The following is a 115,343-nucleotide window of genomic DNA, read 5'->3' on the forward strand; positions in this document are numbered from 1 at the left end:
AGACCACCGTCCGCGGTGGCAGGGGTGACCTCCACGGCCAGATCGCATTCGGTGTCGAAGCCCATCGAACGGTTGTTGAGGTTGGACGATCCCACCCGCAGCAGCCGATCGTCCATCACCAGCACCTTGGCGTGGACGTAGATCGGCGCACCGGCCTCGGTGACGGGGTAGTAGACGCCGAACCGGTTCTCGGTATCGGCCTTCCACAACAGATGCAGTAAGCGGCGGCGGGCCCCATCCATCGCCCGTTGCTCGAGCCAGCCGTCAGCGTGGCGCGGCAGCACCAGCACGATCTCCGGACCGTTCGGCTCGCGCAGCCGCGCGGCCATCGCCTCGGCGAGGGTGCGCGAGGCCAGGTACTGGCTCTCGATATACAGCGACCGCGTGGCGCCCGCGATCGCCGCCAGATACAACGCCTCGATCTCCCGCACCTCGGCGCGGTCGGCGAGCTCTGGGAAGGTCCGCGCGATGCCCACATCCACCGACCGCATCGTCGGCTCCAGCCCCTCCGGCCACGGCGTGTCACCGGCGATCTCATCGACCGCGGCCAATTGCTGACCGGTCGCCGCCTTCCACCGGGACCGGGCCAATTCGCCGATCGCCTTCGCCGCGTCGCCGACGACGGCGGTGGTCGCGTCATGCCATGGTCCGTACCGGTTGCCGTTCGGCTCGGTTCGATAGTGGTTGTCGTCCCGATGGTCGCTGGTGTCCCAGCGATCGACGGTCATGTCGATACCACCGCAGAACGCGAGCGCGTCGTCGATCACCACGATCTTCTGATGGTGCGCCGATCCGATCGGGTGCGCGCCATCCATTTCCAAGTGCAACCGCCGATCGGTCATCCAATTGACGACGAAGATCGGTGTCATCCCACGGCTGATCGCGGCGAACGCACCGACGTTCCACTTCAGTAGGTAGATGTCGAGATCCGGTCGCTGTTTCGGCAGCCAGGACAGGAATCTACCCAGGCGATTGGGCCCTTCGAGGGTCTTCTCCTGGGGTTCGAACTTGATCCGGGTATCGAAGTCCCAGCCGATCAGCACAATGCGCTTGCGGGCCTGCAACATCGCGGACTTGGCGTGGCGGAAATAGTCCGCCGCATCGACAATGCACGCCAGCCGATCGGCCCGCGCGATCTGCCAGCAAGTTTCGCCGGGGGTGAGGATTTGTTGCTCGTCGCTCATGTAGTCAGTTCTCTCGTCCGGCGGACACCCGTCCCCGCAGGTGAACGATTCACAGTACTGCGCGGTCGCTGACCTCGGTTCCCTCGGGCACGCGCGGTCTCCAGCGGCCGGGTGCTCAATAACGGGATGTCGCCGCATACCGCTCAAATACTGTTAGGCCACAAAGACATAGCCACAACCATGGGATACAAGGTCGGCCGTTTCGAGCGCCGCGAGGTCGCCCTCGGCGAATGCGGCAGAGAGCGTACGGCACCCCCTGCCAGCATGAGCACAGCCGCTTCTCTGCACTTTGCAGGCGAACTCGCCGGGTTCCGCGGCTGCCGCCGGCCCGCGATGATCAGCGCTCGGCCTGCTGGCGAGGGGCTCCGGATTGCAGCTCGCGGAGTGCGGGCGCGATCCAAGTGGTGAGATAGGCGCGCAGTGCGGCACCGTGGCGGGGTGGGCGTCCGGGGTCGATCACGAAGGACTGCACGATCCGCAGCATGTGCTCGACGAGTTCGTCGAGACGGGTGCCGTCGATACCGGCCTGTTCCCAGTCGACGGCGAAGCGTTCGAGGATGGAGCGGCCGAAGGCCAGCGCCGTGTCGGAGGTGACGCCCGGGGAGAAGGCACCGGCGCGGCCCGGCGTCAGCAGCAGGCCGAGATACCGGTCGGCCGAAAGGCTTTCGAGGGTGTAGGCGATGCCTTCGACCACAGCTTCGGCCGGGTCGCTCAGGTGGTCCAGGTGGGCGGCGAGGATATCGAGGAAGCGGCCCGTCTCGGCGAGAGCGGTGGCGGCGAGCAGGGCGTCGGCGTTGGCGAAGTACCGGTACACCGTTTGCCGGGTGACACCCAGATCGCGGGCTATTTCGGCCATGGTGAAGTCCCCGCCGCTGCGCTCGATGGCGGCGCGGGCGGCGGCGATGATGCGCTCGACGGCTTCGGAGTCGTCGGCCGGGGTTGTCCCCGACCAGCCGTGCGTGCGCATCGGATCCCTTCCCGGTCGGCCGTGGTTTCCCGCCGACCCTATCGGCTCCGGTGTGATCGCGAGGTCTCCTGTTCACGCGAATCCGACCATACACATTTAACAATGTGTATGGTCTTCTGCATGACGACCCAGATCGAGCCCGGTTTCGCCGGGTTGACCGAGGACCTGACCCGCCGCGCGCTGCGCCTGGTGCTGGAGCGCACCACCGACATGGCGGCCGGCCCGCTGCGGGTGCCGCTGCACTACTACCGCGACCCGAAGATCACGGAGGTGGAGGAGTCACAGATCCTGCGCCGCACACCGCTGATGATCGTGCCCTCGGCACGCATCCCCGAGCCGAACGACTACGTGGTGCGCACCGTGCTCGGCGACTCGCTACTGGTGACCCGCGACCGCGACGGGACCGCGCACGTGTTGCTGAACTACTGCCGCCACCGCGGCGCGCAACCGGCCTGCGGGTCGGGCAACGCCACCCGGTTCACCTGCCCGTATCACGCCTGGACCTACCGCAACACCGGCGAACTGGCCGGCGTGCCGGGCAAGGAGGGCTTCACCGGCATGGACCGCGGCGATTACGGACTGGTCGAGCTGCCCAGCCAGGAACGCCACGGCTTCGTCTGGGCGGTGCTCTCCGCCGAGGGCTCGATCGACATCGATGACCACTTGGGTGCGATGGGACCGGAGCTGGCGCAGCTGAATTACGCCTCCTACGGCTACCACGACGACCGCGAGTTCACTTCCGAGGTCAGCTGGAAAGGCGCGCTGGAAGCCTTCGCCGAGAGCTACCACTTCCCGTTCGTCCATGGTCAGAGCGTGATCGGCCAGAACACCGTCGCCAACACCTCCACCCACGACGCCTTCGGCCGCCACCACCGTATGGGCTTCCCCTTCAACTGGATCACCGCCCTCGATACCGACCCGACCGGATCCTGGGACCCGCTGATGAACATGGGTGTCATCTACTGGATCTACCCGAACCTGATCCTGGCCAACAGTCCCGTCGGGGTGGAAGTCCTCGACATGCTGCCCGCCGGCGCCCCGACCCGCTGCACCGTGCGCCACAGCTGGATGGCCAAGGTCCCCGCCACCACCGACGAGCAACGCGCCGTCTACGACGGCATCTACGCCCAGGTCCACGCCGCGGTCCGTGACGAGGACTTCGCCATGCTCCCCCAATGCGGCGAAGGAGTCCGCCACGGCCAGCACGACCACATGATCATCGGCCGCAACGAAATCGGCGTCCAGCACATGATCACGACCTTCGCCACCGAACTCGGTGTCGCCCTGAGCTGACCGAGCAGGTGGCCGTCTCCCGAGGCGGGCTCCCGAAACACCCGCAGTCAGCCCGTCGATCGACTGACCAGAGAAGGCATACAGGCCCACCCGCAGTCGATTGCTGGACGGTCGGTTTCACGAAGTTGGTCGTATAGGTCCGAGGTACACTGAACTTGCGACAGGTTGCTGGCGGATTTCTGGAACGATTCGCGCGCTCGCACCGGTGGCGGGTAGTGCCCGGCCGCGTACTTGCCGACACGAGCACGGCTGGGGAAATTCGCCCGCCGACCATAGCGCCGACCCTCGACTGCCTGGCCTGGCTTAATCAACCAGTGTGGGCCACCCGCTCGGGCGGGGGTCGGAATGCAATCAAGCACACCGTTTGCCAGTCGGGTGGTCATGGGACGGCACAATGGATGACACAGTACTGGGTGACGGGGACGCTGCTCGAGGGCCGGCGGAGCCGTTCGGACGCTATCGGCTTCTTTCGCTGCTGGGTCAGGGCGGTATGGGCCAGGTGTGGCGGGCGCACGATTCGCTGACCAACCGGGTGGTAGCGCTCAAGGTGTTGCCCGAGCGCTTCGCCGAGGACGAGCAGCTGCGCGAGCGCTTCCGCCGGGAGTGCCGGGCGGTGGCACAGTTGACCGATCCGCATGTGATCCCCATCCACGACTTCGGCGACATCGACGGTCGGCTCTATCTGAATATGCGCTTGATCGAGGGCACCGACCTACGCACGGTGATCGCGCGAGAAGGGGCCTTGTCGCCGCGGCGGGCAGTGTCGATCATCGCGCAGGTGGCCGGCGCTCTGCAGGCGGCCCACGACGCCGGGCTGGTCCACCGCGATGTCAAACCCTCCAACATCCTGCTAGGGGCCGACGAGTTCGCCTCCCTGATCGACTTCGGGATCGTCCACGCCACCGACGACCGTACGCTGACCACGATCGGCGAGACCATCGGGACCGTCGCCTACATGGCGCCGGAGGAGATCGGCGCGGAGGTCAAGGCCGATGCCCGCGTGGACGTGTACGCGTTGACGTGCGTGCTGTATGAGTGCCTGACCGGTCGGCCGCCGTTTGCGAGCGCGTTGGGGATGCAGGGTGTGATCGCCCATCACCTGCACACCCCGCCGCCGCGTCCCAGCACCGCGACACCCGAGGTACCGGCCGCGTTCGATGCGGTTATCGCCAAGGGAATGGCCAAAGACCCCGACGATCGTTATCAGACCGTGCGCGAGCTGGCCGCGGCGGCCAGCGCCGCGGTGGACGATTCCGCGGTCAGTACCACCGGGAGCGTGGCTGCGCGCCTTGGACAGCGAATCAAGTTGTCGCGCAAGACCGCCATGCTGCTCGCCGCCGCGGTCACGGTCGCGGTGGTGGCCGCCGTAGCTGTCGTCGTCGGTGTCCGACTGGAATCAGGCGGCGGTGACAACGCGCCCACACCTATCGCCCCGGACTACTCGTCACAGACGGCGCTGCCGTTCACCGGCGTCAGCCTGCCCACCGGTGTGGCGGTCGACACGGCGGGCAGCGTCTACGTCACCGACATGGGTAACGATCGGGTGGTGAAATTGGCGGCGGGCGCCTCGACGCCGACCGCGCTGCCGTTCACCGGCCTGAAGAATCCCCAAGATGTGGCGGTCGATGATGCGGGCAACGTTTACGTCAGCGACACGAGTAACAATCGGGTGGTGAGAATGGCGGCGGGCGCGTCGACGCCGACCGTTCTGCCGCTCACCGGCCTGAAGAATCCCCAGGGTGTGGCGGTCGACAGCGCAGGAGACGTATATGTCGCCGACCGGGGCAATAGTCGAGTGGTGAGGTTGGCGGTGGGCGCGTCTACGCCGACCACGCTGCCGTTCACCGCGCTCCAAGATCCCCAGGGGTTGGCGGTCGACACGACGGGCAACGTATACGTCACCGAATTGGGTACCGAGCGGGTGTTGAAGTGGGCGCCGGGCGCGTCGGAATCGACCACGTTGCCGTTCACGGGACTCCAAGATCCCCAGGGTGTGGCGGTCGACACGACGGGAGACGTGTACGTGGTCGACTGGGGTAACGAAGGGGTGGTGAGGTTGGCAGCGGGCGCGTCTACGCCGACCACGCTGCCGTTCACCGGGCTCAAGGATCCCCAGGGCGTGGCTGTCGACACGGCGGACAACGTATACGTCACCGACCTGGGCCCCAATCCGGTGGTGAAACTCCCGGTCGGCTGAACCCTCATTACGCGTAATTCGGGGGTCCGGAGATCCTGTACGCAGGCGTCGTGCCGGGAAACCGAACCTCGCGATTACCAGGTTGCGGCTGGAGAGTCGGGTATCTGCGTGACCTGGACAGTCTCCGAAGATACGTGGAAAGGCATGCCCGGCAGATGGTCGTGCGCCAGGCGGGTGACCCGCTCGGCGTCGGCGGTCCTGGTGGCTGGAAAGCCATGTGGATCGGGAGTCTGCGGGTCGAAGTTCCACTCGTCTTCCCAGCGCATAGTTCCATGGAACTCGTAGTAAACGCTGTCCGGGTGCACGGGCTCCGCTGGACGCGCGGGATGGACCGACCGGGAGGGGGAGCCTGCTGCGCAACTGCGACCGCAGCTCGATCCCGGCGGCTTGCTCCGGTGTCAGCGCGCTTCCGAAACGTGCCGTGATCGTCCCTTCGATGAACGCGGTGAAAGCACCGAGCGAAGGCCGGTCATCGTCGCAGACCACGACAGCGCTGGTGCGCACCGGGGCAGTCGCGGCGCGAGCCCGGGCGGCCGGGCCGGTCAGTGTCTGCTTGATACGCTCCACCTCTCGCCACTGGGAACTGCCCAGGATATTGAGGTGATGGCTGCCAGGCCGGATCACCTGGGTCATCCGCCGGCGATCCAGATAGAACGGCGCACCCCCACCGAAAACATAGTGCCGGGTCAGTTCGCGATGCAGCGGATTGTCATACCGGTGGGCAGCGATCTCGGCGAGCACAACGTCGACGAGGTCCTGAGTCCCGAGATCGGCGGGACCGGAGACGTGATGGCCCGTCCAATAGCCGGGCGGGCGGCGCAAGTACGAGGGCGGGGTGGGATCGCCTGACCGCACCCGCTCCCCTGGCCGCACCGCTGGCGGCTCCTGCTGCGGCGGCCCGTCACGTTGAATCGCCAACGGGCGCAACCGCTGTGCGAGATCAGCTACCGCAGCATTTCCCACCGTCCGCTGCAACCCATCGTGACTGGAGTGCCCGCCCCTACCGCACTTTCGGGCAATCTCCGCTCACCGCGGCGCTATCCAGAACTCCGGCCGCGGGTCGTGATAGTTTCCGCGCCTTCGGTGGATCGCTACTACCAGCGCAAGAGCCGCCTCCAGCAGTGAGCGACTCGAGACCGATGGTGACGTAACCGATCCGCCGGTGGAGGATACGAGAACACTTGCGCGACAATCTACGTCAGCGACAATGCTCCGTGGGCGACTACGCTCACCACGATATCGGCATAGGTCACGTGCTCAACGAGGAAGGCGTAATGGAGGATCTCGCCGCGCGATTCGATGAGTTGGGTCGCCTGGTACCGATCCCCCACCCGTGGGACGTAACGGAATACCTCGAGCGGGTGGCAGAGTACCGGGGACGGCCGATCACGTTGTGCCCGATCGACGTCGGCGCCCTCTCGGGGAACGGATGCGGCACCGGAAGTGGCCTGTGGATTGCCCGGGAAGACGACGACGTGATCATGTACGGGGCCGACACCGAATGGCATGCCGATCACATCATCGCCCACGAGATCGGTCACATGCTGCTGGGCCACGGAGGTTCCGCGAGCGGTCCCGAGGCCGCCGCGGCTGATCTGCCGTTGCGCGAACTGATGCCCTCGCTGTCGCTGGAGACCATCCACAGCGTGCTGCGCCGCCAAGACTACGGCAGTGAGCGCGAGCGCGCCGCCGAAACCTTCGCCGACCTGCTGCTGGTCGAAGCGATGCTGCCGAAGCGGTCGGCGAGCCGGTTCCGCTCGACGTTCTTCCGAAACCGGCACCGATGAGATGACCTCCCCGATACCGGGTCTGATCACCTGGCCCGTCCTGGCAGGTCTCACGTTGGTGCTCGCCGGTCGCTGGTGGCTGTTGCGGGACAGCATCGTCGACCGGCTCATCGATGGCGCGCTCGCCGCCGCTGTCGTCGAACACCTGTTGCGGGAGGCATGGTTCGAACAGTTCCTGACCTGGCTGCTGCCCGGCGACGACAGCGACGTGGTGAACATCGCCCGCCAGCTCTCGCTGGGAGCAACCTTGTTGGCCATCTCGCATATCTACGGCATCGCCCAGTTGTGGGCAGGCGCCGATCCCGCCCACACGTGGCGCAGGCAGCGGCGCTATTACCTCCTCGCGATCACCGCCACCGCGGTCATCCTGATCGCAGGGACGCCCGCCCGGCGCGCCGATCGATTGATCGACCAAGCCCTGGGCTGGCCGGCTGTCGTGATCTGGGTCGTGTTCTCCCTGCCGCTCGGCGCTACGGCCCTGCTCCTCGGCCGGGTAAGTGTGCGCGAGATCCGCGCCGCGGGCGACAGCACCTGGCAGGAACGTGCACTGTACACAGCGGTCCTCGGCACCGTGGTAGGCCTGGGCATCGTAGCGGTCGTGTACCCGCTCGAGGCCATCAGCAGTGTCATGACCGGACAACCGGCACTCGATCCCGAGATGCGCTGGAAAGCATGGAGCGGCTTCCTTCTATCAGCCGTCGGCGCCCCCGCCGTGGTCACGGTGCCGCTGATCAGCGCCCTGCTCGCCCACTTCGGATGGGACCGCACCGGCCGATACTGCCGCCGCCTGCGGCCGATGTGGGCCGATCTCACCGCGGCCGTACCCGAAATCGTCCTGGAGAGGCGGCGCGACCACAACCGCCGAACCGACCCGGCCGTCCGTCTGCACCGCATGACGGTCGAGATCCGCGACAGTCTGCTGCATCTCAAGCGCTACAGCGACAGCCCCGACGATCTGGCCGCCACCGGCGGTGACCCACATATTTCCGCCCGCCGCATCGCCGAGGCCATTGCCACCAAAGCTGCCGGGCATCCCCCGAGCGCGAGCCGGTTCACGTTCCGGCACCAAGTCCAACCAGGGGCGCGGGACCTCAACGCGGAGCTGCGCCGGCTACTCGCACTTGCCGAGGCATGGCCAGAAGTCCGCGGCCTGACAAAGTCGCCGTAGCTCACCCCGCGGCGTGCGCTAGGGTTCGAATCCGTGTCCAAGCTGCGGCGGCGCGTGGTCGAGGCTGCGCAAACAACGCTGGCCCAACGCAAATACGTGTCGGCGGTCGATGTATTCGGCGTTCTGGGGTGGGTGCGATCCCGTCAAGTCGATCGCTGGCGCCACGGACAGGTGCCGTCGTTGGAACACGTCACGGCAGTGGACGGGCGGCGAATGCGGGAGGCGGCGGAGCTGCTGAGCGAGTGGGCCCGCGAGCACGGGCTCACCGCGAGTACCGCGGCGTATCTGTCGAGCGGACGTGATCGCGAGACGCTGCGGTTCGTCGACAACGGCGACGACGAGGCTTTCCGCGTGCACTGGCTCTCGGCGGAGCTCAGCCCGGCGCGACGCGAACAGGTCGTCCAACGCCAGAACCAGGCCCCGGATCTGACGGTAGTCGAGGCCGTGGAGCCCTGGACGTGCGCCGAATGCGCCGAAACCGGGCCATATCTGATCACCTCCGCGGCCGGCGCGCTGTGCCTGACCTGTTCGGATCTCGACCATCTGGAGTTCCTGCCCGCCGGGAACGCGGCGCTGAGCCGCCGCGCCAAGAAGGAGAGCACCCTCGCCGCCGTCGTGGTCCGCTTCAACCGGCGACGCAAACGCTACGAACGGCTGGGCATCCTCGTCGAGGAGGCCGCCCTCGCCCGCGCCGAACAGCAATGCCTGGCCGACGACGATGCCCGCGCCCGCCGCCGCGAACGCGACGGCCTCCGCCGCGCCGCCCAGGACGTCGAATACCGCGCCCGGATGTCCGACGAGATCCGGCGACTGTTCCCCGCTTGCCCCGGCGACCGCGCCACCGAGATCGCCGAACACGCCGCCGCGCGCGGCAGCGGCCGCGTAGGCCGCACCGCCGCGGCCAAGCTTCTCTCCCCCGAAGCGCTCACCCTCGCCGTCATCGCCTCCATCCGCCACCGCGACACCGACTACGACGAACTGCTCATGACCGGCATTCCCCGCCCGGAGGCCAGGGCCAGGATCCGTCCCACCGTCGACCGGGTCCTCGAAACCTGGCGAGGGTGACGCGGGGAATTCCGGAATGAAATGGCCTTGCGTCACTCCGGCTTCCTGGAAGTCAGCTAGGAATTTGATCGACGGCGGGGCACAATATTTGCAGGATGAATGTCCCGGAGTGATCTTGTCGTGGTCGACAGATCACTTCGCCCACTGATCGGAGGGCGAAACGGACGACATGCACCGAGACGGCGAGCGCCCGAGAGGGCTCAGCGTTTCCGCGCTGGCGGCGGTAGCGAACCCGTCGTACTCGCGAATCGACACGTGGAATCTGCTCGATGACGCATGCCGCCGCCTCGCCGATGTCAACCGTGCCGGGCTGGACACCACCCACGAAGCCGCCCGGGTGCGGCGCCTCCTCGATCGTCTCGCCGCCTTCGAGCGGTACTGGCTGTACCCGGGCGCGGCGAGACTGGCGGCGTTTCGCGGGTATCTCGCCGATCTCGCGACGGTGCGGCTCGCCGAAGAAGCGTCGCTGGCAGTGCGCCTGCTCTCCGAGTACGGCGACCGCGCGGCGATGTTCGATATGTACGCGCCGTTGGCCGATCAGGAACTCGTGGCACGGGCCAAACAGCAGAAGTTCTACACCGTTCTGCTCGGCGACGATTCCCCGCCCGAGGCGCCCGAGGGCCTGGTGGAGAGCCTCCGGGCGCTTCGCGACCCGTCGGACGATGTGCAGTTCGAGTTGCTCGTCGTTTCCAGCATCGAGGACGCCATCACCGCCGTCGCGTTGAACGGCGAGATTCAGGCGGCGATCATCCGGCACGACCTGCCGCTTCGTTCCCGCGACCCGGTGCCGTTGATGACCACGCTGCTCGGCGCCAACGAGGACGTGGTCGCGAGCGAGCGCATCCACGACTGGATCGAATGTGGCGAATGGATCAGGGAGCTGCGGCCGCATATCGACCTGTATCTACTCACCGACGAGTCGATCGCCGCGGAGAGCGAGGACGAGCCGAACGTCTACGATCGCACGTTCTATCGGCTCAACGACGTCACCGACCTGTACAGCACGGTGCTCGCCGGCGTCCGGAGCCGGTTCGCCACACCGTTTTTCGATGCCCTGCGTGCCTACGCGGCCGCGCCGGTCGGCCAGTTCCACGCCCTTCCCGTCGCGCGTGGCGCCAGCATATTCAACTCCAAGTCGCTGCAGGACATGGGCGAATTCTATGGCCGCAACATCTTCATGGCCGAGACGTCGTCCACCTCCGGCGGGCTGGACTCACTACTGGACCCGCACGGCACGATCCGGGCGGCGATGGACAAAGCCGCTGAGACGTGGTGTGCCGATCAGACATACTTCGTGACCAACGGGACATCCACCGCGAACAAGATTGTCGTGCAGGCCCTGACCCGGCCGGGCGACATCGTCCTGATCGATCGCAATTGCCATAAATCGCACCATTATGGCCTGGTACTCGCCGGCGCGTACCCGATGTATCTGGATGCCTACCCGCTCGCGCCGTTCGCGATCTACGGAGCCGTGTCGCTGCACACCATCAAGAAGGCGCTGCTGGACCTCGAGGCGGCCGGCCAACTGGACCGAGTGCGCATGCTGTTGCTGACCAATTGCACTTTCGACGGCATCGTCTACAACCCGCGGCGCGTGATGGAGGAGGTCCTGGCGATCAAGCCGGACATCTGCTTCCTGTGGGACGAGGCGTGGTACGCGTTCGCCACCGCGGTGCCGTGGGCACGGCAGCGGACCGCGATGGTTGCCGCCGAGCGACTCGAATCGGCGTTGTCCTCGCCCGGGTACGCCGAGGAGTACCGCAGGTGGCGTGCATCGATGCAGGGGGTCGACCGTGCCGAGTGGGCCGACCACCGGCTGCTCCCCGATCCCGGGCGTGCGCGGGTACGCGTGTACGCGACGCATTCCACCCACAAGTCGCTGTCGGCGCTTCGGCAGGCGTCGATGATCCATATCCGCGACCAGGATTTCAAGGCTCTCGTCCGCGAGACGTTCGCCGAGGCGTTCTTGACCCACACCTCGACCTCACCGAACCAGCAACTGCTGGCGTCGTTGGATCTGGCGCGCAGGCAGGTCGATCTCGAGGGCTTCCAGCTGGTCCGGCACGTCTACGACATGGCGCTGGTGTTCCGTCACCGCGTCCGCAAAGACCGGCTGATCGGCAAGTGGTTCCGCATCCTCGACGAGGACGACCTGGTGCCCGACGAGTTCCGGCCCTCTGCGGTCAGCTCGTACCGGCAGGTCAGGCAGGGTGGCTTGGCAGAGTGGAACGAGGCGTGGCGGTCCGATCAGTTCGTGCTCGACCCGACACGGGTCACCCTGTTCATCGGCGAGACCGGCATGAACGGGTACGACTTCCGCGAGAAGATCCTGATGGACCGGTTCGGCATCCAGATCAACAAGACCTCGATCAACAGTGTGCTGTTGATCTTCACCATCGGCGTCACCTGGTCGAGCGTGCACTACCTGCTCGACGTGCTGCGCCGGGTGGCTGCCGATTTCGAGAGCAGCCGGAGCGCGGGCGGGAAGGCCGATCGCGCCCTGCAACAACGCCGGGTCGACGAGATCACCAAGGATCTGCCCGCGCTGCCCGACTTCAGCGTGTTCGACAGCGCGTTTCGTCCCGACGGCGCCAGCTCGTTCGGTGACATGCGATCGGCCTTCTACGCCGGGTACGAGGAGGCCGATCGCGAACACGTGCTGCTCGGCGACGCCGGGCGACGGCTCGCCAGGGGTAAGTCCCTGGTGTCGGCGACCTTCGTCGTCCCCTACCCACCCGGCTTCCCGGTGCTGGTCCCGGGGCAGGTGATCTCGACGGAGATCCTATATTTCCTGGCCGACGTCGATGTCAAGGAAATCCACGGATACAACCCCGACCTCGGGTTGTCGGTCTTCACCGAGGCCGCGCTGGCGCGGCTGGCCGCGGCTCGGCGAGTACCGAGTGCGTCCCGTGCGTCAGGCAACTTCGAATAGCCCGGCCGCGCCTATTCCGACGCCGATGCACATGCTGACCACCACATAACGGACGCCTCGGCGGCAGTCGTCGACTGTCCAGCGGGCACCATCTTCCAGGAGTATCCGGCCAGATTTCTCGTCGCCCGCTACACCTCACCCGGTAACCAGCCAGGGCAGTTCCAGCAGAACGTGGGCCGCCACGTCTGAATCACGCCGGAGGGTCGGCGCCGACCACACCACGGTGGTGGCGCCGATCAACCCGCTCGGTATGGCAGCTCCCTCTGGGTGGCCGGATGCCTCCGAGCCCTCGATCGCTCGGCGGATCGCTTCGACGGTGTGGGAGTCAGCATGATGCATCGCTACCTGCTGCCGGACTTCGTGTGGGTCAGCACTCAATTCTACGTCCGGGCACGGTCGTTCCCCGAACCCGAAGTGATGCACGAGCCGTAGCGGACGTGCCCTGACCGGGACAAATCGGTGGCGAGTTCCGATCTGAGTGGCGAGTATGTACCGATGCCGAATTCATCTGAGGGTCAGAATATTTCGCCGCATTGTGAACCCGAGATCCGTACGGTCGCGGGCGCAGTGCGTGGCAGGTGGGAAGGCGATCTCGCGGTCTTCCGAGGTATCCCCTACGCAGAGCCACCGTTCGGCGCACATCGGTTCCGAGCTCCCGTCCCGGTCCGGCGGTGGGATGGCGTCCGCGACGCGCTGGAGTTCGGTCCACCGGTTCCGCAAGCCCGTCATGCCGGTTCGGTGATGTCGGCGGCGTGCGGCAGCACCGATGACGGTTCAGACGCCTGTTTGACTCTCAACGTCTGGTCACCCGACCTCGGCGCCGCGGCACTGCCGGTGATGGTGTGGATCCAGGGAGGCACCTACCTGGAGAACAACTCCGCCAGCCCGCACTGCGACGGTGCGACCCTCGCCCGGTCCGGCGTGGTGATGGTCAGCATGAACTATCGCGTCGGTATGGAAGGCTTCGCCCACATCACCGGAGCCCCGGACAACCGCGGCATTCTCGACCAGATCGCCGCGCTGCGATGGGTCCAGGACAACATCGCCGCGTTCGGCGGCGATCCGGACAACGTCACCGTCTTCGGTCAGTCCGCCGGCGGAGCGTGCATCGCCGCGCTGCTGGTCATGCCGACGGCAGCCGGACTGTTTCGCCGCGCGATCAGTCAGAGCATGCCCGGCACCTACTTCTCCGAACGGCTCGCCGCCACTATCTCCGCGACCATCGCCGCGCAACTCGGCGCGCGTGCCACGATCGGCGAGCTGGACCGTCTCCCCCCACGCGCACTGACCGACGCGACGGACGCCGTGATCCAGCGGATGCCGGAATACGTCGAATCCTGGGGCCCCATGGCGCTCACCCCCACACCGTTCTCACCCATCGTCGACGGCGACCTGCTCCCGGACGCGCCATGGCGCGCACTCGCGCGTGGCGCCGCGCGTGACATCGACCTGCTCATCGGGCACACCCGCGACGAATACCGGCTGTACACCTCTCGGCCCGGAGGTGCGCCCACCGATGCGCGGATGTCCGCGGCATTCACCCACCTCACACCCACCACGGACACCGAAAGCGACTACGCCACCGCCTACCCTGCCGCCACCCCTGGGCAGCTGTACGACCTCGTCAACACCGACTGGCTGTTCCGGATGCCCAGCCTGCACCTCGCCGACGCCGCGCACACCGGCGGCGGACCCATCTGGCTCTACGAACTCTGCTGGAGCTTCAATGCGGAACAAGGCGCCTCACACTGCCTCGACTTCCTGCTCATCTTCGGCACACTGAGCCCCGACGAGGTACGCGGCCACCGGTCCGCCCACCCGAACGCCGCGCACGAAATCAGCCACGTTGCCCACCGCATGCGCACCGACTGGGTGAGCTTCGCGACCACCGGAAAACCCGGCTGGGCGCCCTACGATCCACACACCCGCACCACCCGCGTCTACAACGCGGAGCCGACCACCCAGCCCTATCCCGAAGAAGGCTCCCGCCGCATCTGGGCCACACACCGATTCGGCATCCTGGACCTACCTCATGCCACTGAGGATCGGTGCTGACCCCCTCGGCGCGGATCTGGCAGGAAGTCGGCATCTGTCGCAGCCGCACTTTCGAGGACGTCGTGGAACCCTCCGTCCTGTCGTCTTATGCTTCCGGCGCGAGATGCGTGCTGAGGAACTCGATCTGGTCGGCCACGACGCGCTCGACAACCGGCGGGTGGTAGACCGTGAAATGGTCTGCGCCGTAGCGCTCGACGACTATGGCTGGCGTCGGCTCCCTGATCCCAGCGAAACCGGTGACAGCAGCGGTTGTCCGCATTCGACCTCGCGCCGCAGTCGAATCGGGCCCTGGCCGGTCCGCAAGCCGCTACGGTCCGAGGTGGGTGCGGGGTGCCCACCTCCTGGGGACACTCCCACCCACCCGGGGGGTGGGCGCCCTCCACCCCCCGGGGCCCCCGAGGGGGCTTGTGCGGGCACGTGAGCCCGGGACGCGGCCTGATCAGCTGATCAGGCCGGTACCCCGACCAGTCCCCACGCTTCGACCGCGTCGCGGGAGTACCAGTGCCCGGTCCATTCCCGCCCGGAATCCAAGGCGTCGTAGAACTCCTCGTCATCGGGCAGCGCCGGGCCGTGGGCGTAGATGATTCCAGGGCTGTCGCCGTGGAAGCGGCGGGCGCGCTCGACCGCGCGAGCGGAGCGCTCCGCTACATACGCCCGCTGGGTGATCAACCACTCCTCGCTCGTGCGACCGTCCGGGCCGCCGTAGTCGAGGGGGTAATGAATCTGATACTCCAGCCGCGCCAGCTGTTCACCGGCATGCTCGTACACCCACACGATCCACCCGGGAACCTCCGGCTGCGCAGCCAGCGCACGGGCAGCGAATCCACCACGCGCGATCGGGCTTTCCGGATCGCCGTGCGCCGCAGCCGTGACACCGGCGACTGCGGCGGAGTCGATGCCGCTCCATACCCGGTCTTTCCGATGCCTACCTCCCATAGCCGATAACTCTAATTCCCCGCACCGACACAGACGACGGTTCGCTCGAAGTTGGCCCACGACCAGCCGATCCTCGGATGCGAAGTGGGGCGACCAGCACATAGGCGAGAAGTGAAAGCCCGCTGTCCGAACCCGCTTTCACGACAGCTGACGGAAAGAACGGCCAGGCTGTCGCGCCGACGTGCTTCTCGGCCATAGAGCACGCGATCCCCCACGACGACGCGGGCGCACTTCTAACCTCGTCGAGTGCACTTGGAACTGATCGCCGTAGTCGTCGCGGAGTACGACCCCGCCATCGACTTCTTCGTGAATACTCTGGGCTTCGAACTGGTCGAGGACGTCCCGTCGATGACCAACGACGGACGTCCGAAACGATGGGTCGTCGTTCGCCCGCCCGGCGCGCGGACCGGGATCTTGCTCGCCCGCGCCGACGGCGCCCGCCAGCTCGCTGCCGTCGGTGACCAGACGGCAGGCCGCGTCGGATTCTTCCTTCGCGTGGACGACTTCGAGCAGGCATACCGGCGGATGACCGCGGCGAACGTCGAATTCGTGACCCGGCCGCGCACCGAACCCTACGGCAGGGTCGCCGTCTTCCTCGACATCGCAGGCAACCGCTGGGACCTTCTCGGACCCGGCGACAACCCGCCCGCCGATGCCGGGCAACGACGATAGTCCCCAGTTCGCGATGGTCTTGCTCCACCGAAAGCGGCCGACGTTGCCTTCGGCGAGCCCGGGCTTGCGAGTGACGCGTGAGCCGATCGCGTCGACTGCCGGCCCGTCTCGCTGAAGGGCATCGGCCATCCGAAGTCTGGTGCAAGTAGGTATGCGGCGTCGGCCGCTATCGTCGTTGCAGTCGTCCCTGTGGAAGGAAAGCCGGAGCTTGTCGCCCTCAACCATCAGTCGCCGCAGACTTCTCGGGGCGGCAGCGCTCTTACCGTTGGCCGGATGCGCGACGGAGAACCCCCCACCCGCTTCCCCTGTCGCGCGGACCGACGACCACCACGATCGGCTCAACGAGCTGGAACAGGAATTCGACGCGCGGTTGGGTGTGTACGCCCTCGCGACCGGCACCGGGACCACCATCGCTCATCGGGCGGACGAGCGATTCGCGTTCTGCTCGACGTTCAAGACGCCGGCGGCGGCAGCCGTCTTGCACCGCAATCCACTGACGCACCTGGAAACGGTCGTCACCTACACCGAAGACGATCTGCTGAAAAACGCCTCGATCACCCCGCGGCATGTGGCCACGGGGATGACGATCCGCCAGCTCTGTGACGCCGCGGTCCGCTACAGCGACGGCACGGCGGGCAATCTCCTTCTGCGAGATATCGGCGGACCCGCTCAGCTGACGGAGTACGTGCGCAGCCTCGGCGACATGGTCACCCGCATGGACCGCATCGAGCCGGCGATCACGGAAGCCACGCCCGGAGACCTCCGCGATACGACTTCCCCCCGGGCGTTCGGCACCCTTTACCAGAAGATCGTGCTCGGCGACGCACTGCCCGCCGACAAGCGCGCTTTTCTCCGTGACCTCATGGAACGCAACGCGACTGCTGCAGGCGCGCAGCGCATCCGGGCAGGCATGCCGCAGGGATGGACCGTAGCCGACAAGACCGGGACCGGCGACTACGGCACCCTCAACGACATAGCCATCGTGTGGCCCCCGGCCTCCGCGCCTGTCGTCATCGCGATCATGTCCAGCAAAGCCACCGCCGACGCCGCATACGACCAGGCTCTCATCGCCCGGGCCGCCGAATATGTAATAGCCAGGCTCACCTGATACGCCCTCCGGCCATGTCCGAATTCCCGTGTGGCTCCGCTGCGGTAACCGTTCGGTGGCGGCCTACCGCCGGTAGAGTTCGGTCGAGGGCGTCGCAAAGCGCGGATCGGGCGTCCGCACTGCCGTCGAGATGAGGAGGCCCGATCGAGACATCGCGCGCACATGATGGACATGCCGAGGGCGGACAGGACACCACCGCTGTGCCGGGTTTCGCAGTCCTGACGGGAACAGTCCTCGGAGTCGCGGTTCTCTTGTGCGTCCATCTCGACTGGGCTCCCTTCGTCCAGAACTCGACCGGTCCCGATCAGCTCGTCGGCCTGCTGATCGGCGGGCTGCTGCTGAGTGTTTGCCTGCTGGTGTGGGCGGTCAAGACGCTCTACTTGCTCGGCAGAGCGCACCGGTGGTCGTGGAAGGTCGCGGCGGTGCCGGTGGTCGTGGTCGCCGGCCTGGTGATCGGTGCGGTCTTTCGGCCCGCGAGCTTCGACTCCGCGCGTCCGGAGATGGAAGAGGTCGCGGTCGCAATGCTGCGCGAGGCCGAGCCGAGTACCCGCCGAGACATGAGCCTCGGTGGGCTCGAGATCAGCTTGGTTCACCGCCAGTCCGATGGGTTCGTCTACTTCTACGACGCCGATGGGTTCGTCGGCTCCATAGTCCGCGGCTGGGTCTACTCGCCCGGGACCGAGCCGGTGGGGACCGGCGACCGGCGGTTCGAGAAGTTGTCCGGAAACTGGTATTCGTTCGTCATCACGATCACCTGAGGTCGCGTACGGCAACAGGCTGATCGCGAGGACGCATGTCGCCGATGCTGTCCGCACGATCGCCGCTCCCGAGGACGCCGACTGACAGCGGCAGGGAGGTGAGCTCGCTCTATTCGCCCGCCGCCACGCCCGCCATGGTCAGCTGGAGGTAGGCATCGTCGATTTCGCCCTCGCCGAAAACCCGGGCGAGCGCGGCGCGTTCGACCTTCCCGCCCTCGGCCGCGCGCACCAGGCCGAGCGCCGCCTCGCGAACCCGGGCGCCCGGTTCGTCCTCGACCAGCGCGGCCACGACGGCGGCGGTGTTCTCCCGGCTCCACACAGCGGGGACTGCCGGGGCGACGTCCACGGCGGCCGGTGCAGCTGCGCGATACCACCGGCCGCGATCCCACCAGTAACAGAAGGACAGCAGGCCGGTGCCGGCGCGCGGGTTCAGCAGCGGGTTCGCCACCCAGGCAGGTGCGCCGGCGTAGAGGTCCGGCATCGGTGCCCCGGCGTTGTAGACCGCGTCGAGAACTGCGTCGTTCCACACTCCGCCGGACAGGACGGCCCGGTCGCCGGGCACGATCCACAGCGAGGACCCGCTGCGCTCGGCCCCCTCGAACAAGCCGAGCGCAGGCAAGACCCGCGGCCCCCACGGGGAGCCGACCGCCACGAATGCCGCCGAGAGCACCGCCCAGCGAGCCACCAGCACGGGCAGCGCGGGCAGACCCTCCTCCACCACCGCCGTGCCCGGCTCCGCCCGCGCCGCCGTCTCGGCGGGCCGCGACTGCCGGTCGGCATGCCCGATGTGGGCGGCGAGCCACACCGGCAGCCGGGCGCGCGGGAATGCCTCGAGATCCGCCCGGTAGACCTCGGCCGGGAAGAGGTGATCCTCGGGAAACGGTTCTTCGCCGAAGTCGTAGTCGGTCTGCACCTCACCGGAGGACGAGACCACGAGCAGATACCGCCACCAGGGGCCCTCGGGCAGGGCCGCCGACGCCTCACGATGCCTGCGGACCAGCGCAAGCACCTCCTCCGGCGGCACGATCTGGACCGGACGGCCCTGCTCGTCGGTGGCGACGACCGAGGCCAGCTCGGCCGCGGCCGTCAACACGAAGATCGCCTGGATCTCGTGACTGTCCCGCGGCACGAGCCCGGTCAGCAGCTCGGCGATCCGGCGGCTCGCCTCATCCGGCGGGTGTCCGCCCGCGGGCGGCTCCTCGGCAGCGGTCACGACGTGACACCTCCTCGTTCGCGGCGCGAGGCTACCACCCGACGGAGAACGAAGGGTGTTGCCGACACGGGCTTTTCGCATTCGGCCGATCGACCCATGCTGTGCGCGAGCAGAATTCGCTTGCGTGTCGATGAAGGTTCAACTTGTTGCGGTGTAATCCGATGACGTCGACCGCCGAGGAGGCGAGCTGTGCGGAGCAAGCCGAGAGAGCGCTTCGGGGCCACCGCGGAGCAGCGGTGACCATCTACCTGCCCGAGGGGTTGCAGTGGCTGGCCTGGGTGGCGGGCACGACTTGGCCGAAGGGCGACGAGGACGCCGCATGGGCGGCCTCGGAGGCGTGGAAGACGGCGAGCAAGGAACTCGAGGCGTTGCTCGCGGGCATCGACGAGGCCGAGCAGGCCACGGTGGCGGCGTACCCGCAGGGGGAAGGCGGCGCCGCGATGGGGGCCCGCTACGACGTCCTGCGCACCGGGGATCAGTCCCTGGAGGCACTGGCGCAGCTGATGAGCACGGTCGGCGACAGCGCGTTCGACATGGGCACCGAGATCCAAGCGACCAAGATCACCGTCATCGTGACCCTGGCCTGGCTCGCGCTCGAGATCCTGTGGGCATGGCTGTTCCCACCGACCGCGCCCGCGGTGGAGGCGGCCGCGATCACCACGACCCGGTCCTTCCTCAAGGTGTTCGAGGACTTCGTCCAGAAGGTCATCACGAATATCGCCGCCCGGCTCGGCGCACCGACGGTCAAGCGGCACTTCTGGACCCGCGCGGTGCAGCTGCGACCGGTGCTGCCCACGGCGAAGGGGTACGGCGTCTACGGGGCGCGGGCGATCGAGGCCGCCGCCATCACCGGAACGATCAACGGGGCGGTGCAGGTCGGCCAGCTCGCGGCGGGCAAGCGCCGCCACTTCAACGGCGGTGAGTTCGGACTGTCCATCCTCGCCGGGGTCGCCGGGGTGATCCCCGGCCGTGAGTTCGGCCGGTATCTCGGCAAGGGCATCGACAAGATCGCGGGCAAGAACCTGGACAACGCGTTCGGGCGGGTGGGCCGCGGTGTCGTGATCGGCGGCGCCTCCGGCGCCGTCGGCACCGCGTTCGGGAACGTGGCGGCGGGCGCGGTCACCGGTGACTGGTCGTCGTTCTCGTCCGGCGCGGGCTGGGTCGGCGGCATCGCACGCGGTGGCCTGGTCGGCGGCGCGCGCGGCGGATTCGCCTTGGGGACTCCGATTCCCCCGGGGCGCGGAGACATTCGCTCGTATGTTTGGATGCCGAAACCGTCGACCGGCAACACCGGACGCCCACCGGTCCAGGACGGATCGTCCACCGGCACGGCCGGGAGCCGAACCCAGTCAACGACCACCGGCGCGGGCGGGGGCCAACCCCAGTCGACCACCACCGGCCCGGGCGGGAGCCGAACCCAGTCGACCACCACCGGCGCGTCGGCGAGCGTGCCCTCCGGCCGTCCGTCGCCTGCCGCGTCCGCGGTCGCCGGTTCCACCGGTACTCCCGCGGGCCCCGCGCCGCACCCCACCGGGTCCACGTCCGGCGGCTCGCGCCCGCCCTCCGAGGTCGTCGGCGGCGGCGCCGCGTCGACCCACTCGGGCCGCGGCGACGGCGTCTCATCCTCGAGCGGCTCGGGCCACACCGTGTATCACGACGCCACCAGCGAGTACAGCGGCGGCGGGCCGTCCTCCCGGCCCGCCACGCCCGACAGCGTCAGCACGGGATCCGGCCAATCGGTGTACCACAGTGCGGTGGGCTCCATTTCGAGTTCTTCTTCCCTGTCCGAGGGATCGGCGTCCGGCTACTCCACGGGTTCCGGCTCGAGCCAGTCCGGTCATTTCACCGGCCGGCCACCCACCTCGTGGGAGTCGTCGATCGACGGTTGGGGCTCGACCGGAGGCCCGCCGCCCGGCAACACGGGATCGGGACTCTCCGGGGGAGCGCCGCTTCCACCCGTGCCTGCTGCCCACGGTCCGACGCCGCCCGCGACGCCCGCGCCCAGCGGGCACGCGCCGCCGCCTCCCTCCAGTGGTGGCCCGCGCCCCTCCGGATCGCAGGTGACCGGTACGTCCGGCACGCACGGGAACCCGATCGCGACCAGCGCTGACGAGCCGTTCCTCGGTGAGGGAAAGGACGTGCGCGGCAAGCCCCGGCCGAAACAATGGCCCTCGGTGGAGCCGCTGCCCGGCCCCTTCACGCCACCTCCCGGCGGCGCGTCGCAGCCGAACGACTGGCTGCCCGGGGCGTCCTCCTCCGAGTCCGGTGCGCAGGCCGCCGCCGCGGGCCCCGAGGACGTGGATGTGCCTTTCACCATTTAGACCGCCGACATCGAAAGGAGCGCCATGGCCGCCGACCACGTGGAGGTCGACCCCCACAAGCTGCGCCGGGCATCGGAGCTGACCGCGGAGTTGTCGACGAAGGTCACCGCGACCGCCGAGAAACTCCGGAACACTTTGGCGGGCATCGAATCCGACGCCACCACGATGCCGTGGGGAGACGACAAGCGGGGCAGGAAGTTCGCCCAGGGTGAGAAGGGTTACCAGGCGGCGCGCAAGAACCTGCTCGACGGCGCGACGAGCGCCGCGCAGGCCCTCGACGACATGTCGGAGGGCCAGCGCGAGGCCGCGGACTCGCTGACCGGCACCGACCATGCCTCCGGCGGGCAGTTGGGGAAGTGAGCGGCACATGGTGAACGAACGCCTGCGCGCGGACATGGCGACGATGCTGGAGGGCCTCGGCGAGCAGTTCCGCGGGATCGCCGAACTGCAGAAGCAGCGCTCGCTGCTCACGGCAACGGTCACCGCGTGTGACAAGCGCATCGAGGTGACGGTCAACGCCGACGGCGTGCTGATCGCCACCAGATTCGCCGACGACGTCCTGGATCTGAGCCTCGAGGAGATCGCCGAGAACATCACGGCGGCCGTGCAGGCGGCGGCCGCCGAGGTCGCCGGGCGCGGCAGGGAACTGATGGCGCCGCTGCTGGAACGCAGGAACGCGCTGCCGAAGCTCTCGGAGATCGTCGAAGGAGCCCCCGACCTGGGCGCGATGATCCCGACCGCGCCCGCCCCGCCCCTGACTCCGCCCGATCCGGCACGGTGGCCCGTCGACGATTCCGGCGCCACCGGGCCGCGGTCGGTGGTCGCCGACAACGACGACTGACGCCGCACCGGCAGTGGACACCCGAAGGAGCCGGGCCCCCATCCCCGGCGGAGAAAGGTGACGATGGCCCTCGAACCGAAAACGTGGTCCGGACTGGAGAACCAGGCGAAAGCGGGATATCTGAAGTTCGATCCCGCCGACGCCCTGGCCGCGGCCAAGGCCTGCGCCGATCTGGTCGACGACCTGCTCGGGATGGCCGCCGCGGTGACCGACCTGCGCCTGAACAACGTCGCGCCGATCGGCACCCTGACTTCCGGTGCCCAGCTGGCGATGGCGTTCACCACCAAGGGAACTCGCCTGCACACGATCTTGAACGACCACGCGAAGATCGTCACCGACATGGGCGAGACCTACATCGCCGCGGGCAAGTCGTACACCAGGACCGACGGAGATTCCGGGGATACCTTCAAGGCGCTGAGCGCGCTGAAGATGCCGACCGAGGCGACGCCCTACACACCGGGCAAGAAGGCCCCCGGTGCGCCCGACGCCGAATTCGACAAGCCCAGCGGCGGTTTCACCTGGAAGGACGAGGACGGGCACGTCCACGTCGCGAAGGCGAACGCCGAGAGCTTTCCTTCGTCGTTGAAGGACTACCAGGGCGCGAAGGACACCGGCGTCACGGCCAACATCGAGAACAAGGACAGTCTCAGCTTCACCGAGTTGTACGAGCTGGGGCGCGATCTCGATCCGCAGCCGGTACTCGCCGCCGCGGGCACCTGGCACAGCCTGGCCAATGATCTGCTGGGCAAGCTGAACGGTTTCGTGTCCGTCATCTCCGCGGGTACCGAGGCATGGGAGGGGCAGGGCGCGACCGCGGCCGCCGATGCGGTCCGCAGCTACTCCGAGGGCGTTCAGCCGCTGATCACCTCCATGATCGCGATGAGCCAGAACCTGGACTACACGGCGCAGTGGCTGCATCTCACCAAACTGAGCATGCCCGCGACCTCGGATCCCGGCGACTGCTGCCCGGGTAGGGTGACCCGGCGGTACCGCGACGAATGGCAGAAGCACTACGGCGAGGGCATGAAGAACACGGTGTCGGTGATGCCGGTGGTGAACGGGCCGATCGCCGCACCGCAGCCCTCCGGCGGACCGGGGCAGAACCAGCCGGGCAACAATCAGAACAGCCCCGGGAACGACCCGAACGGCCAAGGCGGGCAGACGGGTACCGGTGGTGGGCAGCGCCCCGGCTACGGAGACCAAGGCACCGGCGGCCAGACCCCCAGCGAGGACTATCAAGCCGGCTACCAGGAGGGTTACCGGGAAGGCCTGGAGGCCGGACAGGGCAACGGCGGCTCCGGCCCCACCGGCACGGGCTCGGGTACCGGCTCCGGGGCCGGTCTGCCCGGCGGCGGCACCCAGACCGCGGGTTCCTCGCACGAGAACGGTGGCGCCTCCCCGCCCCGCGGCTACGACGCCGCTTCCGCCGGGACCGGCTCGCAGCCGGACGGCGGACCCACCGGCAGTGGCTCCGGTTCCGGCCCCGCCGGTCTGTTCGGCGGTTCCGTCGGGTCCCAGGGCAGCGCGGCGCCCGCGCGTTCGCCCGGCGGGTCGGGAAGTTCCGCCTCTCCCCGGGGGAGCACGTCGTCGGGCGGGCAGCCCGAATCCTCCGCGGGCGGCAGTATGCCCGATGTTCCCTCCCTCGGCTCGGTCCCCTTGCCGCGCATATCCTCCGGATCGGGCGGCTCGCCGAGCGGGACACCGTCGAAATCGAACGGCACGGCTCCCGGCGCGGCCGCCGCGTCGCTCGAGGACGCGCTGGCACAGGCGACGGGCGCGGACCCCGCACAGGTGCGGTCGGTCCTCGACAATCTCCCCGGCCTGCTGAACGAGGACACCCTGTCGCAACTCACCGGGTTGCCGCCGGAGCAGGTGCGTTCGATCCTGGACAGCATCCCGGACGTCGTCGACGAGAACGCGCTGTCGAAACTCAGCGGTGTGGACCCGGCCGGGGTGCGCTCGGTCTTGGAGAACCTTCCCAACGCACTCGACGAGCAGGCGCTGGCCGCGGCGACCCGCACGGGCGGGCCGTCCGCCGCCGGAGCCGGTCTCGCAGCGCAAGAAGCGGCGGCGGCGGGTGCGCAAGGCGCCGGTTCGCTCGCCTCCGCGGGCCGGGATCTCCTCGGGCAAGTGGGGAAGGCACTCACCCAGGGGCTCGAGGCGCTCACCCAACTCGGGAGCACGCTGCCGGGTGCGGAGAAACTGCAGGAGCTGTTGCGGCAGTTCGATCCGAACGCGCTGGCGGCCGCGGCCGGGCACGGTCCCGTCGAGCCCGCGGGCGCGGGCGGCCCGGGGCCCGGGCCCGGCGGCGCGGGAACCGGAGTGGAGGCCGGGCTGTCGGAACATCCGACCCAGCAATCCCGTGCCGCGCAACTGTTCCCGCGCGCTTCGCTGCCCGGCGCCGAAGCGCCGATCTATCCCGCCGCGGCGGCCGGTGCGCGTCAGGACGGTGTGCCCGCCGGCGCGCCCATGATGGGAGCGCCCGGCGCCGCCGCGGGCGCCGGACAGGGCAACACCGCCCACAAGCCCGCGAAGTTCCTGCAGTCGAAGACCCATCTCGACGACGCGATCGGGGCGGTGCCCGATCGGGTGAAGCCGGTGATCGAGTCGTGAGCGCGACCTGGGAATTCACCGATCTGGAATTCAATCTGCTGTGCGAGGAGGTTCGGCACGGCGAGCTACCCGCCCCGTTCGTCTTCACCAGCCGCACCCGGCTCGCGGCGGACTACGAGCTGGAGAAGGCACAGATCCGGCAGCAGCTGCGGCGACGGCTCGACCACGATCTGGACGCCATGGCCAGCGCGCTCGCCAAACCCGACGTCTTCGTCGTCGCGCACGCCTGGAACGACCAGGATTTCGGCAATCCCGAAGCGCGCACCCGGGTGCACGCGGTCCGGCACCGGGCCCGCGGCTATGTGATCACCCAGCGGCCGGGCGAAACACTCGCGCACAGCGGGGGATTCGACGCCGCCGAGTGTGACCCGCACGCCTTGGCCGACACCGTGGTGGGACTGCTTCCCCGCTGCGGAGCGGGCCGGCTCGACGACATCCGCCTCTCGCTCCCGGCCACCGAACCGGAACCCGAGCGCGAACGCAGGGCGATGATCTCCGACAACGACGACGATCCCGACGACGACGCGTTCCGTAGCGCCGCGTTCTTCGACGCCCCCGCCGTCAGCACCGGAATCGTCAAGGTGCTGCAGGGCCGCTCGAAGTACGGACCTCGCGGACGTATCGAAGCGGGCCTGCTGTGGCGCGATCTCCCCGACGACGGACGTTACGTGATGCCCCTGGATCACCCGGCCCCGATCGCCACCGCCATGGGCAGCGACCGGCTGACCCTGTGGGTGCGCGACCGGATCGAGGAGATCCTCTCGCGGATGGATTCGCACATGGAAACCGAGGAGTGATCCGCCACGGCGTCACCGCCGCACCCCGCGCAGGTCGGCTCAGCGATCGGTGAGTCCGATCGGGCCGCGAATCTGGCGGGCCACCGCACGGAACCAGCCAGAGTCGTACCTGCCGTTCTCGGCGTCGAAGGCGGGCCGGAGTTCGTACCAGCGCAGGCCCGGACGGCGATGGTGCATACCGTGCAGATTGAAGCTCAGCGCCAGGATCTCCAGTGGCGCGGGCAGTTCCAGGTTCAGCGCCTCGAGCGGATCGTCGAGGTCGGTCCCGTAGTGATACGCGTTGTCCGACAGCGAGACGATCAGGCCGCGCCCGGCCAACGCCGCGAGCAACATCCACCAGTGAACCCCGTACGCGGCGAACGCCGCGCCGTGGAGCACCGTGATCGCGGCCGCGTCGACGCGCAACTGGCGGACCGCCTCCCCCTGCGCGACGCGCTCGATTGCGGTTACACGACGGAAGCGGTCGCGGTCCGGCCGAACTCGTATTCAAGATCGCGCTGATCGCAATCGTTCTTCGAAGATCGTGCAGCGCTTAGGGTCCGGATACCCCTCTGTCCGGACCGGGTCCGTTGCGGACCCGCGGCGGACTGCCGCTACTTCTGATTCGGAGCGACGTGCAGCCAACTCCCTGGTCGGCCAACGACTCTCGACTCGAACGAGTACCGAGCGCGGCGCCGAGACGGCTCGCCGGTTCCCGCCCGCTCCGGTCGGCGCTGCACGGCTACTGGGGCTATCTGGGCGCCGCGGCGGGCGGTCTCGTCACGCTTCTCCTGCTGTTCCAACCGTGGCTGCGGGTCGCCGGCGCCGACGGCAAGGCCAGCGCCAACGCTTTCGGCCGGGTCAGCGCGACCACCTCCTACCTGAACCTCTGGTCGTCGTCGCTGCCACCCGCCGCGCGGATCAGTGGCGCCCTGGCGCTTCTCGCCGCGGCCGCGATCGTCGTCACCGTCTGCGCGGTGGCGGCGAATCTGCGGTATCGCACCGAGGTGCTGGCGCGGGTGGCGACGATCTCGACGGTGACCACCGCGGCGCTGGTCGTGCTCACCGTGCTCTACGTCACCAGCAAAGCCCCCGAGCTGCGCGCCCCGCTCGCCCGCAGCTCGGACCTGGGTGGACAGGTCGGAATGGTGACGAGCTGGGCCTTCGGCAATGGCAGCCTCATCGTGCCGGGAGTCAGGCAAGTCTCCTACGACACCGCGGGATTGACCCACTGGGCGCTGCTGGCCGGTGCCACGTCACTCGGCTCGGCCATCACAGCCGTCGCCCAATGGGTGTACAACCATCCGCCCACAGCCCTTCGCCTGCCGTATCGCATCACCGGATCGAGACGCGCGGGCGAACCGGCCCGGCGAGAGTGAACAGGCTGTGTTCACTGCCGCTGCGCGGGTCGGCGGCGGAACAATCGTCGGATGTACCCGCCGATACCGGCGAGCGCCCGCGGTTCCGCGGTGGTTTCGACGGTTTCCCGGGCCGACGTCGCCTGGGCGAATCGCACATGCAGTTGTTCTCGGACCTGGTCCGGGGTATAGGCACGGCGGCGACGCTCGGCGCGCACCACCACCACACCAGTGGCGACCACACCGGCCGCACCCGCCAATCCCAATGCCTTCCACCACCTCATACGCATAGGCTACGACCATGACGGGTGCGGGCATCAGTCTCGACCGAGCGGTCGAGGTCACCAGGACAGGCGACATCTGGCTTTTCCGAGGCCATTCGACAGCCGACCGGGTGATCCGGATGACGACGAACAGTCCGGTGAACCATGTCGGGATGTCCGTCGTGATCGATGATCTGCCCGCGTTGATCTGGCACGCGGAACTCGGGCGATCCCTGCCCGACATGTGGTCGGGTAACGCGCATCGTGGCGTCCAGTTGCACAACCTGCGCGATGCCGTGCTGGTGTGGGCGCACCGCTACGGTCAGCAGGCCTGGTTGCGCCAGTTGGACCCGGCTGCCACCCGGGAGATGGAGGACAGCGTGTTGCGCACCATCGCCCGGCTCGACGGCACCCCGTTCCCCTCTACGGCCGGTCTGGCGGCACGCTGGCTACGCGGCCGCGCGCGCCTGCCGCGCCGTAAGTCGCGGCGATCCACGGCCCGAGAGGCGGAGAACGCGTACTGCGCCGAAATCGTGGCCGCGACATACCAAGCGATGGGACTGCTGCCGCAACACCGGAGCCCCGACTGGTACGACCCGGGCCGGTTCTGGAGCGGAGACGGCCTCCGGCTGTCCGGCGACTACGCACTGACCGGCGAGATAGCCGTCCGAACACCACCCCCTGCGGACTCCTGACCAACGAATTCCCCGCTATCGGTTGGCCCGTATCCACCGCTGCTCGTGGCCGTGAGCCCGAGCCACGGAGGGTGCGATCGTAGCGGCATCCGTGAGCTGCTCTCCGGCGCAGGGGATTACGGCTCAGGCGAACGGCCACAGGGACAGGCGGGCCTCCGCACGCGACTCGTACGGCCGCGCGCCGAGTGCGCGCGCCCGGTTCCGCGCGGCGATCACCTCGTCGCGGGCGCCAGGGAGACCGAGGATTCCACGTGCGGTACCGCGGTAGAGCCCGGACGGGCCGAGACACACCAGTCCCGGCCATTGCACGATCAACGTCTCCCCCCACTCCCTGGTCAACGGTTCGAGTTCGGCGGTGAACTCGACCACCCGGTCGCGATACCGGGGCGCGCGCCGGCCGACTACGAGCAGCGCCTCGATCAGCAGCGGCACGCGCACGACGACGCGCGGTCCGTGCAGGCTTCCCGGCAAGGCGATGATCGACTCGATCGATGACATCGCCCGGTCGTGGTCGTCGATCTCCGCCGCGGCCATCGCGACCACGAGCGCGAAGTCCTCGTCGAAGTCCTCCGCCATGCGGTCGGCTTCGCCCAGTACCTCGCCGAGGCGTCCGCTGTGCCACAGCTCGATCGAACTGCTCGTCAGCACCGACGCCTCGGCGAGCAGCCGAGCCCGGTCGTCGACCGCGCCCAGATCGTCGGCGAAGCGCGTCATCAGCGCCCGTGACTGCTGGTAGTCGCCACGCAGCACGGCGAGCATCACCTGCCACCACAGCTGGGTGGCCGCGAGATCGGTGCCTGCGTCGGAGGCGAGCCTGGCGAACTCGGCCGACAGCCGGCGCACCAGCCGCAGATCGCCCGCCTCCAGGGCACAGACCCGGCGCAAGTGGACCGCCGTCGCCCGCGCCGTGCGGTCGTGGCCCGCCAGTTCCTCGAGTTCCTCGGCGATCTTGCGCCGGTCGGCGACGGTGGCCGGTTCCCAGGTACACACGAATTCGGCCAGCAGTACCTGCGGCCATGATCGGCTGCCCGGTGCGCTGCGCGCCCGCGCCTCGGCCAGGGCGTCGAGATCGCCCGCGATGCCGTGGATCGCGCGGTCGGCGGCCTCGATCGCTTCCACGTCGGCGACCAGATCGGCGTCGAGATCGAGGCGATGAGCCAGTGCCTGTGCGCGCAACGCCGACGAACCGGACTGCACCACACCGTATCCGGAGAAGTAACCGGCTACACCCCGCGGCGCCGCCAGCAGCGCGGTGCGCGCCAGTCCCGACCAGTCGCGGCGTTCACCGCATCGCCGACCGGCTCGGTCGAAACACGCGGCGGCCGCGTCGTAGTGGCCGAGCCGGTTGTGCGCCTGGCCCGCGAGCAAATCGAACTCGATCGACAGCTCCGCATCATCCGGATCCGCGTGCCGGATTCCGCGCGCGGCAAGGTCGGCGCACTCGGTGGCCGCGTCGCGCCGCAGCGCGTCCCGCGCGGCCGCGAGACAGGCGTGCGCCGCAGCGGAATCCAGTGCGTCGAGTGCGGCGGCGCTGCGATGCAGTGCCTGCGCGGTCAGGGCGCCGGGTCGCAGCTCTGCCAGCGCGTCCGCGATCCGTCTGTGCAACAGCGCTGTCCGTACCCCACCGATCGTGGCGAGCACGGCGGCGCGCACGAGTTCGTGCCCGAAGGCGGCGACGCCGTCCTGGACCGAGACGACCCGCGCGGCGACGAGTTCACCGATTCGATCGTCGAACCCCGCAGCGCCGTCGGCGGCGGCGAGCAGTCCGATCGAAGCGCGCGGGCCGATGACGGCCAGCACCTCGGCGAGCGCTCGGGCCGGCGGCGAAACGGCGCCCAGCTTCGCCGCCGTGATCTCGGCCGCCGCGCCCCCGGCATCCAGCGGCCGGCCGGCCCGGACGAGATCGCACAGTTGTGCCGCGACGAAGGGACTGCCCCCGCTCAACTCGACGATCTGAGCGCGCACCTCGGGATCGACCGACCCCGGACCGGCGCGCACCAGCTCGTCCACGGCCCCGTCGGACAGCGGCGGCAGTTCCACCGCGACATGGGCTCCTGCGGACTGCAGTGACCGCACCGCGGCGCCCACCTCGTCCGGAAGCGGCTCGGGCCGGACGGTGAGCATCAGCAGGACGGGGTGGGCGCGCAGCACCCGCACGGCCGCCGCGATCATCCGTACCGAATCGGGATCGGCCCACTGCACGTCATCGATGATCGCGACCAGCCGGCCGGTTTCGCGCGCCACGTCCGCGAACAGCGCGGCGAGCGCGCGCGGCGTCGGGAGGTCGGGGACGACGCGCCCGGCCAGAGCCGCCTGATCCAGCCACGGCGTCAGCGTCGCCAGGGCAGAGGCACTCACGCCGCTGATGCCCGCAGTGAAGAAGGCCGCGTCGCCGTGGCGTCGCACGGCGTCCTCGACCACGGCCGTCTTGCCGATTCCAGGGGCGCCGCGCACCGTCACGACGGTCAGCCCCTGCTGCGAGCGGTCGCGGGCGCGGTCGAGGACAGCGGCGACGTCGGCACGTCCGACGAGGGCCGACCGCCCCGTCGACGGCGTCGCCGGATTGCGGATCTCGTGCTCGATCCGAACCGTGTCGGGTGCGGGATCGAGCCCGAGATCTTCGCGCAGCGAACGCCGCAACCGGACGAGAACGTCCAGCGCCTCAGCGATCCGCCCGCTGTCGCGCAGCGCCAGCGCCAGCAGCCTGGCCGTGCCCTCGCGATGCGGATGCCGTTCCCGTTCGTCGGTGAGGATTGTGACCGCGTGCCGTGCGCGGCCCAGCACGATCAGTCCTTCGGCGCACAATTCGACGAGTTCCGATCGCAACTCGTCCAGACGCCCCCGTTCCGGCGCGAGTTCGGCGACGTCGTCGACGTCCGACAACGCGTCGCCACGCCACAGGCGCAGGGCGCGTTCCAGCAGATCGACGGTCCTGGCCACGTCCCCGTCGGCGTGGGCCGCGCGGGCGTCCCTGGACAGTACGTCGAGCAGGTCGAGATCGGTGCCCGATCCGCCGCACCGCAGCACGTAGCCGTTCGGACCCGTCTCGATCCAGAAGTCGGGGATGGGCCGCAGCGCCCGGCGCAGCCGCGACACGTAGCCCTGCAGGGTGACCAGGGCGCTGTCGGGCGGGTTTCCTCGCCACAGCAGTTCGCACAGGTAGTGCGCGCTGCGGGTGGTGCGCTCGGCGGCGAGGATGACCAGGAGGTCGGCGTGTTTGCGCGCCGGGATGGTGAGGCGGGCGCCGTCCGGACCGCGCACCTCGAGCGGTCCGAGCACCGCGATGGCCGGCGGGTGGTCGCCGGACCCGCCGCGCACCAGCGTCACACCAGCGCCCTGGTCGACTCTTGGCTCATGACACACACCCCAGCACTCCTGCCAACCCCGACCACCGGCGAAGATCGGGCCGTCATAGGCGGCCCCTCTCGCGAGACTGTACTGCGGATGTGCGGTGCGGCGCTGACCATCGGCGGCGTCCTGTGCATCGCGGGCGGCACCCTGCATCCGATCGTCGCGGGAAAGGGCCATTCGGTCGAGGCGCTCACCGCCCCTGGCACGCCGATCGCGCAGATCCTGCTCGGCATCGGCACGGTCCTGCTGATCCTCGGCCTGCCCGGCATGTACGCGTGGCTGCGGCCGAAGCTCGGCGTGGCCGGATTCGTCGGGACGGTCTGCTATCTGGTCGGCAATATTGTCACCGGGGCGGGGCATCTCACCGTGGAAGTGTTCGTCGCCCATCCGTTCGCGTCCGATCCCGCCACCGCGCACCTGATCGCCGACAACGACAACATGATCGACACCACCGCGTTCGCGCTGCTCAACACGATCGGCGGCGTGGTCATGCTCACCGGAATGGGCCTGCTGGGCGCCAGCATGCTGCGCAACAACACGGTGGCGCGCTGGATCGCGGTGCTCACGCTGCTCGGCATGGTGGGGTTCTTCCTCCCGATTCCCGCCACTCAGGGGCTGTCGGGATTCATCTACGAAGCGCCACGCGGTATCGCCGTCGCCGCGATCGGGGTCCTGATGCTGCGCCGGCCCAGCGGATTGCGTCGCTGGGCGAAGCGCCTGACCTCGTCGGATGACGAGCGGACCGCGTGATCGGGCCGATCCTGGTCGAGAAGCCTGCTCCTAGGGAAGACAATCGCTCCCGCCGGTCCGGCGCGTTCTGGTACGAACGATCAGACCGGCGGGAGACCGGGGTGTTCCCGATTGTCGCCGAGACGAACGGGAAACGTCAGGCGACGGTGACGGTCAGCACGTAACTTGCCGCCGCGCCGTCCGCGGAAGAGACGACGACCTGGTAGTCGTTGCCGTCGGCGACGAGATCGGCATGCGGAACCTCGGCGGCGACCTGCGGCCCGATCAGCGGAGCCACCGAGACGCGGGCGTTGCCGTTCGCGGAGGTGACGTCGAAGCTCAGGCGCTGACCCGGAGTGGTGGCGATGGAGTAGCTGTCGGACTTGCCCTGGCCGACATTGCCGCTGGTCTCGGCGCTGTTCTGACCGGGGTTGAGCTGCAGGCGATGCACGGTGCCCGGCACCGACGGAATGCCGGGCGCGGCCTGTGCGGTCGCGACGCCTCCGGCCGCGAAAGCGACGACAGCAAGCACCGCGGGCACGGTACGCCACGACGAACGAAACACTCGAGATGCGATCATGGTCACCATCTTTCCTCACGCGGTGGTCGAGTTCACAGGCGCCTGCGCGGAATTGACGGCCGGTCGCCCAGGACGCCCCCGGGACGAGATGCCGCCGCACCGGCGCAAGTTCAGTGTTGTTGTCGGCCATTCCCTGGAACTGCCGGTCACAGATATTCGACAATACAATATCGCCGTGTTCGGTGCGGTGGCTCCGCTCGCGGGCGGCGCGGGCGACTGGTGGAACCGAATGCGGGCGGTGTTGCGGCCACTGCTGTGGATGGTGGCCGGAATGGTCGTGGTGTCCGCCGTTTACGGCGTCGTCGTCGGCACCTTCGGCACCGATATGCCGCAATTCGCCACCGCGCCCAGCCAACCCGGCCTGCTACCGGCGCGCCTCGTCCAATCGATGGTGGTATTCGGCGTGATCGGGCTGATCATGATCTACCTCGGCCTCGCCGTCCTCGGCTTCGTGCGCGACCCGTTCGCCCGCATCGCCGCCCGCTTCCCCAACGCACCCCTGGTCTTCTTCGGCGGCCTGATCGGCGCCTTCCTGATCGGTCGCCCGTTCCCTCTGTTCCGCAAGTTGTTTCGCGATGTCGCCGAAGAGGGAAATCCCCTGTACGCCGCAGGCGCCTTCGTCTTGCAGTCCCTCGGCAACATCCTGATCCTCGCCGCCCTGCTGATCCTCACCGTGCTCGTCGGTGGCCGCCTGCAACGCTGGTTCCAAGCCGACCCGCGCCGGGTGAGCCTCCTCAGCGCCACCGCACTGCTCATCGTCGGCGTCTTCACCTTTCTCTACTGGGACGTTCGCCTGCCGACGATGCGCGACATCATTCCCTGGTACCCCGTAGCCCCTTGGGTGTAGGCCCTTCGCCGGGTCTGGCGGAACCCAGCGGGAACGTTCCGGTACGCCGACGGGCCGGGCGGTCGATACCGCCCGGCCCGGGTTCGATCGGTGTCAGCGACCGCTGTGGCTGTGCTGGCCGCCACGCGCCTTCGCTTCAGTAGGCTGGGCTTCCGCGCCCTTACGTCCGGCCGCGCTCGGGTCGGCCGAGTGGCTCGAGCCGAAGCTTCCGGTGCTGGCCTGGCCGCCGCGGCGCGCCTGCTCCTCGGTGTCCGAACGGTTACCGAACTGACCGGGGTTGTTCTTGTCTGCCATCACTTGCTCCTTTCGGTAGCGGATGAAACCGACTGTGGCTCTGCGCGCCACGTCTTCGTGCTACCCGCCGCATGGGGCGTAAATCAGCCCGGAAGCTTCTTCATACGATCGCAAAGATTCGTCTCCCGGGTTCAACTCAATCGGTATTCGCCCGAAGCGAGGACGCGCCGGACTTCGGCGGCCGTCTGGACGGCGTCGAGCTGCCCGGTGTCGATCGCGTGGTCCTCGAGGTCGGCCAGACGCTCGAACGCGGCGTACAGGCCCGTGATCGCCTCGACATCCTTCAGTTCGTGTTCGGCGCGCTGCCTCGCGCGCGACAACGTGGTGTCCAGGTCGGGCCTGAGGACCACATAGGACAACGTCAGGCCGTCGCGGTCCGCGGCCGCACGGAACGGTGGCAGGAACCACGGTCCGACGATCCCGTCGACCACGACGTCGTAGCCGCCGCGTGCGAACGTCGTGACGGTTGCGACGACCGCGTCGATGACCACTTCGTTCTGCCGGTGCGCTGCGGGCAGGAACGGCAGGACGAATCCGCTGCGAATCGAGCGATAGAACTGGTCGGTTGTCAGGTGGACCGCCGGGGAGCTCGCTTCGGAGGCGAGCAGTTCGGCCACAGTCGTCTTACCCGCCCCGGGCGGGCCGGTCAGAATGATCACTTCACCGGTCACGTTCCTGCAAGGTAGTCGCGTGACCTGTCCGCGGCCACGATGCCCGGCACGGTCGCTCATGAGGGCAGCGTGTCGAGTTGGTCGATGTCGGCGCGCACTTTCTCGTGCCAGCGAACCCTGATCGAGCCGGTTCGGCACGCCGCGAGGCAACCGGCGAAAACGAGTAGTCCGCTACTCACGATCGTGCGACCGGGAACGACGAGCATTCGGAGGTGCGCGAACCCCGCGTGGACAGCATGTGCGCGTACGGGGGCGGCCGGACTCGAGATTCGCGGCAGCGACGAATTCGGCCGGCCCCGTGCGCGTCACCACCTGTCGGCAGCCTCGGAAAGGAAACGCGAGAGATGAAGAAGTACGAAGTTCGACCCGGCGACACCCTCTTCGAGATCGCGCAGCGGGAGTACGGAGATGGCGACTTGTTCCCGGCGATCGCGCGCCAGAACCATCTGGCCGATCCCGATTCGATCGAAATCGGGCAACAGCTCCTGATCCCGTACATCACGCGCCGCCATCTGGTCACCACGACCGATTCCACCGCGGCGCGCAAGCAGATCACGCACCGCCACTACGGAACCGAGGACGTCGACGTCCAGCTGATCTGGGAAGTCGTCAACGGCGTGGCACAACACGAGATTCAGCGCGGTGCGTGGCTGCACATGCCGGAACTCGCCGATGTCGGACACCACACGGTGATCGAAGGCGAGACGTTCGGCATACTCGCCGCGCGGTGGTACGGCGACGACCATCTCGCGCTGATCATCGCCCTCGCGAACCACCTGCCCCTGCAGACGGAACCGGAACCCGGCCAGGTGCTCGTCGTGCCCGGCCTGAACCGCCGCCGCAGCGTGGCGGGCGATACGCTCCGATCGATGTGCGAGGACGAGTACGGACCCGCGGATCTGGACACCAGGGTAGGGGTCGTCGCAGCGGCGAATCACCTCGTGCAGCCCGACTCGCTCTTCTCCCGCCAGGTGGTCCACTTCCCGTCCTGACCCATCGGGAAGTCCGTTCGGCTAGGCGGTCGCGTGGTCTCGACGATATTTGGTTCGGCGGCGGAACAGCCAGGTCGACAAGCCGGTGAGCGCGAGCGCGAGCGGAGTCAGGCCGAAGGCCAGCCACACCAGTCGCCACCATCCGTTCACCATCCAGCCGAAGTGCGCGGGCTCGAAGACTTTGGCGTAGAAGGTGTTCGCCAGCGGTCTGCCGTGACTCGCGTCGACCACCTTGATGTCGGAACCGTCGTAGGCGTTCACGTACACCAAGACGTCACCGCTGTAGAAGAGGCGGTGCTCGCGGGGTGAATAGGCGCCGGCGACGGAGGCTCGGTAGTAGGGGGCGGAATCCGTGGGCAGCAGAAGATAAGCGAGCCTGCCGGGAGCGGCCTGGTGCGCGATCGCGCCGGCCTCGCCGATGGTGATCGACGTCCGGCCGGCGCCGTCCGAACGCGGCACGAAGTACTTCTCGGTGCGTTCGAGGTTCGCGGTGCCGCCGGTGACGACGAGCCAAGCCCGCCCGACGGCGGGCCACTCCATGGTGATTCCGGTGATCCCCCACATCAGCAGGAACGGTACGGCGAGAACGCCGAGGACGCTGTGCAGGTCGCGGTCCCGAGCGAATCGCCCCTTCCGCAGCCGGACCCGGAACCCGTTGCGCAGCCGATTGAGCGACGGCCACCAGATGATCGCACCGGACACCGCGAGCGATATCAGCAGCACGCCGAGCGCACAGAGAATCGACGCCGCCCACGTGATGCCGATGAGCGGAGCCTGGTTCTCCAGGATCGGCAGCGCACCGGAGTAGCGCAGACAGCCGAACGCGCAGTCGTGCAGGTTGACCAGCCAGCCGAGTACACCGTCGGTCAGATTCACCCGCTCGTTGATCCGTCCGGTGCCCGGATCGACGGAGTACGCGGCGGTGAACGTCGTGTTCCCGACCACGATCACGCCGCCGTCCCGGCCGACCCAGCCTGCGTCGAAACCGGGATCGGCTGCCCGGACCAACGCGACGGCATGTTCGGTGTCGACTACCGGCGGCGCGTCCGTGTGCCGATAGAACGAGGCGTGCTGGGCTCGGAACAGTTCGGCGTGGTACAGCAGGATCGCGCCGGATGTCGACTGGAGAACGAGGACCGAGCCGAGTATCAACGCCGACCAGCGGTGTATCGAGATCAGCGTGCGCCGCGCGGGTTTTCGAGAACGTTTCCGCGCTCGGACGATCCGCTTGCCAGGCTCGGGCACCACCGCGGTCGCGTTCATAAGGGTAGGCTAACTTGAAAAAGTACCTTCCCCGGAGTGGGCAGAGCGAGCTCCGACGGTCAACGAGAGCGAATCCCCCGGCCCGCCTCCGATTCCCGGTCACCCTGCGGGCACGAGGTCGACGCCGTATCTCCGGTACATCGGCGACTCCCCTGCCCGGAACGCCTCGGTGTGGGCGACCACGTCGGTCGCGAGCCCGGCGGCCTGCAGCGCTCGCGCTTTGAAGGCGCGTCCGGCCAGGCTGACTCGATGCTGGACCGCCCAGACCCGATGGTCGAGTTCGGCGGGAAGGCCCTCTCCCCACATCGTCACCTCGGTGAGCCCGCGATCGAGGCAGTCGAGTACGCCGTCGCGAACTCGGCTGTCGCCTCGGTACATCTCGGATGCGACAGCGATCGAGTGCGGCCACGTCTCGCGCACCGGCGCGGCCATGAACTGCTCGAGGTCGAGCACCGTCGCGCCGAGGATGCGCAGCGGGCGGGTATCCGGGTGCCCGGCCACCAGCACCGTGACCTCCCATCCCGCGACGGTTCGATCGAACAGCCACCCGCCTGCGTAGCGCACGACGTCCGCTACGTCGGGTGCGGCCACCGCCAAGCGGTACCGATGTGGGTACCGGCGAGCCTGCGCTCGCCAGCGAGCGACGGAGCGCAGTCCTGGAGCGCCTCGGTCAATGGAATCGACGGATCGTACAGCCATGGTTCCCATCCCGCTATCACCAATGAAGGTATCGATAGGTCCGGCCGCGGACACCAACTCCGATGGGTACCAGCCATCGTGCCGGCCGTCGCGGATCAGCGAGTCGGGCGGCCCGTGGGCGGCCGCATGCCGAACCAGCGAAGGATCCGGAGAGCGGGACGGCGGGTGAGGGCGGATCGCCGTACCCTCGCCGGAAGGTTCTGCCGCACACACACTAAGGCGGGCGGCGAGCCCACGAGAACGCTTCGAGCGAGCCGTATTGTGACCTATCTCACCCACATAGCAACTTGTTGGTCAAACCGCCTGATTCACCTACCGCCACGACTTCTCACCGCAGGCATATGGCCGGTCGCCCGATCGCGACAGACAGAGACGGGTAGCGCCTCGAGAATCGGAACACCCGGCGCACGCGCCGCGTCGCCCGGCACTCTTCCCTAGAACCTCACTCCAACAGCATTTTCCGGCGTATGCGCATGCGCCGCGCACCCGCCCGCGCTTGCGGAACGCACCATGGGCGACAGCTTGACGACACTGCGCGCATCGTTCAAACTGGTCCCTACCGGACAATGCTGTCCGGAATCTCACCAGGCCTGAAACATCCCTGTCGGCAATATTGTGGCAAACTCTACCGAACGATTGCCGCCCGACGATTCCACCTGCGACCGAGGGGGCGGCATGGGCAAGTCGGCGTCTCGGCGACGATCATCAGGAGACGCATGCTCACGTCCACCAGTCGTGCCGATCCGGACGATCCGCTCATCGCGACGGCGTTCGATCTCCGCACGGGCGCCATCGTTCTCGCCGAGTTCGGCGCTCCCCCGGCCGACCCGTTCAGCATCCGGCACCGCCTGGCGGATCTGACCCCACTGGGCACACCGGTCCGCCCGCTGCCCGGGCACCTGCGCCACCTGGGCGTCCTGCTGCGCTGCTGCATCGACCACATGGCGATCACCGCCGAGATCGCGCAGATCCACGATCTGATCGGGCTCGCCGACGAGCTCGTCGAACTGGTCGACATCATCAGTGACTCCGCCGCTCATACCGCCGAAGGCATTGTCGCCGTGGATGATTCGATACAGCGACAGGCCCACGCCGCTGCGGTGCGATTGCGCACCCGCGGCGCCGAGGCCACGGTACACCGGTTGCTCGCGCGCTGGTCGGCCGAAACCGGAATAGACTTCGCGCAACGGGAATTCGCCAATGGACTGCTGCACGTGATCCGGTCCTTCGAACGCGTCGCCGACGCGCTGACATCCATCGACCGGTCGCCCTGAACGCGTCGCCGCGACCTCAGCCGCGCAGGGCGCGGTCCAGCAGCGCCCACGCCTGCCGGGCGGTCTCCTTTTTCGACTGCGCGTCGGTCTTGGCCAGGATGGCCGCCAGCATCGCCAGCGCCATGACAACGTCCGCGGTGGTGATGTCCGCGCTGATCGTGCCGCGCTGACCCGGGTCCTCGAGCTTTTCCGCGATGAGGGTGATCAGCCGGCGCGCCACCTCGAACAGGCGCATGTCGTCGGTGTCGGTCGGATGGATCATCGCGATGAACGCCGCCGAGGTGGTGATCTGCTCGACCATGATCGCCAGTAGATCGTCCACGGTGACCGCGGGGTCGGCCGCCAGCGCCTCGATGCCGTCGATGTTCTCCTCGAACACCGCGAGCGCGATGCTCTCCCGCGTCGGGAAGTGCCGATAGAGCACGCCCTGACCCACCCCGGCGGCCCGTGCGATGGAGCTGAACGGCGCGTCGAAGCCGCTGTCCGCGAAGACCTCCCGCGCCGCCTGGATCAAGGCTGCCCGATTGCCGGCCGCCGCCTTCGGCCCCCTGTTCCCACGGCGTGGCGAGGTCATTCGGGCAAGGCTACCGGACCCCGATGGACCGGCCGCAGCACGCCGAACGCCCAATTATCCTTGCGCCGGAACCGCCCGCTGTTCAGCGAGTTCGGCGAGACGGTCGAGGGATGCCGACAGTTTGTCCGCCGTGGTCGCGCGGGCGCGGACCTGGCGCTTCTCGTCGGTCAGCGTCGTCCAGTCGTAGGTGTGGGTCACCCGGGTGCGGCCCTCGCCCACCGGCTCCAGCTCCCAGCGCCAGAGGTGGCCGGGCGGCTCTTTGCCGGGTTCGGACGGGCGCCATGCGATACGACTGCCCTCGGCGAACTCGACCACGTGGTTGTCGCGGACGGCTCCGTTGGTCAGGCTGGTGCTGAAGACCGCACCGGCCGCCCGCACCCGCTGCCCCGTCGCGGCCTCGGCCAAGTTGTCGTTGCCGTCCCACCGTGGCTGCTCGGCGGGATCGGCGATGAGCTCGAAGATCTCCGCCGGACCCGCGCTGATCTCGCGGCTGGCGCTGACGATACGGGGAACCTCGTTCTGGTCGGTCACGTGCCGATCGAAGCATCGGACGGGAAGCTGAGCAAGCCTTCTGCTCGAGGCTCGCGGTAATTCCGGCGCCGATGCGCGCACAGTGCCCGGCAGCGGGTCGCCGCCGCCGCCACGGCGGAGACGGTGCGGTATGACTGACTCGACATCCGACCGACGAAGGGATGCGCTCATGGGCGAGCGAGTTGCAATAGTGTCCGGCGCCGCACGAGGGATCGGTGCGGCGATCGCCGAGCGATTGGCCGCGGACGGGCTCCGGGTCGGCGTGCTCGACCTCGACGCGGCCGCCTGCGCGGGCACCGTCGGCGCGATCACCGAGGCGGGCGGGCAGGCCGTCGCACTCGGCGCCGACGTGTCGGACGAGGAGTCGGTGGCCGCCGCCGTCCGGCAACTGGAGAACGAACTGGGCGCGCCGACCGTCGTGGTGAACAACGCGGGCATCCTGCGCGACAACCTGCTGTTCAAAATGACCGTCGAGGACTGGGACGCGGTGCTGAATGTGCACCTGCGCGGAGCGTTCCTGCTCACCCGCGCGGTGCAGAAGTACATGGTCGAGCAGAAGTGGGGACGGGTGGTCAACTTGTCCAGCACCTCGGCGCTCGGCAATCGCGGCCAGGCCAACTACTCGGCGGCCAAGGCGGGCATGCAAGGCTTCACCAAGACCCTGGCGTTCGAGCTGGGCAAGTTCGGCGTCACGGCCAACGCCATCGCCCCCGGCTTCATCGTCACCGACATGACCGCCGCCACCGCCGATCGCGTCGGCGTCTCGTTCGAGGACTTCCAGAAAGCGGCCGCCGCGCAGATTCCGGTGCAGCGCGTCGGCACTCCCGAGGACATCGCGCATACCGCCTCGTTCCTGGTGAGCGAGGGCGCGGGTTTCGTCTCCGGCCAGGTGATCTACGTGGCGGGCGGTCCGACCGACTGACGCCGCCGCCCCGCCCGGCGTGCGGCGGCGGGCGGGGGCGGTAACGTCGCAGCACATGAACCGGCGTGCGGCTCGTCGTACGGTGACGAGCTATGTTCTTCTGCTGCCGAGCCTGATCGGTGTCGGAGTGTTCCTGGTGCTGCCCATCCTGGTGGTGTCATGGCTCAGCCTGCACAGCTGGAACCTGTTGGGGCCCATGCGATTCGTGGGACTGAGCAATTGGCGCTCGGTACTGGGTGACGCCGCGTTCGGCCATGCCCTGCTGGTGACGCTGGCATTGACCGCGATCGTGGTCCCCGCGCAGACCGTGCTGGGTTTCACGGTCGCTGCGCTGCTGGCGCGGCGGCGCGGTGCGACGAGTCTGCGGGTGCTGTACGCGCTGCCGTGGATGTGCGCGCCGGTGGCGGTGGGCGTGGTGTGGCAGTGGATGTTCGCGCCCACGGGGGGCGCCGTCAACGCCGTGCTCGGTCGGCGCATCGAGTGGCTGTCGGATCCGGCGCTGGCACTGCCGTCGGTGGCCGCGGTGAGCGTGTGGGCGAACTTCGGGTACGTGGCGCTGTTCTTCGTGGCCGGGATCCGCGCGATACCGAGTGAGATCCTCGACGCGGGAGCACTGGACGGGGCCACCGGCTGGCGCCGGATCCGCTGGCTGATCCTGCCCCTGCTGCGTCCGACCATGTTCTTCGTGCTCGTCACGGGCGTACTCACCGCGTTCCAGACCTTCGACACCGTGTACGCGCTGACCAAGGGCGGGCCGGGCGATCGCACGGACGTGGTCGCGATGCGGATCTTCGCCGAGGCGTTCGACGCGGCTCGGCCGGGGCGCGCCGCCGTCATGGCGCTCGTGGTATTCGCGGTGATGTTCGCGATCACCGTGACGCAGCACCGCTATTTCCGGGATCGGACCACCTATGAGTTCTGAACGTCTGCGTTCGGCGGCGGCCTACGCGGTGGTCTCGGCCGGATCGCTGCTGACCGTCGCGCCGCTGTTGCTCAGCGCGGTCACCGCGGTGAAGACGCCCGACCAGTTCGCGGCCGGGTCGCCGCTGGCCCTGCCGCATCCGGCCACCACGGACAACTTCCGGACCGTCCTCGACTACGGGTTCGGACGGGCGGTGCTGGTGACCGCGCTGATGACGATCTTCGTCACCGGCGGCCAGCTGGTCACCTCGGTGGCGGCGGCGTACGCGTTCGCCCGCACCGAGTTCCCGGGCCGCGATGCGCTGTTCTGGGTGTATCTGGCCACCATGATGGTGCCGCCCATCGTGACGTTGATCCCGCTGTATCTGATGTTCGCGCACCTGGAGCTGCTGAACACCTTCTGGGCACTGGTACTGCCGTTCGTGTTCGGCTCGCCCTACGCGATCTTCTTGCTGCGTCAGTATTTTCGCGCGATCCCACCGGAGCTGATCGGTGCGGCGCGGCTCGACGGCGCGAACACCCTCGACATCATCGTGCACGTGATGGTGCCCATGAGCAGGCCGGTGCTGGCGACGCTGACGCTCATCACGATCGTCTCGCAGTGGAACAACTTCATGTGGCCGCTGGTCGCGAGCAGTGGGCGTTCGTGGCAGGTGCTGACCGTGGCCACGGCGAATCTGCAGACCCGGTACAACGCGCAGTGGACCCTGGTGATGGCGGCCACGACGCTGGCCATCGCGCCGCTGGTGGTGCTGTTCGTGGTCTTCCAGCGGCAGGTGCTGCGCTCGATCGCGTGGACGGGAGTCAAATGAGAACCTCGACCCGCGTGCTGCTCGCCCTCGCGCTCGCCGCGGCGCTGCTGGTGGGCGCCGTCTTGTGGCTGGGCCGCGGCGGTGACGGTAGCGGCCGCACCGTGGTGGGGTTGCGGATCTGGGACGAGAGTTTCGTTCCGCGCTATCGCGCCTCGCTCGCGGAGTTCGAGCGGGCGAATCCAGACCTCGAAGTGCGGATCACGGTGGTGCCGTGGCGGTCCTATCCGCAGAAGCTGCGCTTGGACGTGGCGGGCGGGACCGCCGACGACCTGTTCTGGACCAACCTGTACGAGGACTACGCCGATGCCGGGCGGTTGCTCGACATCGGGACGATGCTCGGTCCAGAGGCCGCGCGGTCCTGGGACCCGTCGGCGGTGGCGCAGTACACGCGCGACGGAACGCTCTGGGCAGTACCGCAATTCGTCGACGCGGGTACAGCGGTGTACTACCACCGGGAATTGCTCGCGGCCGCACGGGTGGATCCCGCCGAGCTGGCCGCGCTGCGGTGGAGTCCGAACGGCGAGGACAGGTTACGACCGCTGCTGCGCAGGCTGGCGGCGGTCGCCGCATGGGCGTACAACGCGGGCCACGACTTCCAGTCCATCGAGCTGCCGTATCTGGGCTCGGCGGGAGCGCGATTCCAGGACGAGCAGGACCGCTTCGTCTTCGACAGCCCGCAGGGCGTCGCGGCGTTCGATTATCTGGTGCGGTTGGTCGCCGACGGGCTCACGCCCTCGCCCGCGGACACCAACACCAATCCCGACTTCGCGAAGAACGCCTTCTTGCAAGGCAAACTCGCGCTGTTCCAGTCGGGAACGTTCAACCTCGCGCAGATCTCCGAGCAGGCCCGCTTCCCATGGGGCGTAGCGCTCCTGCCCCAGGGCCCGGACGGACGGGTGAGCACGAACAACGCGATCGGCGTCGCCGCGAACGCCGCCACCCGGCATCCGGACGCGGTGCGCCGGGTCCTGGCCTGGCTGGGCAGCGGCGCGGGCAATCGCTACCTGGCCGAGGGCGGCGCCGCCATTCCGGCCGTCGTCTCCGAACAACAGCGCTATCGCGAGTATTGGGGCGGGAAGGGAGTAGACGTCTCGCCCTTCTTCGACGTGCTGCGCGGCCCGCGCATCTCCCCCGGCGGCGGGCCGGGCTTCCCGGCAGCACTCCGAGCGGTCGAACCGATCTTCGCCGAAATGTATCTCGGCCGGATACCGGTGCCGGAAGCGCTGTCCCGCGCACGCTCCGCAGCCGAGTCGGCCGCCGCCCAGAACTGAGCGAGCACGCGGCGCGACGATCAGTGGGACCAGTCCACCCACTGCCGCTGGGCGGTGAACAGCACGGATGTGGAATGGCGATATCCCAGGGTGTGCAGACGCCGCTGGATCCGCGCGCGCACCTCATCGAAGTTCGAGTCGGCGCCCTTCGCGGCGGTTCGGTGGGCCATGATGGCCAGGGCCGAGAGCCCTCAGCGCGGGCCAGCGCCCTGGGGCGGGTGGTCGCCTACGGATCGGCCGAGTACGCCGAGAAAACCGGCCGCCGCTCAGTTGTCGTACGACGCGACGCCGACCGGGCCGACACCGATGCAGAGTTCGAGACCTGCTGTCTCGGAGACGATTCGAAGTGCCGAACCGCTGCCTACGACGCGGACGAACACGGTGTTCGGCCCCTTGCGGACCGGCGCCGACACGGTCTCGCCTTGTTCCATGGCGACGCTGATCCGACCATCGCGACTGGCGAGGTAGTTGAGCTGTGCCGTCCATTTGTTCCCGAGCATCGGGCCATCGAGGGGCAGGCGGGCCGGAGTGCTGCCGTGTATCCGGTGCCCGCAGCCGGGCTCCGGTCCGGGGAGGATGATCCGGTTCCACCAGACCGCCGCTTCGACGATCTCCCCCTCGTCGGTGATCATGCGCAAGTGGGGTGTCGAGTCCGCGAACGTGCCGGGAGCTGCCACGGGCGCCAGCGCGTTGCTGGTGAGGTTCTGCGGATACGCCAACGGATTCAAGACATTCCACGGCACCTCTTGCTCGAGCAGGGGCGCGCCGTCCCACGCGCGCAGTGCCGATTTCACGTTCGTGACATAGGTTTCGGTGGGACCGACACGCCACGATTGCACGAACGTCCGCGTGGACCACAGACTGCTCACCAGGAACGCCACCGTCACCGCGACCGTCACAGACCGGCCGGGAAGCGCCGCGAGCAGCGGGCCGCGCGACGGCCGGGGGCGAGCGCGCAGCATCAGCGCACCCGCGGCGGCCACCACCACGGCCATGTCGGCGAAGTAGCGCAGCGACTGCATGAGCTCGCCCGCGGTGTTCGGCCCGCCCCGCGCCAATGCCACGGCCAGCTGCGCGATCAGGACATAGGCCGCGGCCGTCAGCCAGACCGCCCCGATCCGCTGCCGGGCACGCATCGACAGTGCCACCACCAGGGCCAGTGCGATCCAGGCCGCCGCCACCGCCCATCCTGGGGGATCCGCCCACGGCGTCGACGGCAGCCAGCGCTCCCACACCCAAGGCCCGCCGAACAAGGCGGGCACGATTCCCAGCGAAGCCGCGCCGGGCAGCAGGTCGCGCAGTTCGTCCGCGCTACTCGGCACGGCGGGGTCGTCGACGACCACGAGATAACCGATCGACCAGCAGGCCAGCACCGCGCCCGAACCGAGCCACAGCGCCGCCCCCCTCCGCGCCACCACTCCGATCGCGGCCGCGCGGCCGTCGACGTGGCAGACCAGCGCCGTGACGGCGAAGGCGACGAACGGCACGATCGCCGACTTCTCGAAGAACAGCAGTGCCACCGCGAGCACCGCTACCCCGGACAGCGCGTATCGGCGGCGGCCGGTCCGCACCAGCAGCACCGCGTCACCGATCACCCAGGCCAGGGCGAACTGCAACGGCAGGGCGTTCAGGGCGGCGGCCCACCAGGCGAACGCCGGAATCGTCAAGGGGCAGAACAGGTAGAAGACCAGTGGAGTCAGGATCGACCAGCGTGGGCCCACCAGCAACAGCAGCATCCGTACCACCGCCACCGACGCGCCCAACTGCATGACGACCAGCACCACCACCGGACCGGCCCAGGTCAGCGGGGCCACGGCGGTCACCGCCCAGGCCGTGACGAAGGCCAGCGGCATGAAGTGTCCGTCGTGGTCGTACAGCAGCAGGTCGGTGGACCACAGACCGAATCGGGCCGCTCGGCCGACCAGGATGAGATCGTCCCAGTAGAAGTACCCGCTGCCCGCTACCCACCAACGAATCGCCAGCTGCACCACGACCAGGCAGCAGGCGACGACGACTACCGGCCGCGCGATCTTCCGGAACCGATCCCGCGCCGACGCCCCGGACCGCGGGGCGCGCGCGGACTCCGGAAGGGTGAGCACAGCAGTATCCATGTCATCCCACCGTAGCGTCGGTCGGGCCGGGAATCGGTCCTATCGGGCAATGTCCGCTTCCGCCGATACGGCGGGGAACTCGACGGCTCGATCTCCTCGACGTCCGGTGACGCGTCGGCCCGCAATTCCTCGATCAGCGCCGCGGTCCCCGCGATGCCGGTCCAGGGCAGGGGCAGCAGGTCCACGGCTGCCCCATTGCCCGGCCTCGCTGAGCGGCCCGCGAAACAGCAAGTAGTCCCGGGCGGGAATCCGCGGCCGCGGGCCATCGATCACGTCCGGCGGGAAGGCGGGCGCGACAGTCCCGAGTCAGTGACCGACGGCACCGCTCAGCTCGTTCGGTGTGCCCGGCAGGGTGGCGGTCGCCGTCTTCGCTCCACTCGCCAGCTCGATGCGGTGGACCTGCTTGGTGGCGGGGTCGGACACGTAGGCGGCGGCGCCGCGGACGAACAGCGCGGGTCGCGGCTTCTGCCATTCCAGCGGCTCCTGCCAGGAGCCGATGACCGGGATCGTGCGGACGACCGTCCCCGCGACGGGATCGATCACGTGGATGCGGCCGTCGGTGCCGAGGACCAGGGCTTCGCCCTGCGGGCCACGGGCCAGCGAGCGGAAGGTGTAGCTGGTGCCCAGGTCGACCAGCCGCACTGTGCCGGTGACCGTGTCGATCAGCGAGACCTGCTGTGGGCGTTCGAGTTCGGCGTCCGGGTCCTGCTTGTAGTCCCCGAGGACGACGGGCGAGGCGTCGCTGCCCGCCTGGTTGCCGATCCGGCCGTACGCGGTCGGACTGGTCACTTTGGTGATCCTGCCGTCGCGGTAGACGAGCACGCCGTTCTGGCAGCCGATCACCACAGCCTCGCCCGCGGCGGTCGCCTCACCGTGCACGCCGGGGCAGTCCTCGTTGCGCGCCTTCTCGGCGCGGTTGCGGTCCAGCACCACGATTCCGGTGCGCTTGTCCGCGGTGCCGAGCGTCACCACCAGGTCGCCGTTGGTCAGTTCGATCGCGACGCCGTGGTGCGCGGCGGCCGCGCGGTAGGTCGACGTCTTCGGCTTGCCGTCGGCGAGATCGGCGGTGTCGAACGCGACGACTTCGCCGGTGCCGTCGCTGAACAGGACGGTACGCCCGGCATGGCGCACCACGTGTCCCGGCTCGGGGCCGGGGAAGTCGGTGCCGGTGAATTCGGCTGCCGTGGCGTCGAAGACGCGGAAGCCCTCTTTGGTCGAGACGATCAGGTGCCGGTCGTCGCCCGCCGGGTTGAGCCGGTTGAAGCCGTCCAGACCGACCGTCTCGGCGAGGTCGAGGGTGGTGCCGTCCAGCACGTAGATTCCGCCGTCGTGGGTGACCGCGACGGGGTCGGCGATCCGTTCACGCCGGGTGTCCTGCTCCGCGGAGGTGCCGGCGCCGCACCCGGCGACGGTGAGTACTGCGGTCAGCAAGCCGGTCAGGGCAGCCGATTTCGTGGTTTGTGTCCGAACAGGCATGGGTGACTCCGTCTTTCGTTCTACTGGCTGGGCGCTAAGGGGCGGCGAGCCCGCGCACGATCGACTCGGTGTTGGCCCGCATCATCTCCAGGTAGGTGCCCGCGCCACCCCCCGGTTCGGTGAGCGATTCCGAGTACAGGGGAATCACCTGGACGTGCACGCCGACCTGATCGGCGAGCACCCGCGTCAATCGGTCCGGTTGCGCGGAATCGGCGAAGATCGCGCCCACCCCGGCGGCGCGGATCGTTCCGGCGAGCGCGGCGAGATCCGACGGGCTCGGTGAGGCGAGCGTGGTTCCACCCGGTATCACGGCGCCGACCACTTCGAAACCGAATCGCTGCGCCAGATAACCGAAGACGTGATGGTTGGTGACCAACTTGCGCCGCTCGGCCGGGATCGTCGCGAACCGCTCGGTCATCCAGCGGTCGAGCCGATCGAGTTCGGCCAGGTAGTCGTCGGCCCGGGCGCGGATGGCCGCGGCGTCGACGCCGTCGACGTGCTCGACGACCCGGTCGCGGATCACCTCCACCGCCCTGCGCACACGGCGCGGATCGGTCCAGAAGTGCGGATCGGGCTTCCCGTTCGCGTCCTGCGCCGAGTAGCTGATCGGATCGATCGCCGCACCGACGGATACGCCGGCCACTCCGGACGCCTCGGCCGCCTCGACGTTGTGCAGCACGCTCTGCTCGAGGCCGAGGCCGTTGTAGACGATCAGGCGCGCGCGTTCGAGCTGGGCCGCCTGCTGAGCGGAGATCGCGAAGAAGTGCGGGTCCGCGTCCGCCGGCATGAGGACGGTGACCTCGACCGTGTCACCGGTGACGGCGCGGGTGAGGTCACCGAGAATGTTGGTGGTGACGATGATTCCGGCGCGGTCCGCGCCGGAGGTCGAGCATGCGGGCAGCGCGAGCAGCGCGGCACCGATCAGGGCGCACAAACGAGCGGTGAGTCTCATCGGCCCGTCTCCACCATGGCGGCCGGGGTGACGTCGAGGGGGAACGTTCGTGCGACGCGCGAGTTGTCCGTGTAGTCGATCTCGTGGATCAGCCGAGCCACGGGGTCGTTGAGATAGGCGCGGTGTTCGTCGACCAGGATCACCGGCGCGGGCACGCCGTCGAGCACCGGCGCGACGAGCGGCCGCGCTCCGGCGGACTCGCGGCCGGACGCGGCGTCGTAGCTGTGCAGGACGCCGTCCGCGGTGAGGGTCAGCAGGGCGGCGCCCTCGCCCGCCGTGTTCGCCGCGATCACCGGACCGGTGTCCACCGGCGTCCAGGTCTTGCGCCGGACATCGAGCACCCAGACGCCGCGCCGACCGGCCTTCGCCGCCAGCGTCGTGCTGCCGGGGCGGTGGAAGAATTCGGTCGCGCGGTCGGCGTCGGCGGTTCCGGGCGGATAGGGGATCTTCTCGCCGGTGAACACCGCGTCGCGTGCCGTCACCACCAACGCCCCGTCGGCGCAACCGAAGACGACACCACGTCTGGTCACCGCCGAGCCGCGCGGATCGGGACACCGCTCGGCCACGACCGCGGCCGGTGCGCCGTCGCGCGTGCGGACTTCGACCTGCGCGCGGGCGGGTACCGCCACGAGCAGGTGCTCGGCATACGGCACGGCGGCCGCGTCGGCGATCACGTCGTCCCGGCGCAATGACCCGGCGCCGAGCGCGGACCGGTCCAGCAGCGCGGTGGCGCCCGATTCGAAAGTCACTGCCGTGAGCGCGCTGTCGCCGTGCGCGCCCGTCACCGGACCGCCGTCGAACGTGCCCAGCTCGCGGGCGGGTGCCCGGTAGTAGTGCACGTGATCGCCGTGGTCGACCGTCCACGCGCCCGCGTCGACGACCCGCACCCGGCCGCCGGCCGACAAGAACGCGAAGCGCCCGTCGGTGCGCACGCGGTCGACGCCCGCCAACCCACCCAGGTCGGTGACGTTCTCGGTGACGAGGTCGATCACCCGCACGGCGCCGGTCGCGTGGTCGGCCACGACGAGACGCGGCTGCGCCTCGTCGGCCTCCTCCGCACCCGCCACGTACCCGTGTGGCGTCGGTACCGACGGAGAGCCGGATTCGTCTGCCCCGCAACCGATCAAGGGCGTGATCGCGGTGAGGACCAGCAGCAGGGCCAGCGGTTGCGGAGTCACGCGAAAGGAGCGGACCCGTTCGCGCAGCCAGGCCGTCAGCGCCGAGACGAAGAACAGGCCGACGGCGGTCGCCGCGATGGTCGCCCCCGCGGCGGTGCGCGCGTGCCACGAGATCAGCAGCCCGGCAACGGTGGCCACCGCACCCAGCGCCGCGGCGGTGAGCATGATCGCCGGGATGCGATGCACCCAGTAGACGGCCGCCGCGGGCGGTGCGATGAGCAGACCGAAGACCAGCAGCGTACCGACGATGTGGAACGACGCGACGATCGCGAGGGTGACCAGACCGATCAGCGCCACGTTCGCCACGCGCGGCCGCAATCCGAGGGTGTGCGCCTTGCGCGGGTCGAAGGTGAGCGCGACGAACGCCCGGTAACCCAGCACGGAGACCGCGGCGGCGATGACCGCGGCCGCTGCCAGGTACCACAGGTCGCGCTCCCCCACGGCGAGCACGTCACCGAAGAGGAAACCGGTCAGGTCGACCGCGAACGAAGGCGAACGGGACACGATGATCACACCCGCCGAGAGCATCCCGACGAACAGCAGCCCGATGCCGGTGTCCGCGGCGAACCTGGTGCCACGGCCGAGCACCGAGACGCCGACCGCCATCGCCGCGGCGCTGAACGCCGCGCCCAGCAACAGGTTTCCGCCGAGCAGCGCGGCGATCGCCACGCCGGGCAGCATGCCGTGCGCCATCGCGTCGCTGAGGAAAGCCATGCCGCGCAGCACCACCCAGGTCCCCGCCAGGGCGCACAGGCACGACACGAGCAGCCCGCCCCACAGCGCCCGCTGCACGAACGATACCTCGAACGGGGCCAACCACTCCATGGGTCAGCACTCTACAATGATAACGGTTTTCATTTCAACGAGGTGATCGGAGCCCGCCATGTCGCCGCCAGCTGTCCATGTCGCCGAGGTGACGGCCGGTTACCGGGGCCACCCGGTCCTGCACGAGGTCACCGGCACGATCCCGGCCGGACAGGTGACCGCGCTCGTCGGGCCCAACGGCTCCGGCAAGTCCACCCTGCTCGGTGTTCTCGCCGGCGTCATCACGCCCACGGCGGGAACCGTTCGCCGGGAGCATCTCCGGCGACCGGCATTCGTCGTGCAGCACAGCGGCGTCCCCGCGACTCTGCCGATCACCGTCCGCGAGACCGTCGCGATGGGGCGCTGGGCACATCGCGGAGCATGGCGGCGTCTCACCCGGCAGGATCGCGCCGTCGTGCTCGCGTGCCTGGACCGGATGGCGATCGCCGACCTGGCCGAGCGCAGGCTCGGCACGCTCTCCGGCGGTCAGCGTCAGCGCGCCCTGCTGGCCCAGGCGCTCGCGCAGGAGTCGGACCTGCTCCTGCTCGACGAACCCACCACCGGCCTGGACGCGGCCGCGCAGCAGGAGATCGCCGACGCCATCCGCAGTGTCGGTGCGCACGGCGTGACGGTGGTCCACGCCACCCACCGCCACGAGGATGCCCTGCGCGCCGACCACTGCCTGCTGTTGCACGACGGCCGCGTCACCGGCCAGGGTGATCCGCGCACCGTCCTCGGCCGATCCAGCACCGAACCGCGGAAAGCCACGGTCGACTAACGCGGCACCCCGGGCAGGCCGGCGAAAAGGATTTGAAAGACTTTGGGAGCGTGGAGCATGACCGTGGTGGACGGCGTGAAAGGCGCGCCCTCGTTGGTATCGGTGACCACGTAGTCGGCGTGGTCACCAGGGATCCGGTCGAGGATTCCGGCGCAGCGCGGGCCGCCGGTCGCGTTGACCTTCGGCAGGTCGTCGGGATATTCGTAGGGCTGCGCGCCGTACATGAAGCTCGCGTTGAAGATGGCTCCGGGCGCGTTTCCGCCGATGATCGCCTCGGCCGCGGGAAGCGCATTCGCGATGCCGACGACCACGCAGTACAGCACGGGTGAGTACGTGCCGAGCAGTGAACTGGTTGGCCGCAGGGTCTCCAGCACCGCGGTGAGCCCCGGCTCGTTCTCCGTGAGCGCCGACCGGGTCGTGTCGGCCAAGCCGATCAGGTTGAGCAGCATGGTATCCAGGTCCGCGGCACCCTGCGCGACCGTCGCGCCGGTGACGGTGGCGTTGCCTGCTGTGCGCAACAGATCGGGGGCGGTGTCGGCATACAACCCGGTGACCCGACCGGCCGACGACAGATCCCGCCGTAGCGCGGGCAGGCTCGGATTGATCTGCCGCAGATAGTCGTCGGAACGGGCGAGGAGATCGCCCAGCCGGTCGCCGCGGCCCTGCAGCGCCGTGCCGAGCGCGGCCAGGGTGGCGTTGAGCTCGGCCGGTTCGATCGCGGCCAGGATGTCGCTCAGGCGCTGGAACAGCGTGTTGTATTCGACGGTGACCGAATCCGCGCGAATTGTCGTGCCGGGGCGCATGGGCGTCGGCGAGGGGACGCCGGGGACGACGAAATTCACGTATTTGGCGCCGAATACGGTGGTGGAGCGGATATCGACGGTCGCGTTGGCGGGTACCAGGTCCAGCAGTTCGGGATCGAGCGCCAGCCGCAAGCGCGCCCCGTCGGCCCGGGACTCCACCGCGCTCACCCTGCCGATCTCGACGCCCCGCATCCGCACCTTGGCGTCGGGATCGAGGACCAGGCCCGAGCGGGGCGCCTCGACGGTGACGGTCACCGTCGAGTGAAACCGTCCGGCATACATCGCGACGGCGACCGCGACGACCGCGGTGACGATCAGGATCAGCGCCGCCCCGGCGATTTTCAACCGAAATATCCGCCACGTGACCACCATGGTCTGCCTGCCGAAATTCATCTTCGTGCGATCCGATCAGCTCGGCGGGGTGCGGCGCGCGGCGCCGGGATCGGCTCCGGGAGGCGAAGCATCGGCCGCGTCGCCGCCGGTCCCGCGCAGCGAGGCGGCGGCGCGACCAGCGACGAGCGGCAGGTCGAGATAGGTCCGCACACCCGGTTCGGCGGCGACGACGTAGGGAATCGAGTTCACGCAGTGCATGGCCGTGGCGACGATGCCGGGGTTGCGGACCAGACCGGCGGCCGCGCTGTGCGCGTGCATGCCGGTGAACGTCACCATCGCCCCGGGATCGCCGACGATCTCCACCTCGTATCGCTCACCTGCCGGACCGAACCGCCATGGCGGATCGAGGTTTTCCGCACCCATGAACCAGTTCACCGCAGCCGTGATCACCGGCGTGCCCCGCACGGTTCCCTGCCAGCGGAAGCGTTGCGCGGCGACGCGGCCGGGGGCGATCGGACCGATCGGCGAGTCGATCGGCGCGGTGGCCACCGCCACCTCGTGCGTCACCCGCAACTGCTCGTCGAGTGCGATGCCCAGCGCGTCCGCGATCATCCATACCGATTGGCCGTAGCCGCCCGCGAGGACGTTCGCCATCACACTGGTGGCGGCCTGTTCCGGCGTGGCGCCGAACAGCATCCAGTCCCGGACCACCTCGGGCGCGCCGTAGGTGCGGATGTCGGAGAACTCTTCGGCCCGGACTTCGGTGATCGCGCCCGACAGCGCCGACACCACCAGCGGGATCTTCTCGGTGATACCGCCGGGATGTATTCCCGCGCCGTGCAAGGTGACTCCCGCCGCACGGCACAGCTGGTCGTACCGCTGCCGCTCCGCGCGTCGCGGATGGAACCAGCCCAGGGGTGTGACGATGTTCTTGCCGGAGCGCAGGATCGCGCGCACGGTCTCGGTATCGGCCATGAAGGGGCTGTAGAGCACGCAGTCGGCCTGCATGGCGAGCAGGCGGTCGGCGTCGGTCGTCGCACGCACTCCGATCGGCGGGCGGCCGACGAGTTCACCCAGATCCCTGCCGTCCTTGTCGGCGCTGTGCACCCACGCTCCGGCCAGTTCCAGCTCGGGATGGTCGAGGATGCCCTCGATGGCGGCTCGGCCGACCCCGCCGGTCGCCCATTGGATCACCCGGATCACGTCAGTCCACCTTGTGGTCGGGTCCCCGGCCTGCGATGTACTGCTTGGCCCACCGGTAGTCGGGTTTGCCGCTCGGCGCCCGCACGACGGCGTCCGCGATCCAGATCTGCTTGGGCACTTTGTATCCGGCCAGGTACTGGCGAACGTGCGCGTGCAGGCCGGTGAACTCGACCGGCCCCGGACCCGACAGCGAGACCACCGCGGCGACCTGATGTCCCCAGCGTTCGTGCGGCACCCCGATCACCACCGCGTCGGCGATCGCGTCGTGCGCCTTCACGACGCTTTCGACCTCTTCGACGAACACCTTCTCGCCACCGGTGTTGATCACCATGTTGCCGCGGCCGATCAGGGTGATCGACCCGTCGGTCTCGGCGCGGGCGCGGTCGTCGGTGACGACCATGCGCAGGCCGTCCACGGTCTTGAACAGCTTCTCGGTCTTGCCGGGATCCTTGTAGTAGCCGATCGGCACGTTGCCGGTCTTGGCCAGCCAGCCCTCCGCACCGGGCGGAACCCGGCGGCCGTCGTCGTCCACGACGACCGCGCCGCGGCCGGTCTGCACCCGCGGTCCACGCGCGGGATCGTCGTGCTTCTGCGCGAATCCGATACCGCCGAAACCGGTCTCCGACGATCCGATGGAGTCCGAGACGACCGCCCACGGGAACAGCTCCAGCAGCGTGTTCTTCACCGATTGCGACAGCAGCGCGGCGCCGGAGGCGATCGCGAGCAATGACGACGCGTCCACCGGCTCGCGCCGGTACGCCTCGATCAGCGGGCGGGCCATGGCGTCACCGGTGATCACCATGACCTGGGGTCGCTGCTGCGCGACCGTCCGCCAGACGCGTCCTGCGTCGAAACGGGACTCGAAGATCACGGTGTTTCCCGACCACAGCGCGGTGAAGGTGGGCATCATGGCGGCGGCGTGGATCAGCGGCGGCAGCACCAGCCACTGGCTCGGATCGGTCTGGGCGCCGGTGCGCGACTGCTGGAACTCGTCGGCGACCGGCTCGCCGGTGTAGAAGTCGATGCCGCCGCCGAGGACCCGCCACATGTCCTCTTGCCGCCACATCACGCCTTTCGGCATACCGGTGGTTCCCCCGGTGTACATCATGAACAGGTCATCGGGGCCGCGTCGGACCACCGGGCGGTCCGTCGGCCGGCCGGCAAGAGCCGACTCGTATGCCGCGTCCGCGAACTCCCCTGTGCCGGTGCCGAATTCGTCTTCGACGCAGATCGTGTGCCGCAACATGGGCGTTTGCGCCCGGGCTTCCCGCACGGCTTCGGAGTAACAGGAGTGATGGACGAGCACTTCCAGATCCGCGTTGGCGTAGACATAGGCCAGTTCGCCGACGCCGTACCGGTAATTGATGTTGATCGGGACGGCGGCGAGCTTGAAGCACGCGATCAGCGTCTCCATCGTCTCGATGCCGTTGTGCATCTGGAACCCCACGTGGGTTCCCGGGCCGACGCCCACGGTCGCCAGATAGTGCGCGAGCTGGTTGGCCCGGGCGTCGAGTTCACGGAAGGTCACCCGGCGTCCGGACTGGATCAGCGCCGCCCGCTCGGGCATGGCGTCCACGGAGTGCTCGAAGAGGTCGGCGAAATTGTTTGCCATGTCGTTCCATCTCTGGGTGGGGCTGTCACACGACGGTGAGCGGCAGGGGTATCCCCCGGTCGGTGAAGGTGAAGGCGGCGCCGGTGCTGAACCGCGTGATCGCGACCTCCGACGCCTCCCGGAACGGTTTGTCGCCGAGGGTGATGCCTGCGCACCATCCGTGCTCGCCCACGGCGCGGACCTCGGCGGAGAAACGCGGATTCACGCCGCGGACCAGGGCGTTGAGGGGCGCCAGGTGCTCCGGTCCGAGCATCGACGGCCAGGTTCCGTCGGTGTGCGCGCCGCTCGCGGACGGGAATTTCACCGTGACCGTCTCGCCGGAGTCATCGATCTCGATCTCGGTGTAGGGCAGCGGGTTCAGAGCGGGATGTAGCCGCAGCACCGTCGCGAGCGCGGCGGCGTCGTCACCGAGCCCGAGGCAGTTGCGCAAGCGTTCACTGGTGATCCCGGCGATCCCGGCGAACTGTTTGCGCCCGATCTCCAGCGCCGCCGCGGCGTCCGTGCGGGCGCGCACCGCGATCATGAAACCCAGGGTGAGCAGGTGCTGCTGCAAGCAGACCTCGTCGGCGAGGCGTACCAGCGCGGAGCGGGAGAAGTCCGCGAAGCGCACGTCGCTGAGCAACGGTCCGGAGTAGTCGGGCCGCCCTTCGTCGTCGCGGTCGATCTCGCCCAGCTCCAGTCCGGCCGCCGCCGACTCGGCGACCAGTTCGGCGTTGGGCGGCACCGGTGGTGGGGTGTGCGCGGGATCGATGACCACCGTCCACGCGCACACCGGCGTCCGTCCGGCCGGCTTGCGCGGTGGCCGGTGGATCGGCCGGACCTGGGCGTGCGGGTTGGTGGCCAGGGCGGTCGCGTCGAACGTCGGGTCCTCGATGTCGTGGCACATCGACACGACGAAGTCCTCGCCCATCGGTTCCACGTCGGCGAGCGCGCCGCAGTGGTCGAGCCAGAACTCGCCGTGGTGGTGATCGTCGACCCGGAAGCGGAAGTCCATGAACTGCGGTGGCGCGCCGATGTCCAGTTGCAGCCCTTTGAAAATGGTCTCCACGCCGTCGCCCGCGAAGCCGAGCGCGCGCTGCATGCGGCGGGTGTAGACCGGGCTGGCCACCTGCCACTCCTCGATGGCGACCTCGGTCATGCCCTCGCGGCCGAACGCGGCGATCGAGTGCGCCATGCCGGAGCGGTCGATGAGGTGCCCGCACAGCAGCAGTTCGGGCACCAGCGCGGCCAGGGTGTCCCGATCCAGGCCGGCGAATCGGCTGTGTGGTGCGGTCATGTCGGTCACCACAGCGCGACGGGCGATTCGCCGATGCGATACCAGCCCGGCAGCGGCTCGCCGGAGACGGAGCGCTCGATGCGCTTCTGCATGCCCGGCGTGAGCGCGTTGTTCGTGATCATCTCGACAAACAGCGCCGAGACGTTGCCGAAGTCGAAGAAATCGCGCTGCCAGGACCACTGGAAGCCGCCCCCGTAGCGGAACCAGCTGCCGCCGATGCCCTCGGGCGAGTAGTTTCGCCCATCGGGACGCTTGGCCTCGCTGATCTGCTTCCACAATCCGATGACGTTGCCGGTGCGTTCGTCCACCACGAATTCCTGGTACGGGTAGGTCCAGCCCTCCAGCCCGGCCATCTCCTGGCCGAGGGCGAGATCGCGGATCTCGTCGCGCCCGACGGCCATGAATTCCTGGGTGGGGCCGTAATTCCAGCCATAGGTGGCGTCTTCGGTGTACATCTGCGCGAGCGGCTTCCAGTCGCCCTTCTCCTCGCAGCGCTGGTTCTCCGAGATCCAGCGCTGGATCATCTCGTCGAGTTCGGCGCGGTCGAAACTTGGCATCAGTCGGTACCTTTCGGAGAGGAGTCGGTCGCGCCTTCGTCGGCGATCGACAGGGCTTGGGTGGGGCAGTATCGAATCGCGTTCGCCACGGCGGGCTCGAGCTCGCCGGTCGGTGCGTCGTCGAGGATCTCGACCCGGCCGCGTTTGGGCACCGTGAACACCTCCGGCGCCTCGGCCTGACACACCGCGTGTCCTTGGCACAGATCCAGGTCGGCCCGGATTCTCATGGCCTGCTCCGCGCGGACCGGCGGAGCGATACCGGAACGCGTACCCGGTGGGGTCGACGGCTCATCGCGTCTCCACAGTGATGGGCAGGTGCGCGAAGCCACGCACGTTGGACGAATGAACACGTGCGATACCGGACTCGACGACGTCGTAGGAACGCACTCGGGAAGCGAACTCCTGCAGCGCGACCGTCGCTTCCAGCCGCGCCAGGTGCGCCCCCAGGCAGAAGTGCACCCCGGCACCGAAACTGGCCGACCCCGACTTGTCGGCGCGATCGATCCGGAAACTGTCACCGTCCTCGAACACCGCGGGATCACGATTGGCCGAACCGATCAGCAACAACACCTTCGCCCCCGCCGGAATCACGCCGCCGTGGTAATCGAGATCCTGCGTCGCCGTCCGTGCGATCACCTGGCTGGAGGTGTCATACCGCAATGTCTCCTCCACCCACTGCGGCACCAATTCGGCATCGGCGACGACTTTCGCGTACTCCGCCGGATTCCGCGCGCCCCAATACAAGGCGTTGCCGAGTAGTTTCGTGGTGGTCTCGTTACCGGCCACCACCATGAGAAACAAGAAACCGATGATCTCCTCATCGGACAACCGGTCACCCTCGATCTCGGCATCCAGCAGCGCCGAAGTCAGATCGTCCTTCCGCGCGCGCCGGCGCTCGGCCACCATCTCGGTGTAATAGCCCAGCAGCTTCATCGACGCCTCCGCCGCGGCCATCGGGATGTCGAGCACACCGTCCTCCCGATGCACCACCAGATCCGCCAACCGGCGGATCTCCGCCCGATCCGCGGCCGGAACCCCCATGAGTTCGGAGATGACGTCCATCGGCAGCTTGCCCGCGACCTCATCGATCCAATCGAAGGCGCCCCCGGCCAACGCGGGCTCCAGATACGACAGCGTCAACTCCAGGATCCGGTCTTCCATCTCCGCGACGCGCTTCGGGGTGAACCCCTTGAACACCAACCGGCGCATCCGCACATGTCGCGGATCGTCCATCGCCAGAAACGACATGACCCGATGTGCGTGCGGCCCCCATGCCGCTGGATCCAGCGACACCCCGTTCGCACTCGACAACCGCACGCTGTCGCGGAATCCCCCGATCACATCGGCATGCCGCGACAACGCCCAGAACCCCAGGGCCGGGTTGTGATACAGCGGCGCCTCCTCGCGCAGCCGCCGATACGTCGGGTACGGGTCCTCATGGAACCCGTAGTCATACGGATCGAACACCAGCGGCTCCACCGCAGCCGTCATCGCCCACACTCCGAATCCGAGAACAAGTTCTCAACGGGAAGCAGCCAGGCCCCACCGTGGAGAGACACATAGCTGGACATGTGTCTGGACGGTACCACTGACACATTTGCAGGACAATCCCGAACGAACGATCTCTTTCGAAACCGGGACCCAGCGGTCGCGATCTCGACCGGCCGCGCCGTAAAACGAGAACGCGTTCTTGTTCAAATCGACACTTCGGACTATATTCCGAACAGCTGTCCAGGCACGGCATGCGACATACGCCCACGCGCAGCACCGGCGGCACAACGGGGGCACCCGGCGGCGGTAGACCGATCGCCATATCGAACGACTCGACAAGGCAGGGATTCCCATGCGATTCGGCATCGTGCTGTTCACCAGCGACCGGGGCATCACCCCGGCCGCGGCCGCCCGCGCGACGGAGCAGGCGGGATTCGACGCCTTCTACGTCCCCGAGCACACCCACATCCCGGTCGCGCGTAACGCGGCGCATCCCCAGACCGGCGACGCTTCCCTCCCCGACGATCGGTACCTGCGCACGCTGGATCCCTGGGTGGCGCTGTCCATGGCGGCCGCCGTCACCGAACGCATCGAGCTGGCCACCGCCGTCGCGCTCCCGGCCGAGCACGATCCGATCACCCTCGCCAAGACGATCGCCTCCCTCGACCATCTCAGCGGCGGGCGAGTCGTCCTCGGTGCCGGATTCGGCTGGAACACCGACGAACTGGCCGATCACGGCGTGCCGCCGAACAAACGGCGCACCGTGCTGCGTGAGTACCTGACGGCGATGCGGGCGCTGTGGAGCCAGGACGAGGCGAGCCACGAGGGTGAGTACGTGCGCTTCGGCCCGAGCTGGGCGTGGCCGAAACCGGTGCGGCGCTCGATACCGGTGCTGATCGGCGCGGCGGGTACCGAACGCACCTTCCGATGGATCACCGAGTCCGCCGACGGCTGGATCACCACCCCCGGCGAGACGGACATCTCGGATCGGCTGGCACAGCTCCACGAGATCTGGCGGCAGGCGGGACGGGACGGACGTCCGCGCGTGGTGGCCCTCGACTTCAAACCGGACGCCGCCCGCCTGGACGAGTGGGACCGCGCCGGCGTCACCGATGTCGTGTACGGCCTACCGGACAAGGACCAACCGGCGGTGCTCGACTACCTCGCGCGCCTTTCCGGCAAGTTGGCACGGATCGGCCGCCCACTCGGCGCGGCGGACCGGCCGTAGCTTCCCCCGCCGCCGAGCAATTTCCGTGGCCGGAAACACAACGGTTGCGGCAGCGTGAATGTTGCTCGAACAGAATATCGACACTACCATCTAGACACATGTCCGAAAGCAATTCCAGAACCGTCGAAGCGACGCGGCGGCGCTTGACCGGAAAGCAGGCCGGCACGGTCGACAAGCTCACCCGGTCGGCGCTGGAAGTGCTTTCGCGGGAGGGGTTCGCGGGCATGACCGTCCGCATGGTCGCCGCCAACGCCAAGGTCGGCACCGCGACCGCGTACACCTATTTCTCCTCCAAGGAACACCTGGTCGCGGAAATCTTCTGGCGCAGACTGCGGGCGACGCCCTCGCCCGTGAGCGAGGACCAGGACGCCACCGTGCGCGTGATCGCCGAACTGCGCGGTATCGCGCTGCTGGTCGCCGACGAGCCGGAATTGTCCGGCGCGGTCACCAGCGCGCTGCTCGGCCGCGATCCCGACGTCGAGCATTTGCGAGCGCGCATCGGACTGGAAATTCGCGCCCGGCTCGCCCGCGCCCTGTCCGGAAATGCCGACGCGGATATTCTGGAATCGCTCGAATTGCTCTACGCGGGCGCGCTGGTGCGGGCGGGCATGGGCTACGAATCGTATTCCGATATCGCGGACCGCATCGAACGGAGCGCACTGCTCATCCTGAAGTGACACACCACGTTTCGCGTCACTGACCGGCCAGGCCCAGTTTCAGCGACGCCCCGCCGTCGACGAACATCTGCAGGCCGGTCACGTATCGCGACTCGTCGGAGGCCAGGAACGTGACCGCGTTCGAGATGTCCGAGGACTCGACGTACGGAATCGGCATCGCTTGCATGAAGGGGAAGGTGACCTCCGCGTCCTCGCGCGTCGGGTTCTGCACGTCGGGACGGAAGATCTGGTACATACCCTGGTTGTGCAGCATGTCGGTGTCGACGTTGGTCGGGTGCACCGCGTTGATGCGGATCGAACTCGGCCCCAGCGTCAGCGCCAAAGTCTGGGTATAGGAACGGATCATCTTCTTCGACAGACCGTAGCCGTCGCCGCCGGGGCCCTGCAGCGCCTGCTGGCCGTTGAAACCGGTTTGCGGCACCAGCCCCGCGACCGAACCGGTCACGATGATCGAGGCGCCCGCCCCCAGATGCGGCAGGGCGGCGTGCACCGTGTTCACCACGCCCACGAAGTTGACGTCGAAGACGTCGACGAATCCCTGCAGCGGCACATGGTGGCCGAGCGGGCAGATTCCGGCGTTCGCCACCACCACGTCCAGGCGCCCGAGTTCGGCGACGCCGGCCGCGATCTCCGCTTGCAGCGCGGGGCGATCACGCACGTCGACCTTCCTGGCCACGACCCGGCGCCCGGTCGCGGCCACCAGTTCCTCGGTCTCGGCGAGGTCCGCTTCGGTCGCCAGCGCGTAGTCGTTGCTGCCGATGTCGGCGCAGATGTCGAAGGCGATGATGTCGGCGCCCTCCTCCGCCAGGGCGAGCGCGTGGCTGCGGCCCTGGCCCCGCGCCGCACCGGTCACCAGGACGACTTTGCCGCTGACCCGATTCATGTTTCCTCCACCGCGCTCGTCACCGATTCCGCCGCCCGTACACTGCCGGGCACCACTATGGAATAGTTACCGGACATCTGTCTGGACGATACTACGGACAAAGGTATGGATCAATCATTCGCTACGCCGCTCGACGTCACCACGGCACCCCAGCTCCCGCGGGAGGCGCGCTGATGCCGAACCGACCGCGCAAGCTCGATTCCCCGCTCGTCACGGCGCTCATCAAGTACATGTCCAAAGCGCAGGTCTGGGTCTTCCGCCGAACCCGGGGGCGCATCGGCGGGCGATGGCGCATCGGTGCCGGTTTCCGCAAGCCGGTGCCGACCTTGCTGCTCGAGCACCGGGGCCGGAAATCGGGCAAGCTGTTCACCGTTCCGCTGCTGTATCTGGTCGACGGCGCCGATCTGGTGGTCGTCGCTTCACAGGGCGGGCTGCCGAGCCATCCCCAGTGGTATTTCAACCTCCTGGCACATCCGGCGACCCGGGTGCAGATCGGCGCCGAGCACCGCCGCGTCCGTGCCCGGGTGGCCACGCCGGAGGAGAGAGACCGGTTGTGGCCCTTGCTCGTAGCCCTCTACGCGGACTTCGACGCCTACCAGTCCTGGACGGAGCGCGAGATTCCGGTGTTGCTCCTCCAGCCGGAGGACGAGGCGCACTGAGCCGGCGCCCGGCGCGTCGAGCAGGGTCCGCGCCCCGGCTCCCCCATGATGTTCAGCGTTCCCCGCGCGGTGGACGCCGCCCGCCGCCGGAGCAGTGCGACGCAATCGATCGACTCGACAGAGGATGGGAGAGCGTGTGGCGAAAATGGGTAGGCGGAAACGGTCCAGGCTGATCACCAACGGGCTGCTGCGGGAAAAACATCGGACGGAAGAACCCGGCGGTCCGGCGCTGTCTGCCGAGCCCGAGCCCGCGGACGTGGCCGAGCCGGCTCTCGCGCTCGACCTCGACGCGCTCGCCGCGCGCGTCCGTTCGCGGCGGCGGGAGATGAAGTGGACCCAGGCGGACGTGGCGGCCAACGGCGGCCCACCGGCCAAAGTGGTCAGCGAGATCGAGCGGTCTCGCAACCCGGAGCCGAGCGCCGAGGTGCTCGATCGGCTGGACGCGGGCCTCGACTGGCCACCCGGCACCAGCGCGACGATCCTGCGAGCCGAGCCGGCAAGCGAACTCGCGGTGGCGCGCTGAGGCGACGGATTCGGAAATCGGCCGGTCGGAGAAATTTCTGGACATCTCCGACCGGTCGAGCCGGAACGCTCATCGGTTGCTGCGGGCGCTGCTAGGCTGCTCAGCGACCTTGGACGACTGCTCTTGCGCCGCCGGAGTGCGCGGGTCCGGCCGTGCGGGACGCAGCTGCGAAACCTGATGAAGGAATGGACGAATCATGCAACTCCGCGGCATCACTGCGGCAGCGATACTCGCCATCGGCTCCTTGACCATCGGCGCAGGCGTCGCTCACGCCGAACCCGCTCCCGACATCACCTACTCGGCCCGGCTCGTCGACCACATGGTCGTCGCCGCGCTGCGGGGCGGAACCTTCGAATTGTCCAAAGCGCTGCGGGACAAGCCCGCGGGCGAGGAGAACGCCCGACTAACCGAGCGGGACGGCGTGCTCGTCGACCGCACCGGCGCCCCCGCCGACGTCGCGCAGGTGATCGACGTGGTCGACGTCCGTGACCGCGACGGCCACGTCGCCATGACGTTGCCGCTCGACTTCCGGGTCGCGGGCACCAGCATTCCGGTCCGTCCGGAGTTGAAGAAGGACAGCACGGTCCTCGAGCTTCGACCGACCAGGCCGGAAGGCATCGCGGTCAGCGAAACGCTCGTCGCGACACCGGTCGCGTCGATGACCGAGAACCAGCGCGCCCGTGACGAATTCGCCAGCCAGTTCGGACTCGCCACCGCCATCGGCGGTTTCGTCGGCACCGCCATCGGCGCCACGATCGGCTGTCTGGTCACCATCGCCGTGGGTTGCGTGGCCGGTCTGCTGACCGGAGCGAGCCTCGGCGGCATCCTCGGCACCATCGCGGTCGGCGGTCCCACCCTCGTCGTGGCCGGTGTCGACCTGCTCACCACGCTGCAGGCCGCCGAGGGCACCACCCGCTTCGCGGACAAGCCCGCGCAAATCGCACCCGCGCAACCCAAGTGACATTCTCCCGGCGACGCCGGTGCCGCCGGGACGAAGCTGCGGACGACCGCGTCGCTACAGCGGCGCGGTCGTCGTGTTCGAGCGACCGACGCGCTCGTCGTTGATCAGGTGATAGGCCCGCCCCAGGTCGTCGAGTGCCCGCTCCCATCTGGTGTCCGCGTCGTGGCCACGGGGGTTGCGGCTGAGCAGCAGCAGCACCTCGGCCGCGTCCGTCGACCGCGCGGCGGCGTCCAGCAGCACCGGCACCGGGTCCACGGTGGTGCCCGCGGCCAACGCGCCGATGCGATCGTGCAGCCAGTGCGCGTCGAAACGGGCCTGCTCCGTGGGGTTCTCACCGTTCACCGGCAAGGTACTCATCGCGGCGGCTCGCGCGGCCTCCGTGTCGTCCATCGTCGTGGTGACGACCTGACGCAGCTCACTGCTCGCAATCCGGTGGAGCAAACCGACCAGTAGGACACGCTCGGCGTCCGGACCATGCAGACCCGTGTCACCCAGCCGTGCGCCGACCTCGTCCGGGTCGACGCGCAGAATCGACAGAACCGCTCGCAACTGCGCGATCGTTACCACTTCGTCCGCCCCTCCTCATCGTCGCGGCCCCACCATCACACTTCGGCCACAGCCTGCCAAACTCGAGGCAGGTTAACCATCGGGTAGCCATTTTGCCGATCCGGCGTGTCTTCGTCGGACTCCGTATTCGGCGGGCAACTCGCTGCGCCCGACCTCGGCGCACCTCCCGTTCCCGGGGCGCGGGAGACGCTCCGTCGAAGCCGTCCAGGTCTGCCTGCCATGCGGCCGAACTCCGCCGTTCCGGACCCATCCGGCGGTCATCGACCCGATTTGCCGCTGCGGTCCAGGTCACCTCGAACGGCAGGATAAACCGGGCCGCAACTTGGGTACTCCACACGCTATGAGAGCGATACCGGCGCGGGTCACTGGTGACACGACCACGCCCGCAGTGCGCGAGTCCGAACACGGCGGTGCGATCGCGAGCACGAAGTGGCGACGCATCAGGGAGGTGATCGCCACCCGCACCGTCTCCGACGCGCTGCGGGAAGTGTCGATCGAGGTGGGAAAACCACAAATGGCACCGGGTGACACCGGCGTGGTGTGCGGATTCCGCATCCAGGGCATCGGCGAGCGCTGGGCGCACGGTGCCGATTCCATCGCCGCGCTCTACCGCGCCTTCCAGGAGATCGCCCTGGAGCTGCGGCAGGCCAACAGCCACGGCGCGCACTTCGCCGTGACCGAACCGTCCGACCTCTGTTTCCCCGCCGCCCCCACCCGGCCCTCGCGCGCCGCCACGACGGCCGAGCAGGAACCGCAGGCCCTCATCGCGGCCCGCACCCTGCGTGACGCCGACAGCTCGCTGTCGATCATCATCGGCAGGCCGTATCTGGCGGCCGACCGGCGCGCGCACCTGTGCCGGTTCCACATCAGCGAGCAGGGCGCGTCGGTGGCCAGCGGCGTCGATGAGATCCAGGCGCTGCACACCGCGATCCACATGATCAGCGAACGCCTCGCGCTGCCGCACGATTGGCCGGTCAGCCGCCTCTCCTGAGCCACGGACGCACATTCCGCGGCGAACCGCCCAGCCGGTCCGGATTCGGCATCGAATCATCGGTTGGTGGATTGTCGTTCGACCGGCGCAGATCACCCCGCGCCATGCGCAGTCCGGCACGCCCGTCGCCGACCGTCCCCGTGTCCTGAACCAGACCGTGGCGCGGCCGCAGCGTCGCCAGGAGGGAACTGCCCATGGAATTCATCTCGCCGGTGGACGCCCTGTTCCTCGTCGCGGAGTCACGCGAGCACCCGATGCATGTCGGCTCCCTGTCGGTCTTCGACCCCGTGGACGGCTCCGGACCCGAGTTCGCCTGCCGCGCGTACGCGACGCTGGCAGCCGACCAGAACTTCCATCCCATGTTCCGCAAGCGTCCGTCTCGCCTGTTCGGCACACCCCAGCTGGCCTGGACGGTGGACAGCACAGTCGAACTCGATTACCACATCCAGCGGTGGGCCCTTCCGGAATCGGGCGGACTGGAGGCCATGACCGAGGTGGCCGCCGGACTGCACAGCACACTGCTCGACCGGCACAAACCGTTGTGGGAAGCGCATCTGATCGAAGGGCTCGCCGGCGACCGGGTCGGCCTGTACGCGAAGATGCATCACGCTCTCATCGATGGCGTCGGCGCCCAGCGGCTGTTGCAGCGCACGCTCACCACCGACCCCGAGTCCGGCGAAGCGCTGGTGCCCTGGGACCTCCCGCCCTCGGCCACGCAGCGCGCGAATCCGCCGCGCGGGCACACCCTGGGCACGCGGGCGCGGGCGCTGCTCGCCGCGGCGGGCTCGGCCCCTTCGATACTGCGCCTGGCTCGCCTCGCACTGCTCGAGCAGCAACTGACGCTGCCCTTCGCCGCGCCGCGCACCATGTTCAACGTCCCGATCGGTGGGGCACGCCGCTGCGCCGCTCGCTCCTGGCCGCTGGATCGCATCCGCCAGGTCAAGAAGATGACCGGCACCACGCTCAACGACGTGGTGCTCGCCATGTCGGCGGGCGCGCTGCGCGCCTATCTGCTCGAACACCTCGCGCTGCCGGACAAACCGCTGATCGCCATGGTCCCGGTCTCGCTGCGGCCGGAGTCCGACGACGGCGAGAGCGGAGGCAATGCCGTGGCGGCGCTGCTGTGCAATCTCGCGACCGATCTGCCCGACCCGGCGGCGCGGCTCGCGGCGATCAGCTCCTCGATGCACCGCGGCAAAGAGATCTACCGCGCGCTGTCCCCCGTGCAGGCGGTCTCGCTCTCGGCGCTGACGCTCAGTCCTCTCGCGCTCTCGCTGCTCCTGCCCGCCACCACCGCGCTGACCAGCCCGCCGTTCAACATCGTCATCTCCAACATCCCCGGGCCGCGCGAACCCCAGTACTGGAACGGCGCCCGCGTCGCCGCCAGCTACCCGCTGTCGATCCCGCTCGACGGCCAGGCGGTGAACATCACCCTCACCAGCAACGCCGACAGCCTCGACATCGGCATCGTCGCCTGCCGCCGCAGCGTGCCGGACGTGGCCAGGCTGCTCGACCATCTGGAGTCCGCGTTGACCGATCTGGAGGACACCGTCTACTGACCCGCGCGCCAGCGCGGCAACGGGCCGGCCGTGCGCGCTCCCGGCACGACGGCCCGCCGCGCGGAACTCAGGACGAGCCGGCCGTACCGAGCCCGTTGATCGACGGCGGCAGATCCGGTTTCGCAGCACCCGGACCGGCGAGCAGACGCTTGAGAATCTTCCCCGTGTCGCCGCGCGGCAGCGCCGAGAGGAAGGTGACGTCGCGAGGGACCGAGAAGCGGCTCAGTCGGTTGCGGATGTAGGTGCGGACCATGTCCGAATCGAGCCCGGCCCCTTCGCGTTTCACCACGAACGCCACGAGCCGCTGACCGAATTCGTGATCCGGCACGCCGACCACCGCGACGTCGCTGACCTGCGGCAGGTGTGCGAGCGCCTCCTCCACCGGGCGCGGGAAGACGTTCTCGCCACCGGAGATGATCATCTCGTCGTCTCGCCCGGCGATGAACAACCGGCCAGCGGCGTCGAGATAGCCGAGATCGCCGGTGTCCAGCATGCCGTGCGCCTCGTCCGGCGGCGCCGAGTTGACGTACCCGTCGAACAGCATGTGGTTGCCGACGAAGATGTGCCCGGTGGCGCCGATCGGCAACCGGCGGTGGTCCGGCCCGAGCACGGCGACCTTGGTGCCCAGTGGCGGGCGGCCCGCCGTGGTGGGCGAGGTGTGCAGGTCTTCGGGCGTCGCGATCGTCGCCCAGGAGACCTCGGTGGAGCCGTACACGTTGTAGAGGACGTCGCCGTAGGCGTCCATGAACCGCTCGACGGTCGCCCCCGCGAGCGGCGCGCCGCAACTGATCATGTGCCGCAGGCTGGAGGTGTCGTAGCGCGTGCGCACGTGCGCGGGCAGATCGAGGATGCGCTGCACCATGGTCGGCACCACGATCACCGTATTGACCTTGTGCTCGGCGATGCGACGCAGGCAGTCCTCCGCGTCGAACCGTTCCGCGAGCACCACGGTCGCGCGCAGCGCGGTGCTCAACTGCAGCCCGGCCAGCCCCCAGGTGTGGAACAGCGGCGCCGGGATCAGCATGGTCTCGTCCATCTGCATCGGGATGCGCGACAGCAGCGCCGCGATGGACCCGAAGCCTTTCGGATGCGGCCTGCGCGCCCCCTTCGGCGTCCCGCTGGTCCCGGAGGTGAGCACGATGAGCCGCCCCGGCTGGGCGGGCGTGCGGAAATCGGTGTGCCCCTGGGCCACGAGTTGATTCACGGTCGTCCGGTCCGGGGCAGGCGGCCGCTCGTCGGTGTTGTAGCGCGGGATGTCGGCGTGCAGATAGCACACCAACTCCTCCAGGTCACCGTCGACGAACAGCGCCGACAGCCGATCGCGCTGCACGATCTCCTCGATGGTGCGCCCCGCCAGCCCGGAATTCAGCAGGGCCACGTCCACGCCGAGTTTGCCCGCGGCGACCATGCATTCGACCATGCCCGCGTGGTTGCGCGCGAGCAGTCCGATCGCGTCGCCCGGGCCCAGACCGTGCGCGGCCATCGCCGCGGCCAGCGCGGTGGTCCGCTCGTCCATGTCGGCGAAGGACCGGGTGCCGCGGTCGTCGATGATCGCGGTCCGATCCGGTGCGTACGCCGCGCCCGCGGCGTAGCCACCCGCCAGGTTGAAGCCCCACTTCGCCAGCGAGCGCAGCTGTTTGAAGCTGCGATCCAGCCGCACCGGCAGCACGACGCCGGTGGCGACCATCTGCCGCGCGACGCCCGCGTTGCGCAGAATCGGCGAATCCTCGCCGTTGACCACCAACGAGGTCCGTGCGCCCTTGGCGACATCGGCCACCCGCTTCAACCCACTCTTGGTCCACTCGGCGATCGCCACATTGGACAGCTCGGCGACGCGCGGGTGCACCCGGCTCGGCGCGAAATAGGTGACCGTGACCTTGGTGCGCTCCTCGTCGCCGTGCAGCCGCACCGAGGCGAAGCTGCCGAGCGCGGCGTACTGCATTTCGAAGCTCTCGTACCACCGGCCCACGCTCAGCCGGATCTGGTGGGTGCGGATGCCGGTCCCATGGGTGCCGACACGCATCTGCCAGACCACGTTGCCGTCGGCGGATTGGATCTGCTCGCACGCGCCGATACCGGTGAACATGCGCGGATACGTCTGCGGTTCGAGCAGCAGATCCCAGATGGTCTTGCGGGCGACCGCGAATTCCGCGACCACATCGATGACATCGGTAACCAACTTGTGCACTTCTCGTCGGCCGGTTCGAAGAACTTCGGGTCGGCGGGTAGCTCCTTTGTAACGTCAGTCACAGATAAGGTCAAGTAACCCCGGCCTGACCGCCGCTACCAGCGATACGCAGGAAATACGCCGCGATTGCCCAGCATTCACCTGAACCTGGGAACCGGCCCAATTCACCCGCGCGGCGTCTGTGAATCAACCCAACGATCAGCGAAAGCCCGCCGCGCGCCGACGGCCGATCCCTAACGTCGCAGACGCCTGCTCGGCAGGACCGCACGCCGGTTGGAGAGGTTATGGACGACAAGCCCGCACGACGAATCGCGCACTCCCGCACCGAGGAGATCCTCGATTTCTTCGGCAAATGCCGAGCGTGCGGCTATCCCGCTTACGCAGAGACCACCACGCTGCGCTACGAGACCGGCGAGATGGAGACCAAGGTCATCGCCAGCTGCGCCCTGCCGTGCGGCTGGACGGGTGAGGTGTCCGCGACGCCGATGACCGAGCCGGCCGGCCGCGCACGCACCTGAGCCGAGTCAGGCCGCGCGCGCGGCGAATTCGTCGGAGCCGAGCGCGCGCTCGCGCAGATCCTTGAGAATCCGGGCGAGGATGCGCGACACCTGCATCTGGGAGACGCCCAGGTATTCCGCGATCTGGGTCTGGGTCTTGGACTCGAAGAAGCGCATGATCAGCACCTGCCGATCGCGCGCGGGCAGTTCCGCGATCAGCGGACGCACCGCCATTGCCTGCTCCAGCAGGTTGTAGCACGGCTCCTCGGCGCCGAGCGTGTCGGCGAGCGGTTGCGGTGCGCCGTCGCCGTCCTCGCGGCCCCCGGTGTCCAGGGAGTTGGTCTGGTAGGCGTTACCCGCGATGAGCGCCTGGGTGACCTCGCCGACCTCGACGTCCAATTCGGCGGCGATCTCCCGTGCCGTGGGCATTCGCCCGAGCCGGTGCGACAGCGTCTCGGTGGCGGGACCGATGCGCAACTGGATCTCCTTGAGCCGTCGCGGCACTCGCAAGGACCAGGTGTTGTCCCGGAAATGCCTGCGCACCTCGCCCATGATGGTGGGGACCGCGAACCCGAGGAAAGCGCTGCCCCGGGAGACGTCGAAACGGTCCACCGCAAGCACCAGCCCCACCCGGGCGATCTGCAGCAGGTCGTCGTAGGACTCGCCGCGGCCGGAGAACTTGCGGGCGATGTGTTCGGCGAGCGGGAGACACCGCCGCGTCACCTCCTCGCGCAGCACGGCGCGATGGGGATCGTCCTCGTCCATCGCGGCCATCTTCTCGAACCACGGCTCGATGTTGTCGTAGCTGTCGCCCGCACGCGTGCGGCCCGTCGCGCCGTTTCCGTCGGTCGTGAACTCACGTGTCATGAAATGGCCCTCGTTCCCAACTGAACTCGATAACGGTCTGATACCCGCCAATCTTCGAATCAAAAGGGTCACGAGAAATCGATAGGGAACTGGTCAGCATGCGGACCAGTTCCCAGCTCAACGGATCGCCCTCGATCTCGTCGCCGGACGCGCCGACCGTGTCGAGGCGCACGCGCATCCGGTCGGCGCCGTAGGTGAACTCACAGCCCAGCGTCGAACCGGGTACGCAGCCCACCAGCAGCATCGTGGCCGCCTCGTTGATCGCCAGGCGAATGTCGGCCGCCGCGGCGAGGGGAACGTCGGCGACCAGGCACACGGTGTCGGCCATCCCGCGGATCAGGGCCAGGTGTCGCGCGTCGGCGGGGATCCGCACCGCGACCGTGGTGGTCTCGGTGGCGGGCGCGCCGAACGCGCATGTGATCACCCGCATCAGACCGTGGCGAGCTGCGCTTGCCACATCCAGTGCAACTGTTCCAGTCGCGCCGCGATGGCAAGGAACAGATCCTGGGTCACCGGATCGGCCTTCTCGGTCGCCGCGATCCGCTCCCGCAGCCGCTTGATCACGGCGGCGAGGTTGCCGACGATCGCGTCGATGATGTCGGTGTCCTGCTGCCAGCCCTCGCCGATACCGATCGCACCGGAATCCCTGGCCACGGTCGCGGCGCGCCCGTCCGGACTGACCCCGACAGCGGTGGCGCGTTCCGCGGCGGCGTCGGTGAACTCCCGTGCCACGGTGACCAATTCGTCCAGCGCCAAGTGCACCGACCGGAAATTGGAGCCGACCACATTCCAGTGCGCCTGCTTCGCGATCAGCGACAGGTCGATCAGGTCGACCACCGTCGCCTGCAGCGTCTCTCCCGCGATGCGCTGCTGCTCCGGGTCCAGGGTGCTGGTGATGGGTTGGGACATCGCTTCGAACCTTTCTGCCGTCGATCCGGTCATCGACGGTCTACCCAGCTCTGCGGCGATAAACCTCACGGCGGCTTCCCTGGCCGGGCGAAACGGGGTGGGCGCCCGAGGCAAGATGTTGCCGTATCGGCAACGATATTTGCCGATACGGCCGTTTCCTCGGCAGGGTGGGGCATGGCTGAGGAAAAGCACGTGGATGTGGTGGTGATCGGCGGCGGAGCAGCCGGTTTGTCGGCGGCGCTGACCTTGGTGAGGGCGCGCCGCACGGTCGTCGTGGTCGACGCGCGCGAGCCGCGCAACGCCCCCGCCGCGGGCGTGCACGGATGGCTGACCCGCGACGGCATCCCACCGGCGGCGTTGGTGACGATCGGCGCACGGGAAGTGGAACAGTACGGCGGGCGGATCAGGTACGCGCGGGCCGTGGCCGCGCGGCGGACGCCGGACGGGTTCGTGGTGGACACCGACCGCGGCGAGCCGTTGCATGCTCGCCGACTGCTCGTCGCGACCGGCTTGACGGACGAACTGCCGCAGATCGACGGCCTGCGCGAACGGTGGGGCCGCGACGTGGTGCACTGCCCGTACTGCCATGGCTGGGAGATCCGCGACCGCCCGATCGGCGTGCTCGGCTCGGTACACCACGCCCTGCTGTTCCGGCAGTGGAGCGCCTCGGTGGCGCTGTTGCGGCACACTTTTCCCGCACCGGACGCACAGCAGGCCGAGCAACTCGCGGCCCGCGGCATCGCGGTGGTGGAGGGTGTGGTGAGCGCACTGGAGGTGGCGGACGACCGCCTCGCCGGAGCGCGGCTGGAATCCGGCCGCGTCGTGCCGATCGCCGCGCTGGCGCTCGCGCCGCTCCTGGTCGCGCGCGACGCGCTGCTGCTGGGCCTCGGCGCCGAAACCGCCCGGCACCCTTCGGGAGCGGGCACCCACGTGGTGGCCGACCCCGGTGGCCGCACCTCGGTCCCCGGCGTCTGGGTGGCGGGCAACGTCACCGACGTGGTCGCCGGGGTAGTGCAATCCGCCGCCGGTGGCGTCACGGCCGCCGCCGCGATCAACGCGGACCTCGTCGCGGAGGACACCCGCCTGGCCGTCGGTCGGCGGCGCACCGAACGATTCTCCGCCGACCTCGAGCGCGTGAACGCCGAGCGGGTACTCGGCGCTCGGCGCCACGGATTGGACTCGCTGCTGCCACCGCCGAGCTGACCGCCCGGTGCGGGCCCCGCGCTGCACTATGGTGTGATCCACACGACATGGGGAGGTGCGGGGATGTCAGAACGGACGCCCACACCCTTGCGGGCGGCGACGATGACCGAGGTCGCCGATCGCGTCTCGACACCGGGTTACGACCGCTCCCGAATCTCCCCGGGCATAGTCCATTTCGGAGTCGGCGGGTTCCATCGGGCGCACCAGGCGATGTACGTCGACCGATTGCTCGAACGCGGCCTCGGAGACGAGTGGGGCATCTGTGGAGTCGGCGTACTGCCCGGTGATCGGCGCATGCGTGATGCGCTCCGGGCGCAGGACGGCCTGTACACGCTGTCGACCGTCGCACCCGACGGCACGTGGACCACCCGCATTATCGGCTCCGTCATCGAATACCGGTACGCGCCGGACGATCCGGAGGCCGTCGTGGCCAAGCTCGCCGACCCGGCCACCCGGATCGTCTCGCTCACCATCACCGAGGGCGGATACCACATCGCGCCCGCCACCGGGGAGTTCGACGCCGACGATCCCGCGATTCGCGCCGATCTCGCCGGGGACGCGCCGCCCGCCACCGTCTTCGGGCTCGTCGTCGAAGCCCTGGCCCGGCGCAGGTCGCGCGGCATCGCGCCGTTCACCGTGCTGTCCTGCGACAACATCGAGGGCAACGGGAACGTCGCGCGCCGGATGTTCGGCGCGTTCGCCGCGCTGCGCGATGCCGGGCTCGGATCCTGGGTGGCGGAGCAGGTGTGTTTCCCGAATTCGATGGTGGACCGGATCACTCCGGTCACTCCGCCCGGAGCCACCGCCGAGATCGAGCGGCGCTATGGGCTCACCGACCGCTGGCCGGTCGTCACGGAGCCGTTCGCGCAGTGGGTGCTGGAGGATTCCTTCGGACTCGGCCGCCCGCCCTTCGAGCAGGTCGGCGTGCAGCTCGTCGACGACGTCACCCCGTACGAGCTGATGAAGCTGCGGCTGCTGAACGCGAGCCACCAGGCGCTGTGCTACTTCGGATATCTCAGCGGCTACCGGCTGGTCCACGACGCCGCACAGGACCCGGCCTTCCGGCGATTGCTGTCGCGATACATGGACCTCGAGGCGACACCGACGTTGCGCGCGGTTCCCGGTGTCGACCTGGACGCTTACAAGCGGACCCTGCTCGACCGGTTCGCCAACCCCGCGATCGGTGACACCATCGCCCGGCTGTGCGCGGAATCCTCCGACCGGATTCCGAAGTGGCTGTTGCCGGTGGTCCGGGCGCAGCTCGCCGCCGGCGGCGAGATCGACTGCGCGGCGGCGGTAGTCGCGAGCTGGGCACGCTACGCCGAGGGCGTCGACGAGCGAGGGGAGCCGATCGAGATCGTGGACCGGCTACGCGACCGGCTCGTACCACTCGCACGGCGTCAGCACGAGCAGCCCACCGCGTTCCTCGAGGAGCGTTCCCTGTTCGGGGACCTGATCGAGCACCCGCGCTTCGTGTCCGCGTATCTGGCGGCCCTGGACTCACTGCGCACCAGGGGCGCACGTGCCACCGTCGAGAATCTGGCTCGCTAGCGCGGGGTGATGCGGGCGACCGCTCGGCATTCCGCGCCCACCGCGAACCACACGTCGAGGCTCGCGTCGGTGCGGCGGGACACCAGCTCGACGTCCTCCCCGGACCGCACCGGCTTCCCGTACTCGACCACCACGCGGTGCGGGCCGGATTTCAGCTCGGCGTGATCGGCGAGCACCTCCTCCAGCGCGGTGAGGTAGACCGCGTTGTTCATATGGTCGAGCAGATCGATATCGGTGACTCGCAGCGGGAAATTCCGGATCTCGACGCCGGGCTCGCCCGCCGCGGGCATCGGGTCGGTGAGTTCGGCTTTCCAGCGCAACCGATGCTCGGTCGTGCAGGCCAGCATCGGCGCGAGGAACCGGTCGCTCATCCGGGCCGGCACGCCCGACTCGGTGCCGAAGTGGATCAGGAAGCTCTCGGTCTCCACCAGACCGCCCGCGCTGCCGCAGACCTGGACACGCATCGTGCACCACCGGGTGGACGTCGCCGAGGGCCAGCGCCGCAGCGTAGCCCAATCGCCGAACGAGAGCGGTTTCAGCGCGTCGAAGACCGTCCTGCGGATCACCCACAGTCGATGGATGTCGCCGTCTTGCAGAACGTCGAGATGGTCGTAACCGACGTCCTGCAGATAGCGTGCCACCCCGTCGAGTCGCAGGCGCTGATCGCGGTCGGTGTCGGCCAGACGCACCGGCCACCCCGTCTCGAAGGGAGTCAAGACGGCTGGGGGGTCCGGCAGCACGCTGGGAATGACCATGACCGGATGATGCCAGCCATTTGCCACAATGGCGGTACATACGCGCAGATCGTCATCCTCTCGAGAAGATTTCGAAGAGGACTAGGAGTTTTGCCCGAAAACTCGTCAACAAGAACGGATCGCTAAAAGTTAGCCCACCGCACTTGCGGTAGCACGGACCCGGCGTCGGTGGCGTACCAGCGGCGCCGGGGCCTCGTCGTGGTCTGCTATTTCTTGCGGTCCCGCTTCTCCCGCACCCGTACCGAGATACGGACCGGCGAGCCGTCGAAACCGAACTCCTCCCGCAGTCTGCGTTCCAGGAAGCGCCGGTAGCCCGCCTCCAGGAAGCCGGTGCTGAACAGCACGAACGTCGGTGGCCGGGTGGTCGCCTGGGTGGCGAACAGCACACGCGGCAGCCTGCCGCCGCGCATCGGCGGCGGGGTCGCGGCGATCACTTCCTTCAGCCAGGTGTTGAGCCTGCCCGTCGAGATGCGCTTGTCCCAGGACTCGAGCGCGGTCTCCATCGCGGGCACCAGCTTCTGCACAGCGCGGCCGGTGTGTGCGGAGATGTTCACCCGTTGCGCCCACGGCACCCGGATCAGATCCCGGTCGATCTCGCGTTCCAATTGCAGACGCCGGTCCTCGTCGACCAGATCCCACTTGTTGAACGCCAGCACCAGCGCGCGCCCCGAATCGGCGACCAGGCTGATCACCCGCAGGTCCTGTTCGGTGATCGGCTGCGAAGCGTCGATCAGCATGATCGCCACTTCCGATGCCTCCAGCGCCGACTTGGTGCGCAGCGAGGCGTAGAACTCCGTGCCACTGGCGTTGGCGACCTTGCGGCGCAACCCGGCGGTGTCGACGAATTTCCAGACCTTGCCGCCCAATTCGACCAGCGAGTCGACCGGATCGACCGTGGTGCCCGCGACATCGTGCACCACCGAGCGCTCGTCACCGGCCAGCTTGTTCAGCAAGCTCGACTTGCCGACGTTCGGCTTGCCCACCAGCGCCACGCGACGCGGACCGCCTGCGCCGCCGGTCCCCTCGCGGGGTGTCTCCGGGAGCACGCCGAGGACGTCGTCGAGCAGGTCGCCGGTGCCGCGGCCGTGCGCGGCGCTGACCATCCGCGGCTCGCCGAGTCCGAGCGACCACAGCGCCGCCGCCTCCGCTTCCACCCGCTGGTCGTCGACCTTGTTGGCGACCAGGATCACCGGGACGGCGGAGCGGCGCAGCTTCTTCACCGCCGCCTCGTCGGTGGCGGTCGCGCCGACCACGGCGTCGACCACGAGCAGAATCGCGTCGGCGGTCTGCATGGCCAGTTCGGCCTGCCGGGCCACCGATTGCTGGAGTCCCTTCGCGTCGGGCTCCCATCCGCCGGTGTCCTGGACGAGGAACCGGCGACCTGCCCAGTTCGCCTCGTAGGACACGCGATCGCGGGTCACTCCCGGGATGTCCTCCACGACCGCCTCACGGCGGCCCAGAATCCGGTTCACCAGCGTCGACTTGCCCACGTTCGGGCGGCCGACCACCGCCACCGTCGGCATCGCGACGTGCGCGGCGTCCTCGAATTCGGCCTCGAGATCGGCCAGCTCCCAGTCGGTTTCGTCGGTCCACACGCCGTCGCCGGCCAGCACATCCTCGTTCACCGGCCACCTCCGGCCCTGATTGCCGAGATCTGCTGGGCGACAACGCGATACAGCTCGTCGATGACCTCGTCCATGGACAGTTCACTGGTGTCGACGCGCACCGCGTCCTCGGCCGGGCGCAGCGGGGACACCTTGCGGGTCGAGTCGAGGGTGTCGCGGCGCTGCACGTCGGCGAGCACGCCCGCGTAGTCGTCGCCCCGTCCCTCTGCGATGTTCTGCTGATTGCGCCGGTGCGCCCGCGCCTCCGCGGAAGCGGTCAGGTAGATCTTGGCGTCCGCTTCGGGCAGCACGACGGTGCCGATGTCACGACCCTCCACCACGATCCGCCCCGAGACCGCCGTGATGTCGCGCTGCATGGCGACGAGCAGGTCACGCACCTCGGGCACCGCGGAGACCGCCGAAACGGCCTTGGTGACGGCGTCGCCGCGAATCTCCGAGCGCACGTCCTCACCGTCGAGTTCGATCACCTCGCGGCTGGGATCGGTGCCGATGGACAGCGGCAGCTCCTTGACCGCGGCGGCGATGGCCGCGGTGTCGGTCAGTTCGATGCCCGCGCGCAGCACACGCAGCGTCGCCACCCGGTACATGGCGCCGGTGTCGAGGTAGCGGGCGCCGAGCCGGGTGGCCAGGCGGCGCGACACGCTCGACTTCCCGGTGCCCGACGGCCCGTCCATGGCGACCACGAGCGGGCTCGTACCGGCCGTTCGCGCCGGCGTCTGCACCGGGATCTCCACACCGTTCACAACGACACCGCCTCGTAGAGTTTGCCGATTTCATCGCGGCCGAGCACGCGCAGTGTGCCGGGCCGTTGGTCGCCCAGCGCGACCGGGCCGATATTGGTGCGAACCAGCCGGACGACCGGGTGGCCCACCGCGTCCAGCAGCCGGCGCACGATGTGCTTTCGCCCCTCGTGCAACACCAGCTTCACCAAAGAACGTCCCGCCCCCAGCTCCAACACCTGGAAACGGTCGACCTTGGCCGGACCGTCCTCCAGCTCGACGCCTTCCCGCAGCTGCTTGCTGATCGCACGGTTGTTCACCTCGCCTTGCACCGTGGCCAGGTAGGTCTTGGAGACCTCGAAGGACGGGTGCATGAGCCGGTGCGCCAGATCGCCGTCATTGGTGAGCAGCAGTAGACCCTCGGTCTCGGCGTCCAGCCTTCCGACATGGAAGAGGCGCTGACCGGCGGCGATCCGCTCGGCCACGATGTCGCCGACGCAGGGGCGTCCCAGATCGTCGGACATCGTGGACTGCCAGCCCTTGGGCTTGTTCAACGCGACGTGCACCAGTTCCTCGCGCACCATCACGCGGGTTCCGTCGACGCGCACCACGGCGCGCTGCGGGTCGATGCGCAAGCCCTGCTCGCGCACGATCATGCCGTCGACTTCGACGCGGCCCTGCGCGATCATCTCCTCGGCGGCCCGGCGCGACGCCACGCCCGCCTTGGCGAGGACCTTCTGCAGCCGCTCCCCCTCACCCCAGGGAAGTTTGGTGTGGCCGCCGGACTCGGCGGGCTCCACGTTCTGGTGGCGCGCGGGCTTGGCGTTGCTCAGCAGCGGCGGCTGCGCGACCTGCCGCTGTGGTTTGGGCTTCTTCTTGCCGACCGGAGCCGTGTGCCGCTGCGGGCTCGGCGCCTGGGCCGATCCGCGCTGGGCCGATCCACGGCCCGTGCCGCCCTGCTGGGCGCCTCGGGCGGTGCTCCCCCGTTGGGCCGAACGCGCGTCGCGTGAGCCCGAGGCGCGGCCCGTGCCACCCCGTTCGGGTGTAGCGCCGCGTTTTCTACGATCCGGTGTGCCATCTCGGCGAGCGGGCGTATTCATCGTTTCCTGTCACTCTGCGGTGCCGAGATCCAAATCGGCCTCGGCGGGTTTCCTCAACCTGGTGTACCGGGGATCGGTGTCCAGGCTCTCGTTGATCTCATCGATCAGGTCGACGCCCGGAAGCAGGGGCGCCAGCGGCGGCAGATCGCTCAGCGACGCGAGCCCGATCCGTTCCAGGAACAGCTCTGTCGTGCAGTACAGCGTCCCGTTGGTCTCCGGGTCGACGCCTGCCTCGGCGATCAAGCCCCTGGCCAGCAGCGTGCGCATCACCCCGTCGACGTTCACGCCGCGCACCGCGCTGACCCTGGTCCTGGTCACCGGCTGACGGTATGCCACCACCGCCAGCGTTTCCAACGCCGCCCGGGTCAGTTTCGATCGGGAGCCGTCGAGCAGCATCCGCTCCACATACGGCGCGTACTCGCTGCGAGTATAGAAGCGCCAGCCGTCACCTACGAAACGCAGATCCATCCCGCTGGACCGGGCCGACAGTTCGGCGGACATCGCGCGCAGGGTCTGCTCGACCCGCCGCGGGCTGTCACCGAGGGCGGCCGCGAGCTGGTCAACCGGGGCCGGAGAGTCGACGACCAGCAGCATGGCCTCCAGCGCGGAACGGAAATCGGCGTCCGCGAGCGGCTCGGGGGTGAGTTCCACCACTGCCTCGCTCACGACCGCACCTCGCCGGAGCCGCGCTGCGTCGTAGCTGACCGCGCGCTGCGCTCTGTACGGCGACCGGTTCGCCTCACCCGTAATCCTCCTCGATTGTCATGGTGTCCACCTGTTGCGCGGCTTCGTCGCCGATCCAGCTGACCGACAAGGGACCGAGCGGATCGGGCTGATCGAACTCGATCGTCTTGCCGCGATACAGCTCGAGCAGCGCCAGGAAGCGGGCGACGATCTGGACCGGGACCTCGCAGTCGGCGACCAGCTCACCGAAGGAGGTCCACGCACCCGCACCACGCTGTTTGAGCCGCTCCAGCACCAATGCCGCCTGCTCGGCCACCGATATCGCGTGCGTGTGCAAGTGGTCGAGCCCGACCTTGGGTACCGGACGGGGCCGGAAGGCCGCCGCGGCGATCGCGGCGAACTCCGCCGCCCCGACACCCAGCGTAACCTCGGGCAGCAGGTCGGCGTAGCGCTCCTCCAGGCCGACCGCGCGCGGATAGCGGCGCAGCGCGGCCGCCTCCAGCTCCGCGAGCAGTTCGGCGACCTGCTTGAACGCTCGGTATTGCAGCAGCCGGGCGAACAGCAGGTCGCGCGCCTCGAGCAGTTCTAGATCCTCGGCGTCGGTCATCTCCCCGGACGGCAGCAGGCGCGCCGCCTTCAGATCGAGCAGCGTGGCGGCGACGACGAGGAATTCGGTGGTCTGGTCCAGGATCTTGTCCGAGCGCAACGTGTTCTGCTGGGCCATGTTCGCGGTCAGCGCCTTGGTGTAGGCGATGAACTCGTCGGTGACCTTGTGCAACGCCACCTCGGTGACGTCCAGCTTGCGCGAGCTGATCAGCGTGAGCAGCAGGTCGAAAGGACCCTCGAAATTGCTCAGGCGCAGCCGGAATCCGGACGTCGGCGGGTCCGCAGCCTGCGCAGCATCACCCGGCGGCGGGTCCGGCGCGGTGGCGCGAGTATCCGCCTCAGCGGCGGAAGCGTCCGGCACGGCGGCAGCAGCATCCAGCGCAGCGGCGGGAGCATCCAGCGCAGTTGCGGGCGCGGCGGGCGCGGCGGCGGGAGTATCCGGTACAGCGGCAAAAGCCTCGGCCACAGGGCTGGAAGCGGCGGGGGTGTCCGGCGCGGCGGCAGAAGCGTGCGAAGCATCGGCGAGCGGATCGGTTCGTGTCCGGCGGACATCGCCCGCGGCCGGCTCCATGCGCGGTGCGGGTGACGTCGTCGATGGTTCGTCCGCGTTCTTCCGCGACGCCGGGGCGGCGGCGTCCGGCTCCGGTCCGGTTCGCCCGGCAGGCTCGCCGACGACGGACGGGTTCGGCCGCTTGGGCGCCGCGTCGCGACCCGCGGCGATGAACGCGGCCGCCGCGTTCCCGAGCGCGGGAGCCTCTGCGGCGGCGGCTTGCGATAGTTCGTCCGGCCCACCGGCGCCGGGCGCGCGGTCGTCGGACGTGGGAGTCGATCCGGCCGCGGAAGACCCCTGGCCGGACGGGTCGTGGTGGGACGCAGACGAGGGGCCGGAGCGGCCGGTCACCGGCCGGAGCGGTGGATGACTTCCCGGGCCATCGACCGATACGCTTCGGCGCCACCGGATTTCGGCGCCCACGTGGTAATGGGTTCGCCCGCCACGCTGGCGTCCGGGAAGCGGACGGTGCGTGCGATCGCGGTGTCGTAGACCAGGTCACCGAACACCTCGACGACTCGCGCCATGACCTGGCGCGAATGCAGCAGTCGAGCGTCGAACATGGTGACCACTATCCCGTACAGGCTCAACCGCGGGTTCAGCCGGTCCCGCACCTTCTCGACGGTGTCGTTGAGCAGTGCCAGCCCACGCAGCGAGAAATACTCGCATTCCATCGGGATGATCACGCCGTCCGAGCAGGCCAGGGCGTTGACCGTGAGCAGGCCGAGCGACGGCTGGCAGTCGATGAGGATGTAGTCGTAACGGTTGCGCACCGGCTCCAGCGCACGGCCCAGCGACTGTTCCCGGCCGACCTCGTTGACCAGCTGTATCTCCGCGGCGGAGAGGTCGATGTTGCTCGGCAGCAGATCCATGTTCGGGACGCGCGTCTGCATCAGCACGTCGTCGATGGACACCTTGGAACCGATGAGCAGGTTGTGCACGGTCGAGTCGAGATCGTGGTGGGCGACGCCGAGCCCGGCCGACAGCGCGCCCTGCGGGTCCAGATCGACGAGCAGCACGCGACGGCCGTATTCGGCCAGTGCCGCACCGAGATTGATGGTGGAGGTGGTCTTGCCGACCCCGCCCTTCTGGTTGCACATGGCCACGATCAGCGCGTCACCGTGCTGGCCGACCGGCGGTGGATCCGGCACCAGCCGCAACGGCCGTCCGGTCGGGCCGAGCGTCGCGTCCTCCGGGACCGGCTCTACCCCGTGGCCCCACAGCGTTTCCGCCGCGGCGTCCGAGTACGGCCCCGGTCGCGAGCCCGTAAGCGGCTCCGCCCCAGCACCCATCGGCGGCTCTGCCGCTCCGGCTGTCGTCACGATCCGCGCTCCTTATACGTTCCTGCCCGTTGCCTCGCCGAGCGTAGCGAGGCCGATCAGGGCCGACCTCGCTTTCGTGCGGTCCAGCTCTCGTTAGACGCTACCGCTTGACGGCACTCGAGTGCCGCGCCTACGCGCGGCGTGTTCGGCACGCGCTGGTCAGCGCCATTGCGGTCCGCCATCGAAATGAACGTCGAACCGGTCGTGCAACTCGTTCATGCTCTCCCAGTCCGCCTCCCCGCGCGCGATCCGGCCGAGTTGCCGAAAGTATTCGAAGCGGACGATACCGGGTGTGAGCACAGCCAGGAACTCCGCGGGGCCGTCCGCGGCGGCCCCGAAGGCATGCACCGTGCCCGGCGCGACCACCACCAGGCCACCTTCGCCCACCGTGCTGCGGGCGCCGTCGACCAGAAACTCCATCGTGCCGCCCAGCACATAGAAGATCTCGGTCGATTTCGTGTGGTGGTGCGGCCGGGTGCCGTCCGCCCCCGCGGCGAGGGCCAGCCGATTCGCGCCGAACAGCCCTCCGGAGTTCTCACTGTCCTCCAGCAGCCGGAAGGACCCGCCGCCGGGCAGCGGAACCGCCTCGACATCGGCCTCGTGAACGATGAAAGACTTTGTCATACACCTCACCTCGCGTCGTGTTCCCGAATCGGGCGAGCACAGCGCATACGCCCGGCGAATCAACACAACCGGACCTGAGTCCACTTTGTTCCGGCGATCAGCGGCCCCCACGCGACCTACGCTGGCGAAATCGCCGGTCGCGGAACGCCTATCGAGCTCGGGGGTGGGCCGTGGCCCAGACTTCGCGCAAGGTGTTGACCGTGACCAGGGTGTAGATCTGGGTCGTGGTCACCGACGCGTGGCCGAGCAGCTCCTGCACCACCCTGACGTCGGCACCACCATCGAGCAAGTGGGTGGCGAACGAATGGCGCAGCGTGTGCGGCGACACCGCCGCCGCGATGCCCGCGCGTTCGGCCGCGGTGTGCAGGACCCGCCAGGCACTCTGCCGGGACAGACGGGTGCCGCGAGCATTCAGGAAGAGGGCTCCCCCAGTGCCCTTACCCCGTGCGGCGAGCACGGGACGTCCACGGACCAGATAGGCGTCCACGGCGGTGAGGGCGGGGCGCCCGATCGGCACCAGGCGCTGTTTGCCGCCCTTGCCGCGCAGCACGACCGCCCGCTCCTCGACATCGAGATCGTCGAGGTCCAACCCGACCGTCTCCGAAATCCGGGCGCCGGTGGAATACAGCAATTCCAGCAGCGCACGGTCGCGCAGGCCGCGCGGTCCGCCGTCCGTGCCCGCCGCGGCGTCGGCGGGCCCGCCCCCTGCCGCCTCCAGTACGCGCAGCACCTGGTCGTAGGGCAGCGCCTTGGGCAACCTGCGCCCCGGCGCCGGCGGCTTCACCGCGTGCGCGACATCGGTGTCGGTCAGTCCCTCCGCCGCGGCGAAGCGATGCCAGCCACGCACCGCGATCAGCGCGCGGGCCACCGAACTCGCCGCCAGCGCGGAGTGCCCGTCACCGCCCGAGCGCAGCGCCATGGTGAACTCCGCGACGTCGGATTCGGCGACCCGCTCCAGCGAGCCGATGCCGCGCCCGGCCAGGAAGTCCAGGTAACGACCGAGGTCACGCCGATAGGCGCCCAGGGTATTGGGCGCGACGCCGCGCTCGACGGCGAGATGGTCGAGATAGGCGTCGAGTTCGCGACCGAGCACCTCCGGTCAGTCTTCGGGCTTCTGGGCCGCCTTGCGGCGGAGGAAGGCCGTCGGCTGCCCCTGCCACGGAGCGTCCGGCGGCCGCGGCTCGATACCGCCCGCCCGCGCGGCCGCCAGTGCGAGCACGCCCGCGACGGCGGTGGCGTTGACGATCTCCCCGGCCAGCGCCGCGCGGACCGCCTCCTGGACCGGCATGCGGACCACTTCGAGGTCCGCCTCTTCCAGTTCCGGCTCCGGACGCTCGGTCTCGTACAGATCCCGGGCCAGGTAGACCCGCAGCGCTTCGTCGGTGAACCCGGGCGAGAGCACCACGTCCACCAGAACCGCCCACTCCCGCGCGGCCAGCCCGGTCTCCTCGGCCAGCTCACGCCGGGCCGCGAGCAGCGGGTCCTCGCCGGGCAGGTCGAGCAGCCCGGCGGGCAGTTCGAGCAGGCGCCTGCCGATCGGGTGGCGGTACTGGTTGATCAGCACCACGTTGTCGTCGTCATCGATCGCGGCGACGGCGACGGCGCCGTGGTGCTCGATCACCTCGCGCTCGACGACGCGCCCGCCCGGCATGCGCACCTGGTCGAGCCGCAACGCCAGGATGGCGCCGCTGTAGACGGTCTCGCCGGAAACGATCTCGAAATCGTGGCTGCCCGGTTCGGCAGCTCCCCCGTTGGTCATGCCGTTACGCCTGTTCCGTCGCACCCGCGAGTTCCTCACCCGGAATGTCCACCGGGAGTCGTTCGGCCGCCTTGTATTTCAGCGCCGCCGAGATGAGCGCCGCGAACAGCGGATGCGGGCGGGTCGGGCGGCTCTTCAACTCCGGGTGCGCCTGGGTGGCGACGAAGAACGGATGCGTGTCGGCGGGCAGCTCGACGAACTCGACCAGGTGCCCGTCCGGCGAGGTGCCGCTGAACTTCAATCCGCTCTCGGCGATCTTGTCGCGGTAGGCGTTGTTCACCTCGTAGCGGTGACGATGACGCTCGGAAACGTGCTCGCTGCCGTAGGCATGGGCGACCACCGAGCCCTTCTCCAGCACGGCCGGGTAGGCGCCGAGGCGCATGGTGCCGCCGAGATCGGCCTCACCGGCCACGGCCTGCTCCTGGTCGGCCATGGTGGAGATGACCGGATGCGGTGTGTCCGGCTCGAATTCGGCCGAGTTCGCCTCCGTCAGCCCCACCCTGCGAGCCGCTTCGATCACGACGCACTGCAGGCCGAGGCACAGGCCCAGCAGCGGGATGCCGCGGGTGCGCGCGTAGTGGATCGCGCCGACCTTACCCTCGATGCCGCGGATGCCGAATCCACCGGGAATCAGCACGGCGTCCACCTCGCGCAGCGCGTGCTGCGCGCCGGAGGGGGTCTCGCACTCGTCGGAGGGCACCCAGCGGATGTTCACCTTCGCGCGCGAGGCGAACCCGCCCGCGCGCAGCGCCTCGGTGACCGAGAGGTAGGCGTCGGGCAGGTCGACGTACTTGCCGACCAGCGCGACCTCGACCGTCTCGCGCGGGGAGTGCACCCGGTCGAGCAGATCGCCCCACACGGTCCAGTCCACGTCGCGGAACGGCAGGCCCAGCCTGCGCACCACGTAGGCGTCCAGCCCCTCCCGGTGCAGCACGCGGGGGATGTCGTAGATCGACGGCGCGTCCGGGGTGGAGATGCAGGCGTCCACCTCGACGTCGCACATCAGCGCGATCTTGCTCTTCAGCGCCTGCGGGACCTCGCGGTCGCAGCGCAGGATCAGCGCGTCGGGCTGGATGCCGATATTGCGCAGCGCGGCCACCGAGTGCTGGGTCGGCTTGGTCTTCAGTTCACCCGACGGCGCGAGGTAGGGCACCAGCGACACGTGCAGGAAGAAGACGTTGTCGCGTCCGACGTCGTGGCGGATCTGGCGGGCGGCCTCCAGGAACGGCTGCGACTCGATGTCGCCGACGGTGCCGCCGATCTCGGTGATCACCACGTCCGGGGTCTGGCCCTGCAGATCCGGGCCGCGCATGGCGAGGATCCGGTGCTTGATCTCGTCGGTGATATGCGGGATCACCTGCACCGTGTCACCGAGATACTCGCCGCGGCGTTCCTTGGCGATCACCGACGAATAGATTTGCCCGGTGGTCACATTCGCGTCCCGGGACAGGTCCCGGTCGAGGAAGCGCTCGTAGTGGCCGACGTCCAGGTCGGTCTCCGCGCCGTCCTCCGTCACGAACACCTCGCCGTGCTGGAAGGGGTTCATCGTGCCGGGATCGACGTTCAAGTACGGGTCGAGTTTCTGCATCGTGACGCGCAGCCCACGCGCCGTCAACAGCTGACCGAGGCTGGAGGCGGTAAGACCTTTACCCAATGAGGAGGCGACACCACCGCTGACGAAGATGTGCTTCGTGGCCGTTCGCGCCTGAATCCGTGTTTGACCCACGGGTCTTCACGGTAACACGAATCCGCCCGTCCGTTCGAATGCCACGCTCGTTTGCCGGTCGATCGCCAGGCGCCGGTCAGAGCATCCGCGGCCCGACTGTGAGGCGGGTCGCGTCCCGGACGGCAGCCGTCGCCGGGAACCGGTGCCGCGAAGACCGCGCAGACGGCCGTCCGACGCCCGGCCCGGCCCGATACCGCAGCGGCGTACCGGGCGATTTCAGCAGGTCAACCCGGGAGCGCGGCCAAGGTGAGCGACGCTGCTTCGGCGCCGGTGCCGTAGCGGCCCGCACCGCCGTTGAGCTGTTCGCCGAGCGCGAGCACCGTGGTGACGCGGCCGAGTTCTCGTTCGAGATTGTCGACGGTGCTCACCTGCGCCGCGAGCGCGGCGTCGGTCCGGACCACGGCGATCGGCCCCTGCGCGTCCGCGGCTCCCGTGCGGCCCGCGAGCACCACCCCCGCCCCACGCCCGCGCAGGGCTCCGGCGAAGCGGGCGGCGTTCGAGCCGGCGCCGTCCCGGGCGGCATCGACGCCGTTGCCGGTGATCACGACCGCGAGCTGCGCGGGCCGCACCGGCGTGTCGCCGTAGGCGAGGAAACCGCCGCCGCGCAGTGTCTCCAGCACCAACTCGAGCTCCTGCGGGGTGCCGCGAGTTTGCCCGCTGGCCGGGTCCACGAGCAGCACCAGGCCGAGCAGGTCACCGGCCATACTGCCCTGGTCCACCGCGCCGGTACGCAGCTGCGCCCCGGCCGGGATGACGTTCGTGACGGCCGTGCGCATCCGGTCACCCTCGGCGGCGTCGAGGAATGCCTCGGTGAGCGCGATCCGGCCGGTGACGCCCGCGCCGGAGACCTCGAGCGCCCGCGTCACCGCGTCGACGTCCCCGGGATCGGCGTCCGGCGTCGTGAACACGACGACGCTGCGGTCGGCGAGCGTACCGCCGAGGATGCGGCCCGACGACCCGGCGACGAACCGGTCGGCGGCCATGGCCTGGTCATCGAGCTGCCGGTTCTGCTCGGTCAGGGCGTCGACCTGCTGCCGCAGCTCGGTCTTGTCCGTCCGCAGGCCCGACAGCAGGTCCGCCGCGAGCGTCTGGGATCCGAGCACCACGCCGATCGCGAGCGCGAGGAAGATCGCGACGATCGAGACCGCATGCTGGCGCATCGAAATCATTGTTCTCCCTTTAAAGTTGCCAGGATCCGAGCTGCCCTTGCGCCCACCGCGCGAAGCGGTTCCAGATGTCCACACTCCAGTCCACGAACTCGCCGCCGCTGTTGGACGCCAGCAGTACGACGATCACCGCGACCAGCGCGGCGAGTACCACCAGCGCGACCGCGATCCCGGACACCCGGGTGCGGTACAGGGTGGCCACGGCCTTCGCGTCCATCAGCTTCGTGCCGACCTTGAGCCGGGTGAGGAACGTGGCCGGATTGCTGTCGCGCCGGCCGCGATCGAAGAAATCGTCGAGCGAGGCAGGCGCCCCCGCGGTGACGATCAGCGCCGCACCGTGATGATCCGCGAGCAGCAGTGCCAGATCGGCGGCCGAACCGGAGGAGGGGAACGTCGTCGCGCCGATGCCGAGGTCCTGGATGCGTTCCAGCCCCTTGGCGTGACCGTCGGTGTCGGCGGGCAGGATCACCTCGGCGCCACACTTCATGGTCGCGGAGGTGATCTCGTCTGGGTCGCCGACGATGACATCGGGCCGGTAGCCCCGCCTGCGCAGCGTGTCGGCGCCGCGGCCGACGCCGATCAGAATCGGGGCGTATTCCTTGATGAACGGCTTGAGCCGCTGCAGATCCTCGGCATGATCCGGGCCGTCGGCGACGACGACCACGTGCCGGTGCTTCATCGACAAATCCAGTTCCGGAACGCCGAAGCCATCGATGAGCAGGGCGCTCTCGGTCCGGATGAACTCGATGGTGTTGCCCGCGAAGGCCTCCAGGTGATCGGCCAGACCGTTGCGCGCCTCGATCATCCGTTCCGCGATGGCGGACTCGGTGAGCTCGATGCCCTCGACGAGGACCTCCGGCTCCTTCTTGATCAGCTTGTCGGCATAGACCACCCCGCCATCGATGCGGACCTTCACACCGTCTTTGATCCTCTTGAACGCGTCCGAGCTCACCGTGTCCAGCAGCAGGATCCCGTTGGTCACCAGTGCCTCGGGGCCGAGGTTCGGGTAGCGGCCGGAAATGGACGGCGAGGTGTTGATCACCGCGCCCACACGCGCCTCGACCAGGCGGTCGGCGGTCATCCGGTCGAGATCCATCTCGTCGAGGACGACGATGTCACCCGGCCCGATCCGCCCGAGCAGCCGCCGGGTGTTGCGATCCACCCGGGCCGTCCCGATCAGACCAGGAAGCGTTTCGGTGTTTCTCGACAACAGCGCCGGCATCCTCATGCGCCGATGATGGCGGCAAACCCTCAACCATTGGTGGAGGCGCGCCGTTTCCCGCCCCACATTCCCGTGCCGGAACCTCCTTGACCACCAGCGCGGCGAGCGCGGCGCCCGGCTGGAGAATCGAAGCCTCGAGCGGTTGCGTTCTGTCTATATTGACTGCTCAGAGTAGTGCGATGATCAGTTGGGGCAACGCGAGCCGACCTCGCCATCTGGGCGCCCGTCTCGCTACCCAGGCGCACGAATCACAGCGACGCGACCGAGCCCCGCCCATGAGCGAGCGGCGCCCCGCAGCTCGACAGCCACGACAGCGAACGAGCCGCTACCGTGAGTGCGCCCCGATCAGCACCACTTCGCGTGCGGACGGCACACGGTCCAGCCGCTGCCGTCGGGACGCTGCGTTCGAGTCCAAGCGGAGTCGCCCGCGCCATCGCTCGCACCGCTCTCGCCGGACTCCGGCCCGGTGCGCCGGTGATATTCACGCAGGGCATCCCGGTGTTCGTTCTGCCGCAGGGGATTCGGGTCGGAGTGCCGGTATCCGAACGGGTCTATCGCGTGCCAGCCCGTCGAGTCGCCGTGCGAACCCGAGCGATCGGAGTGATCGGAGCCGGACAAGGACTCCGCCGCGGCGCCGCCCGCCGCGGACACCGACCCCGCGGCCAGACCAGCGACGATCAGCGCGAGCACTCGCTTCCTCGGCGTTCCCCGCCCTCGCCGGGCCGCCGTGACAGATCGGCGCGCTCCGCCCGCCTCGGTCGTCGCTGGAAGAACGCTGCGCATCATGGCCCCTTCGCCTCGGTGCTGCCCGTTGTCCGGCGGAATTCATCCGCCGTTCATCTACTGATTTCCATAGTAGATGAGGAATCGGACATTACGGACAGCAGTTGTGCGTACCACAGTCTTCACTGGCGAAAGTCGTTGTTCCGAGCCGCTTTGCCGTCGCACAATCGCGGACTTCCCCACAGACCCCATGTCGCTGCGGCAGCAGGCAGCCGGAAACTTGCGGGATTCACACGGATTTCTTCAGTAGATCGAGGCGTTGGCAGTCGACAACTGCATCTGGTTGCGTCGAGGTCGTCCCTGGGCGTACGCAAGCGGCCTCGCCGGAGGGCGGCAACCGGGCAGCTCTGCGCCGATTGTGATGCGGACGACACGATCACCGAGCCGTACCCGCTGTAGCTATATGCTGCCGGTCACACGTAACTCGAAGAGGAGATTTCATGGCCAGCACTACCGTCGACGCCGTCATCGCCGCACCGCGCGAGGTCGTGTACCGGCTCTTCGCCGACCGCGAGAGCATCAGCCCCTACGTGCCGGTCCAGGTCAAGCTGATCAAGCCCGGCCTGACCGAGCGGGAGGGCGTCGGCGCCCAGCACCTGATCGGCCTCGGCCCGGTGGGAGTCACCGAGGAGATCACCAAACTCGTGCCCGGCGAGCGGATGGAATACAAGATCGTCAAGGGCGCGCCGGTGAAGCGCCACGTCGGCATCGTCACCTTCACCGACGCCGACAACGGCACCCTGGTCTCCTACACCATGGAGTCCGACCCGTCGTTGCCGGTGCCCGCCAAGGTGCTGGAGTTCGGGCTGAAGAACCTGATCGGCCAGTTCATCAAGGGCGCGCAGAAGGCCGTGCGCTGACCGGCGCGCTCAGCGCGTCGCCGCCTCGGCGCCCGCTTTCTCCGCGCGCGCCGTCGCCAGCAGCTCCTCCGCGTGTGCCCGGCCGGTCTCGGTGTCGTCGAGACCGGCCAGCATGCGCGCCAGCTCGACGACCCGCTCGTCGTTGGTGAGCGCACGGACACCACTGTTGACCGCGCCCTTGCCGTCGTCGGACTTGTCGACCACCAGATGGGTGTCGGCGAACGCCGCGACCTGCGGCAGATGGGTCACCACGATCACCTGGTGGGTGCGCGCCAACCGGGCCAGCCTGCGACCGATCTCCACCGCGGCGCGCCCGCCGACACCGGCGTCGACCTCGTCGAACACCATGGTCGCTCCGTGATCGGAGCTGGCGAGCACCACTTCCAGCGCGAGCATCACGCGCGACAGCTCACCACCGGACGCGCTCTTGCTCAACGGCAACGACTGCGCGCCCGAATGCGCCGACAGCCGGAACTCGGCCTCGTCGATGCCGGTGGGCCCGGCGTGCAATTCCTGGCCGTCGACGGTGAGCGGCGCCGTGTCCTGCGCTCCCGCGAGCAACGGCCGCACCTCGACTTCCAGACGCGCCTTGCCCATCGCCAGGCCGCCCAGCTCGGCGCTCACCGCCGCCGCCAGCTTGCCAGCCGCCTTGGCCCGCGCGGCGCTCAGCTTCTTCGCCGCCTCCCGCACCCGATCGGCCGCGGTGTCCACCTCGGCGGCCAGCTTGGCCAGCGCCTCTTCCGAGACGTCGAGCGAACCCAGCCGGGTACGCGCTTCCTGCGCCCAGGCCAGCACACCGTCGATGTCGGGCGCGTATTTGCGGGTCAGCGTCTTCAATTCGGCCTGCCGGGTGAGCAGCGAATCCAGCGCGCCCGGGTCCGAAGGCAGGTCGGAGAGATACCCGCTCAACTCGGTGGTCACGTCGATCACGACGGCGATGGCGTCGGCCAGGCGCGGCGCGAGCGCGACCAGCGCCGGGTCGTCGGCGGCCTCGATGCGGGCGCGTGCGGTGCCGAGCGCCTCCAGGGCGCCGGATCCGTCTTCGGGTGTGTCCGCCGGTCCGGCCAGCGCGCCGTGCGCGGTGGCCGCCGCATCGCGCAGCGAATCCAGATCGCTGAGCCTGCGCACCTCGTCTACGATGCGCGCGTCCTCGCCGGGTTCCGGCGCGATGGCGTCGATCTCGTTCAGCGAGTGCTTGAGCCGATCGGCCTCGAGCGCCAATTCCCTGCTGCGCGCGGTCCGTTCGAGCAGTTCGGTGCGGGCGTCGAGCCACGATCGCCGCAGCACCTGGTATTTCCGCAGCGCAGCGCCCACCGCGTCGCCCGCGAACTGGTCCAGCGCCGACAACTGCTGATCGGGGCGCTGCAAACGCAGCTGATCGTTCTGGCCGTGCACGGTCAGCAGGGGCGCGGTGAAATCGGCCAGCACCGAGGCGGGTACGCCGCGGCCGCCGAGATGCGCACGGGAGCGGCCGTCGCTGCCGACCGTGCGGATCGCGATGACGCTGCCGTCGTCGTCCGGCTCGGCGGCGGCCGCTTCCAGCACCTGCGCGACCTCGGCGCGGGCGGCGTCGTTGACGTCGTCGACGGTGAACCGGCCCTCCACCACGGCTCGAGGCGCGCCGAGCCGGACTCGGCCCGCGTCCGCGCGCGCACCGCTGAGCAGATGCAGGCTGGTCACCACCATGGTCTTGCCCGCGCCGGTCTCACCGGTCAGGCAGGTCAGTCCCGCATGGAATTGCGCGGTCGCGGTGGCAATGACGCCAAGCCCGTCAATCCTGATCTCTGTCAGCACTTGTGCTCTCCGTTCGCCGTCGGCCACGCCAGCCTGTCACGGGCAATTGGAACTTGCGCACCATCCGGTCGGCGAACGGTGCGGAGTCCAGCCGCACCCAGCGCACCGGTTGAGCGCCGCGAACCGCCTCGACCCGGCCGCCACTGGGCAGTGCGAGCGTGCGCCTGCCGTCCAGGAAAACTATCGCATCGTGTCCGGGCGCCACGGACTCGACCGCGATCCGCGACTCCGGGCTGGTCACCAGTGGCCGCGCGAAAAGGGCATGGGCATTGCTCGGAATCACCAGCAACGCTTCGAGTTCCGGCCACACCACCGGACCGCCCGCGGAGAAGGCATAGGCGGTCGATCCGGTCGGTGTCGCGATGAGAATGCCGTCGCAGCCGAACGACGACACCGGACGGCCATCCACCTCCAGCACCACTTCCAGCACGCCCATGCGCGAAGCGTTTTCGATGCTCGCCTCGTTCAGCGCCCACCCGCTCTCGACGACCTCGTCGTCGATCCGGACGGTGACATCGATGGTCATCCGATGCTCGATCGTGTAATCGCGCCGGACCACCTGCGCGAGCGCCTCGTCCAGGTGTTCGGCCTCGGCCTCGGTGAGAAAACCGATGCGGCCGAGATTGATTCCGAGCACCGGAACCCCCGCCGAGCGGGCCAGCTCGGCCGCGCGCAGGAACGTTCCGTCGCCACCGAGCACGAGCACCATCTCGCAGCCGACCGCCGCCTCCGGGCTGTGCTCGACCACGCGCACCGGGAAGCCTCCCGGCTCGGCCTCGAATCGCGTGCTGTCCGCCTCGTCGGCGAGCACGCGCAAGCAGATGCCCGCGTCCGCGAAGATCTTCGCCACCCGGTGGGCGGTCTCGATGATCTCCGCGCGGCCCGGATGGGACACCAGCAAGATCTCCCGGCCGCAGGGCTGGGCCAGCGCGTTCACTGTGGACCCTCCTCAACCGCACGTTCGACCAGCGCCGCGACCTGCGCGTCGTCGTACTCGAACGGTCCGTCGTTGCGCAGCCACAAGAAGTATTCGACATTGCCGGACGGCCCGGGCAGCGGGCTGGCCACCGCACCGAGCGTGCGCATGCCCAGCCCCGCGGCCGCGGCCGCCACCGTACGCACCGCGTCGGCGCGCAGCGCGGGATCGCGCACCACGCCGCCGGAGCCGACCCGCTCCTTGCCGACCTCGAACTGCGGTTTCACCATGGGCAGCAGATCGGCGCCGGGCGCAGCGCAGGCCGCCAGCGCGGGCAGCACCAGGCTCAGCGAGATGAACGACAGGTCGCCCACCACCAGCTCGACCGGGCCGCCGATGGTCTCGGGCGTCAGATTGCGCACGTTGGTGCGATCGAACACCCGGACCCGCTCGTCGGTGCGCAGGCGCCAGACCAGCTGGCCGTAGCCCACGTCGACCGCGACGACCTCCCGCGCTTCCCGGCTGAGCAGTACATCGGTGAAACCACCGGTCGACGCGCCCGCGTCCAGGCAGCGCTTGCCCGGCACGGACAGGCCGTCCGGCTCGAACCGCTCCAGCGCGCCGAGCAGTTTGTGCGCGCCGCGCGAAGCCCAGGACACCTCGTCGGGCTCCTCGCGCACCACCAGCGGCGTGCCCGTCTCGACGGCGGTCGCCGGCTTCACCGCGACCGTTCCGGCTATCAGGACGCGGCCGGCACCGATCAGCTCGACCGCGTGTTCCCGCGATCTCGCCAATCCGCGGCGAACCAGTTCCGCGTCCACGCGTGCGCGTCTGGCCACCTCAGATCTTGTCCACCGTGGCCAAGGCCTGTACCAGCACGTCATGTGCCTGCTCCAGGATGCGCGCGCGACGAGTGATGTCGACTCCGGCCTCCGCGCTCTCGGTGGCGGGCGTGGCCCCGCTCCAGCCGGGCCGGTCGAGTTCGGCGAGCAGGCTGTCGACCTCGCCGCGGATTCGCTCCGGATCGGCAGGCTCCGCATGCCCAGCAGCGCCCGGCAGATGCTGACCGGGCAACGGGATCCCCGGGCGGGGACCTTGTGCACCGGCGGCCGTGCCGGGACCGTTCGGACGAGGCGTAGGAGTAGTCATCGTGGCGTCAACGCTATCGGATTTCCGAATCGGACGCGCGTAGCGTCACAGCTCTTCCCGGGTTGCGCTGCAGTATCTCGCCGAGGTCGGCTTCCGGTTCGGCGGCTACCGGCGGGTGAGCGAGGGCGTCGAGGGAGTCGGCGACGAAAGTCGGGATCTGCCCGTCCGGAGCCTTGCGCAGTTCACCCAGGGTGCTGACGCCGGTGAGCACCAGCAACGAGTCGAGGCCGACCCGGTTTGCCCCCTCGATATCGGTGTCGAGGCGGTCGCCCACCACCAAGGCACTGCGGGAGCCTGCCCGCAGGATCGCGTCCTCCAACAGGGGCGCGTACGGTTTGCCCGCCACGATCGGCTCCCGATCGGAGGCGGCGCGCAGCGCGGCGACCATCGCGCCGTTGCCCGGCGCCAGGCCACGTTCGTTCGGCAGGGTCTTGTCGGTGTTGGCCGCGATCCACAGCGCGCCCGACCGCAGAGCGTAAGCGGCTTCGGCGAGGTCCGGCCAGGCGGTTTGGGGCGAATGCCCTTGCACCACAGCGGCGGGCGCCTCCCCGTCGAATCGCCGGATCGGCCGCAGCCCGGCCGCGTCCACTTCGGCGGCCAGGTCGTCGGTCCCGACGACCAGCACGCGAGCGCCTCGATCGAGCCGCTCGGCCAGCAACCGCGCCGCCGCCTGGGCGCTGGTGACCACATCGTCACAGGACGCGGGGAAGCCGAGTTCGGACAGATGCGCCGCGACGACTTCAGGTCCGCGACTGGCATTGTTCGTGACGTACACCAGCCGCTGTTCCGCCTGCCGTCGCGCTGCCAGCGCCTCCGGCGCCCCCGCGATGACCTCGTGACCGCGGTACAGCGTGCCGTCCAGATCCAGCAGCAGGGCTGAATAGCGATCTCGTAGCCGCTTCACACCACTCTCACTCCGTGTCACCGATCGGCGCTGTGCCGACTCGCATACCACCGGCCCCTCCAGCAGCACAGCCGCTCGGCGAGTCCGAGACACTCGAACACTACGCCAGCGAGCGAACCGGAGAGACGTGGCGTCAACCACTGCGACTACCCCGGATCACCAGCGCCACAAGGCGGTTTCGCAGATCACAGGCGGAAGTTCCGGTCATCGGAATCTCACCGATCGACGTTGGGCCGGAGGTATCGCCCGCACGGGTGTCACAACGCGTGCACAAGCCGCCTGATGCCCTAGGGTTCTTCTGTCGATGCCGCACTTCGCGCAGCCACGACGGCCACGCCTGGACTGCCATGCCACGCGACAAGCGCTGCCGGGCCGCCGGGATCGGCAGAACGGGCTGGTCACAAGTCGAAGCCGCGCCTGGGAAAAACCCGGCCTCGGCCCGAGCCGCCACCAGCTACCCGACCTGCCGGTTTCTGTCCTCAGACCGTCATCGATCGGATTTGTGCAGTCGGCGTCGGCATCTCGGAACTCCGGCAACAGACCGTATCGGTCGCCGGGCAGGATTCAGATCTCGCTGTCGCCCGTGAGTTCGGCGGCGCGTTCTTCAGCGTCGGTGTCTCCGTCGAGGTCGGCCGAGGCGGCGTTGAGGAACCAGGTGAGGCCCTCGTCGGTGCGACCCGCGGCCACGAGTGCGTCGGCGTAGGCGTAGAAGAGGCGGGCGGCGGCGGAGCCGGTCCGGGACGGGTCCAGATCCGAGGTCTGCAATGTCACGACCGCTTGGTCGTACTGGCCGAGGTCCATTCGCGCCCCCGCGACGACGATGCGCAGCTCGGCGGCCTCGTCTCCACGTAGGGCGCGGGCCTCGTCACTGCGGCCGAGTTCGATCGCGCGCTCCGGCCTGCCCAGCCCGCGCTCGCAGTCGGCCATGACGGCCAGCAGCCCGGCGCCACCGGACATCCGGCGCGCGGTACGCAGCTCCGACAGGGCTTCCGCCCACTCGCCCGCGTGGTAGGCCACCACACCCGCTGTCTCCCTGACCACCGCGATCCTGCCCGCACGCTGCCGCGCGGCCCGCGCATGCGCGAGAGCGAGCCCGGGATCGTCATCGAGCAGACGCACCGCCATCACCAGGTGCCGGGCAACCGTCTCCGCGTTGCTTTTGTCCAAGCTCAACAGGTCCCGCCGCACGACGGAGTCGAGATCGGTCGCCTGCACTTCTTCCGGCAGATCGGGTTCCTCCGGACGCGGCAGGCGGCGTTCCAGGGAACGGTTCCCGCCGGCACGGGCCCCTTCGCCGCCCCTGCGACGGTCCTGCGACGCGTCGCCGCGCGGCGCCCGGTCCTCGCGATCCGGCCCGGTCTGTCGGCGATCGCCTTCGCGACGCTGGAAACCGGAGTCACCGCGCTGATCGGAATCACCACGACGCTTGAACCCACCCCGCTCGCCCGACTCACTACGCCGGGCATCGCCTCGGTCGCCGGAATCGTCACGGCGACGGTTGAACCCGCCCCGCTCGCCCGACTCACCACGTCGGGCATCGCCTCGGTCGCCGGAATCGTCACGGCGACGGTTGAACCCACCGCGGGAATCGCCGCGATCGAACCCGCCGCGGGCACCGGAGTCACCGCCAGGGCGGAACCCGCCCCGCGAATCGTCGCGACCCTCGCCGGAATCACTCCGGCGTTTGAAGCCGCCGCGGTCGCCCGAATCCTGATTGCGCTGGAATCCGCTTCGCTCCCCGGACCCGCCTCTACCAGCGGAACCGCCACGGCCCGCGGATTCCTCCCTGCGCTGGAAACCACCGCGCTGGGGTGCGTCGCCGCCGCGACGGAAGCCACCGGCGTCACCACCCCGGCCGCTGGACTCCTGACGTTTGAACCCACCGCGCTCGCTCGAACCGCCGCGCTGGTCGTGACCGCCGCTGTCGTCGCGACGGCTTGATCCGGCGGAATTGTCGCGGCGCTGGAAACCACCCCGGTCGGAGGAACCTTCCCGCCGACCGTAGCCACCCGATTCCCCGCGGCGCGGAGAGCCGCCTCGTTCCCCGGAATCGCCACGGCGGTTGAAGCCACCGCCGCGTCGGGCACCGTCCTGCTGGTCACCTCGACCGCCGGACCCGGAGTCTGGAGCGCCGCGCCGGAAGGGCTTCCGATCGTCGTTTTGTTCCGGCACGGTGCTCCCTTTCTTGGTTTCGCGAAAAGTCGTTATACCCACAAATTCAATCACGTACCTGCGGTGGGGCGCGGGGCACGGCAAGGTTCGTCGGAGCTTTTGGGTGCTCGAACGCAGATAGGGGACCCAGTATCTGGGTCCCCTATCGCAATGAATGTTCCGGCGGTGTCCTACTCTCCCACACCCTGTCGAGTGCAGTACCATCGGCGCTGGCAGGCTTAGCTTCCGGGTTCGGAATGGGACCGGGCGTTTCCCTACCGCTATGGCCGCCGTAACTCTATGAAACTATCCACACCCCCCACACCCACCCCACACGAACCGCTCACCGAAAAGGTGAGGGAACCCCGTGGGAGGGTGTAAGCGGTCTGTGTGTTGTTTCAGATACCGCACAGTGGACGCGTAGCAACCTTTGTTGGTAAGTCCTCGGCCGATTAGTACCGGTCACCTCCACACGTTACCGTGCTTCCAGTTCCGGCCTATCAACCCCATGGTCTGTGGGGGGCCTTAACCACTCAAAGGTGGTGAGAAACCTCATCTTGGAACAGGCTTCCCGCTTAGATGCTTTCAGCGGTTATCCCTTCCGAACGTAGCCAACCAGCAGTGCCCTTGGCAGGACAACTGGCACACCAGAGGTTCGTCCGTCCCGGTCCTCTCGTACTAGGGACAGCCTTCCTCAAGTTTCTGACGCGCGCGGCGGATAGAGACCGAACTGTCTCACGACGTTCTAAACCCAGCTCGCGTGCCGCTTTAATGGGCGAACAGCCCAACCCTTGGGACCTACTCCAGCCCCAGGATGCGACGAGCCGACATCGAGGTGCCAAACCATCCCGTCGATATGGACTCTTGGGGAAGATCAGCCTGTTATCCCCGGGGTACCTTTTATCCGTTGAGCGACACCGCTTCCACATGCCGGTGCCGGATCACTAGTCCCGACTTTCGTCCCTGCTCGACCTGTCAGTCTCACAGTCAAGCTCCCTTGTGCACTTGCACTCGACACCTGATTGCCAACCAGGCTGAGGGAACCTTTGGGCGCCTCCGTTACATTTTGGGAGGCAACCGCCCCAGTTAAACTACCCACCAGGCACTGTCCCTGAACCCGATCAGGGTCCGAGGTTAGAAGTCCAATACGACCAGAGTGGTATTTCAACGACGACTCCACGAACACTGGCGTGCCCGCTTCACAGTCTCCCACCTATCCTACACAAACCGTACCGAACACCAATACCAAGCTATAGTGAAGGTCCCGGGGTCTTTTCGTCCTGCCGCGCGTAACGAGCATCTTTACTCGTAATGCAATTTCGCCGAGTCTGTGGTTGAGACAGCAGAGAAGTCGTTACGCCATTCGTGCAGGTCGGAACTTACCCGACAAGGAATTTCGCTACCTTAGGATGGTTATAGTTACCACCGCCGTTTACCGGGGCTTAAATTCTCAGCTTCGCACCCGAAGGCGCTAACCGGTCCTCTTAACCTTCCGGCACCGGGCAGGCGTCAGTCCGTATACATCGTCTTACGACTTCGCACGGACCTGTGTTTTTAGTAAACAGTCGCTTCTCTCTGGTCTCTGCGACCACACCCAGCTCACAGCGTAAAGCCGGTCACCAGACGTGGTCCCCCTTCTCCCGAAGTTACGGGGGCATTTTGCCGAGTTCCTTAACCACAGTTCTCTCGATCGCCTCGGTATTCTCTACCTGACCACCTGTGTCGGTTTGGGGTACGGGCCGTGTACCAACTCACTAGAGGCTTTTCTCGGCAGCATAGGATCACTGAATTCGCCTCAATCGGCTACGCATCACCTCTCAGGCTGTATGAATGGCGGATTTGCCTACCACTCGCCCTACAGGCTTACACCAGGTATTCCATCACCTGGCCCAGCTACCTTCCTGCGTCACCCCATCGCTTGACTACTACAGCAGGGGTCGTGCGCAGCCGCTTCAAGCTTCCCGAAGGAAGTCCATCCACATTTGGGCACTTAGCACCACTGATTCGCCACTGGGCGCGGATACACGGGTACGGGAATATCAACCCGTTGTCCATCGACTACGCCTGTCGGCCTCGCCTTAGGTCCCGACTCACCCTGGGCGGATTAACCTGGCCCAGGAACCCTTGGTCATTCGGCGGACGAGTTTCTCACTCGTCTTTCGCTACTCATGCCTGCATTCTCACTCGCGTAGCCTCCACAACTAGCTCACACTGCTGCTTCCATGGCTACACGACGCTCCCCTACCCACCCCAGCTCCTGGCTCGAAAGCAGAATAATGCTGGAGTGCCGCGGCTTCGGCGGTGTACTTGAGCCCCGCTACATTGTCGGCGCAGAATCACTTGACCAGTGAGCTATTACGCACTCTTTCAAGGGTGGCTGCTTCTAAGCCAACCTCCTGGTTGTCTTCGCGACTCCACATCCTTTTCCACTTAGTACACGCTTAGGGGCCTTAGCCGGCGATCTGGGCTGTTTCCCTCTCGACTACGAAGCTTATCCCCCGCAGTCTCACTGCCGCGCTCTCACACACCGGCATTCGGAGTTTGGCTGATTTCGGTAAGCTTGTAGGCCCCCTAGACCATCCAGTAGCTCTACCTCCGGTGTGAAACACGCGACGCTGCACCTAAATGCATTTCGGGGAGAACCAGCTATCACGGAGTTTGATTGGCCTTTCACCCCTACCCACAGCTCATCCCCTCAGTTTTCAACCTAAGTGGGTTCGGGCCTCCACGACGTCTTACCGTCGCTTCACCCTGGCCATGGGTAGATCACTCCGCTTCGGGTCCATGATATGCGACTCACACGCCCTATTCGGACTCGCTTTCGCTACGGCTACCCCACACGGGTTAACCTCGCCACACACCGATGACTCGCAGGCTCATTCTTCAAAAGGCACGCCATCACCCCACCCCGAAGGGAAGGCTCTGACGGATTGTAAGCGCACGGTTTCAGGTACTATTTCACTCCCCTCCCGGGGTACTTTTCACCTTTCCCTCACGGTACTAGTCCGCTATCGGTCACCAGGGAGTATTCAGGCTTACCGGGTGGTCCCGGCAGATTCACAGCAGATTTCACGGGCCCGCTGCTACTCGGGCACCCACTACAACAGAGCACGTGTTTTCGTCTACGGGATTATCACCCTCTACGACAGGCCGTTCCAGACCACTTCGACTAACACGAACTTTTCTGACTGTCGCTCGACTCGGCAGAATCGAGAAAGTGAGCCCCACTACCCCGCCCAGACAACCCCTGCCGGGTATCACATCTGAACGGTTTAGCCTCATCCGCTTTCGCTCGCCACTACTCACGGAATCACAATTGTTTTCTCTTCCTGTGGGTACTGAGATGTTTCACTTCCCCACGTTCCCTCCCAACCGCCTATATATTCAGCGGCAGGTGACACGACATCACTCGTGCCGGGTTTCCCCATTCGGAAATCCTCGGATCTCAGCTCGGTTGACAGCTCCCCGAGGCTTATCGCAGCCTCCTACGTCCTTCATCGGCTCCTGGTGCCAAGGCATCCACCGTACGCTCTTCAACACTTACTAACAAAGATGCTCGCGTCCACTGTGCAGTTCTCAAACAACACACCCACACCGAATCGAACTCCAAGACCATCGAAATCAAAAACCCCGAGGTATCAAGGAAATCCGGGCGGATCGTATTTTTTGCCTGGAAAGAACGCCTGTTCTTTCAGGACCCAACAGTGTGTCGATATATCAACCGCCAGCCGATCATCCAAGACCGACCGATACACGGAAGAAGTTGTCAGCGTTCCACCCATGAGCTCCGCAGTCCCACATTCGAGGACATAAGCGGCTCTGCCAGAAGCGATCCCGACTCCACGAGACACTCACTGGAGATGCTCCTTAGAAAGGAGGTGATCCAGCCGCACCTTCCGGTACGGCTACCTTGTTACGACTTCGTCCCAATCGCCGATCCCACCTTCGACGGCTCCCTCCCACAAGGGGTTAGGCCACCGGCTTCGGGTGTTACCGACTTTCATGACGTGACGGGCGGTGTGTACAAGGCCCGGGAACGTATTCACCGCAGCGTTGCTGATCTGCGATTACTAGCGACTCCAACTTCACGGGGTCGAGTTGCAGACCCCGATCCGAACTGAGACCGGCTTTAAGGGATTCGCTCCACCTCACGGTATCGCAGCCCTCTGTACCGGCCATTGTAGCATGTGTGAAGCCCTGGACATAAGGGGCATGATGACTTGACGTCGTCCCCACCTTCCTCCGAGTTGACCCCGGCAGTCTCTCACGAGTCCCCGCCATTACGCGCTGGCAACATAAGATAAGGGTTGCGCTCGTTGCGGGACTTAACCCAACATCTCACGACACGAGCTGACGACAGCCATGCACCACCTGTACACCGACCACAAGGGGGCCTACATCTCTGCAGGTTTCCGGTGTATGTCAAACCCAGGTAAGGTTCTTCGCGTTGCATCGAATTAATCCACATGCTCCGCCGCTTGTGCGGGCCCCCGTCAATTCCTTTGAGTTTTAGCCTTGCGGCCGTACTCCCCAGGCGGGGTACTTAATGCGTTAGCTACGGCACGGATCCCGTGGAAGGAAACCCACACCTAGTACCCACCGTTTACGGCGTGGACTACCAGGGTATCTAATCCTGTTCGCTACCCACGCTTTCGCTTCTCAGCGTCAGTTACTGCCCAGAGACCCGCCTTCGCCACCGGTGTTCCTCCTGATATCTGCGCATTTCACCGCTACACCAGGAATTCCAGTCTCCCCTGCAGTACTCAAGTCTGCCCGTATCGCCCGCAAGCTTGGGGTTGAGCCCCAAGTTTTCACGGACGACGCGACAAACCGCCTACAAGCTCTTTACGCCCAGTAATTCCGGACAACGCTCGCACCCTACGTATTACCGCGGCTGCTGGCACGTAGTTGGCCGGTGCTTCTTCTACAGGTACCGTCACTTGCGCTTCGTCCCTGTCGAAAGAGGTTTACAACCCGAAGGCCGTCATCCCTCACGCGGCGTCGCTGCATCAGGCTTTCGCCCATTGTGCAATATTCCCCACTGCTGCCTCCCGTAGGAGTCTGGGCCGTGTCTCAGTCCCAGTGTGGCCGGTCGCCCTCTCAGGCCGGCTACCCGTCGTCGCCTTGGTAGGCCATTACCCCACCAACAAGCTGATAGGCCGCGGGCCCATCTCGCACCGATAAATCTTTCCACCCACCGCCATGCGACAGCAGGTCATATCCGGTATTAGACCCAGTTTCCCAGGCTTATCCCGAAGTGCGAGGCAGATCACCCACGTGTTACTCACCCGTTCGCCGCTCGTGTACCCCGAAGGGCCTTACCGCTCGACTTGCATGTGTTAAGCACGCCGCCAGCGTTCGTCCTGAGCCAGGATCAAACTCTCCGTTGAAGACTCAAATCACACCCCGAAAGGCGCAATCAAAAGTAATAACCAGAGTCCGAAAACCCAGCAAAACAATCGCCAGCAAAAAGCTGACTAAAATGTCCGACCCTCCCACACGGGGAGCGGGAAGAGCCGGAACCAAATAAAACATTTGGCACTGACATTCATCGACACACTATTGAGTTCTCAAAGAACACGCGCACAAACATCCGGGCCAGTCTCAACCGGACCTTCTGTGAGGCAACTTTCCCAGTCTAAGCAAGCTATCAACCGAAGTCAAGACCATCGGCCGATCCGCGTCACACTGGACTGACAGGCGCTCCTCGTCCTACCTCGTTTCCCGGTCCCGCTCGGCGTTTCCGCCTCGCTTCGGCTCCGGGTCGGTGTCCGTGTCGCTCTGACTTGAACTAAGTTACGCGGCGGAAAACGCTACGTCAAATCGCCTGAACGGCAGGGCGTTTTCGCCGGTCAGAGGCATGCAATCCGGGTGATCGAGTGCCTGAATCACACGGATGTGATTCAGGCCACCGCGATCTTCATGCACCTGCCCGCAGAACCCCGGCGAGGTTCTTCTTGCCGCGCCGCAGGACCAGCCAGCGCCCGTGCAGGTAGTCGGCGTCGCCGGGCGTCCATTCGATGTCGGAGATCTTCGCGTTGTTCACCGACGCGCCGCCTTCGTTCACCGCGCGCCGGGCGGCACCGCGGCTCTCGGACAGGCCGGTCGCCACGAGCAGGTCCACGATGGTGTGCGGCTCGCCCGCCTTGATCTGCGCGACCTCGCCGTCGATCGCGGCTTCGCGCAGCGCGGCGGCGAGGGTCGCCTCGTCGAGGTCGCGCAGTTCCCCTCGGCCGAACAACGCCTGGCTGGCCAACTGCACGGCGCGCGTGTTCGCCTCTCCGTGCACCAGGGTCGTCATCTCGGCGGCGAGCCTGCGCTGCGCTTCCCTGGCGTGCGGGCGCTCGGCGGTCGCCTGCTCCAGTTCGTCGAGTTCCTCGCGGGAGAGGAACGTGAACCAGCGCAGGTAGCGCACCACGTCGGCGTCGGCCGTGTTCACGAAGTACTGGTACCAGGCGTACGGGCTGGTCATCTCGGGATCGAGCCACAGGCTGCCGCCACCGGTGGACTTGCCGAACTTCTTGCCGTCGGCGGAGGTCACCAGCGGAACCGTCAACGCGTGCACGGCCGCGCCGTCCACCCGGCGATTGAGCTCGACACCCGCGATGATGTTGCCCCACTGGTCGGAGCCGCCCACCTGCAGCGTGCAGCCGTAGTCGCGGCGCAGCTGCAGGTAGTCGTTGGCCTGCAGGAGCATGTAGCTGAACTCGGTGTAGGAGATGCCCTCACCGTCCAAGCGCCGCTTGATCGTGTCGCGCGCCAGCATGACGTTCACCGAGAAGTGCTTGCCGATACCGCGCAGGAAGTCGACCGCGGTCAGCGGCCCGGTCCAGTCCATGTTGTCGACGATGACCGCGCCGGTCGGCGAGTCGTCCAAGTCGACGAAGCGCTCCAGCTGCGAGCGGATCCGCTCGGCCCAGCCCGCGACGGTCTCGCTCGAGTTCATCGTCCGCTCGCCGACGTCACGCGGGTCACCGATCAGTCCCGTGGCGCCGCCGGCCAGCACGATGGGGCGGTGCCCGGCACGCTGGAAACGCTTCAGCGCCAGCAGCGGCACCAAGTGGCCCGCGTGCAGGCTGGCGGCGGTGGGGTCGAAGCCGGCATACAGGGTCAGCGGCCCGGCGGCCGCCGCCGCGCGCAAGGCATCCAGATCGGTGGACTGCGCGATCAGTCCGCGCCAGGTCAGTTCGTCGATGATGTCGCCGCTCACGCTGTCCTATCTTTCCGCACGATGTTTGCGGCCTCGTGCACGCCTCGGTGTCCTCTCTTCCGGCACGACGTCCGCAGTCTCGTGCGCGCCTCAGTGTCCTCGGGAGGCGCGGCATCAGTCGAGCGATTTGCTCGGCCGCCGCCGGGCGCGCCGATACCGGGCCGCTTGCTCTACGCCGGTCGACCACGTCGATGTTCCAGCGGCGACGCAGTCCGAGGCGCACGCGCTGGGTCGTCGGCGCGTTCACCTGATCGGTGCGGCGCTCCGAGAAGACTCAGCGGGCCACAGCGAGAATGCCCGACGCGCTGTCAGGCCGACTTCGCCGCGGACAGTGGTGCACGCGGACTGCGCCGGTAGACCGACACCGCTCGCGAACTCGGGAGCCAGAAACGCCACGGCACGTCCGCCGCACTGCTGACGCCCACCCGCGGACCGCTGGCGATCTCGGCGGCATCGACCGGGTCGTGCAACTCCAGCCGGATCTGCGATGACGGATCGAACAGCGGGGTTCCGTAGTCGCTCATCGCGATTCCCAGCGCGCTGCCGAGATTGCCTGGCCCCCTGGCCGAGTCGAGATCGGACCGAGCGCCCGGACGCCGCGCGCGCACCGTCTCCAGCCCGTCGATCACCTCGCCGGAGCGGATCAGTACGGCGCTGGCGACTCCGTCCGGACCGCTGGTCACGTTGACGCAGGTGTGCATGCCGTAGCTGAGGTAGACGTACAGCACACCGGCGGGACCGAACATCACGTCATTGCGTTTGGTCCGGCCGCGTCCGGAATGCGAAGCCGGGTCCGGCCAAGGGCCGGCCGGGTCTCCCCCGTATGCCTCGACTTCGACGATCCGTACACCGACCGGACCCGACCGCAACGTCGCCCCGAGCAGACGCCGGGCGGCAGCGGGCGGTTCGACGGCGAGTTCCTCGACAGACTGGGCACACACAGCCGCCATTGTCCTCGACGGCTCCGACAGCCGGTCGCCGCGCCGGTCGCCGACCGGCGCGGGTCGGTTCCGATGCGCACCGATGCCCTGGATGCCGCCGGTGACCCTGCCCACGAGACAGGCCTTGGAGTGGCGCACCGGGGAGAACGTCCACGGCGTGGGTGACGGTTCCCAGCATCCGGCACGCCGTCGCGACCAACAGACGCCGGTGTTCGAGAAACGGGTCCTGCTCGTCTGTCCGCTCGGCCATGGCTGGATTCTCCTGGTGGCGCGGCCGCCTTCCGACAGCGGTGATGGGGTCACCGAGGCAGGTCGGCGGGGGTGACGCTCATGGGACAGATGACCTGGCCCGGTACGTGACACCCGCGCGGCATGTTCCGGGCTGCGCGGCAGTCGACGCGCAGACCACCCTGACGGTCCGGGCATCGGCATCAGGGGTGGGACCGGGGAGTAAATCGGGACGCTCCCGGATGTGTTGAGGCACTGTCGATTTCTACCGTCGGTCCATGTCTTCGGATTCCCGGCCGCGCAGAGGGCGGCGGCCGCTCATGGTTCTCGTCTCGGTCGTGACGTTGCTGGTTCTCGCGATCTCCGCTCTCGTCGTCCGGGTGTACATCGGGGCGGTCGTCTCCACGGTCGGTAGTACGCAATTCCGGAACGAGCTCACCATCCCGCCGCTGGCCCCCTCACGGATCGGCGCGGACGGAACGCGCACATTCGAACTCGACATGCGTCCGGGGCGCAGGGAATTCCAGCCCGGACAGGTCACCGAGACCTGGGGCTTCAACGGCGACTATCTCGGGCCGACACTGCGGGCGCGGCGCGGGGAAAAGGTGGCGGTCACGGTCCGCAACAATCTGCCGGAGTCCTCGACCGTGCACTGGCACGGCATGCACCTGCCTGCGGCGATGGACGGCGGACCGCACCAGATGCTGGCGCCCGGCGCCACCTGGACGCCGAACTGGACCATTGATCAGCCGGCGGCGACTCTCTGGTACCACCCGCATCCGCACGGTGCGACCGAGACCCATGTACGCCGCGGGCTCGCGGGCATGTTCCTGCTCGACGACGAGGTGTCCACGTCCTCCGCCCTCCCCTCCACCTACGGCGTGGACGACCTCCCGGTGATCGTCCAGGACGTGAAATTCGACGGCGCGGCGTTCGACTCCGCCCATGGGATCTTCCGCGATGTCGGGTTCCTCGGCGACCGGACCATGGTCAACGGGACCCTCGCGCCGTACCGGGAGGTCGGGGACGAACTGGTCCGCCTGCGACTGCTCAATGCCTCGACCGCGCGGACCTACACCTTCGAGTTCGCCGACCAGCGGCCCTTCGCGCTCGTCGCCACCGACGGCGGTCTCCTCGAACGACCGAGCACCCTGGATCGATTGCGGCTGTCGCCGGGCGAGCGCGCCGAAATCGTCGTGCGGGTCCGGCCCGGCGAGCGCACGGTGCTGCGCAGCGGCGAACTCGACGCCGGACTCGATTTCTGGACCCAGCGTTTCGCCGGTGGCGACGACACCTTCGACATCCTCGAGTTGCGCGCGGCCGCCACGCTGCGTCCGTCACCGGAGCTTCCGGCGACGCTGGCGCCGCCCAGCACGCCCGACGGTGGTGACTCGGTGCGGGAGCGCCATTTCGACCTGAACATCGCCGGAATCAACGGTGCTCCGATGGCCATGGACCGGATCGACTTCGCGGTGACCCGCGGCACCGCGGAGACCTGGGAGGTACGCAACATCGACGGCATGCCGCACAACTTCCACATCCACGACGTGCAGTTCCGGGTGCTCGCGGTGGACGACGGCCCACCGCCCGCGGCGCTGGCCGGACCGAAGGACACCGTCTTCCTTCCGCCGAACAGCACCGTGCGAGTGGCCATGCGATTCGACGGCCCCGCCGATCCGGACACGCCGTACATGTACCACTGCCACCTGCTCTGGCACGAAGACCTCGGAATGATGGGCCAATTCGTGGTCGTGGACCAGGGCCAGGAGGCCGGGCGGCCGCCGAAGCACCACGGCCACTGACTCCCCCGCCCGACACCTTGCCTGTTGAGACTGGTCGCGATAAATTCATCACACAGTGAATTCAGCACTCGATGAATTGAGGCGACCGTGTCGCAAGCCACTCCATCTGCCGCCGTCGAGGTACGGAACCTGCGGGTCCGCCGCGGCGGCCGCGAAGTACTGCACGACGTCTCGCTGACTATCCCGCGCGGCTCGATCACCGGCCTGCTCGGTCCCTCGGGGTGCGGCAAGACCACGCTGATGCGCTGCATCGTCGGCACTCAGATCACCGAAGCGGGCGAGGTGAGCGCACTCGGTCTCCAGGCGGGCTCGGCGGCGTTGCGCCACCTGATCGGGTATGTCACCCAGGCGCCCAGCATCTACAACGACATCAGCGTCCGTGAGAACGTCGCGTACTTCGCCGCGCTCTACGGCCGTGATCGCGCCGACGTCGACGACGCGATCACGGCGGTCGGCCTCACCGACCACGCTCACCAGCGCGGCGACGAGCTCTCCGGCGGCCAGCAAACCCGTGCTTCACTCGCGTGCGCGCTGGTCGCCCAGCCCGAGCTGCTGGTCTTGGACGAACCGACTGTCGGCCTGGATCCGGTGCTGCGCGTCGAGCTCTGGAAGCAGTTTCGTGAGTTGGCCGCCGACGGGACGACGCTGCTGGTGTCCAGCCACGTGATGGACGAGGCCGAGCACTGCGACCGGTTGCTGCTGATGCGCGAGGGGCAATTACTCGCCCAGCTCAGCCCCGACGAACTGCGCGCGCAGACCGGCGAGCAGAACCTGGAGACCGCCTTCCTCACCTTGATCACGATGGGACCGAACGCATGACCGCCACCTTGGAAGCCGCGCCGCGGCGCACGCCGACGCTGCGCCCCTACGCCGCGACCACCGGTCGCATCCTGCGCCAGCTGCGCAACGACCACCGCACGGTCGCCATGATCCTCGTGGTCCCCGCCCTGCTGATGGCGCTGCTGTACTTCATCTACAAGGACGTCCCGACCAACCCGATGAACCCGGTCCCGCTGTTCGACCGGGTGGGCATGAGCATGCTCGGCATCCTGCCGTTCATCGTGATGTTCCTGATCACCGCGATCTCCATGCAGCGCGAACGCACCTCGGGCACGCTGGAGCGGCTGCTGTCCACACCGCTGACGAAACTCGACCTGCTCGCCGGGTACGGCACCGCGTTCTCGCTGGCCGCGGCCGCGCAGGCGGCCGTAGCCTGCCTGGTCTCCTTCGGGCTGCTCGGGCTCGACGCGGCGGGCAGCCCCGGCTGGGTGGTGCTGATCGCGGTGGTCGACGCGGTGTGCGGCGTAGCACTCGGACTGCTGGCAAGCGCGTTCGCGCGCACCGAATTCCAGGCCGTACAGTTCATGCCGGTCGTGGTCGCGCCCCAGATCTTCCTGTGCGGCTTGCTCGTTCCCCGCGATCAGCTGCCCGATTGGCTGGAGGTGATCAGCAACGTGATGCCGCTGAGCTACGCGGTCGACGCGTTGCAGCAGGTTTCGGCGCATCCCGAGATCACCGGCCAGATGTGGCGCGACCTCGCCATCGTCGCCGGATTCGCGATCGTCGCACTGTGCCTGGGCGCGGCCACGCTACGACGGCGGACCGTGTGACCGCAGGCACTGGTTCCGGCGGCGCCGAGCGGCCCACCCGCACCGGCCGCCGACCGGGGCAATCGGGCGCCCGCGAGGCGATCCTCGCGGCCGCCCGCGCTCGATTCGCCGACGTGGGCTTCGACAAGACCTCGGTGCGCGCGGTCGCCACCGACGCCGGGGTCGATCCGGCGCTGGTGCATCACTACTTCGGCACCAAACAGCAGCTCTTCGCCGCGGTGGTGGAACTGCCGGTGGATCCCGAGGCAACCTTGCGGATCATCGAGGCCGCGCCGCTGGACGAATTGGGCGAAACCATCGTTCGCGCGGTGGTCGGGGTATGGGATTCGCCCGCGGGGCCCGGCGTGGTCGCCCTGGTGCGCAGCATCCTGGCCGGCACCGACGACCCGTCCCTGGCGAGGACGTTTGTGTTGGAGGTCGTGCTGGAACGCGTCCGCCTGCGGATCGCCACCCCTGAGGACGACGGCCGCGTGCGGGTCGGCCTGGTCGCGTCGCAGATGATGGGTGTGCTGGTGGGCCGCAAGATCATCGGGGTGGAACCGCTGGCGTCGATGCCCGCTGCCGCGTTGGCCGCCGCCGTGGGCCCGACGCTGCAGCGCTACCTGACCGGCGACATCGGGCAGGAACCGCCGTCGGGATGATCCGGCCGATCATCGCACCGGTGCGCGGGCCGTCACTCCACGACTTCGACGACGTCACCGGGCCACAGGTACTCGTAGAACGCCTTGGCCCCCTCGTGAGTCATCCGGACGCAGCCGTGCGACTTCTTCTCGATCGGGCCGACGTGGAAGGCGATGTCGCCGTTGAAGAAGGTCGCGTACGGCATCGGAGCGTTGTGCATGGTGCTCCAATGGAACTCCTTCTTGAACGACACGCGGAAGACTCCGGGCGGCGTCTCGTATCCCGGCATCCCGTGGGAGATCGGAGTCGGGCCGTAGACCACGCGGCCCTCGTCCATCAACCAGGCTTCGTCGGTGGAAAGGCGCATGCACGCCCTGGCGGCCGTGGAACACGGCGCGACGGGCGGCGGTGGCGGGATCAGCGCGGGCATACCGGGGATGTCCGGGCCACCCGGCCACAGCGGTTCGGCCTGTGCGGGGGTCGCCATCGCGAATCCCGCCGCGACTGCGCAGGCAATCGCACATCGAGCTGTCCAGTTACGTAAACGCGAATCGCTCATTACGTTCCCGACCTCTCTCCTCAAATGCCACGCGTGCAGCTCAGCAGGCTGGTCGCCGCGCCCCTTTGCTGGAGCGAGTGGACCGTCTCGAGGTGCAAATGATCATGGCGGACCCGGCTTCAAACGGTCAATGGGCGCAAAACGACCGTGACGCATCCGTTGTCCGCCGACCGTGCGGCAGCGAGTTGTCAGTGGAGAGGGGGATGGCAGGACGGTGGGATCAGTCTTCGGCCTGCGCGGTGAACGCGTCGTGCTCGGCGTCGGTGACGTCCCTGGCTTCGTCGACGAGCAGGACCGGGATGCCGTTCTCGATCGGGTATGCCCGGCGCAGGCGCGGGTTGTAGAGCAGCGCGCTGCCGTCGGCGGTACGCACCAGCCGCAGCGGGCCCTTGTCCTGCGGGCAGGCCAGCAGGCTCAGCAGTGTGGCGTCCAGGGTGGTGTGCTCAGGCATACCAGGAAACTTACCTTCCGGCCGGGCCGGACCGAGAACCGTCCGCGTCGAGCCCCCGCGTGCGGCGGAACGATATGTGGCGGTGCCCGAAGAAGCTGGCGCCCGCCACCAGTGCCATCACCGCGACCGCCGACGGGATGCTCGGCAGGTGCAGGACCGACACGCCCAGCTGGAGCAGCACCATGTTCAGCGCCAGCCCGCCGGAGTTCACGCCGACGAACGCGACGAAATCCCGGACCAGGCGCCCGTGCACGCGGAACACGAGGGTGCGGTGCAGGACGAACGCAACGACCACGCTGACGCTGTAGGCCAGAGCGGGCGCCGCGGCGGCCGGTGCCCGATCGCCGAGCACCGCCAGCCAGGTCACCGTCAGGGCCATCCCGAGGCCGGTGTTGACCATGCCCACGACGGCGAACGCGATCTCCTGGCGACGCACCAATCGCAGCAGCGGACCGGGGTCGGCGGGCGGCACGGCGGTGCGCTCCTTGGTATCCGTCGAGAGAACGTGAGCCGCCCGCTCCCGGTTCACGGGCCAGGGGCACCGCAGTTGCGCCGGGTCCGACGCCGGCGCGGAGACTCGATCCGCCGCGCCGCCGCTCATCGGACGGCGTCGGCCAGGTCGGTCTCCGCCGTCGGTGCCGTCTCAGGTGCGGACGGCTGGTCGGTTACCTCGACCGGCCGGGCCGCCCGGCGCCTGCCGCGCAGGTACGCCCATTCCAGCAGTCCGATGCCCAGCAGTCCCAGCAGTGCGGCGGCGACGCCGATCCGCCATCCCGGCGGTTGCCAGGACAGCACCAGCTCGCCGGCGGAACCGGGCGGAAGATCAACGGCCACGAAGGTTTTCGACACCAGGGTGGACGGGATCTCCCGGCCGTCCAGCGTCGCCCGATAGCCCGGCCAGCCGAGCCGGGCGAACACGATCCGTCCGCCGTCCGGAGAACTCACCCGCACCCGGCTGGCCGTGTCCGATTCGGCGACCGATGTGGCCGTTACACCCTGCGTGGCCGCGACCCGCCCGTCCCGGCTCGAGATCAGCCCGTCGGTGCGTTCCAGCACCGCGATGTACTTCTCGTGCCCCGGATAGTCGACCCAGCGCCAGCCGGAGGGCGCGGGCTGGTCGCGGGCGTCGGGGTACAGCGCGCGATGCAGCACGACCCGGTCGACCTTCATCAGGTCGACGATGGTCCGGCCGGTGGTCGGCTCGGTCGCGAAGGCGCGCCGGTAGGCATCGGGGCACACGCTGGTGTCCCAGCGCATGCACAACGTTTCGCCGAACCAGTAGTGCCCGTTGGGGGTGTACCCGCTGACGTAGGTCAGCTCGAGGTTCTTCGCGTAGTTGCCGAATACCAGCGATCCGTAGGCGCCGGACAGATTCCGTTCCTGCGGCGGGATGAGCATGCGGTCGCCGAGTTGGAGCGTGGTGCCGGGGAAATCGGGGAACGCGGCCTTCATCTCCGAGCGGTTCTCCGGCAGATTCCAGCCCATCGGCGTCGGCTGCGCGGCCCACACCTGCAGGTATGCGATCGGGAACACCGAAACGACGATCAGCGCGCAGGCGGCGACCGCGCCGCGGCCGCGCCCGAGCCATACCGCGACGGCACCGAGCGCGGCCACCCCCAACGCCGCGACGATGTGCCCGATCACTTCCTGCGGCGCGGCCGAGAACGAACGCGCCCACAACAGACCGATGAGCACCGCCCCCGCGATGCCGCGCCGCCGCCAGTCCTGGACGGACGCGAAGCGGCCGAGCAACACGCACACCAGCACCAGCAGACCCAGCGCGACCATCGGCAGCACTCGGGCGGGCCAGCGCAGCGGGCCGATCGCGCCGGGACCGGCGGTCCACATCAGCGCCATCACCGCGAACAGCGCGGGCGCGACGAACTCACGCGCCGAGCCGAGCGCCTTGCGCCAGTCCACGAAGGCCAGCGCCGGAACCAGGAACCACGCGACGTAGACCACCGGCATCGGCTGCACATAGCCCCACCAGGAACTGAACGCGGGCAGCGTGCTGGGCAGGCTGGCGTTCAGCGACTCCGACCAGGGCACCGTGAGGAACTGGTCGTTGTTGATCTGCGCGGTGCCGCGCCAGGTCACCTTCGCCGACAGCATGCTCGGCAGGTAGGTGGCCAGGCCGGCCAGTGCGGCACACGCGGCGACCGTGAGCAGGCGCAGCGACGGCCGCCACGCCTTCTGATGGACGAGTTCGCCGACCGCGACGGCGCCCACCATCAGGCCCGCCTCGACCGCGGGAAAGATGTACTGCACCGAGATGGCCAGGTACAAGAAGACGAAGGCGGGGATCGGCCCGCTGCGCCCGCGGGCGTAACGCACCCCGGAGGCCCACGCGTGCGCCATCCAGGCGGTGCCGGTGAACGCGGTCATCCAGCTGGCCGAGTCGAAGAACAGCAGCCATCCGGTGAACGGCATGGCGGCGCCCGCCACCGCCGCCCAGGGCGCCTTCGCCCCGTAGGCCAGGCAGATCCGGTAGACGCCGAGCGCGAGGACGATCGCGAAGATCAGCTTCACCACGGTGGCGTACAGCGCGAGATTGCCGACCGAGGGCGCGATCAGATCGATCAGCAGTTGCGGTGGATTGAGCAGCCCGGCTTCTTCGATGGTGTAGTTGCCCGCCATCCAGTGCTCGGGAACGAGTGCGGGAAATCGTCCTTCACGCAGGTACCGACCGAGCATCACCCACAGCGGCGCGTACTGCGATTCGGTGTCGTCGGTATAGAAATGCCGGACGTTGGCGAGTAGCACCGCACCGTATCCCGCGACCACTCCGAGCGCTGCGATGACGCCCCAGGTGAAGACTTCGCGCGAAGGAAAGGTTCTACGTTCGGCCACGAGTCACAGACCCTACCTCCAACCGGGCGCCGTTCCGGCAAGCCAGTGCCGAGACGCCGTCCGGGAAACCGCTACCCGGCCGTGCTCGCGGAGCTCACCTCCGGCCCGCGGCGGAAGGAGATGTAGCGATGGCCGAAGAAACTGGCGACCGCGACCAGGCCCATCACCACGACGGCCGACGGAATCCGCGGCAGGTGCAGCACCGAGACCGCCAGCGACAGCAGCACGGTGTTCATCAGCAGCCCGCCGGAATTCACGACGACGAAGCCCGCGAAGTCGCGCAGCACCCGGCCGCGGACCCGGAACACGAGGGTCCGGTGCAGGACGAAAGCGACGACGATGCCCACGGCGTAGGCCAGCACGACCGCGACGGCGGGCGGCCACGCGTCGCCCAGCACCGCCAGCCACACCACGGTCAGCGCGATGCCGAGCAGGGTGTTGCACGCGCCGACCACAGCGAACGCGACTTCTTGTCGCCGCACCACCCGCATCAGCAGCCCCGCCGCGGGCGCTGCGCCGGTCGCGTCGGCATCCGCGGCGATCGCACGCGCGTTCGTCTTCACGAAACGACGTCCGCCAGCTCGCGATCCGGCTCGGCGCGCTCGTCGTCACCGGACTCCTCCGGCTCGTCGCGACGCCGGGACCGGACATGGAGCCATTGCAGGACGCCGATGCCGAGCACACCCGCCACGGCGGCGGCGATACCGATCTTCCAGCCGGGCGGACGCCAGGTCAGCACGAGTTCGGCGTTCTCGGTGCCCGCGGGCACATCGACGGCGACGAACGACTTGGCGACCGTCGTGATCGGAATCGACTTGCCGTTCAACGTGACTCGATATCCGGGCCAGCCCAGCCGGGCGAACACCACCCGGCCGCCTTCGGCCGAGGACACGCGCACCCGGCTGGTGGTGTCGGTTTCGGAGATGGAGGTCGCGCTCACCTTCTCGGCATCGGTCACGCGGCCGTTCGTCGTCGAGATGGGTCCGTTCGCGCGTTCCAGCACCGCGATGTAGCGCTCGTGTCCGGGGTAGTCGGCCCACTTCCAGCCCTCGGGCGCCGGTTGGCCGGGCGCGTCCGGGAACAGCGCCCGCTGCAGCACCACGCGGTCCAGATTCATCAGATCGACCAGCGGCCGCCCGGTGGTCGGCTCCGGCGCGAACATCCGCCGGTAGGCGTCCGGGCAGACGCTGCCGTCCCAGCGCATGCAGAGCATCTCGCCGAAGTAGAAATGGCCGCTCGGGGTGTAGCCGTTGACGTAATCCAGTTCGAGTCCCCGGGCGTAGTTCCCGAAGACGAGCGACCCGTAGGCGCCCTCGATGCTCTTGTCCTGCGGCTGCAGCAGTCCGCGATCGCCCAGCTGGATGGTGTTGCCCGCGAAATCCGGGAACGCCGTCTTCGCAACGGAACGCTTCGCAGGGAGATTCCACGACATCGGAGTGGGCTGCGCTGCCTCGACCTGGAAATAGGCGATCGGGAACATCGCGACGATGGTCAGCGCGGACGCCGCCGCGGTCCCCTTGGTGCGCCCGAGCCACACCGCTCCCGCCGCCAGCGCGGCCAGTGCGAGCGCCGCGATCACGTGCCAGATCGCGTCGTGCGGGTCGGCGGAGAACGAGCGCACCCACAGCAGCAGGATCAGCACGCCCGCCGCGATGCCGCGATTCTTCGGGTCGCGCACGGTCCCGTAGCGGCCCAGCAGCACGCACACCAGCACGAGCAGGCCGATGGCCAGCATCGGCAGCACACGCGCCGGCCAGCGCAGCGGTCCGACCGAACCCGGGCCCGCGGTCCACATCAGCATCATGATCGCGAAGATCGCGACCGCGCTCAGTTCCCGCCATGCCTCCCGGGCACGGCGCCAGTCGATGAACGCCAGGGCGGGAATCAGGAACCACGCGATGTAGGTGACCGGCAGTGGCTGCACGTAACCCCACCACGAACTGAACGCGGGCAGCGAACTGGGCAGGCTGGCGTTCAGCGACTCCGACCAGGGCACCGTGAGGAACTGGTCGTTGTTGATCTGCGCGGTGCCGCGCCAGGTCACCTTCGCCGACAGCATCGACGGCAAGAAGGTCAGCAGGCCCGCCAGTCCGGCGCAGCCCGCCGCGAGGGTCAGCCGGAGCACCGGCTGCCACTTGCGCTGATACACCAGCTCGCCCACGGCCACCGCCAGCAGCATCAGCACCGCTTCGACCGCGGGGAAGATGTACTGCGTCGAGATGGTCAGATACAGGTAGACGAAGACCGGGACGGGGCCGCCGAGCCCTCGCGTGTAGCGCACCGAGGCCGCCCAGGCGTGCACCATCCAGGCGGTGCCGGTGAGCGCGGTCATCCAGCTGGCTTCGTCGAAGAAAAGGAAGAAGCCCGTCAGCGGCAGCGCGATACCCGCGACCGCCGACCAGGCCGGCCGCCCGCCGTAGACGAGGCAGATCCGGTAGACGCCGAGCGCGGCGATGATCGAGAAGATCAGCTTCACGACGGTGGCGTACAGCGCGACGTTGTCCACCGAGGGAGCGATCAGATCGATCAGCAACTGCGGCGGGTTGAACAGGCCCGCGTCGTCCATCGTGTTGTTGCCCGCCATCCACTGCTCGGGCACCATGACCGGGAACTCGCCCGCGCGCAGCGCACGGCCGAGACCGACCCACAGCGAGGTGTACTGGGACTCGGTGTCGTCGGTGAAGAAATGCCGGGCGTTGGCGAGCAGGACAGCGAGATAACCCGCGACCACTCCGAGCGCGGTGATGACCCCCCACCGGTAGACATCTCGCCGCGAATAGACATCCGGCCGCGAGCCGGGCACTGCACTGTCCGTCACGAGTTCCAAACCCTACAGGGCGGCTCTCCGCTTGGCATCGGTCGTGGACGCCGCCAAGATGAGAG

The 115,343-nt window shown here is 68.4% G+C and carries 104 protein-coding genes, 3 rRNA genes and 1 pseudogene (1 of these 108 cut by a window edge); 43 read left to right on the plus strand and 65 right to left on the minus strand.

Annotated features, from left to right (window positions below; translation table 11 throughout):
* Both LTT66_RS00745 and LTT66_RS00750 read right to left on the minus strand, forming a co-directional pair.
* Window positions 1–1,184: the 5' portion of a phospholipase D-like domain-containing protein gene (locus LTT66_RS00745; protein WP_233063229.1), read on the minus strand. The gene continues 307 nt to the left of window position 1, outside the view; 1,184 of the gene's 1,491 nt are visible here — the first part of the coding sequence; it begins with the start codon at window positions 1,182–1,184; its stop codon lies off the left edge, out of view.
* Between the two features lie 337 nt (window positions 1,185–1,521).
* Window positions 1,522–2,151, minus strand: a complete 630-nt coding sequence (locus LTT66_RS00750; RefSeq protein ID WP_233063230.1) for a TetR family transcriptional regulator — start codon at window positions 2,149–2,151, stop codon at window positions 1,522–1,524.
* Between the two features lie 120 nt (window positions 2,152–2,271).
* Here LTT66_RS00750 and LTT66_RS00755 point away from each other — a divergent pair, with 120 nt between their 5' ends.
* From LTT66_RS00755 to LTT66_RS00785, 7 genes are all read left to right on the plus strand, one after another.
* Complete coding sequence (locus LTT66_RS00755; RefSeq protein WP_233063231.1) at window positions 2,272–3,444, plus strand: aromatic ring-hydroxylating oxygenase subunit alpha; 1,173 nt, start codon at window positions 2,272–2,274, stop codon at window positions 3,442–3,444.
* A gap of 394 nt (window positions 3,445–3,838) precedes the next feature.
* Window positions 3,839–5,641, plus strand: a complete 1,803-nt coding sequence (locus LTT66_RS00760) for a serine/threonine-protein kinase PknD (protein ID WP_233063232.1) — start codon at window positions 3,839–3,841, stop codon at window positions 5,639–5,641.
* A gap of 603 nt (window positions 5,642–6,244) precedes the next feature.
* Window positions 6,245–6,490: a hypothetical protein gene (locus LTT66_RS00765; RefSeq protein WP_233063233.1), complete on the plus strand. Its 246-nt coding sequence runs from the start codon at window positions 6,245–6,247 to the stop codon at window positions 6,488–6,490.
* Window positions 6,491–6,855: 365 nt separating this feature from the next.
* A complete protein-coding gene (locus tag LTT66_RS00770; RefSeq protein ID WP_233063234.1) occupies window positions 6,856–7,428 on the plus strand; it encodes a hypothetical protein in 573 nt (190 codons plus the stop codon).
* A gap of 1 nt (window position 7,429) precedes the next feature.
* Window positions 7,430–8,596 carry an MAB_1171c family putative transporter gene (locus tag LTT66_RS00775; protein WP_233063235.1) on the plus strand — a complete coding sequence of 389 codons (1,167 nt, stop codon included), beginning with the start codon at window positions 7,430–7,432 and terminating at the stop codon, window positions 8,594–8,596.
* Window positions 8,597–8,629: 33 nt separating this feature from the next.
* The gene (locus tag LTT66_RS00780; RefSeq protein ID WP_233063236.1) at window positions 8,630–9,661 is read left to right on the plus strand and encodes a DUF2293 domain-containing protein; all 1,032 of its coding nucleotides are present in this window, start codon (window positions 8,630–8,632) and stop codon (window positions 9,659–9,661) included.
* Window positions 9,662–9,830: 169 nt separating this feature from the next.
* On the plus strand, window positions 9,831–12,596 hold the full coding sequence (locus LTT66_RS00785; protein WP_332909662.1) for an aminotransferase class I/II-fold pyridoxal phosphate-dependent enzyme: 2,766 nt from the start codon (window positions 9,831–9,833) through the stop codon (window positions 12,594–12,596).
* A gap of 135 nt (window positions 12,597–12,731) precedes the next feature.
* Here the strand turns inward: LTT66_RS00785 and LTT66_RS00790 are convergent, their stop codons facing one another.
* Window positions 12,732–12,935 (minus strand): hypothetical protein, encoded by a 204-nt coding sequence (locus tag LTT66_RS00790; RefSeq protein WP_233063237.1) that lies wholly within the window; start codon window positions 12,933–12,935, stop codon window positions 12,732–12,734.
* A gap of 156 nt (window positions 12,936–13,091) precedes the next feature.
* On the opposite strand from LTT66_RS00790, the gene LTT66_RS00795 reads away from it, so the two are divergent.
* Window positions 13,092–14,651 carry a carboxylesterase/lipase family protein gene (locus LTT66_RS00795; RefSeq protein WP_233063238.1) on the plus strand — a complete coding sequence of 520 codons (1,560 nt, stop codon included), beginning with the start codon at window positions 13,092–13,094 and terminating at the stop codon, window positions 14,649–14,651.
* Between the two features lie 85 nt (window positions 14,652–14,736).
* Here the strand turns inward: LTT66_RS00795 and LTT66_RS00800 are convergent, their stop codons facing one another.
* Both LTT66_RS00800 and LTT66_RS00805 read right to left on the minus strand, forming a co-directional pair.
* Complete coding sequence (locus LTT66_RS00800; protein WP_233063239.1) at window positions 14,737–14,910, minus strand: hypothetical protein; 174 nt, start codon at window positions 14,908–14,910, stop codon at window positions 14,737–14,739.
* A gap of 188 nt (window positions 14,911–15,098) precedes the next feature.
* Complete coding sequence (locus tag LTT66_RS00805; RefSeq protein ID WP_233063240.1) at window positions 15,099–15,587, minus strand: hypothetical protein; 489 nt, start codon at window positions 15,585–15,587, stop codon at window positions 15,099–15,101.
* A 246-nt stretch (window positions 15,588–15,833) separates the two neighbouring features.
* Between LTT66_RS00805 and LTT66_RS00810 the strand changes: the two genes are divergently transcribed.
* From LTT66_RS00810 to LTT66_RS00820, 3 genes are all read left to right on the plus strand, one after another.
* Window positions 15,834–16,259, plus strand: a complete 426-nt coding sequence (locus LTT66_RS00810; protein WP_233063241.1) for a VOC family protein — start codon at window positions 15,834–15,836, stop codon at window positions 16,257–16,259.
* A 208-nt stretch (window positions 16,260–16,467) separates the two neighbouring features.
* Window positions 16,468–17,367, plus strand: coding sequence for a class A beta-lactamase (gene bla, locus LTT66_RS00815; RefSeq protein ID WP_233063242.1), 900 nt, complete (start codon window positions 16,468–16,470; stop codon window positions 17,365–17,367).
* 251 nt (window positions 17,368–17,618) lie between these two features.
* Window positions 17,619–18,125 (plus strand): hypothetical protein, encoded by a 507-nt coding sequence (locus LTT66_RS00820; protein WP_233063243.1) that lies wholly within the window; start codon window positions 17,619–17,621, stop codon window positions 18,123–18,125.
* A 109-nt stretch (window positions 18,126–18,234) separates the two neighbouring features.
* On the opposite strand, the gene LTT66_RS00825 is transcribed toward LTT66_RS00820, so the two are convergent.
* Window positions 18,235–19,338, minus strand: a complete 1,104-nt coding sequence (locus LTT66_RS00825) for a hypothetical protein (RefSeq protein WP_233063244.1) — start codon at window positions 19,336–19,338, stop codon at window positions 18,235–18,237.
* A 236-nt stretch (window positions 19,339–19,574) separates the two neighbouring features.
* Here LTT66_RS00825 and LTT66_RS00830 point away from each other — a divergent pair, with 236 nt between their 5' ends.
* The 5 genes from LTT66_RS00830 (at window position 19,575) to LTT66_RS00850 (ending at window position 25,910) form a co-directional block, all read left to right on the plus strand.
* Entirely contained in the window at window positions 19,575–21,659 is a 2,085-nt protein-coding gene (locus LTT66_RS00830; protein WP_233063245.1) for a WXG100-like domain-containing protein, read from the plus strand.
* Between the two features lie 24 nt (window positions 21,660–21,683).
* Window positions 21,684–22,019 (plus strand): hypothetical protein, encoded by a 336-nt coding sequence (locus LTT66_RS00835; RefSeq protein WP_233063247.1) that lies wholly within the window; start codon window positions 21,684–21,686, stop codon window positions 22,017–22,019.
* 7 nt (window positions 22,020–22,026) lie between these two features.
* Window positions 22,027–22,500, plus strand: a complete 474-nt coding sequence (locus LTT66_RS00840) for a YbaB/EbfC family nucleoid-associated protein (protein ID WP_233063248.1) — start codon at window positions 22,027–22,029, stop codon at window positions 22,498–22,500.
* A gap of 63 nt (window positions 22,501–22,563) precedes the next feature.
* Window positions 22,564–25,113 (plus strand): WXG100 family type VII secretion target, encoded by a 2,550-nt coding sequence (locus LTT66_RS00845; protein WP_233063249.1) that lies wholly within the window; start codon window positions 22,564–22,566, stop codon window positions 25,111–25,113.
* The gene (locus LTT66_RS00850) at window positions 25,110–25,910 is read left to right on the plus strand and encodes an ESX secretion-associated protein EspG (protein WP_233063250.1); all 801 of its coding nucleotides are present in this window, start codon (window positions 25,110–25,112) and stop codon (window positions 25,908–25,910) included. Before LTT66_RS00845 ends, LTT66_RS00850 begins: the two co-directional genes overlap by 4 nt.
* A 39-nt stretch (window positions 25,911–25,949) precedes the next feature.
* Here the strand turns inward: LTT66_RS00850 and LTT66_RS00855 are convergent, their stop codons facing one another.
* Window positions 25,950–26,315, minus strand: coding sequence for a fatty acid desaturase (locus tag LTT66_RS00855; RefSeq protein ID WP_233063251.1), 366 nt, complete (start codon window positions 26,313–26,315; stop codon window positions 25,950–25,952).
* Between the two features lie 209 nt (window positions 26,316–26,524).
* On the opposite strand from LTT66_RS00855, the gene LTT66_RS00860 reads away from it, so the two are divergent.
* On the plus strand, window positions 26,525–27,268 hold the full coding sequence (locus LTT66_RS00860; protein WP_233063252.1) for a hypothetical protein: 744 nt from the start codon (window positions 26,525–26,527) through the stop codon (window positions 27,266–27,268).
* 11 nt (window positions 27,269–27,279) lie between these two features.
* Here LTT66_RS00860 and LTT66_RS00865 read toward each other — a convergent pair whose 3' ends face one another.
* The gene (locus LTT66_RS00865; RefSeq protein WP_195068871.1) at window positions 27,280–27,531 is read right to left on the minus strand and encodes a hypothetical protein; all 252 of its coding nucleotides are present in this window, start codon (window positions 27,529–27,531) and stop codon (window positions 27,280–27,282) included.
* A gap of 17 nt (window positions 27,532–27,548) precedes the next feature.
* Between LTT66_RS00865 and LTT66_RS00870 the strand changes: the two genes are divergently transcribed.
* Window positions 27,549–28,205, plus strand: a complete 657-nt coding sequence (locus tag LTT66_RS00870; protein WP_233063253.1) for a hypothetical protein — start codon at window positions 27,549–27,551, stop codon at window positions 28,203–28,205.
* A gap of 123 nt (window positions 28,206–28,328) precedes the next feature.
* Here the strand turns inward: LTT66_RS00870 and LTT66_RS00875 are convergent, their stop codons facing one another.
* Complete coding sequence (locus tag LTT66_RS00875) at window positions 28,329–31,532, minus strand: BTAD domain-containing putative transcriptional regulator (protein ID WP_233063254.1); 3,204 nt, start codon at window positions 31,530–31,532, stop codon at window positions 28,329–28,331.
* Between the two features lie 117 nt (window positions 31,533–31,649).
* Between LTT66_RS00875 and LTT66_RS00880 the strand changes: the two genes are divergently transcribed.
* Complete coding sequence (locus LTT66_RS00880) at window positions 31,650–32,306, plus strand: hypothetical protein (RefSeq protein WP_233063256.1); 657 nt, start codon at window positions 31,650–31,652, stop codon at window positions 32,304–32,306.
* Between the two features lie 136 nt (window positions 32,307–32,442).
* On the opposite strand, the gene LTT66_RS00885 is transcribed toward LTT66_RS00880, so the two are convergent.
* Window positions 32,443–32,817: a hypothetical protein gene (locus LTT66_RS00885; RefSeq protein WP_233063258.1), complete on the minus strand. Its 375-nt coding sequence runs from the start codon at window positions 32,815–32,817 to the stop codon at window positions 32,443–32,445.
* 223 nt (window positions 32,818–33,040) lie between these two features.
* On the opposite strand from LTT66_RS00885, the gene LTT66_RS00890 reads away from it, so the two are divergent.
* Window positions 33,041–33,712 carry a hypothetical protein gene (locus LTT66_RS00890; RefSeq protein WP_233063259.1) on the plus strand — a complete coding sequence of 224 codons (672 nt, stop codon included), beginning with the start codon at window positions 33,041–33,043 and terminating at the stop codon, window positions 33,710–33,712.
* Window positions 33,713–33,805: 93 nt separating this feature from the next.
* On the opposite strand, the gene LTT66_RS00895 is transcribed toward LTT66_RS00890, so the two are convergent.
* Together LTT66_RS00895 and LTT66_RS00900 are read right to left on the minus strand one after the other, a co-directional pair.
* The gene (locus LTT66_RS00895; RefSeq protein WP_181725444.1) at window positions 33,806–34,006 is read right to left on the minus strand and encodes a hypothetical protein; all 201 of its coding nucleotides are present in this window, start codon (window positions 34,004–34,006) and stop codon (window positions 33,806–33,808) included.
* 131 nt (window positions 34,007–34,137) lie between these two features.
* The gene (locus LTT66_RS00900) at window positions 34,138–34,677 is read right to left on the minus strand and encodes an AAA family ATPase (RefSeq protein ID WP_233063260.1); all 540 of its coding nucleotides are present in this window, start codon (window positions 34,675–34,677) and stop codon (window positions 34,138–34,140) included.
* A gap of 344 nt (window positions 34,678–35,021) precedes the next feature.
* Between LTT66_RS00900 and LTT66_RS00905 the strand changes: the two genes are divergently transcribed.
* Window positions 35,022–35,669 carry a LysM peptidoglycan-binding domain-containing protein gene (locus LTT66_RS00905; protein ID WP_233063261.1) on the plus strand — a complete coding sequence of 216 codons (648 nt, stop codon included), beginning with the start codon at window positions 35,022–35,024 and terminating at the stop codon, window positions 35,667–35,669.
* Window positions 35,670–35,690: 21 nt separating this feature from the next.
* Here the strand turns inward: LTT66_RS00905 and LTT66_RS00910 are convergent, their stop codons facing one another.
* The gene (locus LTT66_RS00910) at window positions 35,691–36,932 is read right to left on the minus strand and encodes a PepSY-associated TM helix domain-containing protein (RefSeq protein WP_233063262.1); all 1,242 of its coding nucleotides are present in this window, start codon (window positions 36,930–36,932) and stop codon (window positions 35,691–35,693) included.
* Between the two features lie 99 nt (window positions 36,933–37,031).
* Window positions 37,032–37,523, minus strand: coding sequence for a hypothetical protein (locus LTT66_RS00915; RefSeq protein WP_233063263.1), 492 nt, complete (start codon window positions 37,521–37,523; stop codon window positions 37,032–37,034).
* 824 nt (window positions 37,524–38,347) lie between these two features.
* On the opposite strand from LTT66_RS00915, the gene LTT66_RS00920 reads away from it, so the two are divergent.
* Window positions 38,348–38,905 (plus strand): hypothetical protein, encoded by a 558-nt coding sequence (locus LTT66_RS00920; RefSeq protein WP_233063264.1) that lies wholly within the window; start codon window positions 38,348–38,350, stop codon window positions 38,903–38,905.
* 16 nt (window positions 38,906–38,921) lie between these two features.
* Here the strand turns inward: LTT66_RS00920 and LTT66_RS00925 are convergent, their stop codons facing one another.
* Both LTT66_RS00925 and LTT66_RS00930 read right to left on the minus strand, forming a co-directional pair.
* Window positions 38,922–39,479, minus strand: coding sequence for a TetR/AcrR family transcriptional regulator (locus tag LTT66_RS00925; protein ID WP_181725450.1), 558 nt, complete (start codon window positions 39,477–39,479; stop codon window positions 38,922–38,924).
* A 54-nt stretch (window positions 39,480–39,533) separates the two neighbouring features.
* Window positions 39,534–40,010 carry an SRPBCC family protein gene (locus LTT66_RS00930; RefSeq protein ID WP_233063265.1) on the minus strand — a complete coding sequence of 159 codons (477 nt, stop codon included), beginning with the start codon at window positions 40,008–40,010 and terminating at the stop codon, window positions 39,534–39,536.
* A gap of 169 nt (window positions 40,011–40,179) precedes the next feature.
* Between LTT66_RS00930 and fabG the strand changes: the two genes are divergently transcribed.
* The 4 genes from fabG to LTT66_RS00950 are packed head-to-tail and all read left to right on the plus strand — an operon-like array spanning window position 40,180 to window position 43,936.
* On the plus strand, window positions 40,180–40,932 hold the full coding sequence (gene fabG / locus LTT66_RS00935; RefSeq protein ID WP_233063266.1) for a 3-oxoacyl-ACP reductase FabG: 753 nt from the start codon (window positions 40,180–40,182) through the stop codon (window positions 40,930–40,932).
* Window positions 40,933–40,987: 55 nt separating this feature from the next.
* Window positions 40,988–41,854, plus strand: a complete 867-nt coding sequence (locus LTT66_RS00940; protein WP_233063268.1) for a carbohydrate ABC transporter permease — start codon at window positions 40,988–40,990, stop codon at window positions 41,852–41,854.
* Window positions 41,844–42,665, plus strand: coding sequence for a carbohydrate ABC transporter permease (locus LTT66_RS00945; protein WP_233063270.1), 822 nt, complete (start codon window positions 41,844–41,846; stop codon window positions 42,663–42,665). The genes LTT66_RS00940 and LTT66_RS00945 overlap by 11 nt, the downstream gene beginning before the upstream one ends.
* Window positions 42,662–43,936 (plus strand): ABC transporter substrate-binding protein, encoded by a 1,275-nt coding sequence (locus tag LTT66_RS00950; RefSeq protein ID WP_233063272.1) that lies wholly within the window; start codon window positions 42,662–42,664, stop codon window positions 43,934–43,936. The genes LTT66_RS00945 and LTT66_RS00950 overlap by 4 nt, the downstream gene beginning before the upstream one ends.
* A 20-nt stretch (window positions 43,937–43,956) precedes the next feature.
* On the opposite strand, the gene LTT66_RS00955 is transcribed toward LTT66_RS00950, so the two are convergent.
* The 5 genes from LTT66_RS00955 to aztB form a co-directional block, all read right to left on the minus strand.
* The gene (locus LTT66_RS00955; protein WP_233063273.1) at window positions 43,957–44,106 is read right to left on the minus strand and encodes a hypothetical protein; all 150 of its coding nucleotides are present in this window, start codon (window positions 44,104–44,106) and stop codon (window positions 43,957–43,959) included.
* A gap of 96 nt (window positions 44,107–44,202) precedes the next feature.
* A complete protein-coding gene (locus LTT66_RS00960; protein WP_233063274.1) occupies window positions 44,203–46,047 on the minus strand; it encodes a hypothetical protein in 1,845 nt (614 codons plus the stop codon).
* Between the two features lie 306 nt (window positions 46,048–46,353).
* Complete coding sequence (gene aztD, locus LTT66_RS00965; protein ID WP_233063275.1) at window positions 46,354–47,523, minus strand: zinc metallochaperone AztD; 1,170 nt, start codon at window positions 47,521–47,523, stop codon at window positions 46,354–46,356.
* Window positions 47,524–47,557: 34 nt separating this feature from the next.
* Window positions 47,558–48,475 carry a zinc ABC transporter substrate-binding protein AztC gene (gene aztC / locus LTT66_RS00970; protein ID WP_233063276.1) on the minus strand — a complete coding sequence of 306 codons (918 nt, stop codon included), beginning with the start codon at window positions 48,473–48,475 and terminating at the stop codon, window positions 47,558–47,560.
* Window positions 48,472–50,478, minus strand: coding sequence for a zinc ABC transporter permease AztB (aztB, locus tag LTT66_RS00975; RefSeq protein ID WP_233063277.1), 2,007 nt, complete (start codon window positions 50,476–50,478; stop codon window positions 48,472–48,474). The genes aztC and aztB overlap by 4 nt, the downstream gene beginning before the upstream one ends.
* A gap of 58 nt (window positions 50,479–50,536) precedes the next feature.
* On the opposite strand from aztB, the gene aztA reads away from it, so the two are divergent.
* Entirely contained in the window at window positions 50,537–51,235 is a 699-nt protein-coding gene (aztA, locus tag LTT66_RS00980; protein ID WP_233063278.1) for a zinc ABC transporter ATP-binding protein AztA, read from the plus strand.
* On the opposite strand, the gene LTT66_RS00985 is transcribed toward aztA, so the two are convergent.
* From LTT66_RS00985 to LTT66_RS01015, 7 genes are all read right to left on the minus strand, one after another.
* Entirely contained in the window at window positions 51,232–52,431 is a 1,200-nt protein-coding gene (locus tag LTT66_RS00985; RefSeq protein WP_233063279.1) for an MCE family protein, read from the minus strand. The two genes, aztA and LTT66_RS00985, sit on opposite strands and share 4 nt — an antisense overlap.
* Before the next feature lie 15 nt (window positions 52,432–52,446).
* On the minus strand, window positions 52,447–53,574 hold the full coding sequence (locus LTT66_RS00990; RefSeq protein ID WP_233063280.1) for an NAD(P)H-dependent amine dehydrogenase family protein: 1,128 nt from the start codon (window positions 53,572–53,574) through the stop codon (window positions 52,447–52,449).
* A gap of 1 nt (window position 53,575) precedes the next feature.
* Window positions 53,576–55,186 carry an acyl-CoA synthetase gene (locus LTT66_RS00995; protein ID WP_233063281.1) on the minus strand — a complete coding sequence of 537 codons (1,611 nt, stop codon included), beginning with the start codon at window positions 55,184–55,186 and terminating at the stop codon, window positions 53,576–53,578.
* A 25-nt stretch (window positions 55,187–55,211) separates the two neighbouring features.
* Window positions 55,212–56,462 (minus strand): hypothetical protein, encoded by a 1,251-nt coding sequence (locus LTT66_RS01000; RefSeq protein ID WP_233063282.1) that lies wholly within the window; start codon window positions 56,460–56,462, stop codon window positions 55,212–55,214.
* A 5-nt stretch (window positions 56,463–56,467) separates the two neighbouring features.
* Window positions 56,468–57,019, minus strand: a complete 552-nt coding sequence (locus tag LTT66_RS01005; protein ID WP_233063283.1) for a nuclear transport factor 2-like protein — start codon at window positions 57,017–57,019, stop codon at window positions 56,468–56,470.
* On the minus strand, window positions 57,019–57,246 hold the full coding sequence (locus LTT66_RS01010) for a ferredoxin (RefSeq protein ID WP_043689895.1): 228 nt from the start codon (window positions 57,244–57,246) through the stop codon (window positions 57,019–57,021). Before LTT66_RS01010 ends, LTT66_RS01005 begins: the two co-directional genes overlap by 1 nt.
* A 61-nt stretch (window positions 57,247–57,307) precedes the next feature.
* Window positions 57,308–58,510, minus strand: a complete 1,203-nt coding sequence (locus LTT66_RS01015) for a cytochrome P450 (protein WP_233063284.1) — start codon at window positions 58,508–58,510, stop codon at window positions 57,308–57,310.
* A gap of 352 nt (window positions 58,511–58,862) precedes the next feature.
* On the opposite strand from LTT66_RS01015, the gene LTT66_RS01020 reads away from it, so the two are divergent.
* Both LTT66_RS01020 and LTT66_RS01025 read left to right on the plus strand, forming a co-directional pair.
* Window positions 58,863–59,738 (plus strand): LLM class F420-dependent oxidoreductase, encoded by an 876-nt coding sequence (locus LTT66_RS01020; RefSeq protein WP_233063285.1) that lies wholly within the window; start codon window positions 58,863–58,865, stop codon window positions 59,736–59,738.
* 98 nt (window positions 59,739–59,836) lie between these two features.
* Window positions 59,837–60,415, plus strand: a complete 579-nt coding sequence (locus LTT66_RS01025; protein WP_233063286.1) for a TetR/AcrR family transcriptional regulator — start codon at window positions 59,837–59,839, stop codon at window positions 60,413–60,415.
* A gap of 16 nt (window positions 60,416–60,431) precedes the next feature.
* Here the strand turns inward: LTT66_RS01025 and LTT66_RS01030 are convergent, their stop codons facing one another.
* On the minus strand, window positions 60,432–61,298 hold the full coding sequence (locus LTT66_RS01030) for a mycofactocin-coupled SDR family oxidoreductase (RefSeq protein ID WP_233063288.1): 867 nt from the start codon (window positions 61,296–61,298) through the stop codon (window positions 60,432–60,434).
* Between the two features lie 173 nt (window positions 61,299–61,471).
* Between LTT66_RS01030 and LTT66_RS01035 the strand changes: the two genes are divergently transcribed.
* The 3 genes from LTT66_RS01035 (at window position 61,472) to LTT66_RS01045 (ending at window position 63,441) form a co-directional block, all read left to right on the plus strand.
* Window positions 61,472–61,957 (plus strand): nitroreductase family deazaflavin-dependent oxidoreductase, encoded by a 486-nt coding sequence (locus LTT66_RS01035; protein WP_233063289.1) that lies wholly within the window; start codon window positions 61,472–61,474, stop codon window positions 61,955–61,957.
* A gap of 145 nt (window positions 61,958–62,102) precedes the next feature.
* Window positions 62,103–62,480 (plus strand): helix-turn-helix domain-containing protein, encoded by a 378-nt coding sequence (locus LTT66_RS01040; protein WP_233069531.1) that lies wholly within the window; start codon window positions 62,103–62,105, stop codon window positions 62,478–62,480.
* 196 nt (window positions 62,481–62,676) lie between these two features.
* Complete coding sequence (locus LTT66_RS01045) at window positions 62,677–63,441, plus strand: hypothetical protein (RefSeq protein ID WP_233063290.1); 765 nt, start codon at window positions 62,677–62,679, stop codon at window positions 63,439–63,441.
* Window positions 63,442–63,495: 54 nt separating this feature from the next.
* Here LTT66_RS01045 and LTT66_RS01050 read toward each other — a convergent pair whose 3' ends face one another.
* Window positions 63,496–63,990: a hypothetical protein gene (locus tag LTT66_RS01050; RefSeq protein ID WP_195103715.1), complete on the minus strand. Its 495-nt coding sequence runs from the start codon at window positions 63,988–63,990 to the stop codon at window positions 63,496–63,498.
* 358 nt (window positions 63,991–64,348) lie between these two features.
* Here LTT66_RS01050 and LTT66_RS01055 point away from each other — a divergent pair, with 358 nt between their 5' ends.
* A complete protein-coding gene (locus LTT66_RS01055; RefSeq protein ID WP_181724291.1) occupies window positions 64,349–64,999 on the plus strand; it encodes a DUF6968 family protein in 651 nt (216 codons plus the stop codon).
* A gap of 194 nt (window positions 65,000–65,193) precedes the next feature.
* The gene (locus LTT66_RS01060) at window positions 65,194–66,558 is read left to right on the plus strand and encodes a WS/DGAT/MGAT family O-acyltransferase (protein WP_233063291.1); all 1,365 of its coding nucleotides are present in this window, start codon (window positions 65,194–65,196) and stop codon (window positions 66,556–66,558) included.
* A 67-nt stretch (window positions 66,559–66,625) separates the two neighbouring features.
* On the opposite strand, the gene LTT66_RS01065 is transcribed toward LTT66_RS01060, so the two are convergent.
* Window positions 66,626–68,737, minus strand: coding sequence for an AMP-binding protein (locus LTT66_RS01065; protein WP_408638723.1), 2,112 nt, complete (start codon window positions 68,735–68,737; stop codon window positions 66,626–66,628).
* 293 nt (window positions 68,738–69,030) lie between these two features.
* Between LTT66_RS01065 and LTT66_RS01070 the strand changes: the two genes are divergently transcribed.
* Window positions 69,031–69,264, plus strand: a complete 234-nt coding sequence (locus LTT66_RS01070) for a hypothetical protein (protein ID WP_233063292.1) — start codon at window positions 69,031–69,033, stop codon at window positions 69,262–69,264.
* Between the two features lie 6 nt (window positions 69,265–69,270).
* Here the strand turns inward: LTT66_RS01070 and LTT66_RS01075 are convergent, their stop codons facing one another.
* The 3 genes from LTT66_RS01075 to LTT66_RS01085 form a co-directional block, all read right to left on the minus strand.
* A complete protein-coding gene (locus tag LTT66_RS01075; protein ID WP_233063293.1) occupies window positions 69,271–70,110 on the minus strand; it encodes an RNA polymerase sigma factor SigF in 840 nt (279 codons plus the stop codon).
* Window positions 70,100–70,438, minus strand: coding sequence for an anti-sigma factor (locus LTT66_RS01080; protein ID WP_181724294.1), 339 nt, complete (start codon window positions 70,436–70,438; stop codon window positions 70,100–70,102). The genes LTT66_RS01075 and LTT66_RS01080 overlap by 11 nt, the downstream gene beginning before the upstream one ends.
* A 101-nt stretch (window positions 70,439–70,539) precedes the next feature.
* Window positions 70,540–71,019 (minus strand): Dps family protein, encoded by a 480-nt coding sequence (locus tag LTT66_RS01085; protein WP_195068843.1) that lies wholly within the window; start codon window positions 71,017–71,019, stop codon window positions 70,540–70,542.
* Window positions 71,020–71,193: 174 nt separating this feature from the next.
* Between LTT66_RS01085 and LTT66_RS01090 the strand changes: the two genes are divergently transcribed.
* Complete coding sequence (locus LTT66_RS01090; protein ID WP_233063294.1) at window positions 71,194–72,222, plus strand: NAD(P)/FAD-dependent oxidoreductase; 1,029 nt, start codon at window positions 71,194–71,196, stop codon at window positions 72,220–72,222.
* 63 nt (window positions 72,223–72,285) lie between these two features.
* Window positions 72,286–73,773: a mannitol dehydrogenase family protein gene (locus LTT66_RS01095; RefSeq protein ID WP_408638724.1), complete on the plus strand. Its 1,488-nt coding sequence runs from the start codon at window positions 72,286–72,288 to the stop codon at window positions 73,771–73,773.
* On the opposite strand, the gene LTT66_RS01100 is transcribed toward LTT66_RS01095, so the two are convergent.
* The 14 genes from LTT66_RS01100 to LTT66_RS01165 form a co-directional block, all read right to left on the minus strand.
* Entirely contained in the window at window positions 73,770–74,528 is a 759-nt protein-coding gene (locus LTT66_RS01100) for an acyl-[acyl-carrier-protein] thioesterase (protein WP_233063295.1), read from the minus strand. The genes LTT66_RS01095 and LTT66_RS01100 overlap by 4 nt on opposite strands.
* A gap of 206 nt (window positions 74,529–74,734) precedes the next feature.
* Window positions 74,735–76,153 (minus strand): ribosome biogenesis GTPase Der, encoded by a 1,419-nt coding sequence (gene der / locus LTT66_RS01105; protein WP_233063296.1) that lies wholly within the window; start codon window positions 76,151–76,153, stop codon window positions 74,735–74,737.
* Entirely contained in the window at window positions 76,150–76,827 is a 678-nt protein-coding gene (gene cmk / locus LTT66_RS01110; RefSeq protein ID WP_233069534.1) for a (d)CMP kinase, read from the minus strand. The genes der and cmk overlap by 4 nt, the downstream gene beginning before the upstream one ends.
* Before the next feature lie 65 nt (window positions 76,828–76,892).
* Window positions 76,893–77,972, minus strand: a complete 1,080-nt coding sequence (locus tag LTT66_RS01115; RefSeq protein ID WP_233063297.1) for a pseudouridine synthase — start codon at window positions 77,970–77,972, stop codon at window positions 76,893–76,895.
* Between the two features lie 9 nt (window positions 77,973–77,981).
* Window positions 77,982–78,638: an SMC-Scp complex subunit ScpB gene (gene scpB, locus LTT66_RS01120; RefSeq protein WP_233063298.1), complete on the minus strand. Its 657-nt coding sequence runs from the start codon at window positions 78,636–78,638 to the stop codon at window positions 77,982–77,984.
* 73 nt (window positions 78,639–78,711) lie between these two features.
* Window positions 78,712–79,623 (minus strand): segregation and condensation protein A, encoded by a 912-nt coding sequence (locus LTT66_RS01125; RefSeq protein WP_408638896.1) that lies wholly within the window; start codon window positions 79,621–79,623, stop codon window positions 78,712–78,714.
* A 536-nt stretch (window positions 79,624–80,159) separates the two neighbouring features.
* Window positions 80,160–81,104 (minus strand): ParA family protein, encoded by a 945-nt coding sequence (locus LTT66_RS01130; RefSeq protein ID WP_181724314.1) that lies wholly within the window; start codon window positions 81,102–81,104, stop codon window positions 80,160–80,162.
* A 189-nt stretch (window positions 81,105–81,293) separates the two neighbouring features.
* Window positions 81,294–81,758 carry a cupin domain-containing protein gene (locus tag LTT66_RS01135; protein ID WP_233063300.1) on the minus strand — a complete coding sequence of 155 codons (465 nt, stop codon included), beginning with the start codon at window positions 81,756–81,758 and terminating at the stop codon, window positions 81,294–81,296.
* A gap of 148 nt (window positions 81,759–81,906) precedes the next feature.
* Complete coding sequence (gene xerD / locus LTT66_RS01140) at window positions 81,907–82,851, minus strand: site-specific tyrosine recombinase XerD (protein ID WP_233063301.1); 945 nt, start codon at window positions 82,849–82,851, stop codon at window positions 81,907–81,909.
* 6 nt (window positions 82,852–82,857) lie between these two features.
* Complete coding sequence (locus tag LTT66_RS01145; RefSeq protein WP_233063302.1) at window positions 82,858–83,517, minus strand: NUDIX domain-containing protein; 660 nt, start codon at window positions 83,515–83,517, stop codon at window positions 82,858–82,860.
* 4 nt (window positions 83,518–83,521) lie between these two features.
* Window positions 83,522–85,243: a CTP synthase gene (locus LTT66_RS01150; protein WP_233063303.1), complete on the minus strand. Its 1,722-nt coding sequence runs from the start codon at window positions 85,241–85,243 to the stop codon at window positions 83,522–83,524.
* Window positions 85,244–85,467: 224 nt separating this feature from the next.
* A complete protein-coding gene (locus LTT66_RS01155; RefSeq protein WP_233063305.1) occupies window positions 85,468–86,412 on the minus strand; it encodes a copper transporter in 945 nt (314 codons plus the stop codon).
* Between the two features lie 10 nt (window positions 86,413–86,422).
* Entirely contained in the window at window positions 86,423–87,637 is a 1,215-nt protein-coding gene (gene steA, locus LTT66_RS01160) for a putative cytokinetic ring protein SteA (protein ID WP_233063307.1), read from the minus strand.
* Between the two features lie 339 nt (window positions 87,638–87,976).
* Entirely contained in the window at window positions 87,977–88,321 is a 345-nt protein-coding gene (locus LTT66_RS01165) for a hypothetical protein (protein WP_233063309.1), read from the minus strand.
* Between the two features lie 533 nt (window positions 88,322–88,854).
* Here LTT66_RS01165 and LTT66_RS01170 point away from each other — a divergent pair.
* Window positions 88,855–89,274: an SRPBCC family protein gene (locus LTT66_RS01170; protein WP_233063310.1), complete on the plus strand. Its 420-nt coding sequence runs from the start codon at window positions 88,855–88,857 to the stop codon at window positions 89,272–89,274.
* 9 nt (window positions 89,275–89,283) lie between these two features.
* Here the strand turns inward: LTT66_RS01170 and recN are convergent, their stop codons facing one another.
* The 11 genes and pseudogenes from recN to LTT66_RS01225 form a co-directional block, all read right to left on the minus strand.
* Complete coding sequence (recN, locus tag LTT66_RS01175) at window positions 89,284–91,068, minus strand: DNA repair protein RecN (RefSeq protein WP_233063312.1); 1,785 nt, start codon at window positions 91,066–91,068, stop codon at window positions 89,284–89,286.
* Complete coding sequence (locus tag LTT66_RS01180) at window positions 91,046–92,005, minus strand: NAD kinase (protein WP_181725673.1); 960 nt, start codon at window positions 92,003–92,005, stop codon at window positions 91,046–91,048. Before LTT66_RS01180 ends, recN begins: the two co-directional genes overlap by 23 nt.
* The gene (locus tag LTT66_RS01185; protein WP_233063313.1) at window positions 92,002–92,823 is read right to left on the minus strand and encodes a TlyA family RNA methyltransferase; all 822 of its coding nucleotides are present in this window, start codon (window positions 92,821–92,823) and stop codon (window positions 92,002–92,004) included. The genes LTT66_RS01180 and LTT66_RS01185 overlap by 4 nt, the downstream gene beginning before the upstream one ends.
* Before the next feature lies 1 nt (window position 92,824).
* Window positions 92,825–93,133 (minus strand): hypothetical protein, encoded by a 309-nt coding sequence (locus LTT66_RS01190; protein WP_220136165.1) that lies wholly within the window; start codon window positions 93,131–93,133, stop codon window positions 92,825–92,827.
* Between the two features lie 13 nt (window positions 93,134–93,146).
* Complete coding sequence (locus LTT66_RS01195) at window positions 93,147–94,037, minus strand: HAD-IIA family hydrolase (RefSeq protein WP_233063314.1); 891 nt, start codon at window positions 94,035–94,037, stop codon at window positions 93,147–93,149.
* Between the two features lie 564 nt (window positions 94,038–94,601).
* A pseudogene (locus LTT66_RS37315) lies at window positions 94,602–95,693 on the minus strand (hypothetical protein); the annotation flags it as partial.
* Between the two features lie 673 nt (window positions 95,694–96,366).
* Window positions 96,367–96,483, minus strand: a 5S ribosomal RNA gene (rrf, locus tag LTT66_RS01205).
* A 137-nt stretch (window positions 96,484–96,620) separates the two neighbouring features.
* Window positions 96,621–99,734 (minus strand): 23S ribosomal RNA (locus tag LTT66_RS01210).
* Between the two features lie 325 nt (window positions 99,735–100,059).
* A 16S ribosomal RNA gene (locus LTT66_RS01215) occupies window positions 100,060–101,578 on the minus strand.
* The 16S, 23S and 5S rRNA genes sit together here, the layout of an rRNA operon.
* 530 nt (window positions 101,579–102,108) lie before the next feature.
* Window positions 102,109–103,398 carry a tyrosine--tRNA ligase gene (gene tyrS / locus LTT66_RS01220; protein ID WP_233063315.1) on the minus strand — a complete coding sequence of 430 codons (1,290 nt, stop codon included), beginning with the start codon at window positions 103,396–103,398 and terminating at the stop codon, window positions 102,109–102,111.
* A 308-nt stretch (window positions 103,399–103,706) separates the two neighbouring features.
* Window positions 103,707–104,348, minus strand: a complete 642-nt coding sequence (locus LTT66_RS01225; RefSeq protein WP_233068937.1) for a DNA-3-methyladenine glycosylase — start codon at window positions 104,346–104,348, stop codon at window positions 103,707–103,709.
* 91 nt (window positions 104,349–104,439) lie between these two features.
* Between LTT66_RS01225 and LTT66_RS01230 the strand changes: the two genes are divergently transcribed.
* From LTT66_RS01230 to LTT66_RS01250, 5 genes are all read left to right on the plus strand, one after another.
* Window positions 104,440–104,664: a hypothetical protein gene (locus LTT66_RS01230; RefSeq protein WP_233063316.1), complete on the plus strand. Its 225-nt coding sequence runs from the start codon at window positions 104,440–104,442 to the stop codon at window positions 104,662–104,664.
* A 181-nt stretch (window positions 104,665–104,845) separates the two neighbouring features.
* Entirely contained in the window at window positions 104,846–106,369 is a 1,524-nt protein-coding gene (locus LTT66_RS01235) for a multicopper oxidase family protein (protein ID WP_233063317.1), read from the plus strand.
* Between the two features lie 87 nt (window positions 106,370–106,456).
* Window positions 106,457–107,188: an ABC transporter ATP-binding protein gene (locus LTT66_RS01240; RefSeq protein ID WP_233063318.1), complete on the plus strand. Its 732-nt coding sequence runs from the start codon at window positions 106,457–106,459 to the stop codon at window positions 107,186–107,188.
* Complete coding sequence (locus LTT66_RS01245; protein WP_233063319.1) at window positions 107,185–107,979, plus strand: ABC transporter permease; 795 nt, start codon at window positions 107,185–107,187, stop codon at window positions 107,977–107,979. The genes LTT66_RS01240 and LTT66_RS01245 overlap by 4 nt, the downstream gene beginning before the upstream one ends.
* Complete coding sequence (locus LTT66_RS01250; RefSeq protein WP_233063320.1) at window positions 107,976–108,620, plus strand: TetR/AcrR family transcriptional regulator; 645 nt, start codon at window positions 107,976–107,978, stop codon at window positions 108,618–108,620. The genes LTT66_RS01245 and LTT66_RS01250 overlap by 4 nt, the downstream gene beginning before the upstream one ends.
* A 32-nt stretch (window positions 108,621–108,652) precedes the next feature.
* Here the strand turns inward: LTT66_RS01250 and LTT66_RS01255 are convergent, their stop codons facing one another.
* The 6 genes from LTT66_RS01255 to LTT66_RS01280 form a co-directional block, all read right to left on the minus strand.
* Window positions 108,653–109,087, minus strand: a complete 435-nt coding sequence (locus tag LTT66_RS01255; protein ID WP_228820823.1) for a L,D-transpeptidase — start codon at window positions 109,085–109,087, stop codon at window positions 108,653–108,655.
* A 292-nt stretch (window positions 109,088–109,379) separates the two neighbouring features.
* The gene (locus LTT66_RS01260) at window positions 109,380–109,610 is read right to left on the minus strand and encodes a Trm112 family protein (RefSeq protein ID WP_233063321.1); all 231 of its coding nucleotides are present in this window, start codon (window positions 109,608–109,610) and stop codon (window positions 109,380–109,382) included.
* Between the two features lie 10 nt (window positions 109,611–109,620).
* Window positions 109,621–110,082, minus strand: coding sequence for a GtrA family protein (locus tag LTT66_RS01265; RefSeq protein ID WP_233063322.1), 462 nt, complete (start codon window positions 110,080–110,082; stop codon window positions 109,621–109,623).
* A 125-nt stretch (window positions 110,083–110,207) separates the two neighbouring features.
* Window positions 110,208–112,460: a hypothetical protein gene (locus tag LTT66_RS01270; RefSeq protein WP_233063323.1), complete on the minus strand. Its 2,253-nt coding sequence runs from the start codon at window positions 112,458–112,460 to the stop codon at window positions 110,208–110,210.
* Window positions 112,461–112,531: 71 nt separating this feature from the next.
* Window positions 112,532–113,023, minus strand: a complete 492-nt coding sequence (locus LTT66_RS01275; protein ID WP_408638725.1) for a GtrA family protein — start codon at window positions 113,021–113,023, stop codon at window positions 112,532–112,534.
* The gene (locus LTT66_RS01280; protein ID WP_233068940.1) at window positions 113,020–115,191 is read right to left on the minus strand and encodes a hypothetical protein; all 2,172 of its coding nucleotides are present in this window, start codon (window positions 115,189–115,191) and stop codon (window positions 113,020–113,022) included. The genes LTT66_RS01275 and LTT66_RS01280 overlap by 4 nt, the downstream gene beginning before the upstream one ends.
* Window positions 115,192–115,343 lie beyond the last annotated feature (152 nt).

It is taken from the genome of Nocardia gipuzkoensis (assembly GCF_021183645.1).
In the GTDB taxonomy this organism is placed as follows: Bacteria; Actinomycetota; Actinomycetes; order Mycobacteriales; family Mycobacteriaceae; genus Nocardia; species Nocardia abscessus.

Coding starts and splice junctions, on each gene's coding strand:
- LTT66_RS00750 (WP_233063230.1), bottom strand. CDS start 2,151: ATGCGCACGCACGGCTGGTCGGGGACAACCCCGGCCGACGACTCCGAA.
- LTT66_RS00755 (WP_233063231.1), top strand. CDS start 2,272: ATGACGACCCAGATCGAGCCCGGTTTCGCCGGGTTGACCGAGGACCTG.
- LTT66_RS00760 (WP_233063232.1), top strand. CDS start 3,839: ATGGATGACACAGTACTGGGTGACGGGGACGCTGCTCGAGGGCCGGCG.
- LTT66_RS00765 (WP_233063233.1), top strand. CDS start 6,245: ATGGCTGCCAGGCCGGATCACCTGGGTCATCCGCCGGCGATCCAGATA.
- LTT66_RS00775 (WP_233063235.1), top strand. CDS start 7,430: ATGACCTCCCCGATACCGGGTCTGATCACCTGGCCCGTCCTGGCAGGT.
- LTT66_RS00785 (WP_332909662.1), top strand. CDS start 9,831: ATGCACCGAGACGGCGAGCGCCCGAGAGGGCTCAGCGTTTCCGCGCTG.
- LTT66_RS00790 (WP_233063237.1), bottom strand. CDS start 12,935: ATGCATCATGCTGACTCCCACACCGTCGAAGCGATCCGCCGAGCGATC.
- LTT66_RS00795 (WP_233063238.1), top strand. CDS start 13,092: ATGCCGAATTCATCTGAGGGTCAGAATATTTCGCCGCATTGTGAACCC.
- LTT66_RS00800 (WP_233063239.1), bottom strand. CDS start 14,910: ATGCGGACAACCGCTGCTGTCACCGGTTTCGCTGGGATCAGGGAGCCG.
- LTT66_RS00805 (WP_233063240.1), bottom strand. CDS start 15,587: ATGGGAGGTAGGCATCGGAAAGACCGGGTATGGAGCGGCATCGACTCC.
- LTT66_RS00835 (WP_233063247.1), top strand. CDS start 21,684: ATGGCCGCCGACCACGTGGAGGTCGACCCCCACAAGCTGCGCCGGGCA.
- LTT66_RS00840 (WP_233063248.1), top strand. CDS start 22,027: ATGGTGAACGAACGCCTGCGCGCGGACATGGCGACGATGCTGGAGGGC.
- LTT66_RS00845 (WP_233063249.1), top strand. CDS start 22,564: ATGGCCCTCGAACCGAAAACGTGGTCCGGACTGGAGAACCAGGCGAAA.
- LTT66_RS00865 (WP_195068871.1), bottom strand. CDS start 27,531: ATGAGGTGGTGGAAGGCATTGGGATTGGCGGGTGCGGCCGGTGTGGTC.
- LTT66_RS00870 (WP_233063253.1), top strand. CDS start 27,549: ATGACGGGTGCGGGCATCAGTCTCGACCGAGCGGTCGAGGTCACCAGG.
- LTT66_RS00880 (WP_233063256.1), top strand. CDS start 31,650: ATGTGCGGTGCGGCGCTGACCATCGGCGGCGTCCTGTGCATCGCGGGC.
- LTT66_RS00895 (WP_181725444.1), bottom strand. CDS start 34,006: ATGGCAGACAAGAACAACCCCGGTCAGTTCGGTAACCGTTCGGACACC.
- LTT66_RS00905 (WP_233063261.1), top strand. CDS start 35,022: ATGAAGAAGTACGAAGTTCGACCCGGCGACACCCTCTTCGAGATCGCG.
- LTT66_RS00910 (WP_233063262.1), bottom strand. CDS start 36,932: ATGAACGCGACCGCGGTGGTGCCCGAGCCTGGCAAGCGGATCGTCCGA.
- LTT66_RS00920 (WP_233063264.1), top strand. CDS start 38,348: ATGCTCACGTCCACCAGTCGTGCCGATCCGGACGATCCGCTCATCGCG.
- LTT66_RS00925 (WP_181725450.1), bottom strand. CDS start 39,479: ATGACCTCGCCACGCCGTGGGAACAGGGGGCCGAAGGCGGCGGCCGGC.
- fabG (WP_233063266.1), top strand. CDS start 40,180: ATGGGCGAGCGAGTTGCAATAGTGTCCGGCGCCGCACGAGGGATCGGT.
- LTT66_RS00940 (WP_233063268.1), top strand. CDS start 40,988: ATGAACCGGCGTGCGGCTCGTCGTACGGTGACGAGCTATGTTCTTCTG.
- LTT66_RS00945 (WP_233063270.1), top strand. CDS start 41,844: ATGAGTTCTGAACGTCTGCGTTCGGCGGCGGCCTACGCGGTGGTCTCG.
- LTT66_RS00950 (WP_233063272.1), top strand. CDS start 42,662: ATGAGAACCTCGACCCGCGTGCTGCTCGCCCTCGCGCTCGCCGCGGCG.
- LTT66_RS00955 (WP_233063273.1), bottom strand. CDS start 44,106: ATGGCCCACCGAACCGCCGCGAAGGGCGCCGACTCGAACTTCGATGAG.
- LTT66_RS00960 (WP_233063274.1), bottom strand. CDS start 46,047: ATGGATACTGCTGTGCTCACCCTTCCGGAGTCCGCGCGCGCCCCGCGG.
- aztD (WP_233063275.1), bottom strand. CDS start 47,523: ATGCCTGTTCGGACACAAACCACGAAATCGGCTGCCCTGACCGGCTTG.
- aztC (WP_233063276.1), bottom strand. CDS start 48,475: ATGAGACTCACCGCTCGTTTGTGCGCCCTGATCGGTGCCGCGCTGCTC.
- aztB (WP_233063277.1), bottom strand. CDS start 50,478: ATGGAGTGGTTGGCCCCGTTCGAGGTATCGTTCGTGCAGCGGGCGCTG.
- aztA (WP_233063278.1), top strand. CDS start 50,537: ATGTCGCCGCCAGCTGTCCATGTCGCCGAGGTGACGGCCGGTTACCGG.
- LTT66_RS00985 (WP_233063279.1), bottom strand. CDS start 52,431: ATGAATTTCGGCAGGCAGACCATGGTGGTCACGTGGCGGATATTTCGG.
- LTT66_RS00995 (WP_233063281.1), bottom strand. CDS start 55,186: ATGGCAAACAATTTCGCCGACCTCTTCGAGCACTCCGTGGACGCCATG.
- LTT66_RS01000 (WP_233063282.1), bottom strand. CDS start 56,462: ATGACCGCACCACACAGCCGATTCGCCGGCCTGGATCGGGACACCCTG.
- LTT66_RS01005 (WP_233063283.1), bottom strand. CDS start 57,019: ATGCCAAGTTTCGACCGCGCCGAACTCGACGAGATGATCCAGCGCTGG.
- LTT66_RS01010 (WP_043689895.1), bottom strand. CDS start 57,246: ATGAGAATCCGGGCCGACCTGGATCTGTGCCAAGGACACGCGGTGTGT.
- LTT66_RS01015 (WP_233063284.1), bottom strand. CDS start 58,510: ATGACGGCTGCGGTGGAGCCGCTGGTGTTCGATCCGTATGACTACGGG.
- LTT66_RS01020 (WP_233063285.1), top strand. CDS start 58,863: ATGCGATTCGGCATCGTGCTGTTCACCAGCGACCGGGGCATCACCCCG.
- LTT66_RS01025 (WP_233063286.1), top strand. CDS start 59,837: ATGTCCGAAAGCAATTCCAGAACCGTCGAAGCGACGCGGCGGCGCTTG.
- LTT66_RS01030 (WP_233063288.1), bottom strand. CDS start 61,298: ATGAATCGGGTCAGCGGCAAAGTCGTCCTGGTGACCGGTGCGGCGCGG.
- LTT66_RS01035 (WP_233063289.1), top strand. CDS start 61,472: ATGCCGAACCGACCGCGCAAGCTCGATTCCCCGCTCGTCACGGCGCTC.
- LTT66_RS01040 (WP_233069531.1), top strand. CDS start 62,103: ATGGGTAGGCGGAAACGGTCCAGGCTGATCACCAACGGGCTGCTGCGG.
- LTT66_RS01045 (WP_233063290.1), top strand. CDS start 62,677: ATGCAACTCCGCGGCATCACTGCGGCAGCGATACTCGCCATCGGCTCC.
- LTT66_RS01055 (WP_181724291.1), top strand. CDS start 64,349: ATGAGAGCGATACCGGCGCGGGTCACTGGTGACACGACCACGCCCGCA.
- LTT66_RS01060 (WP_233063291.1), top strand. CDS start 65,194: ATGGAATTCATCTCGCCGGTGGACGCCCTGTTCCTCGTCGCGGAGTCA.
- LTT66_RS01070 (WP_233063292.1), top strand. CDS start 69,031: ATGGACGACAAGCCCGCACGACGAATCGCGCACTCCCGCACCGAGGAG.
- LTT66_RS01075 (WP_233063293.1), bottom strand. CDS start 70,110: ATGACACGTGAGTTCACGACCGACGGAAACGGCGCGACGGGCCGCACG.
- LTT66_RS01080 (WP_181724294.1), bottom strand. CDS start 70,438: ATGGCCGACACCGTGTGCCTGGTCGCCGACGTTCCCCTCGCCGCGGCG.
- LTT66_RS01085 (WP_195068843.1), bottom strand. CDS start 71,019: ATGTCCCAACCCATCACCAGCACCCTGGACCCGGAGCAGCAGCGCATC.
- LTT66_RS01090 (WP_233063294.1), top strand. CDS start 71,194: ATGGCTGAGGAAAAGCACGTGGATGTGGTGGTGATCGGCGGCGGAGCA.
- LTT66_RS01095 (WP_408638724.1), top strand. CDS start 72,286: ATGTCAGAACGGACGCCCACACCCTTGCGGGCGGCGACGATGACCGAG.
- LTT66_RS01100 (WP_233063295.1), bottom strand. CDS start 74,528: ATGGTCATTCCCAGCGTGCTGCCGGACCCCCCAGCCGTCTTGACTCCC.
- cmk (WP_233069534.1), bottom strand. CDS start 76,827: ATGGACGGGCCGTCGGGCACCGGGAAGTCGAGCGTGTCGCGCCGCCTG.
- LTT66_RS01115 (WP_233063297.1), bottom strand. CDS start 77,972: ATGAATACGCCCGCTCGCCGAGATGGCACACCGGATCGTAGAAAACGC.
- LTT66_RS01130 (WP_181724314.1), bottom strand. CDS start 81,104: ATGGGTGCTGGGGCGGAGCCGCTTACGGGCTCGCGACCGGGGCCGTAC.
- LTT66_RS01135 (WP_233063300.1), bottom strand. CDS start 81,758: ATGACAAAGTCTTTCATCGTTCACGAGGCCGATGTCGAGGCGGTTCCG.
- LTT66_RS01145 (WP_233063302.1), bottom strand. CDS start 83,517: ATGACCAACGGGGGAGCTGCCGAACCGGGCAGCCACGATTTCGAGATC.
- LTT66_RS01155 (WP_233063305.1), bottom strand. CDS start 86,412: ATGATTTCGATGCGCCAGCATGCGGTCTCGATCGTCGCGATCTTCCTC.
- steA (WP_233063307.1), bottom strand. CDS start 87,637: ATGAGGATGCCGGCGCTGTTGTCGAGAAACACCGAAACGCTTCCTGGT.
- LTT66_RS01170 (WP_233063310.1), top strand. CDS start 88,855: ATGGCCAGCACTACCGTCGACGCCGTCATCGCCGCACCGCGCGAGGTC.
- LTT66_RS01190 (WP_220136165.1), bottom strand. CDS start 93,133: ATGACTACTCCTACGCCTCGTCCGAACGGTCCCGGCACGGCCGCCGGT.
- LTT66_RS01225 (WP_233068937.1), bottom strand. CDS start 104,348: ATGGCGGCTGTGTGTGCCCAGTCTGTCGAGGAACTCGCCGTCGAACCG.
- LTT66_RS01235 (WP_233063317.1), top strand. CDS start 104,846: ATGTCTTCGGATTCCCGGCCGCGCAGAGGGCGGCGGCCGCTCATGGTT.
- LTT66_RS01245 (WP_233063319.1), top strand. CDS start 107,185: ATGACCGCCACCTTGGAAGCCGCGCCGCGGCGCACGCCGACGCTGCGC.
- LTT66_RS01255 (WP_228820823.1), bottom strand. CDS start 109,087: ATGGCGACCCCCGCACAGGCCGAACCGCTGTGGCCGGGTGGCCCGGAC.
- LTT66_RS01260 (WP_233063321.1), bottom strand. CDS start 109,610: ATGCCTGAGCACACCACCCTGGACGCCACACTGCTGAGCCTGCTGGCC.